This window comes from Candidatus Krumholzibacteriia bacterium, assembly GCA_030748535.1.
Lineage (GTDB): Bacteria > Krumholzibacteriota > Krumholzibacteriia > JACNKJ01 > JACNKJ01 > JASMLU01.
Map to the genome: position 1 here is coordinate 57672 of JASMLU010000001.1, position 114746 is coordinate 172417.

113 protein-coding genes, 7 tRNA genes and 1 other RNA gene (2 of these 121 cut by a window edge) are annotated in these 114746 nt (G+C 55.3%); 104 read left to right on the forward strand and 17 right to left on the reverse strand.

The annotated features are described in order from the left end of the window. The 6 genes from fabG to QGH30_00255 all read left to right on the forward strand — a co-directional run. On the forward strand, nucleotides 1-386 hold the 3' portion of the coding sequence (fabG, locus tag QGH30_00230; GenBank protein MDP7020772.1) for a 3-oxoacyl-[acyl-carrier-protein] reductase. Its footprint begins 364 nt before the window's first position; the window shows 386 of its 750 coding nt (coding positions 365-750); the start codon falls outside the window, past its left edge; the stop codon is at nucleotides 384-386. 86 nt (nucleotides 387-472) lie between these two features. Continuing rightward, complete coding sequence (gene acpP / locus QGH30_00235) at nucleotides 473-712, forward strand: acyl carrier protein (protein MDP7020773.1); 240 nt, start codon at nucleotides 473-475, stop codon at nucleotides 710-712. A 9-nt stretch (nucleotides 713-721) separates the two neighbouring features. Beyond that, on the forward strand, nucleotides 722-1969 hold the full coding sequence (gene fabF, locus QGH30_00240) for a beta-ketoacyl-ACP synthase II (protein ID MDP7020774.1): 1248 nt from the start codon (nucleotides 722-724) through the stop codon (nucleotides 1967-1969). A gap of 28 nt (nucleotides 1970-1997) precedes the next feature. Next, nucleotides 1998-2747 (forward strand): ribonuclease III, encoded by a 750-nt coding sequence (rnc, locus tag QGH30_00245; GenBank protein ID MDP7020775.1) that lies wholly within the window; start codon nucleotides 1998-2000, stop codon nucleotides 2745-2747. Between the two features lie 59 nt (nucleotides 2748-2806). After that, nucleotides 2807-3367 carry an HNH endonuclease gene (locus tag QGH30_00250; GenBank protein MDP7020776.1) on the forward strand — a complete coding sequence of 187 codons (561 nt, stop codon included), beginning with the start codon at nucleotides 2807-2809 and terminating at the stop codon, nucleotides 3365-3367. Next, nucleotides 3364-4062, forward strand: a complete 699-nt coding sequence (locus QGH30_00255) for an alpha/beta hydrolase (protein ID MDP7020777.1) — start codon at nucleotides 3364-3366, stop codon at nucleotides 4060-4062. The genes QGH30_00250 and QGH30_00255 overlap by 4 nt, the downstream gene beginning before the upstream one ends. On the opposite strand, the gene QGH30_00260 is transcribed toward QGH30_00255, so the two are convergent. Continuing rightward, nucleotides 4040-5326 carry a M28 family peptidase gene (locus QGH30_00260; protein ID MDP7020778.1) on the reverse strand — a complete coding sequence of 429 codons (1287 nt, stop codon included), beginning with the start codon at nucleotides 5324-5326 and terminating at the stop codon, nucleotides 4040-4042. The genes QGH30_00255 and QGH30_00260 overlap by 23 nt on opposite strands. A 152-nt stretch (nucleotides 5327-5478) precedes the next feature. On the opposite strand from QGH30_00260, the gene QGH30_00265 reads away from it, so the two are divergent. Beyond that, nucleotides 5479-6507, forward strand: a complete 1029-nt coding sequence (locus QGH30_00265; protein ID MDP7020779.1) for a hypothetical protein — start codon at nucleotides 5479-5481, stop codon at nucleotides 6505-6507. Here the strand turns inward: QGH30_00265 and QGH30_00270 are convergent. Further along, complete coding sequence (locus QGH30_00270) at nucleotides 6497-7120, reverse strand: YigZ family protein (protein ID MDP7020780.1); 624 nt, start codon at nucleotides 7118-7120, stop codon at nucleotides 6497-6499. The genes QGH30_00265 and QGH30_00270 overlap by 11 nt on opposite strands. Nucleotides 7121-7202: 82 nt before the next feature. Here QGH30_00270 and QGH30_00275 point away from each other — a divergent pair, with 82 nt between their 5' ends. Next, on the forward strand, nucleotides 7203-8324 hold the full coding sequence (locus tag QGH30_00275) for a DegT/DnrJ/EryC1/StrS family aminotransferase (protein MDP7020781.1): 1122 nt from the start codon (nucleotides 7203-7205) through the stop codon (nucleotides 8322-8324). On the opposite strand, the gene QGH30_00280 is transcribed toward QGH30_00275, so the two are convergent. Both QGH30_00280 and QGH30_00285 read right to left on the reverse strand, forming a co-directional pair. After that, nucleotides 8303-10096, reverse strand: coding sequence for an ABC transporter ATP-binding protein (locus QGH30_00280; protein ID MDP7020782.1), 1794 nt, complete (start codon nucleotides 10094-10096; stop codon nucleotides 8303-8305). The two genes, QGH30_00275 and QGH30_00280, sit on opposite strands and share 22 nt — an antisense overlap. Then, a complete protein-coding gene (locus tag QGH30_00285; protein MDP7020783.1) occupies nucleotides 10093-11847 on the reverse strand; it encodes an ABC transporter ATP-binding protein in 1755 nt (584 codons plus the stop codon). Before QGH30_00285 ends, QGH30_00280 begins: the two co-directional genes overlap by 4 nt. Before the next feature lie 114 nt (nucleotides 11848-11961). Here QGH30_00285 and QGH30_00290 point away from each other — a divergent pair, with 114 nt between their 5' ends. From QGH30_00290 to lpxA, 31 genes are all read left to right on the forward strand, one after another. Beyond that, complete coding sequence (locus QGH30_00290; protein ID MDP7020784.1) at nucleotides 11962-12153, forward strand: twin-arginine translocase TatA/TatE family subunit; 192 nt, start codon at nucleotides 11962-11964, stop codon at nucleotides 12151-12153. Next, on the forward strand, nucleotides 12134-12751 hold the full coding sequence (locus QGH30_00295) for a hypothetical protein (GenBank protein MDP7020785.1): 618 nt from the start codon (nucleotides 12134-12136) through the stop codon (nucleotides 12749-12751). The genes QGH30_00290 and QGH30_00295 overlap by 20 nt, the downstream gene beginning before the upstream one ends. A gap of 68 nt (nucleotides 12752-12819) precedes the next feature. Further along, nucleotides 12820-13476, forward strand: coding sequence for a sigma-70 family RNA polymerase sigma factor (locus tag QGH30_00300; GenBank protein ID MDP7020786.1), 657 nt, complete (start codon nucleotides 12820-12822; stop codon nucleotides 13474-13476). Between the two features lie 13 nt (nucleotides 13477-13489). Continuing rightward, nucleotides 13490-14053 carry a zf-HC2 domain-containing protein gene (locus QGH30_00305; protein MDP7020787.1) on the forward strand — a complete coding sequence of 188 codons (564 nt, stop codon included), beginning with the start codon at nucleotides 13490-13492 and terminating at the stop codon, nucleotides 14051-14053. Nucleotides 14054-14099: 46 nt separating this feature from the next. Further along, nucleotides 14100-15116 carry a DUF4837 family protein gene (locus QGH30_00310; protein ID MDP7020788.1) on the forward strand — a complete coding sequence of 339 codons (1017 nt, stop codon included), beginning with the start codon at nucleotides 14100-14102 and terminating at the stop codon, nucleotides 15114-15116. Nucleotide 15117: 1 nt separating this feature from the next. Further along, nucleotides 15118-16179 (forward strand): 3-dehydroquinate synthase, encoded by a 1062-nt coding sequence (aroB, locus tag QGH30_00315; GenBank protein MDP7020789.1) that lies wholly within the window; start codon nucleotides 15118-15120, stop codon nucleotides 16177-16179. 42 nt (nucleotides 16180-16221) lie between these two features. After that, nucleotides 16222-16794: a tetratricopeptide repeat protein gene (locus QGH30_00320; protein ID MDP7020790.1), complete on the forward strand. Its 573-nt coding sequence runs from the start codon at nucleotides 16222-16224 to the stop codon at nucleotides 16792-16794. Beyond that, the gene (gene aroQ, locus QGH30_00325) at nucleotides 16791-17216 is read left to right on the forward strand and encodes a type II 3-dehydroquinate dehydratase (GenBank protein ID MDP7020791.1); all 426 of its coding nucleotides are present in this window, start codon (nucleotides 16791-16793) and stop codon (nucleotides 17214-17216) included. Before QGH30_00320 ends, aroQ begins: the two co-directional genes overlap by 4 nt. 68 nt (nucleotides 17217-17284) lie before the next feature. Further along, complete coding sequence (gene accB / locus QGH30_00330) at nucleotides 17285-17722, forward strand: acetyl-CoA carboxylase biotin carboxyl carrier protein (protein MDP7020792.1); 438 nt, start codon at nucleotides 17285-17287, stop codon at nucleotides 17720-17722. Further along, nucleotides 17723-19078: an acetyl-CoA carboxylase biotin carboxylase subunit gene (gene accC / locus QGH30_00335; GenBank protein ID MDP7020793.1), complete on the forward strand. Its 1356-nt coding sequence runs from the start codon at nucleotides 17723-17725 to the stop codon at nucleotides 19076-19078. A 15-nt stretch (nucleotides 19079-19093) separates the two neighbouring features. Next, nucleotides 19094-21334: a DNA translocase FtsK 4TM domain-containing protein gene (locus tag QGH30_00340; GenBank protein ID MDP7020794.1), complete on the forward strand. Its 2241-nt coding sequence runs from the start codon at nucleotides 19094-19096 to the stop codon at nucleotides 21332-21334. Next, the gene (rimO, locus tag QGH30_00345) at nucleotides 21331-22734 is read left to right on the forward strand and encodes a 30S ribosomal protein S12 methylthiotransferase RimO (GenBank protein ID MDP7020795.1); all 1404 of its coding nucleotides are present in this window, start codon (nucleotides 21331-21333) and stop codon (nucleotides 22732-22734) included. The genes QGH30_00340 and rimO overlap by 4 nt, the downstream gene beginning before the upstream one ends. A 59-nt stretch (nucleotides 22735-22793) precedes the next feature. After that, nucleotides 22794-23462, forward strand: coding sequence for a hypothetical protein (locus QGH30_00350; protein ID MDP7020796.1), 669 nt, complete (start codon nucleotides 22794-22796; stop codon nucleotides 23460-23462). A gap of 12 nt (nucleotides 23463-23474) precedes the next feature. After that, the gene (locus QGH30_00355; protein MDP7020797.1) at nucleotides 23475-24395 is read left to right on the forward strand and encodes a tetratricopeptide repeat protein; all 921 of its coding nucleotides are present in this window, start codon (nucleotides 23475-23477) and stop codon (nucleotides 24393-24395) included. A 13-nt stretch (nucleotides 24396-24408) separates the two neighbouring features. Further along, on the forward strand, nucleotides 24409-25098 hold the full coding sequence (bamD, locus tag QGH30_00360) for an outer membrane protein assembly factor BamD (GenBank protein ID MDP7020798.1): 690 nt from the start codon (nucleotides 24409-24411) through the stop codon (nucleotides 25096-25098). After that, nucleotides 25098-25691 carry a nicotinate (nicotinamide) nucleotide adenylyltransferase gene (gene nadD, locus QGH30_00365; GenBank protein MDP7020799.1) on the forward strand — a complete coding sequence of 198 codons (594 nt, stop codon included), beginning with the start codon at nucleotides 25098-25100 and terminating at the stop codon, nucleotides 25689-25691. The genes bamD and nadD overlap by 1 nt, the downstream gene beginning before the upstream one ends. After that, entirely contained in the window at nucleotides 25688-28366 is a 2679-nt protein-coding gene (gene polA / locus QGH30_00370) for a DNA polymerase I (GenBank protein MDP7020800.1), read from the forward strand. The genes nadD and polA overlap by 4 nt, the downstream gene beginning before the upstream one ends. Continuing rightward, nucleotides 28366-28998 carry a dephospho-CoA kinase gene (gene coaE / locus QGH30_00375; GenBank protein ID MDP7020801.1) on the forward strand — a complete coding sequence of 211 codons (633 nt, stop codon included), beginning with the start codon at nucleotides 28366-28368 and terminating at the stop codon, nucleotides 28996-28998. The genes polA and coaE overlap by 1 nt, the downstream gene beginning before the upstream one ends. Next, entirely contained in the window at nucleotides 28992-30113 is a 1122-nt protein-coding gene (gene prfB / locus QGH30_00380) for a peptide chain release factor 2 (GenBank protein MDP7020802.1), read from the forward strand. The genes coaE and prfB overlap by 7 nt, the downstream gene beginning before the upstream one ends. Next, nucleotides 30106-30534, forward strand: coding sequence for a secondary thiamine-phosphate synthase enzyme YjbQ (locus tag QGH30_00385; GenBank protein ID MDP7020803.1), 429 nt, complete (start codon nucleotides 30106-30108; stop codon nucleotides 30532-30534). The genes prfB and QGH30_00385 overlap by 8 nt, the downstream gene beginning before the upstream one ends. A 2-nt stretch (nucleotides 30535-30536) precedes the next feature. Continuing rightward, complete coding sequence (lysS, locus tag QGH30_00390) at nucleotides 30537-32018, forward strand: lysine--tRNA ligase (protein MDP7020804.1); 1482 nt, start codon at nucleotides 30537-30539, stop codon at nucleotides 32016-32018. Between the two features lie 3 nt (nucleotides 32019-32021). Then, nucleotides 32022-33260, forward strand: a complete 1239-nt coding sequence (locus QGH30_00395) for an FtsX-like permease family protein (GenBank protein ID MDP7020805.1) — start codon at nucleotides 32022-32024, stop codon at nucleotides 33258-33260. Then, nucleotides 33253-33933 carry an ABC transporter ATP-binding protein gene (locus tag QGH30_00400; GenBank protein ID MDP7020806.1) on the forward strand — a complete coding sequence of 227 codons (681 nt, stop codon included), beginning with the start codon at nucleotides 33253-33255 and terminating at the stop codon, nucleotides 33931-33933. Before QGH30_00395 ends, QGH30_00400 begins: the two co-directional genes overlap by 8 nt. A gap of 50 nt (nucleotides 33934-33983) precedes the next feature. Then, nucleotides 33984-34505 carry a UvrB/UvrC motif-containing protein gene (locus QGH30_00405; protein ID MDP7020807.1) on the forward strand — a complete coding sequence of 174 codons (522 nt, stop codon included), beginning with the start codon at nucleotides 33984-33986 and terminating at the stop codon, nucleotides 34503-34505. Further along, the gene (locus QGH30_00410; GenBank protein ID MDP7020808.1) at nucleotides 34502-35557 is read left to right on the forward strand and encodes a hypothetical protein; all 1056 of its coding nucleotides are present in this window, start codon (nucleotides 34502-34504) and stop codon (nucleotides 35555-35557) included. The genes QGH30_00405 and QGH30_00410 overlap by 4 nt, the downstream gene beginning before the upstream one ends. Then, nucleotides 35554-38037 carry an ATP-dependent Clp protease ATP-binding subunit gene (locus QGH30_00415; GenBank protein MDP7020809.1) on the forward strand — a complete coding sequence of 828 codons (2484 nt, stop codon included), beginning with the start codon at nucleotides 35554-35556 and terminating at the stop codon, nucleotides 38035-38037. Before QGH30_00410 ends, QGH30_00415 begins: the two co-directional genes overlap by 4 nt. A gap of 96 nt (nucleotides 38038-38133) precedes the next feature. After that, on the forward strand, nucleotides 38134-40410 hold the full coding sequence (bamA, locus tag QGH30_00420; GenBank protein ID MDP7020810.1) for an outer membrane protein assembly factor BamA: 2277 nt from the start codon (nucleotides 38134-38136) through the stop codon (nucleotides 40408-40410). 7 nt (nucleotides 40411-40417) lie between these two features. Further along, entirely contained in the window at nucleotides 40418-40936 is a 519-nt protein-coding gene (locus tag QGH30_00425; protein MDP7020811.1) for an OmpH family outer membrane protein, read from the forward strand. A 17-nt stretch (nucleotides 40937-40953) separates the two neighbouring features. Beyond that, on the forward strand, nucleotides 40954-42015 hold the full coding sequence (lpxD, locus tag QGH30_00430; GenBank protein MDP7020812.1) for a UDP-3-O-(3-hydroxymyristoyl)glucosamine N-acyltransferase: 1062 nt from the start codon (nucleotides 40954-40956) through the stop codon (nucleotides 42013-42015). Then, nucleotides 42012-43325: a bifunctional UDP-3-O-[3-hydroxymyristoyl] N-acetylglucosamine deacetylase/3-hydroxyacyl-ACP dehydratase gene (locus tag QGH30_00435; protein MDP7020813.1), complete on the forward strand. Its 1314-nt coding sequence runs from the start codon at nucleotides 42012-42014 to the stop codon at nucleotides 43323-43325. Before lpxD ends, QGH30_00435 begins: the two co-directional genes overlap by 4 nt. After that, entirely contained in the window at nucleotides 43326-44117 is a 792-nt protein-coding gene (gene lpxA, locus QGH30_00440) for an acyl-ACP--UDP-N-acetylglucosamine O-acyltransferase (protein MDP7020814.1), read from the forward strand. Here the strand turns inward: lpxA and QGH30_00445 are convergent. Next, a complete protein-coding gene (locus tag QGH30_00445) occupies nucleotides 44114-44887 on the reverse strand; it encodes a phenylalanine--tRNA ligase beta subunit-related protein (GenBank protein MDP7020815.1) in 774 nt (257 codons plus the stop codon). The genes lpxA and QGH30_00445 overlap by 4 nt on opposite strands. Between QGH30_00445 and QGH30_00450 the strand changes: the two genes are divergently transcribed. From QGH30_00450 to QGH30_00550, 21 genes are read left to right on the forward strand one after another with little or no spacing between them, the layout of a single operon-like run. Next, nucleotides 44858-45835 carry a Gfo/Idh/MocA family oxidoreductase gene (locus QGH30_00450; GenBank protein ID MDP7020816.1) on the forward strand — a complete coding sequence of 326 codons (978 nt, stop codon included), beginning with the start codon at nucleotides 44858-44860 and terminating at the stop codon, nucleotides 45833-45835. The genes QGH30_00445 and QGH30_00450 overlap by 30 nt on opposite strands. Beyond that, nucleotides 45828-46955 (forward strand): lipid-A-disaccharide synthase, encoded by a 1128-nt coding sequence (lpxB, locus tag QGH30_00455; GenBank protein ID MDP7020817.1) that lies wholly within the window; start codon nucleotides 45828-45830, stop codon nucleotides 46953-46955. The genes QGH30_00450 and lpxB overlap by 8 nt, the downstream gene beginning before the upstream one ends. Beyond that, nucleotides 46952-47671 carry a lysophospholipid acyltransferase family protein gene (locus QGH30_00460; protein MDP7020818.1) on the forward strand — a complete coding sequence of 240 codons (720 nt, stop codon included), beginning with the start codon at nucleotides 46952-46954 and terminating at the stop codon, nucleotides 47669-47671. Before lpxB ends, QGH30_00460 begins: the two co-directional genes overlap by 4 nt. Next, nucleotides 47668-48711 carry a tetraacyldisaccharide 4'-kinase gene (gene lpxK / locus QGH30_00465; GenBank protein ID MDP7020819.1) on the forward strand — a complete coding sequence of 348 codons (1044 nt, stop codon included), beginning with the start codon at nucleotides 47668-47670 and terminating at the stop codon, nucleotides 48709-48711. The genes QGH30_00460 and lpxK overlap by 4 nt, the downstream gene beginning before the upstream one ends. A 21-nt stretch (nucleotides 48712-48732) precedes the next feature. Further along, nucleotides 48733-50322, forward strand: coding sequence for an L-aspartate oxidase (gene nadB, locus QGH30_00470; GenBank protein MDP7020820.1), 1590 nt, complete (start codon nucleotides 48733-48735; stop codon nucleotides 50320-50322). Continuing rightward, the gene (locus tag QGH30_00475; protein MDP7020821.1) at nucleotides 50315-51085 is read left to right on the forward strand and encodes a class I SAM-dependent methyltransferase; all 771 of its coding nucleotides are present in this window, start codon (nucleotides 50315-50317) and stop codon (nucleotides 51083-51085) included. Before nadB ends, QGH30_00475 begins: the two co-directional genes overlap by 8 nt. Beyond that, a complete protein-coding gene (gene bshC, locus QGH30_00480; GenBank protein ID MDP7020822.1) occupies nucleotides 51082-52206 on the forward strand; it encodes a bacillithiol biosynthesis BshC in 1125 nt (374 codons plus the stop codon). The genes QGH30_00475 and bshC overlap by 4 nt, the downstream gene beginning before the upstream one ends. Then, on the forward strand, nucleotides 52203-52913 hold the full coding sequence (gene bshB1, locus QGH30_00485; protein ID MDP7020823.1) for a bacillithiol biosynthesis deacetylase BshB1: 711 nt from the start codon (nucleotides 52203-52205) through the stop codon (nucleotides 52911-52913). The genes bshC and bshB1 overlap by 4 nt, the downstream gene beginning before the upstream one ends. Next, the gene (gene bshA, locus QGH30_00490) at nucleotides 52906-54063 is read left to right on the forward strand and encodes an N-acetyl-alpha-D-glucosaminyl L-malate synthase BshA (GenBank protein ID MDP7020824.1); all 1158 of its coding nucleotides are present in this window, start codon (nucleotides 52906-52908) and stop codon (nucleotides 54061-54063) included. Before bshB1 ends, bshA begins: the two co-directional genes overlap by 8 nt. Nucleotides 54064-54088: 25 nt before the next feature. Continuing rightward, nucleotides 54089-54451 (forward strand): hypothetical protein, encoded by a 363-nt coding sequence (locus tag QGH30_00495; GenBank protein ID MDP7020825.1) that lies wholly within the window; start codon nucleotides 54089-54091, stop codon nucleotides 54449-54451. Continuing rightward, nucleotides 54448-55512, forward strand: a complete 1065-nt coding sequence (gene add / locus QGH30_00500; GenBank protein MDP7020826.1) for an adenosine deaminase — start codon at nucleotides 54448-54450, stop codon at nucleotides 55510-55512. Before QGH30_00495 ends, add begins: the two co-directional genes overlap by 4 nt. A gap of 8 nt (nucleotides 55513-55520) precedes the next feature. Then, on the forward strand, nucleotides 55521-56279 hold the full coding sequence (locus QGH30_00505) for a cupin domain-containing protein (protein ID MDP7020827.1): 759 nt from the start codon (nucleotides 55521-55523) through the stop codon (nucleotides 56277-56279). A 7-nt stretch (nucleotides 56280-56286) separates the two neighbouring features. After that, entirely contained in the window at nucleotides 56287-57015 is a 729-nt protein-coding gene (locus tag QGH30_00510) for a sugar phosphate nucleotidyltransferase (GenBank protein MDP7020828.1), read from the forward strand. Further along, complete coding sequence (locus QGH30_00515; protein ID MDP7020829.1) at nucleotides 57008-57463, forward strand: dTDP-4-dehydrorhamnose 3,5-epimerase family protein; 456 nt, start codon at nucleotides 57008-57010, stop codon at nucleotides 57461-57463. The genes QGH30_00510 and QGH30_00515 overlap by 8 nt, the downstream gene beginning before the upstream one ends. Then, complete coding sequence (gene rfbB, locus QGH30_00520; protein MDP7020830.1) at nucleotides 57463-58491, forward strand: dTDP-glucose 4,6-dehydratase; 1029 nt, start codon at nucleotides 57463-57465, stop codon at nucleotides 58489-58491. Before QGH30_00515 ends, rfbB begins: the two co-directional genes overlap by 1 nt. Then, complete coding sequence (locus tag QGH30_00525; protein MDP7020831.1) at nucleotides 58488-59570, forward strand: glycosyltransferase family 9 protein; 1083 nt, start codon at nucleotides 58488-58490, stop codon at nucleotides 59568-59570. Before rfbB ends, QGH30_00525 begins: the two co-directional genes overlap by 4 nt. A gap of 1 nt (nucleotide 59571) precedes the next feature. Beyond that, entirely contained in the window at nucleotides 59572-60156 is a 585-nt protein-coding gene (locus QGH30_00530; GenBank protein MDP7020832.1) for an HAD family hydrolase, read from the forward strand. Then, the gene (locus QGH30_00535; protein MDP7020833.1) at nucleotides 60140-61171 is read left to right on the forward strand and encodes a glycosyltransferase family 9 protein; all 1032 of its coding nucleotides are present in this window, start codon (nucleotides 60140-60142) and stop codon (nucleotides 61169-61171) included. Before QGH30_00530 ends, QGH30_00535 begins: the two co-directional genes overlap by 17 nt. After that, nucleotides 61168-62175: a glycosyltransferase family 9 protein gene (locus QGH30_00540; protein MDP7020834.1), complete on the forward strand. Its 1008-nt coding sequence runs from the start codon at nucleotides 61168-61170 to the stop codon at nucleotides 62173-62175. The genes QGH30_00535 and QGH30_00540 overlap by 4 nt, the downstream gene beginning before the upstream one ends. Beyond that, nucleotides 62168-62938, forward strand: a complete 771-nt coding sequence (locus tag QGH30_00545) for a glycosyltransferase family 2 protein (protein ID MDP7020835.1) — start codon at nucleotides 62168-62170, stop codon at nucleotides 62936-62938. The genes QGH30_00540 and QGH30_00545 overlap by 8 nt, the downstream gene beginning before the upstream one ends. After that, nucleotides 62922-63656: a DUF3108 domain-containing protein gene (locus QGH30_00550; protein ID MDP7020836.1), complete on the forward strand. Its 735-nt coding sequence runs from the start codon at nucleotides 62922-62924 to the stop codon at nucleotides 63654-63656. The genes QGH30_00545 and QGH30_00550 overlap by 17 nt, the downstream gene beginning before the upstream one ends. Here QGH30_00550 and QGH30_00555 read toward each other — a convergent pair. Further along, a complete protein-coding gene (locus QGH30_00555) occupies nucleotides 63653-64093 on the reverse strand; it encodes a hypothetical protein (GenBank protein ID MDP7020837.1) in 441 nt (146 codons plus the stop codon). The two genes, QGH30_00550 and QGH30_00555, sit on opposite strands and share 4 nt — an antisense overlap. Further along, nucleotides 64090-65472, reverse strand: a complete 1383-nt coding sequence (locus QGH30_00560; GenBank protein MDP7020838.1) for an AAA family ATPase — start codon at nucleotides 65470-65472, stop codon at nucleotides 64090-64092. Before QGH30_00560 ends, QGH30_00555 begins: the two co-directional genes overlap by 4 nt. Before the next feature lie 276 nt (nucleotides 65473-65748). Here QGH30_00560 and QGH30_00565 point away from each other — a divergent pair, with 276 nt between their 5' ends. After that, on the forward strand, nucleotides 65749-66849 hold the full coding sequence (locus tag QGH30_00565) for a DegT/DnrJ/EryC1/StrS family aminotransferase (protein ID MDP7020839.1): 1101 nt from the start codon (nucleotides 65749-65751) through the stop codon (nucleotides 66847-66849). Nucleotides 66850-67051: 202 nt separating this feature from the next. Here the strand turns inward: QGH30_00565 and QGH30_00570 are convergent, their stop codons facing one another. Then, nucleotides 67052-67273, reverse strand: a complete 222-nt coding sequence (locus QGH30_00570) for a hypothetical protein (GenBank protein ID MDP7020840.1) — start codon at nucleotides 67271-67273, stop codon at nucleotides 67052-67054. On the opposite strand from QGH30_00570, the gene QGH30_00575 reads away from it, so the two are divergent. From QGH30_00575 to QGH30_00640, 14 genes are all read left to right on the forward strand, one after another. Further along, the gene (locus QGH30_00575; protein MDP7020841.1) at nucleotides 67187-67714 is read left to right on the forward strand and encodes a sugar transferase; all 528 of its coding nucleotides are present in this window, start codon (nucleotides 67187-67189) and stop codon (nucleotides 67712-67714) included. The two genes, QGH30_00570 and QGH30_00575, sit on opposite strands and share 87 nt — an antisense overlap. A 164-nt stretch (nucleotides 67715-67878) precedes the next feature. Further along, nucleotides 67879-68637, forward strand: coding sequence for a polysaccharide biosynthesis/export family protein (locus tag QGH30_00580; protein ID MDP7020842.1), 759 nt, complete (start codon nucleotides 67879-67881; stop codon nucleotides 68635-68637). Between the two features lie 17 nt (nucleotides 68638-68654). After that, on the forward strand, nucleotides 68655-70067 hold the full coding sequence (locus QGH30_00585) for a hypothetical protein (protein ID MDP7020843.1): 1413 nt from the start codon (nucleotides 68655-68657) through the stop codon (nucleotides 70065-70067). Between the two features lie 11 nt (nucleotides 70068-70078). Beyond that, nucleotides 70079-70753 carry a hypothetical protein gene (locus QGH30_00590; GenBank protein ID MDP7020844.1) on the forward strand — a complete coding sequence of 225 codons (675 nt, stop codon included), beginning with the start codon at nucleotides 70079-70081 and terminating at the stop codon, nucleotides 70751-70753. A 3-nt stretch (nucleotides 70754-70756) separates the two neighbouring features. Then, nucleotides 70757-72244: an O-antigen ligase family protein gene (locus tag QGH30_00595; GenBank protein MDP7020845.1), complete on the forward strand. Its 1488-nt coding sequence runs from the start codon at nucleotides 70757-70759 to the stop codon at nucleotides 72242-72244. Between the two features lie 231 nt (nucleotides 72245-72475). Beyond that, nucleotides 72476-73201 (forward strand): sugar transferase, encoded by a 726-nt coding sequence (locus QGH30_00600; GenBank protein MDP7020846.1) that lies wholly within the window; start codon nucleotides 72476-72478, stop codon nucleotides 73199-73201. A 66-nt stretch (nucleotides 73202-73267) separates the two neighbouring features. Continuing rightward, nucleotides 73268-74305 carry a Gfo/Idh/MocA family oxidoreductase gene (locus QGH30_00605; GenBank protein ID MDP7020847.1) on the forward strand — a complete coding sequence of 346 codons (1038 nt, stop codon included), beginning with the start codon at nucleotides 73268-73270 and terminating at the stop codon, nucleotides 74303-74305. Continuing rightward, a complete protein-coding gene (locus QGH30_00610; GenBank protein ID MDP7020848.1) occupies nucleotides 74298-74945 on the forward strand; it encodes a DapH/DapD/GlmU-related protein in 648 nt (215 codons plus the stop codon). Before QGH30_00605 ends, QGH30_00610 begins: the two co-directional genes overlap by 8 nt. A gap of 1 nt (nucleotide 74946) precedes the next feature. Next, nucleotides 74947-76038, forward strand: a complete 1092-nt coding sequence (locus QGH30_00615; protein MDP7020849.1) for a glycosyltransferase — start codon at nucleotides 74947-74949, stop codon at nucleotides 76036-76038. After that, nucleotides 76035-77279: a glycosyltransferase family 4 protein gene (locus QGH30_00620; protein MDP7020850.1), complete on the forward strand. Its 1245-nt coding sequence runs from the start codon at nucleotides 76035-76037 to the stop codon at nucleotides 77277-77279. Before QGH30_00615 ends, QGH30_00620 begins: the two co-directional genes overlap by 4 nt. A gap of 51 nt (nucleotides 77280-77330) precedes the next feature. Continuing rightward, nucleotides 77331-77891: an SPOR domain-containing protein gene (locus QGH30_00625; GenBank protein MDP7020851.1), complete on the forward strand. Its 561-nt coding sequence runs from the start codon at nucleotides 77331-77333 to the stop codon at nucleotides 77889-77891. Between the two features lie 49 nt (nucleotides 77892-77940). Continuing rightward, a tRNA-Gly gene (locus QGH30_00630) sits at nucleotides 77941-78012 on the forward strand. A 34-nt stretch (nucleotides 78013-78046) separates the two neighbouring features. Then, nucleotides 78047-78119, forward strand: a tRNA-Cys gene (locus QGH30_00635). 11 nt (nucleotides 78120-78130) lie between these two features. Further along, nucleotides 78131-78213, forward strand: a tRNA-Leu gene (locus tag QGH30_00640). 52 nt (nucleotides 78214-78265) lie between these two features. Here the strand turns inward: QGH30_00640 and QGH30_00645 are convergent. Further along, nucleotides 78266-79615, reverse strand: a complete 1350-nt coding sequence (locus QGH30_00645; GenBank protein MDP7020852.1) for a hypothetical protein — start codon at nucleotides 79613-79615, stop codon at nucleotides 78266-78268. Nucleotides 79616-79890: 275 nt separating this feature from the next. On the opposite strand from QGH30_00645, the gene dnaK reads away from it, so the two are divergent. From dnaK to QGH30_00785, 28 genes are all read left to right on the forward strand, one after another. Continuing rightward, a complete protein-coding gene (dnaK, locus tag QGH30_00650) occupies nucleotides 79891-81807 on the forward strand; it encodes a molecular chaperone DnaK (GenBank protein MDP7020853.1) in 1917 nt (638 codons plus the stop codon). 243 nt (nucleotides 81808-82050) lie between these two features. Beyond that, on the forward strand, nucleotides 82051-83133 hold the full coding sequence (locus QGH30_00655; GenBank protein ID MDP7020854.1) for an AAA family ATPase: 1083 nt from the start codon (nucleotides 82051-82053) through the stop codon (nucleotides 83131-83133). Nucleotides 83134-83180: 47 nt separating this feature from the next. Continuing rightward, nucleotides 83181-83254, forward strand: a tRNA-Val gene (locus tag QGH30_00660). 90 nt (nucleotides 83255-83344) lie between these two features. Continuing rightward, on the forward strand, nucleotides 83345-85270 hold the full coding sequence (thrS, locus tag QGH30_00665) for a threonine--tRNA ligase (GenBank protein MDP7020855.1): 1926 nt from the start codon (nucleotides 83345-83347) through the stop codon (nucleotides 85268-85270). A gap of 130 nt (nucleotides 85271-85400) precedes the next feature. Next, the gene (infC, locus tag QGH30_00670) at nucleotides 85401-86048 is read left to right on the forward strand and encodes a translation initiation factor IF-3 (GenBank protein MDP7020856.1); all 648 of its coding nucleotides are present in this window, start codon (nucleotides 85401-85403) and stop codon (nucleotides 86046-86048) included. 17 nt (nucleotides 86049-86065) lie between these two features. Further along, a complete protein-coding gene (rpmI, locus tag QGH30_00675; protein ID MDP7020857.1) occupies nucleotides 86066-86263 on the forward strand; it encodes a 50S ribosomal protein L35 in 198 nt (65 codons plus the stop codon). Nucleotides 86264-86288: 25 nt separating this feature from the next. After that, the gene (rplT, locus tag QGH30_00680) at nucleotides 86289-86654 is read left to right on the forward strand and encodes a 50S ribosomal protein L20 (protein MDP7020858.1); all 366 of its coding nucleotides are present in this window, start codon (nucleotides 86289-86291) and stop codon (nucleotides 86652-86654) included. An 8-nt stretch (nucleotides 86655-86662) separates the two neighbouring features. Beyond that, nucleotides 86663-87676 carry a phenylalanine--tRNA ligase subunit alpha gene (gene pheS, locus QGH30_00685; GenBank protein MDP7020859.1) on the forward strand — a complete coding sequence of 338 codons (1014 nt, stop codon included), beginning with the start codon at nucleotides 86663-86665 and terminating at the stop codon, nucleotides 87674-87676. A 7-nt stretch (nucleotides 87677-87683) separates the two neighbouring features. After that, a complete protein-coding gene (pheT, locus tag QGH30_00690; GenBank protein ID MDP7020860.1) occupies nucleotides 87684-90089 on the forward strand; it encodes a phenylalanine--tRNA ligase subunit beta in 2406 nt (801 codons plus the stop codon). Between the two features lie 18 nt (nucleotides 90090-90107). Next, nucleotides 90108-90362 (forward strand): cell division protein ZapB, encoded by a 255-nt coding sequence (locus QGH30_00695; GenBank protein MDP7020861.1) that lies wholly within the window; start codon nucleotides 90108-90110, stop codon nucleotides 90360-90362. A gap of 7 nt (nucleotides 90363-90369) precedes the next feature. Next, a complete protein-coding gene (locus QGH30_00700; protein MDP7020862.1) occupies nucleotides 90370-90666 on the forward strand; it encodes a cell division protein ZapA in 297 nt (98 codons plus the stop codon). 42 nt (nucleotides 90667-90708) lie between these two features. Beyond that, nucleotides 90709-90882: non-coding RNA, 6S RNA (ssrS, locus tag QGH30_00705), on the forward strand. A gap of 66 nt (nucleotides 90883-90948) precedes the next feature. Next, complete coding sequence (locus tag QGH30_00710) at nucleotides 90949-91731, forward strand: TIGR00282 family metallophosphoesterase (GenBank protein ID MDP7020863.1); 783 nt, start codon at nucleotides 90949-90951, stop codon at nucleotides 91729-91731. Further along, nucleotides 91728-92612, forward strand: a complete 885-nt coding sequence (folD, locus tag QGH30_00715) for a bifunctional methylenetetrahydrofolate dehydrogenase/methenyltetrahydrofolate cyclohydrolase FolD (protein MDP7020864.1) — start codon at nucleotides 91728-91730, stop codon at nucleotides 92610-92612. Before QGH30_00710 ends, folD begins: the two co-directional genes overlap by 4 nt. Next, complete coding sequence (locus tag QGH30_00720) at nucleotides 92605-93483, forward strand: polyprenyl synthetase family protein (protein ID MDP7020865.1); 879 nt, start codon at nucleotides 92605-92607, stop codon at nucleotides 93481-93483. The genes folD and QGH30_00720 overlap by 8 nt, the downstream gene beginning before the upstream one ends. After that, on the forward strand, nucleotides 93483-93911 hold the full coding sequence (locus QGH30_00725) for a divergent PAP2 family protein (protein ID MDP7020866.1): 429 nt from the start codon (nucleotides 93483-93485) through the stop codon (nucleotides 93909-93911). The genes QGH30_00720 and QGH30_00725 overlap by 1 nt, the downstream gene beginning before the upstream one ends. A gap of 22 nt (nucleotides 93912-93933) precedes the next feature. Further along, nucleotides 93934-95847, forward strand: a complete 1914-nt coding sequence (gene dxs, locus QGH30_00730; GenBank protein MDP7020867.1) for a 1-deoxy-D-xylulose-5-phosphate synthase — start codon at nucleotides 93934-93936, stop codon at nucleotides 95845-95847. Continuing rightward, entirely contained in the window at nucleotides 95844-96719 is an 876-nt protein-coding gene (locus tag QGH30_00735) for an NAD(+)/NADH kinase (protein MDP7020868.1), read from the forward strand. The genes dxs and QGH30_00735 overlap by 4 nt, the downstream gene beginning before the upstream one ends. 3 nt (nucleotides 96720-96722) lie before the next feature. Further along, nucleotides 96723-98411 carry an AAA family ATPase gene (locus QGH30_00740; GenBank protein MDP7020869.1) on the forward strand — a complete coding sequence of 563 codons (1689 nt, stop codon included), beginning with the start codon at nucleotides 96723-96725 and terminating at the stop codon, nucleotides 98409-98411. Nucleotides 98412-98458: 47 nt separating this feature from the next. Further along, nucleotides 98459-98532, forward strand: a tRNA-Arg gene (locus QGH30_00745). A gap of 6 nt (nucleotides 98533-98538) precedes the next feature. Next, entirely contained in the window at nucleotides 98539-98712 is a 174-nt protein-coding gene (locus QGH30_00750; GenBank protein ID MDP7020870.1) for a hypothetical protein, read from the forward strand. Next, nucleotides 98709-98993 carry a hypothetical protein gene (locus tag QGH30_00755; GenBank protein MDP7020871.1) on the forward strand — a complete coding sequence of 95 codons (285 nt, stop codon included), beginning with the start codon at nucleotides 98709-98711 and terminating at the stop codon, nucleotides 98991-98993. Before QGH30_00750 ends, QGH30_00755 begins: the two co-directional genes overlap by 4 nt. Before the next feature lie 17 nt (nucleotides 98994-99010). Next, nucleotides 99011-100315, forward strand: a complete 1305-nt coding sequence (locus QGH30_00760; protein ID MDP7020872.1) for a nucleotide sugar dehydrogenase — start codon at nucleotides 99011-99013, stop codon at nucleotides 100313-100315. 7 nt (nucleotides 100316-100322) lie between these two features. Beyond that, nucleotides 100323-101261, forward strand: a complete 939-nt coding sequence (locus tag QGH30_00765) for an SDR family oxidoreductase (protein ID MDP7020873.1) — start codon at nucleotides 100323-100325, stop codon at nucleotides 101259-101261. Nucleotides 101262-101273: 12 nt separating this feature from the next. Then, complete coding sequence (locus tag QGH30_00770) at nucleotides 101274-102689, forward strand: sigma-54 dependent transcriptional regulator (protein MDP7020874.1); 1416 nt, start codon at nucleotides 101274-101276, stop codon at nucleotides 102687-102689. After that, a complete protein-coding gene (lptE, locus tag QGH30_00775; protein ID MDP7020875.1) occupies nucleotides 102686-103189 on the forward strand; it encodes an LPS assembly lipoprotein LptE in 504 nt (167 codons plus the stop codon). Before QGH30_00770 ends, lptE begins: the two co-directional genes overlap by 4 nt. After that, nucleotides 103189-104226, forward strand: a complete 1038-nt coding sequence (holA, locus tag QGH30_00780) for a DNA polymerase III subunit delta (protein ID MDP7020876.1) — start codon at nucleotides 103189-103191, stop codon at nucleotides 104224-104226. The genes lptE and holA overlap by 1 nt, the downstream gene beginning before the upstream one ends. Nucleotides 104227-104278: 52 nt before the next feature. Further along, nucleotides 104279-104911, forward strand: coding sequence for a hypothetical protein (locus QGH30_00785; GenBank protein ID MDP7020877.1), 633 nt, complete (start codon nucleotides 104279-104281; stop codon nucleotides 104909-104911). 29 nt (nucleotides 104912-104940) lie between these two features. Here the strand turns inward: QGH30_00785 and QGH30_00790 are convergent, their stop codons facing one another. The 5 genes from QGH30_00790 to QGH30_00810 form a co-directional block, all read right to left on the reverse strand. Next, complete coding sequence (locus QGH30_00790) at nucleotides 104941-106455, reverse strand: hypothetical protein (GenBank protein ID MDP7020878.1); 1515 nt, start codon at nucleotides 106453-106455, stop codon at nucleotides 104941-104943. Nucleotides 106456-106463: 8 nt separating this feature from the next. Further along, nucleotides 106464-107711 (reverse strand): outer membrane protein transport protein, encoded by a 1248-nt coding sequence (locus QGH30_00795; protein MDP7020879.1) that lies wholly within the window; start codon nucleotides 107709-107711, stop codon nucleotides 106464-106466. 28 nt (nucleotides 107712-107739) lie between these two features. Further along, complete coding sequence (locus QGH30_00800; protein ID MDP7020880.1) at nucleotides 107740-109539, reverse strand: long-chain fatty acid--CoA ligase; 1800 nt, start codon at nucleotides 109537-109539, stop codon at nucleotides 107740-107742. A 67-nt stretch (nucleotides 109540-109606) separates the two neighbouring features. Beyond that, nucleotides 109607-110008, reverse strand: coding sequence for a hypothetical protein (locus QGH30_00805; GenBank protein MDP7020881.1), 402 nt, complete (start codon nucleotides 110006-110008; stop codon nucleotides 109607-109609). A gap of 113 nt (nucleotides 110009-110121) precedes the next feature. Then, the gene (locus QGH30_00810) at nucleotides 110122-110814 is read right to left on the reverse strand and encodes a hypothetical protein (GenBank protein ID MDP7020882.1); all 693 of its coding nucleotides are present in this window, start codon (nucleotides 110812-110814) and stop codon (nucleotides 110122-110124) included. Between the two features lie 117 nt (nucleotides 110815-110931). Here QGH30_00810 and QGH30_00815 point away from each other — a divergent pair, with 117 nt between their 5' ends. Beyond that, the gene (locus QGH30_00815; GenBank protein MDP7020883.1) at nucleotides 110932-113397 is read left to right on the forward strand and encodes a SpoIIE family protein phosphatase; all 2466 of its coding nucleotides are present in this window, start codon (nucleotides 110932-110934) and stop codon (nucleotides 113395-113397) included. 434 nt (nucleotides 113398-113831) lie between these two features. On the opposite strand, the gene QGH30_00820 is transcribed toward QGH30_00815, so the two are convergent. From QGH30_00820 to QGH30_00830, 3 genes are all read right to left on the reverse strand, one after another. Further along, a tRNA-Arg gene (locus QGH30_00820) sits at nucleotides 113832-113905 on the reverse strand. Between the two features lie 2 nt (nucleotides 113906-113907). Next, nucleotides 113908-114723 (reverse strand): RNA polymerase sigma factor RpoD/SigA, encoded by an 816-nt coding sequence (locus QGH30_00825; GenBank protein MDP7020884.1) that lies wholly within the window; start codon nucleotides 114721-114723, stop codon nucleotides 113908-113910. A gap of 19 nt (nucleotides 114724-114742) precedes the next feature. After that, a tRNA-Pro gene (locus tag QGH30_00830) sits at nucleotides 114743-114746 on the reverse strand (it continues 71 nt past the right edge of the window).

The window sequence follows — 114746 nt, forward strand, 5'->3', positions numbered from 1 at the left end:
GCCGATCGGTGGCCCGCGCCATGATGAAGCGTCGTGAGGGCCGCATTGTGAATATCAGCAGCGTGGTGGGGCAGACCGGAAATGCGGGTCAGGCGAATTACGCTGCGAGCAAGGCCGGTCAGTTGGGGCTGACCAAGAGCCTCGCTCGCGAGCTGGGACCCCGTGGAATCACCGTCAACGCCGTGACCCCTGGCTATATCGAGACCGACATGACCGAGGATCTTCCCGAAGCCGTTCGTGAGGAAATGGTCGCCGGCATTCCCCTGAAAAAGGCCGGAAGTCCCGAGGATGTCGCAGGAGCCGTCCTCTTCCTCCTTTCTCCCTCAGCGAGTTACATCAGCGGGCAGGTTTTGGGAGTCAATGGCGGCATGACCATGGTTGGCTAGACCGTTTAGCATTTGACAGCAAGCTCCCTTTGCCCTAAAGAGGGGGAGCAAATCGGGCAAGGGCCCAATATCCAGGAGGAAAGAGAATGGCAAGCATCGAAGAGAGAGTCATTGCGATTATCGAGAAGGAACTGGGCGTGAATCAGGAGCAGATCACTCCTGCGGCCTCCTTTATCGAAGACCTGGGCGCAGACTCCCTGGACACGACGGAACTGATCATGGCTTTTGAGGAAGAGTTTGACCTCGAGATTGCCGACGAAGCAGCGGAGAAGCTGACCACGGTTCAGGCGGTTCTGGAGTATCTTCAGTCTGCCGTCGAAGCTTAGGAAAGTTTCGTGGACCGTCGCGTAGTTGTTACCGGAATCGGGATGATCAGTCCCCTGGGCAAGACCCGCGAAGAGAGTTGGGATGCTCTCCTTGCAGGCAAGTCGGGGGCCGGGGAGATCACGGCCTTTGATACGGAAGCCTATACGGTGAAGATCGCCGCAGAGGTCAAGGATTTTGAGCCCACGTCTCTTCAGGATCCCAAGGAAGCAAAGACCACGGATCGCTTTGCCCAGTTTGCCATCTTCGCCTGCGAGGAAGCTCTTGGCGATGCCGGTTTACTCGAGGACAAGCCTGCCTCCAACCGGACCGGGGTCATCGTGGGTTCCGGAATCGGCGGGATGTTCACCTTTGAGAAGAACCATACGGCACTCATGGGCAGGGGGCCCCGCAGGGTCAGCCCCTTTTTCATTCCCATGATGATTGGCGACATCGCAGCAGGCATGATTGCCATGCGACATGGTTTCCGCGGTCCGAACTATGCAACGGTTTCTGCCTGTGCTACCGGGGCTCATGCCATCGCCGATGCGGCCATGCAGATTAAGGCCGGACGCGCCGATGTCATGATTAGCGGCGGAAGTGAAGCCACGATTACGCCGATGGCGATCGCCGGCTTCTCGAACATGAAAGCCCTGTCAACCCGCAATGAGGATCCGACAAAAGCCAGTCGTCCTTTTGACGCTGAGCGCGATGGATTCCTCATGGGTGAGGGTGCAGGCATTGTGATCCTGGAGGAATACGAGCGGGCTCTTGCCCGGGGAGCGCATGTCTATGCGGAGGTTCTCGGTGCAGGGCTCACGGCCGATGCCCACCACATCACGGCTCCCCATCCCGAGGGACTCGGTGCCCGTGAAGCGATGGAAATGGCTCTCGGAGAAGCGGGCATTGCAAGGGAGCAGATTGGCTATGTCAATGCCCATGGAACCAGCACTCCCTACAATGATCGCACCGAGACGGCGGCCCTTCGCACTTTTTTCGGGGATCATGCTGAAACGCTGAAAATCAGCAGTACAAAATCCATGACCGGCCATCTTCTCGGAGCGGCCGGAGGTCTGGAGTCAGCAATCACTTCCCTGGTCCTTGACCGGGGAAAGATTCCTCCGACCATCAATTACGAGAATCCTGATCCCGATTGCGACCTTGACTATGTGCCCAATGCCTCGATCGAGCACGAAGTGGAGGCCGCCATCAGCACTTCCCTGGGCTTCGGAGGGCACAATATCGTCCTTCTTCTGGCCCGGGATCCCGCTCGGCGATAGCCGCATTTCCCGGGGGTTCCCGCTGCCCTTGTTCTGGAAGAAGAAGCCCGGGAAATCCCCCTCCCTTCCCGGGGATCTGAAAGTCACTCCCTTTCAGAAGCGATTGCGCTACCAGTTCCTCAATCCTGATCTCCTGCTTTTGGCTCTCAGCCATCGCTCCTGGGTATTCCAGAAGGGGCAGGACCGGATTCACAGCAATGAACGCCTGGAGTTCCTCGGGGATTCTGTTCTGGGACTTCTGATCAATGAGGGGCTGTTCCTGTCCAATCCGGGTCTCCCCGAAGGAGACCTCACCAAGAGAAAAAGCCTCCTTGTCAGTGGCGATATCCTGATGGACATCGGAGCGAATCTGGGGATTGATGAAGTCATCCTGATCAGTTCGAATGAACGGGGAAACAGCCGGGAGATTCAGGGATCCATCATTGCCGATGCCGTGGAAGCCGTCATTGGGGCCGTCTATCTTGACGGAGGCCTGGAGGCGGCAAGACCCCTTGTCCAGCGGCTCATCCTCGACAAGCAGGAGCATTACCTCGAAAGCGACCAGCACCGGAACCACAAGTCGATCCTTCAGGAAATAGTGCAGTCGCGTTTCAACGCCCCGCCCCGTTATCGCATTGATTCGACCTCCGGCCCCGAGCATTCCAAGGTATTCCATGTGCAGGTGATTGTTGCTGGGGAGGTTCTTGCCAACGGAGAAGGCCGTTCCAAGAAGGACGCTGAAAAAGAAGCGGCCCGACTTGCCCTGGAATTGCTGGAGAAGCGCAAGTCGACAGAATAGCGTTTTCCCTCCGAACTCGCTCCCTTGACCCGCCTTCCTCCATCTTTTAGGATCTCTCCATGAAGATTGGATCTCTTTCTACTCCGGTGCTGGTGCTGGATGCCGGTTTCCAGCCGGTCAATGTGGTTTCCGTCCGCCGTGCCATGTCCCTTCTTTGCAATGGAAAGGCCGTGGCCGTCGAGGAGTCCAATGCGGTTCTGCGTTCTTCCAGGAGCACCTGGAAGATGCCACTGATCATTCGCCTCTTTATCTCCATCGCCCATCGTGTGTACCGGGTATCCCGGGTCAAACTGAGCCGTAAGAACATCTGGGGAAGGGACCGATACCAGTGCCAGTACTGCGGTTCCCGGGAGGGTCCTTTCACAGTGGATCACATCGTTCCACGAAGCCATGTGTCCCGGGAGTATCCCAAGGGGGGACCGACCACCTGGGAGAATTGCGTGACGGCCTGTGTCCCCTGCAACCGGAGCAAGGGCAATGAGATGCTCCCCCAGACTGACATGAAACTCCTGAGTCGGCCCCGGGAACCTCACTGGCTTCCACCGGTTCTTTTTCTTCGCTTTCTCAAGCCGGGTTTTCATCCCAGTTGGGATGCTTATCTCTACGGGGGCAGAGAATGATCGTTCGTTTCTTCTTCACGCTTCTCCTTTTCCTCTCCGTTTCCCTGAATGCGGTGGAGCCTCAGTGGCTACGCCTGGAATACACGATGAGTGATTCACTGAAGATGGCTGTCAGTTATTACCCACCCCGGGGAGAGCCTCGGGGGGCACTTCTGATCCTGCATGACCGGGGCGGGGAAGGTGTCTGGTATCGGGACTTTGCCGGGGAACTGCAGGCCAGAGGTCTTGCGGTGTTGCTTCCCGATCTGCGGGGTCATGGGAGCAGCAGAATAGAAGGAAGGAGGGCGCTTCCGGAATTCGAAGTGCCCAGAATCTGTGAAGACCTGCAATCTCCTCTCGACCTTCTCCGAAGTCAGGATGGATTACAGGATTCAAACTGGTCGATTCTCGCAGTGGGGGAGTCTGCAGCCACGGGACTTCGTCTTCTGGAAACAGAAGAGTCCCTCGACCGCCTGTTTCTTCTCTCCCCTCTGGGCTGTGATTCTCTGTCTCCTTCTCTTCCTGCATCCAGTCGGGTGATGATGATCAGTTGCGAGGAAGACGAGGAGGCTCTGCAGAGCCAGACGAAACTCTATCTGAGTCTTCCTCCCGATCAAAGGCGCATGGACTTTCTTCCCTGCAGAAGCCGCGGGCGCTCTCTCCTCTTGTCCCGGGACAGCCTGAGGGAGAGGATCAGGGACTGGTTCCTCGAATAAGTTCCGGATTCTCCTCCAGAGCATCGAGGGTGCTTTCCAGAATTTCCGCCAAAGTGACAATGCGCCAGGGCAGAACCTTTTCTGCGCTGTCTCCTGGCTTGTGATAATCCAGATGAAAGCCACCGAAGAGAAAGTGAGAAGGGATTCCCGCACTCGAAAAGGCATGATGGTCGCTCGCCATTTCGAAGACCGGGCCCTTTCCCTCCTGCACCTGCAGGCGCGAGGAGGACTCAAGGAGGAGATGAGAAAAGGGATCCTCCCGGTTCGACCAGACGATGAGAAGCGAGTCGCTGGCAGCTTTGGGATTCCTCAGCTTCCGATAGTGGTCCACGCCCCCGCGTCCTACGGTATCCAGATTGATGACCCGGTCAGGTCTCGCTTCCTGAAGCAGGCTGGCTCGTGAACCGAGAAGCCCGATTTCTTCGGCATCGCTGAAGAGAAAATGGAGTCGGTAGGGGAGTCTCCTTCCGCGGAGATTGCGGGCCAGTTCGAGAAGGGTACTCACTCCGCTCGCATTGTCATCCGCACCGGGGTGGTAGCCTTCGTCACTTGCTCCCAGATGATCATAGTGAGCCACAAGAAGCAGGAGTGGCCCCTCGATATTCCACGGAAGTCGAAAGAGAAGATTCCTGCCCTCAAAAGCCAGAGGATCTCGCTCGGGAAGGGAGAGCTTCCAGCCTTCGGGCAGATGATCACTGTCGAGAAGCTCCGCCAGTTCTTCGTTCCCATAGAAAAGGGGGAGAGTGGTCTCATCTCCCGGGAGTTGCCAGAGCCGGTTACTCCGCTTCATCGCACGGCTTCGAAATCTCATAAAGAAAGACTCACTTCCCTCTTGAGGAAGCAGGAGCAAGGCTTTCTCATTCTTCCATCTTCCCCGCAGGGCCTCGGGGCTTCTGTTTCCTTCCTCTCCAAAGGGAAGGACTCGAAGATCAGCAGCCCTGAGATCCGGGAGCATTCCCCGGGTGACCATCGGCAGGGGGAAGACCCGGTCCTCCGGACTTTCCAGTTCCGCAAACAGGGACTGCAGTTCCTCGCCTTTTACGGCAAAAGTGTGGGATCCCGGCAGAGGGAGCAGCCCCGCAGAACGAGCCTGACGCCGAATCCACTCGGCCGCCTTCCGATTGCCCTCTTCTCCGGCCATACGGCCTGAAAAACCAGGGGAAGAGAGGGTTTCAATGTCCCTCTTTACCGTTTCCTGCCCGGCGAGAACCGGGAGAGAGAGAAGGAGGGCGAAAAGGGGGGCTCTCAGAAAGATCGACAGCATAAGGGCTCCTTGTTTCCGGGAGGCTAGCAGAGTCTTTCTGCATTGCAAGCCATATGAAGAAAAGGGCTTGCCTCGTCTTCCCGCACTACTTACTATCCCTGTGAACCTGCCCGTATTCTTCTGCGGGTCTTTTCTTTCAGAGGTCTTTCAGGATGAAACTGTCTCGCTCCCTGCTTCGACTGGTCCTAGTTCTGGCTCTCCCCGTTCTGATCTTTGCCTGTTCAGAGGAGGAAGGTCCGACAGGGCCTATTCAGGAGGAAACGGTTACTCCCCTGACGCCGAACTACTGGCCTCTTTCCGAAGGCAACACCTGGCACTTCCTCCGAATGGTGGAGGACAGTGTCCCTCTCAGCTACGAGGGCTACAACTTCTGGGAATTCACCCAGAAGGCGGACTCCGTGATCATGGACTGCCTGGCCCCTGAAGAGGTCGACGGCGAGGAAATGCAGGTCCTCCGGGGAACTCGCTATGTGACAAGTGATGATCACTCTGAGCTCGACTACGGAGAAGTGGAAAAGCAGCTCGAGATCTACCTTGCTGCTGGCACTTCTTCCCTTAGCCTGGAAGGGCTTCGCGAAGGGGCTGTGGACAGTAGTTTTGTCATCTGGCCCTGGGATGAGATTCCTGGAGATCTGGTTCCCCTGGACCTGATTCGCTTCGGACAAATGGAGTGGGGTCAGGATCTCGTGGAGTTCAGTTCCGAGCCGGGAAGCATGTATCCCTGGAAGGATCTTGATTACGATTTTCTCACGGACTCAGTGATTTCCTATCGTCTGGTCACTTCCGTGGTCGCCAATGATGAGATTCACTATGCATCTGATCCCCAGTTCGGTAGTGGACTGGCCAATGAACTGTTCGGGGCGATGGCGGACACGGTTTATGCCAACTGCAAATGGGTTCGCCAGAGTCTGATGATTGAGCTTCACCTGACCAACCAGCGGGATCCCAACACTACGCCCGGACAGCCTTCTATCCCGGACCAGTTCCAGCCGGAACGTGTCCTGCAAGCCCCGGCAAGGATGGATCTTCGCTTCTATCTTCTGGCTCCTGATCTTGGTCCCATTCGAGTGGTCAGTGTTCAGGATCTCGACTTCACGCTGAGCCGCCAGTTGGATCCCTGGCAATTCCAATACGATTTCAAGGAAGTGGATTACCTGCGTGGATGGACCGTCAATCCCTAGTCCGGACTTGAAATGCTTCTTTCCCGCGACCAAGTTCCCGGCTCCTTTCGAGGAAGTCGGGAACCTTGCTTTTGGGCATTTCCAGATGCCAGGACAGGCCCTTTTCCCCGTATTCCGCAGACAGGATTCTTCCCTCCAGTTTATCCAGCAGCCTTCTCATGGCCGCCTCTTCAGCGAAATCAATGAGTCCCTGTAACTCCAGCATCTCGTAGCGGAGCCGAGGCTCTATCCGGGAGAGAACTTCTCTTGACGCGTCTGTGTAGGCGCGGATCAGCCCGCCAACGCCGAGCTTTTTTCCTCCAAACCAGCGGATCACCACAATCAGAAGGTCGCTGAGTCCGGAAGAAGCAATGGCCCGGGCAATCGGGGCGCCCGCAGATCCTGCCGGTTCTCCTTCGTCGGAAAATCGTCGTGTTTCCTTTCCGGGTTTTCCCAGTTGAAGAGCCCAGCAGTGATGCCTCGCGTCGGGATACTGTTGGAGGAGGACTTCCCGGCAGAGTCTGGCTTCTTCCTCATCCTTCACCGGGATCAGTTTTGCAAGGAAACGGGAGCCGAGAACCCGGCTTTCATATTCCTCTTTCCCGGCCGGAACCGGGTAGGCATCCGGATGCATATCGACCTTCCCGCTTGAGCTTCCTCTGACATTTTGCTATCTCATTCTAGATTGACTGAGCCCTCCCTTCAAGGAGACTTCCATGAGGATTCCCCAACTGGATCTGAAAGCACAGTACGACAGCGTCCGAGACGAAATCGGGGAAGCCCTTTCCCGGGTCTTTGAAAACCAGGCATTTATCCTCGGGGAGGAACTCCTTTCCTTTGAGGAAGAAGTCGCCTCCTTTCTGGGAGTGGAAGCATGCCTGGGAGTCTCCAGTGGCAGCGAAGCCTTGCGTATGGCACTGGCCATGCTTGACATCGGACCAGGGGATGAGGTCCTGCTCCCCTCCTTCACCTTTTTTGCTACCGCCGGATCTGTGGTGCAGGCCGGGGCGAGTCCGGTTTTCGTCGATGTGGGGGAGGACTTCCTCATGGACCCCGAAGATGCTGCCCGGAAGCTGACCGGGAATACACGAGCCATCCTGCCGGTGCATCTCTATGGACTTCAGGCAGACTTGTCCCCCTTCTTTCAGATGGCGGAGCAAGGCGGGCTTGCGATTCTGGAAGATGCGGCCCAGTCTCTGGGTGCCCGCCGGGAAGAAGGAGCCTGCGGATGTATGGGAGATGCAGGCTGCTACAGTTTTTTCCCCAGCAAGAATCTGGGAGCTGCCGGGGACGGTGGACTGCTCCGTTTCCGGGACCCGGAACTCACGGAGCGTGCTCGGCGATACCGGGTTCATGGGGAGGCAAAGCGTTACCATCATGATGAAGTAGGTATCAACGCAAGAATGGATGCACTTCAGGCGGCGGTTCTCCGGGTCAAATTGCCTCATCTGGAGAACTGGAACAAACAGAGGCGGAACAGAGCCCGAAGCTATGAAGAACGCTTTTCTGCCGGGCCCTTGCGCGACCTTGTTCTTCGCCCTGCTCTTCCGTCGGCGGAAGAACATGTCTTCCACCAGTACACGCTTCGTCTTCCTCAACGGGATGAACTGAAAGAGTTTCTTGCCGGGAAGGGAATCAGTTCCGCGATCTACTACCCGCTGCCCCTGCACCAGCAGCCATGCTTCTCTTCGCTGCCGGGAGCGGCTGTGTCTCTGCCAAAGACGGAAAAGATCGCGGGGGAAGTTCTCTCTCTGCCCATCTATCCGGAGTTGAGCGATTCCGCCGTGGATGAAGTGGTCTCGGCGACCGAGGAATTTTACTCGAGAAGCTCTTCCTGATCCTGGAATTGGAGACGATAGAGATCCCGATAGAGCCCCTGGTTCTTCAAGAGTGTTTCATGGCTACCGTCTTCCTGTAATCCTCCCTGGTGAAGAACCAGGATCCGGTCACTTCCGAGAATGGTGGACAGGCGGTGAGCCACCGTCAGACTGCTTCGATCCTTCATCAGGACTTCCAGCCCCCGCTGAATCCACTCTTCCGACTCACTGTCTACCGAACTGGTGGCCTCATCCAGAACAAGGAAGGCCGGATCCCTCGACAGGGCACGGGCAAAAGCGATCAACTGCTTTTGCCCGGTAGACAGTCCACCTCCTCTTTCACTGAGAAGCGTGTCGTAGGCATCAGGAAGTTCGAGAACAAAGCGATCTGCTCCGACAGAGTGCGCGGCCTCCAGCCCTCTCTCCCGGGAAATCGCAGGATCTCCCAGAAGGATGTTGTCCAGAACGGTCCCCGGGAAGAGGAACACCTCCTGCTGCACCAGCGCGAAGTGTCTCCGGAAGGAATGAGGGTCAAGATCCCGAAGATCCCTTCCGTCAAGGAGGACACGCCCCTCCACGGGATCATGAAACCGCAGGAGGAGATTGAGGATGGTGGTCTTGCCGCTTCCCGTCAGGCCCACCAGCGCTGTGCGCTGCCCTGCCTCCAGACGAAAGTTCAGGTTACTGAGAACCGGCTTGCCGGCCTCATAGTGGAAAGAGATGTTCTCAAAGTGCAATTCCCCGCTGCAAGTGCTGAGTTCCCGGGGCTGTGGGGGGATGAGAATCTCCGAGCGGCTGTCAAGAATGCCAAAGATCCGCTCTGCGGCAGCCATGGCGGCCTGCATGATGTTGAACTTTTCGCTGAGATCGCTGATCGGCTGAAAGAAGCGTCTTGCATATTGAATGAAGGCAGCCAGAGCCCCCAGACTCATGCTTGGATCCCCTTCTATGAAACGCGACCCCCCGTAGAAGAGAATCAGGGCCACGGAAAGAGAAGCTGAAAATTCCACTAGCGGCCAGAAGATCGCAAAATTGAAGACCGAGTCGAGATGGGCACGGGTGTGTTCACGGTTGAGGACTTCGTAGTCCCTGGCCGTTTTCTCTTCCTGCGTGAAAATCTGAATGACAGAAACGCCGCTGATCCGTTCCTGGAGGAAGGAGTTGATGGCGGCGATCTTTTCACGAACTTCGCGAAAGTTCTTCCGAAGTCTTGTTCGGAAATAGACAGTGAAGAGTGCAATGATTGGCAGAACGCTGATAGTCACCAGAGCCATTTTCACATTCAGTACAAAGAGAAAGATCGTGATTCCGGCCAGCATCAGGATGTCGCCGATCACTGCCACAAGCCCGCCGGTAAACATCTCGTTGATGCTTTCCACATCACCGGTCACCCGGGTAACGAGTCTTCCAACCGGGTTGCTCTCATAGAAGCGAAGGGAGAGTCGGCTCATGTGCCGGAAGAGGTCGCGCCGGATGTCGAGCATGAAGCGCTGTCCTATCACTGCAACCGTCAAGGACTGAAGGTAGGCTGCGGCGTAGTCCACAAGGAGAAACAGCACATAGAGGATCGAAACGAATCCCAGAACAGGGAGATTGCCCGCAAGAATGCCTTCATCGATTCCGACTTTTACCAGGTAGGGGCCCGCCAGCCCGAATGCGGAGGAGAGTGCGAGAAGGATAACTGCCAGAGACACTTTCCATCGGTAAGGGCGAAGGTATCGGAGCATCCTTCGCATGAGAACGGCATCATAGGCTTTGCCCTGCTTGCTCTCATTGACAGAGGGATCGCTCATTCACCCTCCCTTCTGCCTTCCAGCCTCTCCTGAAGATTCTGTCTTTCGTGGATATCGAAATAGAGTCCTCGTTTTTTCAGGAGTTCATCATGGCTTCCGACCTCAGCGATGCGTCCTTCCTCAAGAACACAGATTCGGTCGGCCAGACGAAGAGTCGAAGCCCGATGGCTGGAGAGGATCACCGTGTTCCCCGGGAAGTGCTTCTTGAGGCTGCCGAGGATCTCCTCCTCTGTTCGCGTGTCCACGCTGGAGAAAGGATCGTCCAGGAGGATGAGCGGAGCCTTCCGAAGGAGGGCGCGGGCAAGGCAGAGCCTCTGTCTCTGTCCGCCTGAAAGACGGGTTCCCCGCTCTCCGATCACCGTATCCCAGGCTCGGGGGAAGGCGTGAATCTCTTCCAGAATCTGGGAATCCGAGGCAGCAGCCTCGATTTCCTCCAGGGCGAGGTCAGAACCTGCGAACTCCAGATTGCTTCGAAGACTCTCGCTGAAGAGCAGGGGCTCCTGTCCTACCCAGGCCAGTTGCTTGCGCAGCTCTGACAAAGGAAAGTCGAGGATATCCTGGCCGCCCAGAAAGACGGTTTCCGGGGGAGGATCCAGAATGCGGGGCAGGAGACTCATCAGGACGCTTTTACCACTCCCGGTTCTCCCGGTGATGGCAAGAAACTCCCCGGCGGGGATTATCAGATTCAGGTCACGGAGAATCTGTGTTTCCCCGATACGAAGGCTCAGATCCCGAAACTCCAGATCAGCCTGATAGTCCCTGTCCGGGAGAATCCCACCGTCCAGGATATCGGGCCTTGCGTCCAGAATCTCAAGAAGTCGTTTCCAGGAGGCACTGCCCCTTTGGATGATGCTGGTCACCCATCCGAGAGCGGCAATCGGCCAACTGAGAAGAATGAGGTACTGCATGAACGCAATCAGGGTCCCGAGAGTGACCTCCTCATTCATGACAGCCTGTCCCCCGAAATAGAGGACAAGAATGACCGCAAGGCCGCTGAACATTCTCATGGAGGGGTGGAAGATGCTCATGAAACGGGCGACCCGAAGGTTCTCCCGGTAATAGGCCCTGCTCTCTCTTTCGAAGGACTCTGACTCATGATCTTCCCTCAGGAAGGTCTTGACGACGCGGATTCCGGAGAAGGTGGCCTGGGAACGGCTGCTCAAGAGGGCAAAACGCTTCTGGATTTTTTCGTAGCCCCGATGAAGAACCTGACTGCTTCGATAGACGATCAGACTCAGGAAAGGGAGTGGCAGAAGGCTAAGGAGGGACAGTTTCCAGTTCAGGCTGAGCATCAGACTGAGGGCAATGCTCAGGATGACCAGAATGTTCAGGGGATACATGAGGCCCGGCCCGAGCATCATCCTGACGGCATTCAGATCATTGCTGGATCGCGCCATGAGATCGCCGACGGGGTTCTTCTGGAACCAGGCCTGGTCAAGAGTCAGAAGGTGGCGGAAGAAGTCGTCGCGGATGTCATACTCGATACGGCGACTCGCCCCGATCATGAGCCAGCGCATGAAGAAACGACTGATCCCGGCGAGGAAGGTGAGAAGCAGGAGAATCCCGGCCTGCCTGAGAAGCCAATCCGAGTCCAGTGCCGCCTCTCCCCGGAGACCGTCCACAATCGAGCCGATCTGCCGGGGAATGGCAAGTGCAAAGGAGTTTGCACATACCAGCGCCAGGGCTCCGGGAAGGAGCAGGTGGCGATAGGGTTTCAGGTAGGGGATTAGCCGCTTCAGGGGATGGATCACAAACCTCCTCCACTGAGAGTATGCCCTGTGCGCTCCGGGAGCAAGTGACCTTTCTTTTCGCTTGGACTATTGGGACTCTCAAAGTATCGTCCTCCCATCGGAAAGGAGCGATGAATGTTCGCAATGATTGGACAATGGGAACTGATTCTCCTCGTTCTGGCTCTTCTTCTGCTTTTTGGAGGACGGAAGATCCCGGAACTGGCTCGAGGTCTCGGTTCGGGAGTTCGCGAGTTCCAGCAGGGATTGAAAAACAAGGGGAAGCTGGTCGATGATGTGGAAGTGGATGATGAAGAGAAGGACGACTAGCCTTCTTCTTCTCCTCTCCCTTCTTCTTCTTCCTCTGCTTTCCAGTGCGGAGGAAGAACTTCGGGGCCGGGAGCTCCGCGGTCGATGGACCTGGAAACAGGGTCCGGGGGGCCGTGGGGGAGAATTTACCCTCCGTGAGTACGAAGGGGACCTGACCTGGCTCTGCTGGACCTTGCCCGACCTTTCCCTTTTTCCAAAGAGCCAGGTTCTCCTTCTTGACGGGCAAAAGATTCTGGCCTGGGCCAGCCCGGAGGGCAGTGCCTTCGCCCTCAAGTCCACGGACATCCGCCTGCTTCCCCTGGCCATTGCAGGAGCATCTTTCCCGGCTGCATTTCTGGAGGGCAGGAATCTTCGGAGCTTACTTCGGCAGGGCAGGCTTCTCGGTTTCCCTGCTGAATTGCAGAGCCATGGCTCTCATGCGTCCCGACTCCAATGGTTCAGCCCTCTCGGTGAGATCAAGGCTTGCTGGGAGGATCGTCGTGGGGAGCGCAAAAAACGACTGATTCTCTATCCGCCCGGAAAGGGAAAAATCATCCTGGAATGGAGGGACTGCGGGCCCGCTCCCCGGGATCCCTCGACACTTTTTGGGCCAAAGTGAAAAAATGCGGGAACTTTCCCCTCTTTCGGGGGATTTACTCGAGTAACTGCGGCATTCTGGAGAGCTAAATGACGAATCATCAAAACATTGCGCTGTCACGAAAGCAGATGTCCTCGGATCTCAGCGATGAGGAACTCATCCTTCAGGTTCAGGAGGGCAACCGTAATGCCTTTGACGTACTCGTCCATCGCTTCAAGGACCGGATTTATCACTTCATCCTGAAAATGGTCAAGGATCCGGAATTGGCCGAGGAGATTGCCCAGGACGCATTTGTGCGCGCCTATATCAATGCCGACAAGTATCGGACGATTGCCAGGTTCTCCACCTGGCTCTATACCATCGCGCTCAATCTGGTTCGCAATCACATGAGGAAACAGAAGCGTTCCATTGTGAGCCGCATTCCTCTTCTCTATTCCAGGGACTCCGTTCCTGTGGAAAAGGAATACCAGGACAGCGCACCCCTTCCCGATCACCAGGTGCAAAACCGGGAACTCCGGGAGCGGGTGGGGGGAATCCTGGAGAGGATTTCTCCTCACTACCTCGAGCCTCTTCTCTTGCGGGAGTACGGAGACATGACCTATGAGGAAATCTCTGCCGCTACAGGGCTCAAGATTGGAACAGTTCGAAGCCGGATCAATCGTGCAAGGAACCAGTTTGCCACGATCTGGAAGAAGGAATACGGAAACAGTGACGAGTGCATCCTGAATGACATCAGGATTGACTAGGAGGCAGGATACGGTGAATTGCAAACGCTCAAGGGAACACATCTCTCTCTTTCTCGACGGCATGTTGCCGCCCAAAGCTCAAGCGAGCCTGAATCGGCACATGGAAGATTGCAGGGAGTGCTCGACTTATCTCGATGATATTCGGGAAGTCCTGGCACAACTACGGGAAGAAGCGCTGGAGCCCCCTTCCGACAATTTCGAGTGGAATCTCCGCAGAAAACTGAACCAGGCGATTGCCCATCGTGATTTCGGGGAAGAAAAACAGCCCTGGAACTGGAACCGTTTTTCCTGGGCTGCCGCCGCCTCCCTGATTCTTGTGGCCGGTCTCAGCTACTGGATGCAGCCGGGGGACTACGTTCCCGGGAAGGAATCTGGAAGCAGTCTTTCCGGCCGTCGAGTGAATGAGCCTGCCGGAGCCCGGGTGAACTGGGCGCGGGAGCGTCCTCGCGGTGCCTCCTCCCTGCGTCCGGTTGCCTCTGAGCGTCCGGGACGGAGTGCTGCCAAGAGCGAAATGGCCGGATCCATGGTGAATCCCCAGCTCGCTGACACTCTGAGCCAGGAGACGCCGGATCCCTGAAGATTCAGGGTTTGACCGTATTGGATCCCTCTTCTATTCTGCGGCCATGAAAAAGGTCGCAGTTTTTTTTGCCTTCGCCCTGCTATTGATCGCATCCTGTTCGGACAGGAAGATGGTGCCCGCCATCGGGCCTTACTCCGACCTCTTTGTTTTCACGGAAGACGGACGCTACTATCCGGGGCTTCGCCCTTTCATGGAGGCCCTGAGCCACCCAATCACCTATGTCTTTGAAGAGGAAAACGAATTCGACGTCTATCTCCTGGAGGAAGGAAGTTTGTCCGGCAATCTGGACCGGAAGAACCTGCTCTTTCTGGTGCGGATTGATCGCCACGGGGGGCTGCGCAGTCGCGCCCTGCAGATCGTGGGGAAGGAACATTTTCGCAAGGCCCGGGAGAAGGGCTATCTGGTTCTCCATCGGGAAGACCTCTATGCCAGGGGGCAGGATGTCTATCTTGTCCTGATGGATGGGCCACAAACGGAGGAGGAAGTTCTCTCGCAGGCCGGCCCCGTGCTTCGACGCAGATTTCGGGAAAGCAGTCGAAAACGCTATCGCGACTATCTTCTTTCCGGGCGTGAAAATCGTGGAGGAGGGAAGTACCTCTGGAAGCGGCACGGCTTCCTGCTTCGCTACCCCAAGGAATACCGTCTCCTGCAGGAGGAGCCGGCTCTCGGTGCGCTGGAACTTCACCGAAAGGACCCAAGCCGTGTGCTGGGAGTCTTCTGGCTGAACGGGGTCAGTGAAATGCCGGCCCTGAGGGATTCCACCTCCTTGCTTGCCTTCCGCGCCAGAATTGTGGAAAGACTCTACGGAGACAGCATCTTGGGGGGCGAGTACCTCTTCGAGCCTTCCGAACTTGGTCCCTATCCCGCTCTACGACTTTCCGGGGTCTGGCAGAATGAGGAAGACATGACCGGCGGACCCTTTGTGACCTACTTCCTTCAGGACGGCAAGAGGGAGCGTCTTCTTGCGGTAGACTTGGTGCTCTATGCTCCGGGTCTGAACAAGCATCCCTACATGAGAGAACTGGAGGCCCTGGCTTCCAGCTTCCGCTTTGAGGAGTAAGATGGAGACCCTGCAGCTTTCTCTGGGAGATCGTTCCTACCCGATTCACATTGGAAGGGAACTGGACAGCGAACTGCTGAACAGGCAAATCGCCGGGCGAAAGGCCGTGGCTCTCGTGGACGCAGGGCTTGCTTCCTGTCAGCAGGAGCGACTGGAGAGCTGGCTGGCTGATCTGCCTCGTCTGGAAGTTCCCCGGGGAGAGTCCAGTAAAAGCCTGTCCATGATGGAAAGCCTGGCAAGGCAAGTTCTGGACACGGGACTGGGCCGCGACGGTCTGATCCTGTCAGTCGGGGGCGGTGTCACCGGTGACCTCGCAGGCTTTCTTGCGGCCTCCTACCTGCGTGGCGTCCCCTACATTCATGTTCCCACAACCCTGCTTTCCCAGGTGGATTCCAGCGTGGGGGGAAAGGTGGCCGTCAATCTTCCCGGCGCGAAAAACGCAATCGGTGCCTTCCATCAGCCCGAAGCCGTCTTCACCGACCTTGCCTTTCTGGACACGCTCGACCGGAGGCAAAGGATGTCCGGTCTTGCCGAGATCCTGAAAATGGCAGCCATCAGTGATGCCGAACTGCTGGAAACTCTGGTTTCCCGGTCCCGGGTAATCTTCGATCAAAACGCGGAGGATCTTGCGGCTGCCATTCTTCGAACCTGTCTGCGAAAGGCAGAGGTCGTGTCAGCTGATGAGAAAGAGCAGGGGCAAAGAGCCATTCTGAATTTTGGCCACACACTGGGCCATGCTCTCGAGAGTCATCCGGAAACGGAGCTTCTTCATGGAGAGGCCGTCTCGATCGGGATGCTTTTTGCCCTGAAACTCTCCGGGAATAGGGGAATGAGTTCCCCTGCTCAGTACTCGCAGATGGAGAGTCTTCTGGAGACCTGGAATCTCCCGACACGCATCCCGGATTTCCTGCCCCCTTACTCCCTGGTTTCGGGAATGAAAGTGGACAAGAAACGGAAAGACGGGCGGCTGCAGTTCGTGCTAGTTTCCGGGTGGGGAGAGGCCACTTTTGGCCATGGTGTCGAGGAAGAAGAATTACTAGACCTGATTTCGTCGATGATGTAGCGTAACAATCAATATCACAGGACATTGCGGGAGTGCGTTCAAGTGAAAAATGAAAGAGGAACTGCCCTCCCTGCTCCTCTTCTTCGCAAGGCGGAGAATCTGAAGAGAGTGGGGCAGGGGGACGAGGCTCGCAAGATGCTCGAATCGGGGATTCGGGATAATCCCGCTTCCATTGCCCTGCGCGTATTGCTGGCCCGCCTTTTGACGCAGTCCGGAGATCTTGACAGGGCGCGGAATGAATACGAGGAGGTTCTCAAGCGGGACCCCTCCAATCTTTCAGCACTTCGGGTCCTGACTCCCCTTCGTCTGGAAGCGGGACGCAGGGAAGAGACCGGTCAGATGCTGGATCGTTGGGCCGCAGAAGATCCGGACGATCTGGAGAGAGAGGACTTGCAAGCACAGTGGGAGGATCTCTCCGGGAGCAGCCCGGAGGATAGCTCCTCCATCCTCTTGCCTCCGGATGAAGAACTGGAGGAAATCCTCACCCGCCCGGAGAGTTCTTCCGGGGGCGAAGATCCCGAGGATCTGGATTACCTGCCCGCTCCCTCGCTCCGGGATCCCGCAGACTGGGAACTGCCGGAGAAGAAAGGGGAGACGGGAGGGAATCAGGCATGAAGATCCTGATCTTGCAGGGCCCCAATCTGAACCTTCTCGGAAGCCGCGAGCCGGATATCTATGGCTCGGAGAGTCTGGAAAGTCTGGAAAGGAATCTTCGAGAGTGGGCGGCGGAGCAGTCCATTGAACTGGAGTTTTTCCAGAGCAACCGCGAGGCAGAGCTTCTTGAGTCTCTTCACTCGGCGAAGGATAACTTTGAGGGGATTGTTTTCAACCCCGGCGCCTTTACGCATAGCAGCATCGCTCTCCGGGATGCCATTGCAGCGATTTCGATTCCGGTCGTGGAAGTCCATTTGAGTGAGATCCAGGGGCGGGAGTCCTGGCGTCGAAGCTCCGTCACGGCACAGGCCTGTTCTGGAATGATCTCGGGCATGGGAGCCCGGGGATATCGCCTCGCTGTTCTTGCTCTGAAAGGGCCATGATTCCTCTTGCCAGAGGGCTCGGCTGAGCCTAGCCTCGTCTGATTGAATCGCATGAGAAAGGGAGTTCCATGAACGAGAAAGCGATCCAGCAATTGATCCGGATTCTGCGGGAGAACGAGGATGTGGGGGAGATCGAGGTTGCCGAGGGTCTGGGCCGGAAGATCCGGGTCAGTCGGAACTCGGGGATGATGACCGTGTCCGCTCCTCCTTCCCGTTCTACGGAATCGGCCGCTCCTGCTGCAGCACCCAGTCCCGGAGAATACGCCGGCGCAGTGCAGAAGGCTCCCATGGTCGGTACTTTCTATAGCTCACCCAGTCCCGGGGAGGATCCTTTCATTACGGAGGGTTCCCGTGTAAGTCCCGGAATGGTGATCTGCATTATCGAGGCCATGAAGCTCATGAATGAAATCGAGTGTGAAGTCAGTGGTACGGTTCAGGAGATCCTCGTTCAGAACGGGGATCCGGTGGAATTCGGGCAGGCACTTTTTGTGATTGAAGAGGACTAGATGTTCAAGAAACTCTTGGTGGCCAACCGGGGCGAAATTGCACTTCGCATCTTCCGTGCCTGCGAAGAACTCGGGATCGAGACGGTGGCCGTCCATTCCGAAGCCGATGTGGACAGCCTGCATGTCAAGTTCGCCCAGGAGTCGGTCTGCATCGGTCCCCCGGCCTCGGCGCGAAGTTATCTGAATATCGGCAATGTACTTTCTGCCGCAGAACTGACCGGCGCAGATGCGATCCATCCGGGTTATGGTTTTCTCGCCGAGAATGCCCACTTTGCCGAGGTCTGCGAGTCCCACGGATTTACCTTTGTCGGCCCCCATCCCGAGGCCATTCGGAGAATGGGGAATAAGGCACTGGCTCGTGAGACCATGGTTCGTGCGGGAGTTCCGGTTCTTCCCGGCAGCGAGGGAGCCGTGAATGATGAGGTGGAGGGATTACAGATTGCCCGGGAAATTGGTTTTCCGGTGATCGTCAAGGCCAGTGCTGGCGGGGGCGGCAAGGGAATGCGCGTGGTGAGCGTCGAAAAGGAGTTCCCCCGCAGCTTCAAGTTGGCTCAGGGCGAAGCCGTTTCTGCGTTTGGAAATGGCGATCTCTACATTGAGAAGTTCCTCGTGGGTCCGCGTCATGTGGAAGTCCAGATTCTTGCTGATCGCCACGGAAACGTCGTGCATCTCGGAGAACGGGATTGCTCGGTACAGAGGCGGCACCAGAAGCTCATTGAGGAGTCTCCCTCTCCCGCAGTAAATCCCGAACTGCGGGAAAGGCTGGGGGCGGCTGCAATTCTGGCCTGCCGCGCGGCGAACTACCATTCCGCTGGCACCGTGGAGTTTCTTCTGGTCGAGGACGCTTCCTTCTACTTCATGGAGATGAACACTCGCATCCAGGTCGAACACCCGGTAACGGAGATGGTCACCGGGCTGGATCTGGTGAAAGAGCAAATCCAGATTGCGGCCGGGGAGAAAATCAGCTTCCGTCAGGAGGATGTCAAAATGCAGGGGCATTCCATCGAATGCCGTCTGAATGCGGAAGACCCGGAGAAAGATTTTGCTCCGAGTCCCGGAAATGTTGAGTCCTTTCACGTTCCGGGAGGCCCGGGTGTGAGGGTGGACAGCCATGTATATGCGGGCTACTCCATTCCTCCTTATTACGACTCCATGATTGCAAAGCTCCTTTGCCACGGCAGGGACAGGGAAGAGGCTCTCGCCCGGATGCGTCGAGCGCTGGAGGAAACCGTCATTGAGGGGGTACCCAGCACGCTTGAGTTTCACCTTGCGATGATGAACCATCCCCGTTTCATCAGTGGTGACTTCAATACACGATTCCTGGAGGAGGAGGACTGGAAGGCCGCCAGGAAGTAGATGGGAAAGGCTGCAATGAAACGACATCTCTGGGTTCGGGGTTTGGTCTGGCTCCTTCTTGCTGTCATGGCATCGGGAAGTCTCTACAGCTATCACCCGAATGACTGGATTGGCTGGGGTCTTGATTCCGGACTCTGGACTGCCGAGAACAGCTTCGGATTTCTCGGGGCGGTGATCGCAAAACTGATGGCCGCACTTCTGGGGAGCCGTCTTGCTCTGCTGGTCTTTCCCTCTCTCTTTCTGGCTCTCGCCTTCCGGGAGTTTCTGTCTCTTCCCCTGAAGCGGGTTTTGATGCCCTGGGGAAGTCTCTCTTTGCTTTCCCTTCTCTGGCTTGCCTCCATGGCGGGGCAGGATCGTTTGGCGCTTTCTTCCCTTCACTGGGGAGGCTGGCTGGGAGGACTTCTTGCTGAGGGTCTCTTCTCGTTTCTCGGGAGTGTCGGTTCTCTGGTTCTTCCCCTTTTCCTGACATTCCTTGCGGCTCTTCTCCTCATCCCAAGCCCTTGGCTGACTTTTCTGGGGAAGGGAAAGACCCCGCTTCTGGCACTCCGCTCTTTCTTCAGCTCTCTCTTTTCGAAGCGTCCCTCGCTCGCTCACTTCCGCAGCATCTTCTCCTTCCTCTCATCCCGGGCTTCCGCATTCCGGGAATCCATCGATGAACGCTTCCTTGAGGAGGAAGAAGCGCCGCCGCCAAGGCAGAAAACCATGCCGGCTGCGGAGCAGGCAAGGGCTCCCCGACCGCGAAAGAAGAAGCCTCAGACAAAAAAGCCCGCAACTCCCAAACCAGCAGCCTCTCCTTCTCCCAGGCACCGGGACTCCTCTTTTGAGATGCCTGCCGTGGATCTTCTCAAACCGCCGGAAATTCGGGACAAGCAGGAGAACCGCAAGGAGATGGAAAGCCGCGCGAGAGTGCTGACAGAGAAACTCGCCACATTTCAGGTGGGAGGGAAAGTCAGCAGCATGAGCCGTGGTCCTGTGGTATCCACCTTTGAGTTTGAGCCAGAGGCTGGAGTCAAGGTGAACCAGATCGTCAGTCGGCGGGAAGATCTTGCACTCGCACTGCGAAGCAAGGAGCTGCGGCTGGTTGCACCGATTCCCGGCAAGGCGGCCGTGGGGATCGAGTTGCCCAATGATTCTCCCGGCATCATTCGCCTGCGCGAGGTTCTGGATGCCCGGGAATATGAAGGCGAGCGGGGGAATCTGGATCTTGCCCTTGGCGTGGATGTGGACGGAGTACCCTTCTGGGCGGATCTCTCCACAGCTCCTCATCTGCTGGTGGCAGGAGCCACGGGAACGGGCAAGAGTGTTTGCATCAACACGATTCTGGTCAGTCTTCTTCTGCAACACAGTCCGGAAACGCTGAGGCTCTTCCTTGTGGATCCGAAGATGTTGGAACTCAGTGTGTACAACGACATCCCGCACCTCCTGCATCCTGTGATTACCGACAACAAGATGGCTCTGCAGGCCCTGAACTGGCTGGTCGGGGAAATGGAGCGACGCTATCGCATGCTCAAGCCTGCCGGTGTTCGAAGCATCGTCGAGTATAATGAAAAAGTAACGGAGGGGCTGGTTCAGGACCGGGACGGCAACACGGTGGAAGACATCCTTCCCTTTGTGGTTTGCGTGGTGGAGGAGTTCGCAGACCTGATGATGACTCTCGGCAAGGATGTCCAGATGCCGATTGTCCGGCTGGCCCAGATGGCTCGTGCCGTCGGGATCCATATGATTCTTGCCACCCAACGCCCGAGCGTGGACATTATTGATGGCGTGATCAAGGCCAATTTCCCCAGCAGAATCGCCTTCAAGGTCTTCAGCCGCTTTGATTCCAAAACCATTCTCGACATGAACGGTGCCGAGGCCCTGATCGGGCGCGGGGATATGCTCTTCATGCACGGGAGGCTTCCCTATCCGCGAAGGCTGCATGGCGCCTTCATTGAAACCGATGAAGTGGAAGCCATTGTCGAACACTGGAGGCAGTATAAGCTGCCAGAACCGGAACTGGAATTGTCCCCGCAGGCGGGAAGCCTGGAGGATTTTACAGCCCAGGACGAGCTTTACGAAGATGCAAAGAAGATCGTGGTTCTTCAGGGCTTCGGTAGTACGACCATGTTGCAGCGGCGACTGCGAGTCGGATACACGAGAGCGAGTCGCCTGATGGACATGCTCGAGGATTCGGGAATTGTCGGTCCTCACACTGGAAGCAAGGCACGCGAGGTTCTTGTGGGACCGGAGTGCCTCGAGGAGGAAGTCGAGGCTTGAACGAGCGCCTTGTCTATCTGGAGTCTCTCGGCTGCAGCAAGAATCTGGTCGACAGTGAGGCAACTCTCGGCTTTCTGCTGAAGGCTGGCTACCGCCTGCAGGCCGATCCCGACGCTGCCGATCTCATTCTCCTGAACACCTGTGGTTTTGTGGAAGATGCCAAGCGCCAGTCCATTGAACGGATTCTGGAGCTTGCGGAGTTCCGGAAGTCTGGCACGAAACTGGTGGTCTTCGGCTGCCTTTCCCAGCGCTATGCGGAGAGTCTGAAGGAAGAAATGCCGGAGATTGACCTGCTGGCCGGAGTCGGTCAGCAGAAAGATTTGGCAGCTGCCATCGATCTTCTTTTCGAGAACGGGCATTCCCTGTCCATTTCTCCTGCGAAACCCCGGATCAGTTTTGAAGGGTTTCGGGATCGTCCTCTTCTTACCCCTTCCCACATGGCCTGGGTCAAGGTAGGGGAAGGATGCAGTCACGCGTGCAGCTTCTGTGCGATCCCTGCCATCCGGGGCAAGTTTGAGAGCCGCAAGCTTGAGGACATTGTTGAGGAGTCGGAGATTCTGGTCAGCCGGGGAGTGGGGGAAATCAACCTCATCAGCCAGGACACGGCCTATTTCGGGCGTGAAGCCGGCGCTCCCAATGCCCTGAGGGATCTACTGCAGAAGCTCTCCGCGATTTCTCATTTGCGTTGGATTCGTCTCTTCTACTTTCATCCTGCCCTGGTCACTGCGGAGGATCTCCTGCGCATTTTCGATATCCCCCGGGTGCTTCCCTATCTGGATCTTCCCATCCAGCACGCCTCCGACTCCATGCTCCAGATCATGCGCCGTGGACATGACCGATCCCGATTGTCATCCATGATCCGGAAGCTTCGCAGGGAACGACCGGATCTTACCCTGAGAACTTCGGTACTTCTCGGACATCCCGGAGAGACGGAGGAGGACTTCGGCGAACTTCTGGAGTTTCTCGAAGAGCATCCCTTTGACAAGTTGGGCATCTTTGAATTCAGTGCGGAGGAAGGTACTCATGCGACCGACCTTCCCGGGCGGGTGGAAGAGGCTCTGGCGGCAGAAAGAGCCGATCGCCTGCGGATGTTCCAGATGCCCATCAGCGAAGACTTGTCCCGAAAACAGATTGGCAAAACCATGACAGGAGTCGTGGAGGCGACGGCCTCGGCGGGTGAGGGCCTTCCCCCGGAGCGACGCCTTCATCTTCTGGAGAGTTCTCCCTTTCCGGCATCAAAGGCCGTGATTCGCACCGAGAGGGATGCCTATGAGGTTGATGCGGTACTCTTTTCCGACGAGGAACGGGAACTTGCCCTGGGTCAGTGGGTGAAAGTGGAGGTGGAGGATGCCGATGTCTATGATCTGAAGGGACGGGTCATCGGCCCTGCTTCTCCTTGACACCCGGTCTATGGCTTTCTATACCCACAGCAGGTTTTCCAACATCCTGGAGTGGTATAATGAAGAGTTTTCGACGATTCAACGGTTCCGTATCTGCGGGAGCCGCCGCCCTCTTTTTGATCAGCGTTCTGGCCCTTCCGCTTCTGGCGGAGGAGCATGTTCTTGTACTCAGTGAAACTCCCGGCAACCTGACTCTGGCACAGACGATGTGCGAGGAGGTGGCCAGAGATGCTCTTGCCCAGTTGCTTCCGGCAGTGGGGAAAGCCATGGTCCTTCTTCGACCTGGCAAGGAAAACCCCGGGAATTCGCTGGCAAGGCTGGCTCTGGAGGAGGCTCTTCTTGCAGAAGGGCTGAAGCAGACGGAGTGGCCGGAATCCGCTGGACAGATTCTGGAGTACCGGATTCTGGATCTGCAGATTGCCTATACGGGTTTCGAGCGCGAAGCCCTTGGTTTGAAGAAGTATGTAAAAAGAGCCGGCTCCCTTTCCCTGTCCCTGACCCTGCTTGACGCATCCAGTGGTGAGGTTCTGAGCCGTTCCCGCTCTGGGATCCTGCTTGAAGACCAGTTTCCTCGAAACCTCCTCGATGTGGTCGAAAGTGAGCAGTACCCCTTTACCAAGCCTCTCCTCGTGGAGAAGGAATGGTCCAAGCTTGTGGAACCCTGGGTTGTGGGGGGACTGGTGGCCAGCCTGGCCTGGCTCTTCTTTAGTAATCAAAGCAGTGAATAGGGGTGGAGTCGAATGAACGCAGGGCGGAGATCGTGGGTTCTGGCAGTCCTGCTGCTTCTTGCCTGCTCGGGGGAGGAACTGTCCGGCCATCTTGAAAAGGGTGATGCCTATTTCAAGGATGGACAGTGGGAGGAAGCCCGTCTTGAGGCGATCTATGTCCTTCAGCGTGCCCCGAAGAATCACCGGGCCCTCTGGCTTGTTTCCCGAAGCCTTCTGGCCCTGAACCGGGACGGAGAGGCGGAGAGCTACTTCCGGACTCTCTTTGAAGAGGATCCCAGTTATCGCCCCTCTGCTTCGGCCTCTCTCGACAGTCTGGCCCGCTTCGACTATCTTGAAGGGAGAAAGGGGCGTGCTGCCCGACGCTGGCTGACAGCGCTGGATTTTCAGCCGGGGCTGGATCCCGGGCCCTATGGCTTCTTTCTGGCGGAAAAGTATTTCAAGCGGGGAGATCATGCGCGAAGCGCGGGTCTTTACCGCCGGGCCTTTGAGGCCTACCCGGATTCTGCGGAAGTGCTGGACCAGTTGTATCCTTTTGCTCTCAGTCTGGAGAGACTGGAGAGGCTCGAGGAGGCCAGACCTGCCCTGGAACGCTTTCTCCAGAAAGTGCGGCGGCATCCGAGAAGACATGAGGCGATCTTTCTCTACCAGGATCTGATGATTCGCCTTGCTCGGCGGGACATGGACCTGATGGACTTTTCATCGGCAATTCGGAGTCTGGACCGTGTTCTCCGCTATTCTTCCAATCCCACAAAAAGGGAGGAAGCTCTTCTGGAGATGGGAATCTGCTACGAGAAGCTCGGAAAGTACGGCAAAGCGGTGAAGAAGTACCGGAGGATTGTTGAGGAGAACAACTCCGGGTCGGGGCGATTCTTTGAAGCCTCATTAGAGAGGCTGGAACGACTTGAAAAGGCGGATCTGATCGATGAGGATTGAAGAACAGACAAGGATGCGCAGCTTCCTGCTTCTGCTTGTCTCGCTATTGGCCCTTTCCTGCGCAGGGCAGGGCCCCCGCCTTGAAGGACTTGAGAAGGCAAACCGTTACTTTGAGAAGGGCGACTTTGCCCAGGCCATCGAGGAGTTCAAGGTCTACCTGGAATTGGAATCTGCGAGTACGGATGTCTCCCGAGCCCAGTTCATGCTGGCTCGATCCTTCTATGAGAATGGAGACTACCCGACAGCCGCAGTGGAGTTTGAGGTCTATCGGAGAAACTACCCGCGGGGAGACTCTCTGGAACTGGCCGCCTACTACGATGCTCTCTGTTGGGTGGAACAGTCGCCCCGTTTTGACCGGGATTCTGCGCCCACCTTTCGGGCGATCCGGAAGCTGGAAGATTTTCTTCGGGAGTTTCCGGCAGGTCGTCAGACTGGAACAGCTCGCGGGAAGATGGCAGAGATGCTGGACAAGCTTGCAAGGAAGAAGCTGTCCATTGCCCGCTTCTATGCTGACATGGGCCGGCTGGAAGCAGCAGATATCTACTATGAACTCCTTGCTCTGGAGTTTCCCGAATCCCCTCTTCTTTCCGTGGCTGTCGAGGAGTGGGTGGAGATCAAGAAAGCCCGTGGTCTTGAGGAGGAAGCCGAAGAGCTGCTTCGCCTGAAGGCCGAATGGGAAGGTCGCAAGGATCGCGCCCCCTGATGACAGAGGCCAAGTCGAAGAGGGTCGGACTTCTCGGAGGCAGCTTTGATCCTCCCCATGAGGGCCACCTCTGGATGGCAAAAAGGGCGGCCGATCAACTTGCCCTGGAAGAGGTCTGGCTTCTTCTCGCCTGCCAACCTCCTCACAAGTCCCCTGACAAGCTACATCCCTATGAGCATCGACTTGCCATGACTAGAATTCTTGCCCGGGAGGATGACAGGCTCCGGGTCTGTGAGATCGAAAAAGAGCTTCCGGCTCCGGCCTATACGGTGGATACCCTTACGGCTCTCCTTCGGGATCATCCCTGCCATCGCTTTGTATTTCTCATGGGGGAGGACTCCTCGCAGGCTCTTCGCACCTGGAAAGAACCGGAGAGGATCTTCCAGATGGTGGAGGTGGCGGTTCTGGCAAGGGAGGGTTTCGAGGCTGATCCTGCCTGGCCCTGCTGTGTGATTCGGGGAGAATCTCACCCGGCACAGAGTCGCCTGATTCGGCGCGATCTGTCCCGGGGACTCCTTCCGCAAGATCTGACGAACTCCTTGCTGGAGTATGTCCGGCAAGAGGGTCTCTATTCCGGAGGGGAAGAATCATGAAGCTGCTTTTGATCGACGGACATGGACTTGCCTTTCGCAGCTATTTCGCGATGATCAGGAATCCTCTTTTCAACAGCCGTGGCGAAAACACGAGCGCAGAGTTCGGTTTTCTTCGCACCCTTCTTCAACTGAAACGGGACGAAGAGCCGGAGGCAATCCTTGTTTGCTTCGACCCGAAGGGCAAGACCTTCCGCCATGAGATGGAGCCTGCCTACAAGGCGAATCGGCCGAAAATGCCGGATGACCTTCGCTCAAGCATCGAGCGCCTTCGCCGCTTCCTCAATATGGCGGGTTTCCCTCAGCTGAGCCGGGAAGGTTATGAGGCGGATGATCTGCTGGCCAGCGTGAGCCGAAAGGCAGAGCAAGAGGGCTGGGAGGTGCGCCTTTTCAGTGCGGACAAGGATCTTTGTCAGTTGGCCAGTGACTCCATCCGCATCCTCAAACCGGCGAGCGGCAAGAAGCCGGCGCGCTGTCTGGGTCCCGAGGAAGTGGAGGAGGATTTTGGTGTTCTCCCTGCGCTTCTTCTCGACTATCTCAGCTTGATCGGAGACAGCTCAGACAACATTGAGGGCGTGAAGGGACTCGGCCCCAAGGGCGCCCTGAAATTGCTGAAGGAGCATGGAGGTCTGGATGCGGTGCTTGATTCTGCCGAGCAGGCTTCCTCTCCCGCCCTCCGCACGAAGTTGCTGGAAGGTCGGGAAAATGCCCTGCACGCCCGCGAGCTAATCCGGCTTCGGGATGACCTTGAAGTGGACTCCCCGGGAGAGTGGATCCTGGAAGGGGGGAACCCGGAGGAGACCAGGGGCTGGCTTCAGGACCGGGACTTTCATTCCCTGGTTCCCGAGTTTCTGGGAGAGGAAGCTCCGACGAGCGGGGAAGTCGACTACTCGATCATCCAAAGCAGAGAGGCTCTCGCTGACCTTGTTCAGTCCTTGAGGGAGGTGGGCTGCTTTGCTCTCGATACCGAGACGACGGATCTTGACCCCATGAAGGCTCAACTCGTGGGGATCAGTTTTTCCTTCGAAGAGGGGAGAGCATTCTACCTTCCCCTGGACGGGGATGCGGGAAATGAGTGCCTTTCTCTGGATTCGGCTCGCGAGATTCTCTGCGAACTCCTGTCAGACGACAAGCTGGTCAAGATCGGGCAAAACATTAAGTATGACTCACAGGTGCTTGTCAACAATGGGATTCCGGTGAGTGGCCCTGTGGAAGATACCATGCTGATGAGCTACTGTCTGGACTCATCCCGCAGAAGCCATGGCCTGGATGCCCTGGCCCGGGATCACCTGTCGCATGAGATGATTCCCTGGTCTTCCCTCTTTGAGAAGGGGGATCGCGAGAAGGACATCAGGAAAGTCCCTCTGGGCCGTCTGGCCGAATATGCTGCCGAAGATGCGGACTTCACCTTCCGCCTCTGGCTCAATCTGGCTTCCAGCATGAAGGAAGACCCCGATGCGGAGAAGCTTTACCGGGAACTGGAACTTCCTCTTCTCCCCATTCTCTCGCAAATGGAGAGACAGGGTATTGCCCTGGATCTTCCTCACCTGCAGGCGCTGTCCGAGAGGATGGAAGAGGAGATCCAGGCTACCCAAACCAGAATCCATGAACAGGCCGGCCGGGAGTTCAGTATTGGCAGTCCCAAACAGCTTTCCTCGATTCTGTTCGAGGAGTTGAACCTGCCGACCGGGCGAAGAACCAAGACCGGCTTCAGTACCGATGAAGAGGTCCTTCGCAAACTCTCCGAAGAGCATGAAATTGCCACCGAAGTTCTTCGCTGGCGGGAACTCAGCAAGCTGAAGGGAACCTATGTTGACACGCTACCCCTTCAGGTGAACGAGCAGACATCCCGGGTTCACACGCGTTTCAATCAGGCCGTGGCCTCTACGGGGAGGCTGTCGAGCAGTGATCCAAATCTGCAGAACATTCCGATTCGAAGCGAGTTGGGAAAGGAAATCCGGCGAGCCTTTATTGCCGAAGAAGGGCTTCGCCTTCTCTCCATGGACTACAGTCAGGTGGAGTTGAGGATCCTTGCTCATCTCTGCGGGGATGAGGCCCTCATGAAGGCCTTCCGGGAAGACCGGGACATCCATCGCTGGACTTCTTCCCGAATTCTTGGAAAGGAGGAGTCGGAGGTTAGCCGCGAAGAGCGCGATCGCGCAAAGGTGGTAAACTACGGCGTTCTCTACGGGATGGGAGCCAGGGGCATGGCTCAGCGACTGGGCATCGGAGTGGAAGAGGCCCAGAGCTTCATTGATGAGTACTTCTCAGCCTTTCCCGCCATACTGTCCTGGAAGGAAGAGCTTCTTCAGCGAGCCCGCATCGAGAAGTCTGTCACGACACTGCTCGGAAGAAGGCGCCCGCTTCCGGAAATCCAGAGCTCCAATGGAAGGATCCGGAGCTTTGCCGAAAGGGCTGCGATCAATTCTCCGATTCAGGGAAGCGCCGCTGACATGATCAAGGTGGCCATGCTTCGGGTTCAGGAAGTACTGGCAAGTACGCCCTCGGATTGCCATCTCCTCTTGCAGGTTCACGATGAACTTCTCTTCGAGCTTCCTCCGGAGCAGATCCCGGAACTTTCTCCTCTTTTGAAGCAAGCCATGGAAGAGGTCTATCCTCTGGATCTTCCCCTCCTTGTTCAGTGCGGGGAAGGCCATAACTGGCTGGAGGCTCACTGATGGGAAAGGTCTGGGTGCTGGCCGGTGCCATGGGGAGCGGAAAAAGTACGGTGGCCCGCCTTTTCGAAGATGAAGGAGCCCGGATTCTGGATGCGGATGCTCTGGCTCATGATCTCCTGAGGGAGGAAACGTGGATCGCTCGCTCGCTGGCGGATGTTCTGGGCGAAGCCGTACTGGACGAAGAGGGGCAAGCTGACCGGAAGAAGATCGGCGAACTTGTCTTTTCTGACCCCGAGGCGCGGCGTAGACTGGAGTCCCTGCTTCATCCCCTTGTGCTGGAGAAACTCACCCGCATCAGCCGGGAGTTTCGCGAGAAGGAGGAGGGACTTCTTCTTTTGGAAGTTGTCCTCTGGCTGACTCTCGACCCTGCTCCCTTTCCCGTGGACGAGGTGCTGGTCACCGTGGCTCCCGAGGAGGAGATGATCAAAAGAGTGATGCAGAGGGATGGTCTCCGTGAAAGCGAAACAAGACTTCGATTGAAGGCTCAGGGCCACTGGTGGGATTGGGCGAAGAAGTCGGACAGGACACTGGATACAGATTGTGACAGGGAATCATTGCGTGATCAGGTTCGATTGATCTATCGTGGGATCTCTTCGAATCAGGGGAAAGGAATAGACGATGCTCAATCGTAATCAACTGCAACAGCTCTCCTCCCGGGTCACTCATCTCAAGGAGTGTCTTTGACTATCCCCGCCTGATCCTGGAACTTGGGGAAGTCGAAAAGCTCATGATGGCTCCGGATTTCTGGGACGACCCGTCCCGGGCGCAAAGCACTCTCCGCGAAAACAAGAGGCTGAAACGCTGGCTGGATCCTCTCGGGGATATGGAGAGCCGATGTGATGACCTTGCGACACTTTCAGAAATGCTCAGCGAGGAGAGCGATGAAGAAAGTGCCCGGGAGCTGGAAACAGAGGCCGCCTCCCTTGAGGAGAGTCTCGCAGCGTTTGAGTTTCTTCTCATGTTTCAGGGTGAGGACGATGAGAAGTCTGCCATCCTGACGATTCATCCGGGAGCCGGTGGGACAGAGAGTGCTGACTGGGCTGAGATACTTCTCCGTATGTACCAGCGCTATTTTGAGAGGCGGGGCTGGAAGTCGAAGGTTCTCGACTTCCAGAAGGCCGAGGAAGCAGGGATCAAGAGCGTCACCGTGGAAGTCGAAGGAGACTTCGCATACGGAAGGCTCCGGGCGGAAAGCGGAGTTCACCGCCTTGTCAGAATCAGTCCCTTTGACGCGCAGAAGAGGCGCCACACCTCCTTCGCTTCCGTTTATGTCTATCCTGAGGTCGAGGATGAAGGAGAGATGGAAATCCTGGATGCAGATCTCAAGACCGATACCTACCGGGCCAGTGGTGCCGGAGGTCAGCACGTTAACAAGACAGATTCAGCCGTAAGAATCACTCACATTCCCACCGGACTTGTCGCCCAGAGCCAGGACGAGAGAAGCCAGCACCGGAATCGTGAAAACGCATTGAAGATCCTGCTCGCGAAACTTCTCAAAAAGAAGCGTGAGGAGGAAGAGGAAGAAAGAAAGGCGCTGGAGGACAGCAAGATGGAAATCGGCTTCGGAAGTCAGATCCGAAGTTATGTTTTTCATCCCTATACCATGGTAAAGGATCACCGAACGGGGGAGGAAACAGGGAACATACAGGCCGTCATGGATGGCAGCCTTGACACCCTGATTGAAGCCTGGCTGAAACACCGATCGGGGATGGAAGTCGGAGGAGCCGGCAAGGAGAAACGTGATTAGCCTGGAAGTCAGAACGGGGGCCCGCGAGGAGATTCTGGATCTAAGTGCCGAGATCGCGCAGGCAGTTCGCAGGGAAGGTCTTCTTGAGGGTGTTTGTGTGGTCTTCGTTCCGCATACCACGGCAGGGGTCACGGTGAATGAAAACGCGGATCCTGATGTAAAGCGGGACATTCTTCTCGCGCTTGAGAGGATAGTACCGGAGGATCAGGACTTCCGCCATGCGGAGGGCAACAGCACGGCTCATGTTAAGAGTCTCCTCTGCGGCAGCAGTGTGTCGGTTCCGGTTTCCGGGGGCTCTCTTGTCCTGGGAAACTGGGGAGGAATCTATTTCTGTGAATTTGATGGCCCCCGGACTCGGAAACTTCATCTGAGTTTCCTTCCGGAGGATTCCAAGAGGTGTTCAGAAGGACGGACGGAGTGAATATGAGTGAGACCCGGGAACACAAGGACCGGATTCGCGTTGACAAGGAAAACAAGCTGCAGAGGCTGCGGGAGGGGGGCGTGGAACCTTATCCCTGGAAGTTCGAACGGAGCAATACGTCCGCAGAGTGTCTGGCCAGTCAGGATGAGTGGATAGAATCCGAGAAGGAGATCACTCTTTCCGGTCGCCTGATGAGCAAGAGGGTGATGGGGAAGACCTCTTTCGGCCATGTTCAGGATCAGAGCGGCCGGATTCAGTTCTTCTTCCGCAAGGATGCAATGGACGAAGAGCATTACCGGAGATTTGCAAAGCTGGTGGAAGCGGGAGATCATATTGGAGCCAGGGGAGTTCTTTTCCTCACCCGCAGTGGTGAGTTGAGCTTGAGGGTGCGGGAGTGGACACTTCTTTCGAAGTCCATGCTTCCGCTGCCGGAAAAGTTTCATGGACTGACGGACGAAGAAACGCGAAGTCGTCAAAGGTATCTGGATCTTGCCGTGAATCCGGAGGTCCGAAAACGCTTCGAAACCCGTTCCAGGATTCTTCATTACCTCCGGGACTTTTTCGTCCGCAAGAGTTTTCTGGAAGTGGAAACCCCCGTTCTTCAGGCTCTCTATGGGGGGGCAACGGCTCGTCCCTTTCGCACGCGCCATGAGGCTCTGGACATGGACTTCTTCCTCCGCATCGCCGGCGGCGAGCTTTTTCTGAAACGACTTCTTGTGGGGGGGATGGAGAGAGTATTTGAGATTGGAAAGGTCTTCCGCAATGAAGGCATGGACCGCTCTCATAATCCCGAGTTCACCATGCTGGAGGCCTATTCCGCCTACTGGGATTATCAGGACATGATGGGTCTGGTGGAGGAACTCTACTCGGGTCTGGCGATGGAGTTTCATGGAGACATGAAGATCCCCTTTGATGGGCAGGTGATTGACCTCAGCCCTCCCTGGCCCCGTATCAGCTATCACGAAGCCGTACGAAAGTACTCGGGGCGTGATCTGGAAACGGCAAGCCGTGAAGAGCTTTCCTCCGCAGCTGAGGACCTGGGAATTGAGGTAGAGGATTCCTGGGGAGCAGGGAAGATTCTCGATGCGATCTGCGCGGAGAAGGTTGAACCGCAGTTGATTCAGCCGACATTCCTGACGGATCATCCTCGGGAGATCAGTCCCCTTGCGAAACAACATCGGGACAATCCCGATCTGGTGGAACGCTTCGAACCTTTCATTGCCGGTTTTGAAGTGGGAAATGCCTTTAGTGAACTCAACGACCCTGCCGAGCAAAGGAAGCGTTTTGAAGACCAGATGGGTCTTCGTGCCAAGGGAGATGAGGAAGCTCAGATTCTAGACGATGATTACCTCCGCGCACTGGAGGTAGGAATGCCCCCGGCTGCGGGACTTGGAATTGGAGTGGATCGCCTGGTCATGCTGATGACGGATACCCGGCACATTCGGGACATCCTTCTGTTTCCCCACATGAGACCCGAGGCCTGATTCATGCGCTACCCCGGCTGGATCCTCTTGCGACATATCGGGAGCATCCGCAGGCGCAGTTTTCTGGGCAGGGTGAGCCTGCTTGCTATTCTCGGGGTTATGCTCGGGGTCGCTACTCTGGTGACCGTACTCTCCTTCATGCAGGGTTTTCAGTCGGAGCTTCGTCGCCTTCTTACCGAGATGAACCCCTCCATCTTTGTTTCTACCGGAACGGCAGGTGGTCTTGCAGAGCCGGAGATGCTGGCCGGCTCTCTTGCGGATGTCGAGGGATTGCTCGCATCTTCCCCCTACATTCAGCAACGCGGGGTTCTCAGCAAGCCCGCGTTGCATGGACTCAAACTTTCGGGAGTTATCTTACGAGGTCTGGAACCATCGTCGGAAGCTCTCGTGACCTCCACACTTTCTTCCTGTGATCCTCCTTTTGAGGAGTTCCTCCAGGCTGGGGGCAGCCCGGGGATTCTTCTCTCCAGTCGCCTTGCCCGGGAACTTGCTTCTCTCCCCGGCGAGAAAGTCACTTTCACAACGGTGATTGAGGGCCGGGAAGATCCCCTTCACCTCTCCTTCCTTGTGCAGGGGCTGGTCGAAACAGGACTCTATGAATTTGACCGCCGTTTTGCTTACGCCGATTTATCCATACTCAGGGAAGTGCTTCGCGAAGGCGAGGGTGTGGATGGCCTGGGAATTCGTGTCGCTGACCCTCTGCGAGCTCGCGAACAGAGCATAGTCATTCGCGAGCTCTTGCCCTTTGGGGAGTATCAGGTGGCCGACTGGATGGATCTCAACGGGGAGATTTTCCGCTGGATGAAGACCATGCGGAGCATCCTTCTCTTTTCTCTCGGGCTGATTATCCTGGTGGCAGGTTTCAATATTTCGGGGACCATGACGCTGGTGGTCAGCGAGAAGACGCGGGAGATCGGCATCCTCCGTTCTCTGGGCGCGAAACGAAGGGACATTCTTCAGATCTATATTCTGGAGGGCTGGATTCTGGGACTGCTCGGGGTGGGGGCGGGCCTGCTTCTCTCTCTGGTCTTGAGGGCTCTTTTTCGGGGACGCGCTCTTTCCATCCCCGGGGAGATTTACTTCATCGATAATATGCCGATGGAACTGGAGCCGAGAACCTTGCTCCTGATCTCTCTTGTCGCTATTCTGATTTCTCTTGCCTCGGCCCTTTTTCCGGGGCTTGAGGCTCTTCGACGCAGTCCCCTGGACGCTCTTCAGGGGGAAGGGAGGATCCGTGCCTGAGACCCTGCTCATTGCAGAGAAACTCTGCCGCGGTTTTGACACGGCAAGAGGGCGAATCCCTGTGCTGGAGGATTGCAGTCTGGAGATCCGGGAGGGGGAGTCCCTCTCGATTCTGGGAGAAAGTGGAAGCGGCAAAAGCACCTTACTGTATCTTCTCGGAACTCTGGACCGCCCGGATTCCGGCACCTTGTCTTTGGAGGGGCGGGACCTGCTTCGGGCCTCTTCTGCAGAACTCTCTCGCATTCGCAACCGGGAACTGGGTTTTGTGTTCCAGTTTCACCACCTTCTTCCCGAGTTCAGTGCTCTGGAGAATGTGGCCATGCCGGGCCTGATTTCCGGCCTTTCCCGGGATGAAAGTTTCAAGAGAGCGGCTCTTCTCTTGTCCAGAATGGAAATGGACGAAAGGATGGATCACCGTCCTGCGGAACTCTCTGGGGGAGAGCAACAGAGGGTAGCCGTTTCCCGTTCCCTGCTTCTGAAACCCCGACTCCTTTTCGCGGACGAGCCGACCGGCAATCTCGATGAAGCCGCAGCGGAATCGGTATCCCGCCTTCTCTTCCAGATGGTTCGTGAAGAGGGACTTTCTCTTGCCCTTGTAACCCATGACCGTGCTCTTGCTGCCCGGGCCGATCGCTCTCTTCGACTGCAGGACGGATCTTTGTCGCTCTCCTAGCCTTCTTTCGAAACCCGCCTTCCTTGCCTATATTGTGAGCAAGGAGAGGCATGGAGAAACGCTGCAGCATCTGTGGTCATGGAGAGATTCATGTCCAGCTAACCGAGTTCAGGGATGGTCGCCCTCAACGCAGGGATCTCTGTGCGGGCTGCGCGAAAAAACAGGGCATTCAATTCCCCGACATTCCGGAAGCCTCCGGGGGAGAATCCTGGCAGCACTTTCTTCATCAGGAATTGAAGGATCGTGCCGAGGCGAGTCCTCTGGAATGCCCGGAATGTTCCATGACCTTCCGCGACTTTGAGAGCAGCGGCCTTCTTGCCTGCCCTAGCTGTTATCAGACCTTCATGGGAGACCTGACCCGGCTTCTTTCTGCCTATCACGGAGACAGCCAGCACCGGGGTCGTTTTCCCCGTTTCCTGAAAAAGGAAATCCGGCATCGTCAGAGACTTCGCTCTGTAAGGGAGAGGCTTCAGGAGTCTATTGCTTCAGAGAACTACGAAGAAGCGGCTCGACTGCGGGATGAAGTGAAAGACATCGAGGATGAACTGCAGCGAATCCGGGAGGAAGGATGAGCGTTCTCGCTCCCTGGCTCGGGGACATTGAACACTGGATGAGGCGGGATGCCAGCTCTCAAGGCGTCCTCCGCTCCCGCCTTCGCCTGTATCGGAACCTGCCCCGGGTTTTTTCTTCGGCAGGTCTTCTCGATGAGATTCGGGAGACCGTTTCGGAGCATCCCTCAATGAAGGAAGCTCACTTTCTCTCTCTTGAAGAGATGAGTGCTGCGGATAGGCAGTACCTTCTTGAGCGCGGGCATCTGGAACCCCGGGAAGCTGAGGAGCCTCAGGGACTGGGAATCTTCCTCTTTCCTGAAGCGGATCGCTCCATAGTGATTGCATCGGAGGATCATCTTCGCCTGCAGTGTCTCTCTCCCGGACTTTCAATTTCCGCCGCCTATGCGCTTGTCGATAATCTTGAATCCTCGCTGGAGGATCGCATTGACTTTGCCTTCAGTGAGACCTTCGGCTATCTCAGCCCGAATCCCTCCCGTGCGGGAACCGGCATGAAAGCGACGGTTTCTCTCTTCCTTCCGGCACTTACTTCAGGTTCTGAACTTCCTGCGATTCTCCGGGGCCTACAGGCCATTCGCATGGATCTGAGCGGCTTTCAGGGGGAAGCAAGCGGTCTGCAAGGCTCCTTCTTCCAACTGGGGAATGCAAAGACTCTGGGAAGGAGCGAGGAGGAGGTTCTCGGACTTCTGGAGAGGACTGCGGGGAATCTGCTTAAGTTCGAAATGCAGGCCCGGGGCAAGTTGCAAAGGGAGGCATGGACTTTGCTCGAAGACCAAGTGGGCAAGGCAATTGGAAAGCTGGACACGGCTTCTTCACTGAACCTGTCAGATTCTCTTGCTGCCCTGGGGACTCTGATGTTGGGACGGGAGTCAGGACTTCCGGATCTGCCGGAGATGCAGAACCTGCGCAAGGCCTGGGTTCTCAGTCATCCGGGTCACCTGCAAATGATCGACGAAGAGGCGTCCAATCCCTTGGCCCGCAAAGAGATCAGGGCCAAGTGCATTCGCATGTGGATGCGGGAACAAGCGGAAGCGAAAGAAGGACCTCCAGTATGAATGATCGTTTCACGGAAAGAGTGAGAAAAGTTCTCTTTCTGGCTCGCGATGAGGCCAGCCGACTCCAGCACGAGTACATCGGAACCGAGCACCTCCTGCTCGGGATCGTGCGGGAGGGGGAAGGAATTGCCGGAAAAGTCCTTAAGAAAATGGGACTGGATTTCGAGCAGATTCGCCTTGCCGTGGAAAAACTGGTTTCCTCAACCGGTGGCACGGTCATGATCGGAGAGATCCCCTTCACCCCGAGAGCCAAGACAGTTCTGGAACTTGCCGTGGAGGAAGCCCGCCTTCTTGGACACAACTACGTGGGAACCGAACACCTGCTTCTCGGCCTGATCCGGGAAGGAGAGGGCGTTGCCGCCCGGGTTCTTCTGGACCTTGGCGCGGACCGCAAGAAGGTACGCGAGGAAATCCATCAGCTTCTCGGAAGCAGTGACAAGAAAGGCTCCGCTTCGGGGAAGATGAGACAGAGTGAGACCCCGGCCCTCGACCAGTTCGGACGGGATCTCACCGTGATGGCCTCTGAAGGCAAGATGGATCCGGTGATTGGTCGCGACTCGGAAATCGAGCGCATCATCCAGATTCTCTGTCGCAGGAAGAAGAACAACCCGGTCTTGATCGGGGAGCCGGGTGTCGGGAAGACCGCCATCGTGGAGGGGCTTGCCCAGAGGATCGTGGAAAACCGTGTCCCGAAGATTCTCAAGGACAGCAGGATCTGCACTCTCGACCTTGCAAGTGTCGTTGCTGGCACAAAATACAGGGGGCAGTTCGAGGAACGTCTGAAGGCTGTGATCAATGAAATCCAGGACACTCCTGATGTCATCATCTTCATCGACGAGTTGCATACCATTGTGGGAGCAGGAGGTGCAGAAGGCGCGATTGATGCCTCAAACATGCTCAAGCCCGCACTGGCTCGTGGCGAACTCCAGTGCATTGGCGCAACAACTCTCGATGAGTACCGCAAACATGTGGAGAAGGACGGGGCTCTGGAGCGTCGTTTCCAGATGGTCATGGTCAATCCTCCCAGTGAGGATGAGGCCATTGAAATCCTTATGGGTTTGAGGGAAAAGTACGAGAGCCATCACCGGGCCACGATCACGGACTCTGCCGTGGAAACGGCAGTGCGCCTGAGTCAACGATACATCAGTAACCGATTCCTGCCGGACAAGGCCTTCGATATTGTGGACGAAGCTGGTAGTCGTGCCCGACTCTCTCTCGGTGCCATCCCTCCGGAACTGCTGGAGATGGAAAAAGAGATCGCCCGCCTGGAGAAGGAGAAAGAGGGGGCGATTCAGGGACAGGACTTTGAAAAAGCCGCCAAGCTTCGGGACCAGGAGAAGGATGCCCGCATTCGTCTTGAGAGTTTCAAGGCAGAACTCGACGAAAGGGATACGGAAGAGAGAGCCGTAGTTGATGAGGCCGCGATCGCGGCTGTGATCAGTGAGATTACCGGCATCCCCGTGTCCAGTGTTGAAGAGCGGGAGGGCAAAAAGCTTCTGCGCATGGAAGAGCATCTGGCCAAGAGGGTCGTGGGGCAGGAAGAGGGCATTACCGCCATCTCCACTTCGATTCGACGCAACCGCGCAGGCCTTCGTGATCCGCGCCGCCCCATCGGTTCCTTCTTCTTACTCGGACCCACCGGTGTGGGAAAGACGGAACTTGCCCGAGCCCTGACCTCCTTCCTTTTCGATTCCGAGGATCGCCTGATTCGCATCGACATGAGCGAGTACATGGAGAAGTTTTCCGTGAGCCGTCTCGTGGGCGCACCTCCCGGATACGTGGGTTATGAAGAAGGGGGCTTCCTCACCGAGAAGGTGCGCCGACAGCCCTATTCGGTCCTCTTGCTTGACGAGGTGGAGAAAGCCCATCCGGACGTCTTCAACATTCTTCTTCAGATTCTTGAAGATGGGCAGCTCACGGACAGCTTTGGCAGAACCGTGGATTTCAAGAACACGGTAATCATCATGACGAGCAATATCGGCGTGAAAGTGGTCCGGGATCAGAAACCTCTTGGCTTTTCCCTGGTTCACGGGGATCGCTCGAATACAGTGCAGGATCACAAGGATTTGCAAAAGACTCTTCTGGATGAGCTGAAAAAGGCCATGAGCCCTGAGTTTCTCAACCGGATCGACGAAACGGTCGTCTTCCACAGCCTCGGGCGACCGGAGATGGACCAGATACTCGGGATCTTTGTGGGGCAACTTCAGGGACGACTGCAAGAGCAGGGCTTTGACTTCGATCTGGACCTTCAGGCCCAGGGCCTTCTGGTCGACCGTGGCTTTGATCCCAGTCTCGGTGCGCGCCCGCTTCGCAGGGCAATTCAGCGCTATCTGGAGAACCCTCTTTCCGAGAAGATCCTCGCTGGCAAGTTCAAGAAAAACAAGAAGATCTATGTTTCAGTCCGCAAGGGAGAGCTGCATTTCTCCCAGCGGGCGCCCAGAAAAAAGGATCTGGAACTCAGCCCGAAAGAAATGGGCTGAAGCCACTTTACTTTCTTCGATTCTTCCTCTAGTTTGATGAGAAACGGCTCCGTTGGGGCCGTTTTTCGTGGCATTTCTCTATCCAAACTGAGCGAAATGAAGATCCTTCGATTTCTTGTCTTCTTCTGCCTCCTGTCCCTGCCTTTTCAGGTGGAGGCTGTGGGGACTGCGACCATCGACTCTGTCCGCGTCGAGGGACTTCGTCATGTGGCCGCGGGTCGGGTTCTTCTGGAATTCGGAATCCAGAAGGGCGATCCTCTCGACTCAGAACGCATCGCAGAGGGAATTCGTCGCCTCTATCGCACTCACCGTTTTGAAAATGTAGAGACCCGGCTGGAATCCCTCCCCGGCGGCTCGCGGGCTCTTGTCCTCCTCCTTCGGGAGTTTCCAAGATTGTCAGACATCCGCTGGGAGGGACTCCGCAAGATGGACCAGAAGGATCTTGAGGAGAAGATCAGCCTGACAAAGGGCCGCTACCTTCGGCCCTTGCTCGTATCCCAGGCGAAGCGGGCCATTCTCGAACATTGCAGGGAAGAGGGCTATCATTCAGCCACCCTGGAAGTCGTGAGGAAGGAACAGGGAGAAGGAGAGGAACTCCTCATCTTCCGTCTGGACGAAGGCAAGAAGGCAAAGATCCAGCATCTTGTTTTTGAAGGCGTGAAAAGCCGGGATTCCAGCGAACTGAAAAAGGTTCTTCAGTGCCGTCCCCGATCCCTGAATCCCCTGACCTGGTTCAATTCCGATTCCTACCATCCGGACAGTCTTGAGTTGGACGAGCAGAGGCTCCTGACAGAATACCACGATTCCGGTTATCTGGACATGAAGGTGCTGGACCGGCAGGTAGCGTTTTCCGAGGATCAGGAGGAAGTCACCCTGACCTGGATCATTGAAGAAGGCTCTTCTTACGAATTCGGGGAGATCCACTGGTCCGGAAACACCATCTTTTCCGACTCGGTCATCGAGGCCTACTTTCCCTTTGAACCGGGGGAGGAGTTCCAGGGTGCTGACCTGCGCGGTTCCCTCTCCCGACTCGGGAGTGAATACTACGACCATGGCTATCTCTACAGTCAGGTGCAGACGGATCGTCGGAAACAGGGTAATCAGGTGGATCTCCACATTGACATCTTCGAAGGTCCTCTTGCGCGGATTCGGGAAGTGGTCGTTGCGGGAAATGAGAAGACCCTCGACAAGGTGATCCGACGGGAGATCCGGGTTTTTCCAGGGGAACTGTTCAGCCAGGAGAAGCTGATCCGAAGCCAGCGGGACATTTTCATGCTTCGCTACTTTGACGATGTCCAACTGGAACCGAAAACCGACCCTGCCTCCGGGGACGTCGATCTGGTATTCCATGTCAAGGAACGGGAGGCCGGGCAGTTCGGGACCGGGATCTCTTACAGCGAACTTTCCAGTATTGCAGGATTTATCCAACTGGGAACTCCGAACCTCTTCGGCCGGGGACGAAACCTGGATTTCAATTGGGAGTTCGGTAAACGGGTCAATTACTTCAAGGTCAATTACTCGGATTCCTGGTTCAGGGATCGCCCGGTACACCTCACCGTCTCTCTCTACAGAAATGAAAACAATTACTACCGGGAGTATTACCGCGACCGGAAGGCGGGCATTTCCTTCGGTCTTGGCCGCCCCCTTCCCTGGCTGGATCATACGAGAGTGTCCCTGTCCTATCGGCTTGAGAATCTGGAGCTGTATGACTTCAGCGAACTCTATGTGGAGATGGGGGGAACCCTTCTCGAGCGGGATTGGCCGCAAATCGAGAGCAGTCTTTCCATGAACTTTTGGCGAAACTCCACGGATAATCCCTTTCTTCCAAGCCGGGGAAGCCGCTTCCGCTTGATTTCACAGTTTTCTGGAGGGCCCCTGGGGGGGAAACTTCATTTTCAGAAATACGATCTGAGTTACACTTGGTATCAGAAGGTGGCCGGCCCCCTCGTGCTTCGCTTTCATCAGTCCATGGGCCTGGTGGACGGTCTGAACCGCCCTTCCCAGGTTCCGGATCATGAGCGTTTCCGGATGGGGGGAAACCGGATCTTCCCGCTGCGTGGCTATGAGGATTTTTCCATTGTCCCGGAGGGGAACAGCCCCTTCCTGGGTGGACGAGCCATGAGCAGTGGCTCTCTGGAACTGGTTCTGGGAATCAACAACAGTGTTCAGTTGATTGTTCCCTTCTTTGATTTTGGCGACACCTGGAATTCGCTTGCCCAGGCCGATCTGACCACTCTCAAGCGCTCGGTGGGAGTGGGGGCCCGGATTGAGGTTCCGATGATGGGTGTCGTTGGTTTTGACTGGGCTTACCCCCTCGATGGCGAAGAGGGGGAACCCGCCAGGTTCCATTTCAAGATGGGTGGAGACTTCTAGGGGGTCTATGAATATCGGGATGAGAATCGCACTGATGAGTCTGCTTCTGCTGCCACTGTTGCTTGCAGCAGAGGAGATGAAGCTCGGGGTTCTGGATTTTCAGAAAGTATTTCAGTCCTATGAGGGATTCTCCGAGGCTCAGCGGATCTTTGACAAGGACGTGGAGGTCTGGAACAATATCAAGCAACAGATGATCGAGGAGGTTCTAGCCGCTCGGGAAGACTTTACCCGACAGCGCCCTCTCCTGTCTCCGGAAGCTCTTCGCGAAAAGGAATCGGAGATTACCCGAATGGAGGCAGAGCTTTACCAGTTCGAGCAGGAGAAGTTCGGGCCGGAGGGGGAGGCCGTTCGCCGGGACATGGAACTGAGTGAACCGATCTATGAGAAGATCCGCTCGATCCTCAAGGAAGTGGCCGAAGAAGACGAGTACGACCTGATCTTCGATGTAAGCGGGGCGGTTCTGTATGTGAAGCCCTCCCTGAACATGGATGAGAGGGTGCAGGAAGCCCTGAAGGCTCAGGGCTGATGGAGGCGCGAAGAGAAATGGAAGGTCTGAGCTTCACTCTGGAAGAACTGGCAGGAAAGCTGGGGGTCCGTTTTGAGGGCGATCCCTCGCTCAGGATTTCCGGGGTAGCCGGGATCCGGGAGGCGAAGGAAGGAGATCTTTCCTTTGTCTCAAACAGTCGCTATCTCCGTTTCATCAATTCGACGCTGGCCTCTGCTCTGGTTCTTTCAGACGAAGCCGATGCCCATGGGCGGCCCGCCCTGCGATCGGACAAGCCCTATCTGATCTGGCTTCTCGCTCTGAAGATCTTTGCGCCCTGTCTTCTGGAGCAGTTTCCTCCGGGACTGGACGAGGCTGCTTCCGTCCATCCTTCTGCAAAGCTGGGGACGGATGTTCATGTCTCGCCAGGAGTTTCCCTGGGGCCGGACTGTCGCATCGGGAACCGCGTGGTTCTGATGCCGGGAGTTCGTGTCTTGCACTCGGTCGAAATCGGTGACGACTGCGTTCTTTTCCCCAATGTGGTTCTTCGGGAAGAAGTAAAGATCGGAGAACGGGTGAGCATCCATTCCGGTACGGTCATCGGTTCTGATGGCTTCGGATACGCATGGGACGGGCAAGCCCATCGGAAAATCCCGCAGATCGGAATTGTGGAAGTGGGCAACGATGTTGAGATTGGGGCGAATGTGACCATCGACCGGGCAACGACCGGAGCAACCCGGATCGGGGAGTTTAGCCGGATCGACAACCTTGTCCAGATTGCCCACAACGTTCAAATCGGAGCTCACAGTGTCATTGTCGCTCAGGCGGGCATCTCCGGCAGTGCGGAAGTCGGAAGCCATGTGACGGTGGCGGGGCAGGCGGGTCTGGTGGGCCATATTCAGATTGGCGACAGGGCAACCATCGCAGCCCAGGCCGGAGTCACGAAGTCTGTTCCGGAGGGAGAGTGTGTCTCCGGCTACCCCGCAAGAAACCATGAAGAAGCACTTCGCCAGCAGGCAGCGCTTGCCCGTTTGCCGGGCCTCCTCAAGAGAATCCGTTCACTGGAGCGTTCTCTCGAAGCGATGAAGAAGAAAGAGTCGGAAGGGGAAGGATCCCTGTGATACGCCAACAGAGAACCCTGTCAAGAGAAGTCCCCTTCGAGGGGATCGGGCTGCATACCGGCAACACGGTTCGCATGATATTCAGGCCCGCAGAAGTGAATACGGGAATCCGTTTCCTTCGAAGCGATCTCGACCAGCCTCACGAGATTGAAGCCAGCTACGAGAATGCTCTGGAATTGACCGATGACATGCGGAACACGACTCTCAAGGACGGTGAGGAGAGGATTCATACCGTGGAGCATGTTCTTGCCAGCCTTGTCGGGCTTGGGGTGGACAATTGCCTGATCGAGATTGACTCCAATGAACCTGCGGAACCTGTGACAGGAGGTTGCAAGGAGTATCTGAAGGCACTTCAGGAGGCGGGGATTGTCGGTCAGGGAGTTCCGGCGAGAACCTATGAGGTGAAACAGCCGATCAGCCTTGTCGAGGACGATGTGGAACTTCTGGCCCTTCCCTACGAGGGCTTCCGCGTCAGCTTCACGATCAAGTACCCCCATCCGAATCTCGGAACCCAGTACGCTTCTTTTGATATCAATCCAGAGACCTTTGAACATGAATTGTCCTCTGCCCGTACCTTTGCTCTCATGGAGGATGTCGAGCTTCTCCGGGAAAAAGGCTTGATCAAGGGCGGCACTCTCGAGAATTCCATTGTGGTCGGCGAGGACGGAATCCTGAATGAGGAGCCCCTGCGCTGGCCCAATGAATTCGTTCGTCACAAGATTCTGGATCTGATCGGAGATCTCGCCCTTCTCGGACGCCCGATTCGAGGGCACATCATCAGCCACTGTAGTGGGCATTCATCCAATGTGAAGTTTGTCGGCATGCTTTCGGAGGCCATGAAGAGACAGGAAAACGCCATTCCCGGCAAGAGCCCGACTGAGTGGAATATCCACGACATCATGAAGATCATGCCGCATCGCTATCCCTTCCTTCTTGTGGACCGACTTCTGGAAATGGAGGACGGTAAGAGAGCCGTGGGGATCAAGAATGTTACCATCAACGAGCCCTACTTTGCAGGTCACTTTCCGGAGCATCCGATTTTCCCCGCGGTTTTGATTCTGGAAGCCATGGCTCAAACTGGCGGGATGCTTCTGCTTTCCACGGTGGATAACCATCAGGGGAAACTGGTTTATTTCATGGGCATTGACAAGGCACGCTTTCGTCGTCCTGTGCTTCCCGGGGACCAGATCCGTTTCGAAATGGAAATGCTGCGACTGAGCAAGATGGGTTGCAAGATGCGCGGCGAAGCTTTTGTTGACGGAGAACTGGTCGCCGAAGCGGAACTAATGGCCCGCGTGGTGGAGAGATAGATGTCAGTGATGAATAGGGAACCCGGAATTCACCCCACAGCCTTGGTCCACAAGGATGCAAGCCTGGGGGAGGGTGTCCGTGTTGGTCCCTACTCCATCATTGAGGCGAATGCCGAGATTGGAGCTGGCTCCATGATTGGAAGCCATGTTCGCATTGAGTCCTGCGTCCGCATGGGCTCAGCGAACAGGGTGTTTCAGGGAGCAGTTCTTGGCAGCCCTCCCCAGGATCTCAAATTTCGGGGTGAAGAGTCTTTTCTCACGATTGGCTCGGGCAATACGATTCGTGAATATGTCACCATGAATCCCGGAACGGGGGAAGGGGAAGAGACCCGGATCGGGGATGAAAACATGTTCATGGCCTACGTACACGTCGCACACAATTGCCGAATTGCCGATCAGGTGATCATTGCCAATGCGGTTCAATTGGCCGGGCATGTGGAAGTGGAGGAGTTTGCCATTCTTGGGGGGATGACTCCGGTGCACCAGTTCGTCAAGATCGGGGCTCACGCCTTTGTTGGCGGGGGAAGCCGGGTTGCCCAGGACGTCCCTCCCTATCTTCGGGTCGCCGGGAGCCCTCCTCGTGTGGCCGGACTGAACCTTGTGGGTCTTCAGCGAAGGAATTTCCCTATGGACAGCCTGGAGGAACTGAAGAAAGTCTACCGAGTTGTCTATCGGCAGGATCTGAATCTCTCACAGGCGATGGACAAACTGGATTCCGAAGAGATCAAGGATACTCATGCTCTTCGTTTTCTGGACTTCATCCTCAAGAGTGAGCGGGGCATTACCCGCTAGTCCACGGCAAATTGGCGACACTCTTCTGCCGCGCACCAGTGCTGGAATTCCGAACAGAGAATCGCTGCTTTTTCCTCCAGCATTTCCCGTGTCCAGGATCTCGGAGCATAGAGAATTACGAGAATGTCCCGGGAATCCTCGCGGATGCGGGTTCTCCAGGAGTCGGAACTGGGAGACCCGAAGGGGCCGACTTCATCAACCAGACAGATCTTGCCTTGAACGTGGATCTCCGATTTCCGGATCCCCGGGAAGAATTCACCCTTCTCTCCCATTCTCAGGGCGATGGTTCCTTCAAGAAAACGGGAATCATATAATCCGATGGAGATGGAATGCTCGAGAGAGAAGAGGTTCCCCGTGTCCACCAGAGGGCTGAGGCGGTAAAGCTCTTTGCCCTGAAGAACTCTCCTCAGCAAGGCCTCGCTGGAAGGGCGGTAGCGGGTTGGATCCACCCCGGCAGCCCGGTACATCTCCCGGGCAGGGGCGAGGCAGGGGATTTCTGAGGGCGGTTTTCCTTCGTAGCGACTGCGCATGCTGCGGCAGACCTGATTCAGGTGCTCGTGAAAGAGCGGGTCTTCCCGATGCCTCGGAACTTGAAAGACAACAGCATGGATTCGAAGGGCCAGCGGAGCCAGGTTATTGATCTGGATCATGATGGCGAGTGTAGAGGAATTGAGCCAGATTGGAAAGGGCGTTGACAGGGGCGTTCCCCGCGTTACCCTGCTCACAAGAAGGAGGCCGCCATGAAAGTGGGAGTTGTCGGTACCGGTCATCTTGGCAAAATACACGCAAGGATCTACTCCGAGATTCCGGGAGTCGATCTTGTGGGGGTACAGGACAGCGACCCTCTTGTCGCTTCGGCGGTAGCCGAGGAAAGAGGCTGCCTTGCCTTTGAAAGCCTGGGGGAGCTTGCAAGGAACTGTGATGCCCTGAGCCTCTGTGTACCGACCTTTGCCCATCATGAGCTTGCCCTTGAGGCACTTGAATCCTCCTGTCACATTCTCGTGGAGAAACCGATGGCACGTTCTGTCGCTGAGGCGGAGGATATGGTTCGCGCCGCCTCCGAGTCGGGCCGGCAGCTTATGGTTGGCCATGTGGAGAGATTCAATCCGGTGATGATCGAGGCAATGAAATACATCTCCCAGCCCGGCTTTGTGGAGAGCCATCGGCTTTCCACTTTTGTGAACCGCGGCATCGATGTGCCCGTGGTCCTTGACCTGATGATCCACGACATCGACCTTCTCTGTATGATTCTGGATGAGGAACCCGAGAGCATCGATGCGAGCGGTGTCTCCGTATTGACCGGTGACATAGACATCGCAAATGTCCGACTTCGTTTCCGTGGCGGCTGTGTGGCAAATCTGACAGCCAGCCGGATCAGCAGGAAGCGGGAGAGGAAGCTGCGCTTCTTTCAGGCGGACTCCTACCTGTCTCTCGACCTGATGGAAGGAAGGATGGAAAGAGTGGCCAAAGTTGAGGGATTTCATGAGAAAGTTGCGGCAGCTCTTCTTGCCCCCGACCTGATGGCGAACCTCAATCCGGAAGAACTTGTTCATGCGGAGACCCTCGTGCCAACGCCGGCGGAGCCTCTTCGCCTTGAGTTGGAAGCCTTTCTTGAATCCATCCGCAACGGAGGTCCCTGTCCGGTAGATGCAAAGGCAGGACTCCGGGCCCTGCGTGTGGCGGAAAGGATTCTCCAAGAGGTGAGAGCAGGTGCCTGAGGAAAGGAGAATTCTCTTGCTTGCGGGAGAGGCCAGTGGAGATCAGGCCACGGCTCCCCTCATTCGGGAAATCCTCCGTCAGCACCCCCGCTGGAAACTCGACGCCATTGGTGGCCCTGCAATGAAAGAGGCGGGCGCGCAGATTCTCTATTCATCGGAAGAGCTTGCCGTCATGGGATTCCAGGAAGTCCTTCTGAGGGCCCCGAGGCTTCTTTCTCTTCGGAGGAAGATGGCAGAGAGGATCCGCTCGGGCACTTATGATCTTTTCCTCCCCGTGGATGCCCCCGCCTTCAATCTGCCACTTTGCCGCATCGCAAGGCAGTCGGGAGTTCCTGCCCTGTATTTCATTGCGCCCCAGGTATGGGCCTGGAAGGAAAACCGTCTGAAGTCCATGAAACGCGATCTCTCCGCTCTTGCCGTGATCCTCCCTTTCGAGGAAGACTGGTTTCGGGAAAGAGGGATGGAAGCACGCTTTGTGGGACATCCTTTGGCCAGCCACTGGAATCCCGGGCCTCGAGATCGAGAGCCGGTGGGGCAGGCACTTCGCATCGCTCTGCTTCCGGGAAGCAGGAAGCAGGAGATCCGCAGGCACCTTCCTCTCTTTCTGAAGGCTGCGGAGAACCTGTCCCAGAGGCGAGAGGATTGCTCTTTTCATCTTCTGGAGGCCTCCAGCCTTTCTCCCTTGCTCTACGAGACTGCCCTGAAATCTTCCACGCTCACAGTGCATCGTCACAGAACTGGTTCTCGTGAGTTTCTTCAGGACATGGATGCTGCCTGGGTCAGTAGCGGAACAGCTACTCTGGAAACCGCATTGGCGGGGCTGCCCATGGTGGTCGTGTATCGGACGGGTGCGCTAAGCTACTTTCTGGCAAGTCGCCTGGTAAAACTAGACTCGATTTCTCTGGTGAATTTGCTTGCGGAGGAGAAACTGGTTCCGGAGCGGGTGCAGGGGGATGCCAGTCCGGAGAATCTGCTTGCAGACATGGAATCGCTCCTTGATCTGCCAGACGCCGCTTCCCGTCAAAGAGAGGGGTTTCGGCTCATCGCGGAGGGTCTCGGTGGCCGGGATCCGGCGCAGGAAGTCGCTTCCATGGTTCTGCGCCTGCTGGAGGAATCATGAGCCATTGGAAAAGAGATTCCCGTGGCCTTGGCGAGAAACAGCTTCAGGGCATAGACCGGAATGCGGGTATTCTTGCCGCCTTTCTTCGTGCCTACGGGAAGAGTTGGCGTGTCATGGAAGAACTTCCGGAGGAACTGGAAGAGATTCGAAAACAGAGCCCCTCCAAGTCCCTGATCTTTGCATTCTGGCACAACCGCATGTTGCTCCTTGCCTATACACACCGGGATCGTGCGATTCAGGTTCTCTCGAGCAGTAGTCGGGATGGGCGCTTGATGAGTTCCATCCTTGGGAAGATGGGGATGCAGAAAGTCCTCGGCTCCAGTAGTCAGGGAGGCGCAGCCGGCCTGCGTCAGATGGCCCGTCAGTGCCGAAGAGGAAACGATGCCGCCCTCAGTGTCGATGGGCCGCGAGGCCCTCGCGGGAGATTGAAGGGAGGAGTGATCTCACTTGCCGCCCTTAGTGGCTCCCCGATTCTTCCGCTCGCTGCTTCCGCTTCCCGAGTTCACACACTGTCCACCTGGGACCGCACCCTGCTTCCTCTGCCATTCGCCAAGGTGCGGCTTGCCTATGGGAACCCTGTCTGGGTTCCCCGCAACTCTGATGACCTGGCTCGAGAGGAAATCCGAAGAAAGCTGGAAGAGGAAGTTCAACTTCTCACCGACCGACTGGATCTCAGCTTTGGGCATGAGACGATTCCACCGGAGGAATCGGAATGACATGGGAAGTGCACGATCTTCGAGGTTACCGCAGATCCGCAAACCGGAAAATGCTTGTGCCCCTGACTCTTCCCTATGCGCTGATTGCGGAGTTCCATTGTAGAGTTCAGTTGGCGGGGATTCGACGGGATCCTCTCCTTCCCCTGATTTCACTGGGTAATCTGGAAGCCGGGGGTACGGGAAAGACTCCGGCGGTTCTCGCTCTTGCCAAATTGTTACAGGAATCAGGGATTCGTCCCGCCGTCTTGACCGGTTTGCCCGGGAGACGGGGGAAGGCAGTCTTTCACTCTCGCGAGCCCGGTTTCAGAAACCAGGCCGCGGATGAGGCTCTTCTCCTCTCCCGTTCCCTTCCCGAGTGCCCGCTTGTTGCGGCAAGGCCCAAGTGGAAGGGAGTTGAACTGCTGGACAAGCCGGAAGAATCAGATCTGATCCTGCTTGATGACGGTTTCCAGCACCGGAGACTCGCGCGGGATCTCAACCTGCTTCTCCTCTCTGGAAGAACACCTCTGTCCTTCTCTCAGGTTCTCCCTGCGGGAGATCTGAGGGAAGCCCCGGGTTTTGCTCTTCGCAGGGCTGATGCCTTCGTAGTTCCGGAAGATGTGCCTCTGCCAGAGAATCTCCCTGAACGCCCGGTATTTCGAACAGGAGTTCTTTCGGCAGGGCTCCTTGCTTTGGACGGCTCTTCCCGAAAGCCATCAGACTCCGGTTTGATTGCCTTGTCAGGCATCGCTCGCCCGGAGTCTTTTGAAGAGAATCTTGCCGGTCTCGGGACTCTGAAGGCCTCTCTTCGCTTCCCTGATCACGCGCCGATGACTCCGCGCTTCCGGGAGCAGTGCCTGAATCTGCTGTCGCGTTTTTCTGGCTCCCAGCTTGTCATTACCGCGAAAGATGCCTGTCGTTGGACCGACGATCCACTCTTTGATGTTCAGGAACCCTGGATTCTGGACCATCAGATCGAATGGCGGGAACCCGGAGTTTTCCTTTCCTGGATTCGAGATGCCCTTGGTTTCCCCGTTGAAAGCGGAGGGAAGCTTGATTAGACTTTCCCTATGAGTTACTCCATGAAAATAGACTTCCTTGTGATTGGGAGCGGCGTTGCCGGGCTTTCCTTTGCACTGAAAGCCAGCAGGATGGGCAAGGTCCTTCTGGTGACGAAATCAGAGGCTCCGGAGAGCAACACCCGCAGAGCCCAGGGCGGCATCGCTGCCGTGACCTCCCGAGACGACAGTCCTGAATCCCATGAGGAAGACACACTCCGGGCGGGTGCAGGTCTTTGTGACCGGTCTCGGGTTCGTCACATGGTAGAAAGCGGCCCGGAGAGAATCCGGGAACTTCTCGACTGGGGAGTGCCCTTCAGCAAGGAAGGCGAGGAACTGGCACTTGGGCAGGAGGGGGGGCATTCCTTCCGCAGGGTCCTTCATGTCGCAGACTTCACCGGTCGCGAACTGGAAAGGGTGCTTTTGGAGAGGGTCGCTGCCGAGCCTTCGATCCAGCTTCTGGAAGACCACATGGCAGTCAATCTTGCCACTCATCGTCATCTGAAAAAGGGAGGCGAGGAAGGCAGGGTTTACGGTGCCTATCTGATGGATCGAAAGAAGAGGAGCATCCTGAGCGTGGCCGCGCGATGGACCATTCTTGCTACCGGAGGCGCAGGCAAGGTCTATGCATATACGAGCAACCCGGATGTGGCGACGGGCGACGGTGTGGCCATGGCTTATCGAGCCGGCGCACGGATTGCAAACATGGAATTCGTTCAGTTTCATCCCACCTGTCTCTATCACAGGAAGGTGAGAACGCAACTCATCAGCGAGGCCGTTCGAGGAGAGGGTGCCATCCTTCGAAACCTCGACGGAGAGGCCTTCATGGAGCGATACACCATGCAACGGGAACTGGCTCCCCGTGACATCGTGGCTCGGGCAATTGATCAGGAAATGAAACGCCGCGGCGACAAGTTTGCTCTCCTGGACTTTTCACCGATCGGCAAGGAGAGAATCCCTGAGCGCTTCCCTTCCATCTATGCGGCTTTGCAGAGACTGGGGATGGATCCCCGGGAGCGGTCGATTCCCGTGGTTCCCGCGGCGCACTACTTTTGCGGAGGGGTGGAGGTGGACGGCCAGGGGCAAAGCAGCCTGCCTCGACTTCTCGCCATCGGGGAAGTCAGTTGTACGGGGGTCCATGGTGCCAATCGACTGGCCAGCAACTCCCTTCTGGAGGCGCTGGTCTTTGCGCATGAGGCAAGTGAAGCCCTCAGTGCGAACTTTGATCCCTCCGGGGAAATCCCGGAAGTGGAGCCCTGGAGCTCCGCAAATACCCGCGACTACCGGGAGGCAGTGGTTCTCGACCATGACTGGGATCTGGTTCGGCGCATGATGATGGACTATGTCGGGATCGTGCGAAGCGACGAGAGGCTGCTTCTGGCCCGCGACCGGCTTCGCCATGTGCGGGAAACTGTGGAGAAGTTCTACTGGCGTTACTCCATTTGCAGCGAGATTATCGAACTCCGCAACATCGCACTTCTAGCGGAACTGATCATCCGTTCGGCACTCCTGAGAAAGGAGAGCCGGGGACTGCACTTCAATCTGGATCATCCGGAGACCCGCAGTGATCTGGCCAGCCCCACCTGTCTGGAACAGGAAATCCTTCATGCCTGAGGACTCCGGGGCGAATCGTTCAGTAAAGAAGCCCTGGTATATTGACGGTTTCGGCGCTCACTATCTGGAACTCTATGCCCATCGAAATGAGAGAGAGGCCGAGCAGGCCCTCAAACTCCTGACTCTTGCTGGCCTGCCACTGAAGGGACTCCGAGTTCTGGACCTGGCCTGTGGTGGGGGGCGGCACTTGCGGCAGCTTCGTCGGCGGGGGGCAAAGCCACTTGGCTTGGATCTCTCCCGGCCGCTTCTTGAAGAAGCGCAGAAGAATCTACCCCGGGACCTGTCTCTCCTCCGTGCCGACATGCGCAAGCTTCCTCTGCAGGATGAGACCTTTTCTCTTGTGCTCTGCATGTTCACGAGTTTCGCATACTTTCAGAGCGACCGGGAAAACTGGAGCGTACTTCATGAGGTCGCCCGGGTTCTGGAGGATGGGGGACACTATCTGCTGGATTTTCTCAATCGAGGAAGTCTGCAAATCCAGGCAGAGAGTGAGAGGGAGGGAGAACACTTCCGTGCCCTGGAATCCCGTAGAATCGAAAAGGGGCGGGTTCACAAGAAGGTGAGGATTCTGGATCGGGTAACTTTGGAGGAAAAACTGGAATATGAGGAGAGCGTGCGCTTGTATTCCCGCTCAGAAATACGGGATGCTGCCGAGGAGTCGGGTTTGACTCTCGTGCAAGAGTGGGGAACTTATCTTGGCGATCCCTGGGAAGAAGGGAAAAGTCCTCGACTGATTTTACTCTTTCAAAGAGTTCCTCGATGAACCGGCATGTATCCGAGTTGCCGATGCCGAAGGCGCTGGAGGCCGGAGCCTCGCCTTTTCGCATCTTTGCTCCTTCGGCGGGTCTTCTACAGGCAATGGAGAAGTATGTAAGCGGCCCTAGAGCAAGCGAGAATCTGAAGCTTCTTGCCGAAGGGAAGGCCTCCCTTGTGGTCACCGGGCAACAACCCTCCTTCCCCATGCCACTGGGCCTGACATTGGCCAAGGCGGCCACAACGGTTGCCATTGCGGAAAGGCATTGCGGAAAGGGGCGACTAGTTCCCCTCTTCTGGAACGGAAGCGACGATAGCGACTTCGAGGAAGCGTCCTCGCAGAACTATTTGCGCGCTTCTCGCCCTCCTCTTCGTTTCTCACTGCCAGTCTCCTTGCATCGAAAGAACCAACAGGTGGGAAGACTAGCAGTCGAGGGCTGCCTGCAGGAGATTCTGGCGTATCTTCCCCCTGAATACCATGACCTTGCCTCCAGCGAGCTCGGAGATCTTCACGCCCGAACCCTCGCACGCTTCTATGCAGAGGACGGCTTACTGGTTCTCGATGCCCGGAGCCCGGCATTGGCAGAGGCCGGGAAGCAGCTCTATGAGAACTATCTCGAAAGCAGGGAGCGGTTTGCCGGACAAGTGGACCGGGACGGAGACTCCCTTGAGAAGGAGTCCGGAAGTCGCCCTCTTCGACGGGGAGTGGGGGAAAGGGCTCTCTACCTGCTCTCTCGAGACCGTCGATCTCTTCCGGAACCGGCAGATTACGAGAATGTCCTCCGGGAACGTCTCCGGGAGAAAACTCCTCGCCTTTCGCCGAACGTATCGCTTAGACCCCTGCTGCAGGATTTCGTTCTTCCCGTCCGGGAGGTAGTACTCGGACCCTCGGAGTGGGAGTATCACCGCCAACTGCGGGATTCATTTTCCCTTCTGGGCTGCCATTTTCCACAACCCTGGCCGCGGCTTCAGTGGAATCTCCGATCAGGTGAGCCTCGCGACAGCAGTCCTCTCTTCGATCCTCATGCAAGGCCTGATCAAGTTCGCAGGGACTTGCTTGAGCAGGCTTCCCTGCACCTGGAAGATCTCAGGGAGAACCGCTATCTTCTAAGAAGCAAGGAGGAGTCATGAGAATTCTGGCCTGCGCCGCTCATCCCGATGATGTTGAACTGTCCTGTGGGGGAACCCTCGCAGGAGCCTTTGCCGCAGGTCATGAGACATATATCCTGGATTTGACCCGGGGAGAAAGAGCGAGCAACGGGGATCCGGAGAGTCGGGCAAAGGAAGCTGCCGAGGCTGCAGAAACCCTGGGCGCTCATCGTTTTCAAGCCGGTCTTCCCGACGGGGGACTCGATTCACGAGACTCCACTCAACGGGCCACTGTGGTGGAGATCATGCGCGAGATTCGTCCGGATCTCTTGATCATCCCCTGCCGGGAAAATCGACATCCAGATCATCGCGAAGCCCATGAGCTCTTGCATCGTGTTTCCTTTGATGCTGGCCTTCCCCGATTTCCTGCGCCCGGAGAGGCGCATCGGCCTGTGACGATTCTGGAAGCCATGGAGCGGATTCCATTTGCGCCGCACATCCTCGTGCCCATCGATGAGTGGTTTGAGAAGAAGCAAGGTGCAATCCTGGCCTACAAGAGTCAGTTCAGTCAGGGTCCGGAATCCGGGAAGACCCTGATCAATGAGGAGCAGTTCCTTGTCTGGCTGACTGCAAGGGATCAGTATTATGGCGGGCTTGCCCACTGCAAGGTGGCAGAGCCCTTTCGACTTGCCTCTCCCCTTCGCATTGATCAGTTACACGCTCTTGTGCCGGAGGCTGTAAATGACTGAGGACAAGAAATTAAAGATCGGGGTTACCTGCTACCACAAGGCGGGGGGAAGCGGCATTGTGGCCACGGAACTCGGAATGGCTCTGGCTGCACGCGGCCATGAGATTCACTTCATCAGTTCCTCCACTCCCTTCCGCCTGACCGAAAGTGACAACATCCTGCTTCACCGTGTTGAAACTGCCGACTACCCGCTCTTTGACTACCCGCCCTACACTCTCGCCCTGGCCGTGAAGATGCATCAGGTAGTCAGCTTCCACGATCTGGATCTTCTTCATGTCCATTACGCAATTCCCCATGCTGCAAGTGCAATCCTGGCACGGGACATGGGGAGTTGGCCGGTTCCGGTAGTGACAACTCTGCATGGTACGGACATAACCCTCGTTGGAAGCCATCCCAGCTATCATCGCATTACGCGTCACTGTATTGAGCAAAGTGATGCGGTCACCTCCGTGAGCGAATATCTCAGCAAGGAAACGGATCGGATATTTGAGGCGAAGAAAGAGGTAAAGGTAATTCCGAATTTCGTGGATTCAGATCGATTCTCTCCCCGAGAGAATCAGGATCTTCGCAGCAAATATGCCAGAGCGGAGGAGAAGATCATTCTTCATGCTTCGAATTTCCGCCCTGTCAAACGGGTTCCCTTTGTGTTGGAGATTTTTGACAAACTTGCAATGAGGGATCAGTCGATTTTGCTTTTGGCAGGGGACGGTCCGGACTTGAGTACTGTCCGCAGGATGGCCAGGGAAAGGAATCTTGAAGACCGTGTGCATTTCCTGGGAGCCTGTGAGGACATGGAGACGATTTTCCCGCTTGCCGATCTCTTTCTCCAGCCCAGTGAGTATGAGTCTTTTGGTCTTGCCGCTCTGGAAGCCATGAGTTGCGGAGTTCCCTGTCTCCTGACAAATCAGGGGGGGACGGCTGAGTTTCTCCATCATGGGGATAATGGCTGTCTTCTGGATCCGGAGGACCTGGATCTTTGGGTCAAAACGGCAGGCCGGCTTCTGTCTTCGCCGCTGGAGTCCCGGGAGATGGGCGCTCGCGCCCGGGATCACGCAAAGCGAAATTTCTCTCTGGAGAGAGTCGTCAAGCAATATGAAGATCTCTTCCTTTCCCTTGTTCCTGGCTTTGACAATCCTCGCAACTTCGCCTAGTCTCCTCCCTTAGGGAGGAAACTGGATGCACTCGACCACTGGACATCCCCCGGGAGCTTACCGCTTTCTTCTGGATGCCCTTGAGAATACAAGAAAACACCTGTCCACAGATGGCCATGTCTCCGGGCAGGAACTCCTTCTCGGGATCCGACTACGGGCACGGGAGCTCTTTGGCCCCCTTGCTTTCATGGTCTTTGACGAGTGGAACATCCACGAGGGGAACGATTTCGGGGAGATGGTGTTTGAGCTGGTGGATCAGGGCATTCTCAGCAAAATGAGCGAAGATAAACTGGAAGATTTCGCCACGCCACAGCATTATCAGCGCTATTATGAGGAAGAGTATTTCTCCCACAATCGCGAAGAGATTTACCTGAAGGAGAAGGAATGAACCGTGACCGGGATTGGCTGCACAGCCTTCCAAAGACAGATCTGCATGTTCACCTGGATGGTTCCCTGAGACCTGCCACACTTCTGGAACTTTCCGATAAACTGGGAAGCGACCTGCCCGCGTCCACGGAAGAGGAGGTTCTGGACCTGATTCGCATGGGAAAGGGCGAAAAAAGTCTGGTTCGCTATCTTCAGGCTTTCGACTATACCCTACCGGTTCTTCAGGATGCCGATTCCCTGGAGCGCTGTTCCTATGAATTGGCCATGGATGCAGCGGAAGAAAATGTCCGTCTGATTGAAGTCCGCTACAGCCCGCTGCTTCATCGGAAAAAGGGACTTTCCTTTGAAGGTATCATTGATGCCGTCGCCCAGGGGCTGCAGCGTGCCACGGAAGAGACCGGGATCATCGCAGGTCAGATTCTCTGCGGCATTCGAAACATGCCTCCGGAGGGTTCTCTTGAATTGGCAAGAGCGACTCTTCGATACCGGGATCGCGGAATTGTGGCTTTTGATCTCGCAGGAGCAGAGAAGGACTATCCCGCCAAGAAGCATCTGGACGCTTTCTACTTTGTTCTGAATCACAATCTCAATTCAACACTTCATGCGGGAGAGGCCTTCGGGCCGGAGAGCATTGCACAGGCTCTGCATTACTGCGGCACCCATCGGATCGGGCACGGGGTCAGGCTCTGGGAAGACGAGAGCCTGATGAACTATGTCAATGACCACAGGATTGCCCTGGAGATGTGTTTGAGCAGCAACCTGCACACGGGTGCGGTGTCAGACATTCAGGATCATCCCTTCCGGAAATATCTTGACCTTGACTTGAGGGTCACCTTGAATACGGACAATCGCCTGATTTCCGGGACTTCGGTGACGGGCGAGTTTGCACTCGCTGCAGAGACTTTTTCTCTCAGCGTGGAGCAAATCAATACGATCATTCTCAATGGATTCAAGAGTTCCTTCCTCCCGCACTCCCGGAAAGCCGAATTGGTGCGAGAGGTCGTCCGGGAATTGGATGAGAAGGGTGCGCCTCCGGCACATTCTTACTCGGATTTGCTCTAGGAGGGATAGTGAAGTACCGGGTCCTTCTTCTCTGTTTCATTCTGGTCGGGGCTGTTTCCGGCTCTGCGCAGATCGCCCAGGAAGCGGACTCACTGGAAGCCAGGTTTCTGACGCAGGATGAAATGGATCTCTTCAGCCTCGAGGAGGTTCCCTCCGGGAATACAGAGGAAAGGCCGGGAGATCCCCTGACCGGCTTTCCTACTCTCAGTTGGGTCGATTCCCTTCTCTTGGGAGACCCGACATCAGGACAGGACGGATCCCCGGAAGACCACATGGTCGATTCTCTGGTTTCAGGAGAATCCTGGCCTCTCTTTCCTCCCCGAATTCTGGACTTTCAGTCGCTTCAGCTTCAGGATATTCTTCGTTCCACCATGCTGGAAGAGGATGAAACGGAATCGTGGACTTCCCTCTTTTCTGTGGACTCCACCCTTTCTCTTTCTCTTTTGCAGGTGAAGGAAGAGGCTTGGGAGTACTTCTGTCCCTATAGTGATCTCTGGTATTACATCTGGAGAGGCTGGGGCACCCTGCTATTGGAAGGTCAGGAACAGAACTACTCCCCGGGGATGATGTTCCAGGTACCGGCCTCATCGATTCACGCATTACGAAATGTCAGTGGTGCTCCCACTGTTGCTCTGGTCTGGCAAAGTCCTGCATTATCCGACTCCCTGCGGGTCAGTATCATCCCCGAGGAGATCCTGGTGGAAATGGAAGCGGACTCCTTGCGAATTCTGGAACTGGAAGAGAAGATCCTCTACCGCAAACGATAGGTGTCTCATGAAGGGAATCATCCTGGCAGGAGGAACCGGCAGCAGGCTATTCCCCCTGACAAAGGTCACGAACAAACATCTGCTTCCTGTGGGGACTATTCCGATGATCCTCCATCCCCTGCGAAAGATGGTGGAGGCAGGGATTGAAGAGATCCTGATTGTCACGGGAACCGAACATATGGGCGATGTCGTTGCGCTCCTTGGCAGCGGAACTGCCGAGTCCTGTCAATTGACCTACCGCGTGCAGGATGAAGCGGGAGGGATAGCCCAGGCGCTTTCGCTGGCCGAGAATTTCTGCCATGGAGAGTCGATGTGTGTGATTCTTGGCGACAACATATTCGAAGACTCACTTCAGCCCTCTGTGAACGCATTTCATGGCCAGTCTTCGGGTGCGAGGATTCTCCTGAAGGAAGTTCCGGATCCCTGCCGTTTCGGCGTAGCAGAACTGGAGGGTGACCGGGTCGTGGGTATTGAGGAAAAGCCTTCAGAGCCCAAGAGTTCCTTTGCGGTCTGCGGGATCTATTTTTTCGATGCGCGGGTCTTTGAAATTATCCGCACGCTGCGACCTTCATCCCGGGGGGAATTGGAAGTATCTGATGTGAATAACGCCTACATCCAGTCCGGGGAATTGAGTTACGGCTATTTTAAGGGCTGGTGGACCGATGCGGGAACCTTCGAGTCTTATCGGCAGGCTCAGGAACTGCTCTTTTCAGAAAGAGGGGAAGAGAATGATTGACGGTGTCATAATCAAGGACTTGAAGCGTATTGCCGACGAGCGTGGTTACCTGATGGAGATCTTGCGAGATGATGACGAGTTTTTCGACCGCTTCGGCCAAACTTATGTCTCGGCCGTTGAGCCCGGGGTGGTGAAGGCTTGGCACTATCATCGCGAGCAAACGGATCATGCGGTTTGTGTCTCCGGGATGATCAAGCTTGTCATGCATGACGACCGGGAGGGCAGCCCCACAAAGGGGAAAACGCAGGTGCTTTTTATTGGAGACCGCAACCCCCAGCTCGTACGGATTCCCAAGGGAGTCTATCACGGCTGGAAGGGCATCAGTACTTTTCCAAGCCTGGTGATCAATGTTCCTGATCGACACTACGACTATGAGAACCCGGATGAGTACCGGGAAGATCCCCACGGAGATAAAATCCCCTATGACTGGTCAAGAGAGGACGGCTGATGAGCCACCTTCTGGTTACCGGTGGATGTGGATTCATCGGGAGCAATTTCATCCTTCAGATGAGGAAGGAATGCCCTGACCGGGAGATCCTGAATCTGGATCTTCTGACCTATGCCGGCAATCTGGAAAACCTGGCAACTCTGAAGGATGACCCCGCTTATCATTTTCAGAGAGGCGATGTGGCCGACCGGGAACTGCTCCGGGGTTTATTTCTGGAATATGAAGTGGACGAGGTGGTCCATTTTGCTGCGGAATCACATGTGGACCGCAGCATTCTGGGCCCGGAGGTTTTTGTCCAGAGCAACATTCTGGGAACCATGTGCCTTTTGGAAGCGGCCAGGGACTTCTGGAAATCCGGTCATGGCCGATTCCTCATGGTATCCACCGACGAAGTCTACGGCTCCCTCGGAGAGGAGGGGAGCTTTCGGGAAGAAACGCCTCTTGATCCTTCCAGTCCCTATTCCGCAAGCAAGGCTTCGGCGGATCTTCTCTGTCTTGCCTACTATCGTACCTTTGACTTCCCGGTGATGGTCACTCGATGCAGCAATAATTACGGACCCTACCAGTTCCCCGAGAAATTGATTCCACTGATGATCCAGCGCGCGAGTCAGGGAGACAAGCTGCCCGTCTACGGCGACGGGAAGAATGTGAGGGACTGGATCCATGTGGACGATCACAATCGTGCCGTGAGAACGGTTCTTGAAAAGGGAGAACCCGGCCAAGTTTATAACATTGGTGCCAATGAGGAGTACGAGAACATCGAGATCGTTCAGAGGATTCTTTCGCACCTGGGAAAGAGCGACGATCTCATTGAGTTTGTGAAGGACCGCCCCGGCCATGACCGGCGCTACGCCATGGACTCAAGCAAGATACGCAGAGAATTGTCCTGGGAGCCGAAGGTCTCTTTTCAGGAAGGCATTTCCGACACGATCGACTGGTACTTGAACCACCGCTCCTGGTGGGAGAAGATTCTCAGCGGGGAGTACCGCAATTTCTTTGAGGAACAGTACGGGAGAGTGGGTGAATGAGCCCTTCTCCCATTGACAACCCTGCGTTCCGCGTTCTGATGAAAGTTTTGGGTCTCTCTCCCAGGGATCACGAATTCCGCCTGGAAGGGAGTCTGGAATCTGTTCAGCGCATTCTCTTCGTGGATTCGGGGCAGTTTGCTGACCTCCTCTTCTTTCTGCCGGTGATTCAGGAGATCCGGGAGCGATGGCCTTCGGTGGCTGTGCAGGTAATGGTCGAAGAACGGTGGGGGGACTTCCTCAAAAGGGAACCGGGAATTGAGGGAATCATTCTCTACGACCCCGAGTCCTTGCGTTTTCGCTCCTCGGCCTATCGCAAGCTGCTTCGGGAGGTCAAGAAGCGTTCTTTCGATGCGGTAGTTCTGATGGGGACGGAAGATGATTCCCACCGGGATCTTGTCGCTTTTGCTTCTGGAGTAGCGCTACGCGCGGGAGCCTACTCTGAGGGAAGGGAGCGAATCCTCAATTGCATGGTTCGCTGGACGGGAAAGGATCGCTACCGTTCCTGTTTTGCTCAGGAATTGTCGCGACTTCTTGGACTCCGTTACGAGGCATTGGACTGGAGGTATCACTTTCGTCCCGATGAAGTCCGGGCCGCGGATCAACTCATTCACTTCAGGAAGCCTTCCCGAGATGTTCTCCTGATCGGTGTAGATCCCGGAGCGGGGCTTGCGGAACACCAGGTCGTGGAGAGTCATCTCGCCTTTCTTTTGAATCACCTTACGGAGACCCTGAAAGCTCGCCCCCTGATTTTCCAGATCCATGGTGAGAAGACCGGATTCCGCGACAAACTGAGAGGAGACGCTCTGGAGATGCCTCCTCTGGGTTTACGGGAACGCCTCGCACTCCTTTCTCGCTGCGACCTTTTTGTTGCGGGCAACACCGAACTATTCCACGCGGCCACTGCCTTCGGTGTTCCCGCTCTCGGGCTATTCACGGACTCGGACCGCCCTCAGTGGGAGCCACGGAACCGACCTGAGATTTCGGTACTAAGAGGCCGGCCCGGAGAAAAGATCTCCCTGAAGGAGATGGACGAGAGGGTGCAAGTAATCCTCAGGGCAGGCCGGGGAGTTGAGGGCTGATTTGGCAAAGGCGGTATTTCTCGACCGCGACGGAACCCTGATTCAGGAGAGGAACTACCTCTCATCCCCTGAGCAGGTCAGTCTGCTTCCTTATTGTAGTCAGGCTCTTCGAATATTGGCCGATGCCGGTTATCATCTGATACTGATCACGAACCAGTCTGGAATTGCCCGTGGCTACTTCACGATGGATGATTTCCTGAGAGTTCAGGAGCGTTTCCAGTCCCTTTTGGCGAAGGACGGAATCCAGCTTGACGCATCCTTTGTCTGTCCGCATCATCCGGAGGCTCCAATCCTCGAGTATCGGCTTTCTTGTGACTGCAGAAAGCCTCGCCCCGGGCTTCTTGATCGAGCGGCAAAAGAGCTGAGTCTGGATTTGAAGCAATCCTGGATCATCGGTGACAAGGCGGACGATATCCGGCTCTCTGTGTCTCGGCCACTGAAGCCCCTGTTGGTGAGAAGCGGACACGGCTCGGAGCAAGAGGAGGAACTGCTTCGTGAGTTCCCATCTCTCGCCGTGGCCGACGACATCATGGAAGCGGCCCGAATCATTGTGGCGAGGGAGACTCAGGATGAAGCGAGTCCTTAGATCCGAACCAAAACGCATCCTCGTCTCGCGCTTGAGATTCACCGGGGATGTGATTTTGAGTACGCCCCTGATCGAAGCACTTGCACTTCGCTTTCCAGGCGCGGAGATCGACTACCTCTGCGAATCCCCCCATGATCAGGCTCTCCTGGAGAATCCGCACCTGAATCGTATCATGACCCTGCCCGGCCAGGAAATCCGCGGATTGTCCCGATGGGGGGCCTACTTCTCCCTCATGAAGCAACTGTCCGGGTCATATGATCTCTCATTGGATCTCTTTGCCAATCCAAGAAGCTCCTTGCTGACTTTCTTCACCCGGGCAGGACTGAGGGTGGGTGGGGGCCGCTTTCCACGCTCTCTTGCCTACCATCGCAGGCTTGTGCAGGGAGAGAAGGAAGCGACAGATCGCTACTTTCTGCGCCATCTGGAATGTATTGAGGGGGAATCCCATTTCAGTCACCCGCGGGTTTATCTTTCGGATCTGGAGATAGAGGAAGGAAGAAGGCTTCTGGAGGACCGGGGAATCGGTTCCCGCAGTATCGCAATCCTGAGTGGAGCCAGCCAGTCCAGCAAGGAATGGCCCGTGTCACATTACGCAAGACTTGCTGCGATCCTGCTGATGGGGGAGCGCTACCAGCCCTTCTTCCTCGGGCAACCGGGGAAACGGGACCGACTTGAGTCCATTCGGGATCTCAGTCATTCACAGGTCGTCATTCTCCCGGAACTTCCTTTCCGAAAGCTGGCGGCTGTCTTGTCCAATGTTCGCGCCCTGGTTAGCCCGGATGGAGCAGTCTGCCATCTTGGGCTTGCTCTTGGAGTTCCCACTCTCGGGCTCTTCGGCCCCACAGATCCGGATGTCTGGTTTCCCTATGGAGATCTCGAGCACGCAGAGCTATCAATTCGGGATGCTGACTGTCGTCCCTGCCACCTGCATGAGTGCGACAGGCCCTTTTGTATGGAGGATCAGAGTCCGGAACAGGTGGCTGATTCCCTTTCCCGCTTGCTGGAGCGAACATGATGCGTATCCTGGTGATGCGTTTCCGGGAGATGGGGGATGTCATCCTGTCCCTTCCTCTGCTCGATCGCCTTCGAGAAGCCTATCCCGAAGCAGAAATCGACTTTCTTGTGCAGGATTCTCTGGTTCCCTTGATTGAGGGCTATCCGGCTCTTGATCGAATCCTGGCCTGGCCCCGGTCTCCCCGTTACCGATTTCTGAGTGATTTGCGTTGGGCCCTGAAAATCCGGTCTCGGCACTATGATCTTCTGCTGGATCTCCACGGGAATCTCAGTTCCGTGGCCTTTACGGCACTCTCCGGGGCAAGGCTCCGTATTGGCTATCACTTTCGCCACCGTCACTACTTCTACACCCACAAGTTTGATCGTGTCTGGCCCGGGGAAAGGCCTCATCCCTACATTCCCTTTCATCACTTGAGACTGCTCGAGCCTTTGGGTCTCCAGCCCGGGGAAGCTCACTCCCATCTCCCGAAGAAACCGGGCCTCTGGGAGAGGAAGAACTTTGGTGTGTGGGATGCCCCGGTCGTTCTTCTTGCGCCGGGGGCCACCTGGTCTTCCAAGCAATGGCCGGCTTCCTACTATGCGGAGCTGTCAAGACATCTTGCCGGGGATGGATTCGAGGTCTTCCTGATGGGAAGTGCTTTGGAGCAGCCTCTTCTCGCCACGATCTCCCAGGCATCGAGTGCAAGAGTTCTGCCGCTGGTGGATCTGCCGACCATGGTCGAAATCGTCAGAAGTGCGGACTCTCTGATCGCCACCGATTCCGGTGCGCGTCATGTTGCTTATGTTACGGACACGCCCTCGCTTGGAATCTATGGCCCCGGAGACAGTGAGCTCTTTTCCCCGGACGACCCGCTCTACCCAGTCATGAAACTGAATCTTGACTGCGTTCCCTGTACACTGACTCAATGCCCCCTTCAGGGGCATCCCTGCATGAAAGACCTGAAGCCTGAGATGGTGTTTGACAAGTTCCTCCGCTGGAAGAAAGAGGTCGAAGAGCATGCCTGAACTGAAGGCCTTGATCACAACATGGAATGAGGAAGACAATCTCGCTGATTGTCTCGATTCCCTCGACTTTGCAGATGAGATCTGGGTGGTGGATTCCTTTTCCTCCGATCATACGGAGGAAGTGGCACGCTCACGATCTGTGAACTTCATCCAAAGAGAGTACAAATCGCCTTCTGACCAGAAGAACTGGGCCCTTGACCAGATGGGCGACGCCTGGATCCTGATTCTGGATGCGGATGAGCGAGTCAGTCCGGAACTTCGGGAGGAGATCCAGAGTATCCTTGAGGCTCCAAGCCACGAGGCCTATTGGATCCCGAGGGAGAACTGGTTCTTCGACCGGCCACTTTCTTATGCAGGCCTTGGGACCGATGGAGTCATCCGCCTGATCCGGGGAAAGGCAGGCCGCTATGGTTCAGCGCGGGTTCATGAAAAGATGGTCTGCAAGGAAAAACCGGGGCGAATCAGTGCACCACTTCTTCACTTCAGTTACCGGGACCTCCCCGACTTCATGGAGAGAATGACACGCTATGCCTTGAGTGGGGGGCGGCAACGATTTGAGGAGAAGAAGCGATCATCCTTTCTCACGGTTCTGTTCAGACCGCTGGCTCGTTTTCTAAAGATGTACATTCTGCAGAGGGGTTTTCTGGGGGGGCGCTACGGCTTTCTGTTTTCATTCCTTTCCGCCTGCTATGTGGCAAACAAGCACGCGATTCACTGGGCTTACGAGCGAAACATCGGGAGGATCCGTGCTGAAGATTCCTAGCCCTCTGTTATTGCTGTTCTTTCTCTTTCTTCCCCTTTCCGCTCTTCCTGCGGGAGGATCGCCGTGGGAGGTCGGGGAAAGGCTGGAGTATGAGCTCCGCTACAAGATGTTTCGTATTGGTCGTTCGACTCTTGAGGTCAGGAGCCGGAGGACTTACCGGGGGCAGGAGGTGCTGGAACTGGTCAACGAGGTAAGGAGCGCGTCCTGGGTGGACCGGATCTTCCCGATCAGGGATACGGTTCGTTCCTATATGGATCCTGAGCATGGTTGGAGTCTTCACTACGAGAAACACATCCGGGAGGGTCGCTACCGCAGAGACATCGAGGCGGATCTCTATCACGATCGATCAATTGCCGAGTACTCGAAGGGTGACGTGGAACTGGTTCCCGGGTCCCACGATATCCTGACGGCGATCTTCGCTGCACGAAGAGGCGACTTGGAGCCGGGAGACAGTTTTTCTATCCCTGTTCATGATGACAAGAAGAACTATCCGCTCACCGTGAAGGTGATCCGGAGGGACACAATGAATACCGTTCTTGGAGAACGGGAGTGCCTTCTCCTGGAGCCGCATCTGGAATCAGGGGGGCTTTTCAACAAGTCCGGTCGGCTTCTGGTTTGGGTGAGCGCAGACTCTCTTGCCATCCCCGTCAAGATGCAAAGCCAGGTTCCGATTGGTTCCTTTGTTTCAGAACTGAAAAGCTACCGCAAGGGGCGCTAGACCAGAGCATCCAGATCAAGGGGAAGCCGGTGTTCCTCTGCGAATTCGTACGCCTGCTTGCTGTTCCCCCAGAACCAGACCCATGTCTTCTTTCCTTCACGGACGCAATGAAGAAGGGCATAGCGCTCCAGAAGAAGCCGGGCCCGTTCCGGGTTTTGAGCTCCGGAGACACGACCTCCTGTGGAGATCTTCAAAGGTTCAGGATCCCCCAGTTCACAGAGAATCCCCTGCAAGAGGGATTGGAGGGTCAAATCCCTCGGAAGCCTTCCCAGTTTTGAAGCAGGCGCCTTCTTAGCAGGAGAAGCTGCCTTGCGACTGATCTTCTTTCTTGCAGTGCCAGTTGCAGAGGCCGTGACGGATTTTGGCTTCCGGCTACTACGTTTCTTCTGAGCTCTTTCCTCCGACGCACGCTTGAGAGCTTCATAGGTCTTGCTCACGGGGTAACCTCCATGAGTGGGATGTTGATGCTCCAACCCGGGCGAAGGAGGTTGAAATCCTCGATGTGCGGGTTCAGAGCCTTCAGGAGTGCCTGATAGCGGGGATCTTTCAAGGTATAGGTGGTCTCAACGATCTTGCCGAAATTGTCTCCCTCTTGAATCTGATAGGGAACCGTGATGACAGTGGAAGCGACTTCATCAAGGGGCATCTGATCCAGCATCTCCCGGAACCACTGCCGGCGCTCGACTCGATGGGGAAGGGAAAAACTTCCCGGGAGATTCTGCCGGGGGGCTACCGGAAGATCGCCAGGACTCAGTGTCGTTTCTGCCGGGAGAGTTTCCTCTTCCGGGGGAAGAGTAAGAGAGGGAGCTTCAGAGGCGCGGGAATCCAGTTGCTCGATTTCGGGAGTGGCCACGGCAGAGGAGGGAAGAGTGTCCGAACCTTCCCGTGCATTTTTGGCAGCTGAGAATATCAATACGATAAAGGCAATTACCACAATCATCAGGGGCAGAGAGGAGGAAGTGTAGGACTTTGATGCCCATACCTTGGGAACTCTCCAATTTCTGCGATCCCTGACCCTGGAATCCTGAATAGCTTCTTTCAGGTGTCCTGCCTGAATCTTCCTGTTTCCCTCCGCATAGGCTATGAGAAGCGCATTGTCGCAGAGCATGTTGATGCGTCTGGGAATCCCTCCGGAACAATCCCGGAGGATATCGAGTGCTTCCCGACTGAAGATTTCCTCTTCCCCAGCTCCAGCCAGAGCCATCCGATGCAGGATGTAGGATTCGACATCATCAGGCTGCAGAGAATGAATCCGGGCGCTCACCGCAACTCTGTGGGTCAACTGGCGAAGTTCTGGCAAGGACAACTTGTCGTCCAGTTCCGGTTGCCCGACCAGAACAATCTGCAGCAGTTTCTCCCGGGTGGTTTCGAGATTGGACAGTTGCCTCAGGTTCTCAAGAAACTCCGGAGACAGGTTCTGGGCTTCATCCAGAATCAGCACCACGTTCCGGTCTTTCTTCAGTTGGGCGATCAAGTAAGTATTGAGGCTCCGCAGAAGGGCGCGACGGCTGTGATCCTTGGGCAAGCGGATGGAGAGTTCCTCATGAATGAGGATCAACAGTTCGTCAAAGCTGAGGCCGCTATGGAACACATAGACGGCTTCCACTTTCCGATCCAGATTGGCGAGAAGATTCTGAAGGAGAGTGGTCTTCCCTGTTCCCACTTCTCCCGTCAGAACAATGAAGCCCTTCCTTTCCTCAATCCCATAGAGGAGGTTTGCGAAGGCCTCCTGATGGGCGGAAGACATGTAAAGGAAATGTGGGTCCGGGGTTACATTGAAGGGCTTATCCCTCAAACCGAAGAAATCAAGATACATCGGCACTCCTTCTCTCACCTGTACAATCCCTGCTTGAATCCGAACATGATGTGATCCATGTTATGCTAGAAACGCAGGGTAGCGAAAAACTATCACTGCTCAGAAAATGCGTCAATAAAGCACTTTGGCACTTTGAATGCTTGCGGTGTGGTCGGAAAACCACTTTGAATCAAGTGCTGGGATTTCTCCAGTGCTGGTGGGGAATAGTGCTCCCTCTACAGTTCAGTAACTGAAGAGTGTGCCGAAATCCGACGATGGATGGGAAGGAATGACCGGATGAGTGTTCCATTTCTGGACCTAAGGATACAGTACAAGGCCCTGCGGGAAGAGTTGCTTCCCGGAATCGAAACGATCATGGCTAACGCGGCTTTCGTTGGAGGGCCGGCTCTGCGTGAATTCGAGGAGAGTTTCGCAAACTACTGTGATGCTTCACATGTTGTGGGTGTAGGTAACGGCACCGATGCCCTTCATCTCGCCATTCGGGCCGCAGGAATTGGCCCGGGAGATGAGGTCATTACCGCGGCGAACACCTTTGTCGCAACAGTGGAGGCGATCGTCCTTGCGGGTGCAACTCCGGTTCTCGTGGACATGGAACGTGAGACTTATCATCTCGACCTGCAACAGGTCGAAGACAGGATCGGCCCTTCAACCCGGGCGATCATCCCCGTACATCTTTACGGGGATCCAGTAGACATGGATCCCGTGATCGAACTCTGTGGCAGGCACAATCTGATTCTGATTGAGGACGCGGCACAGGCACATGGTGCTCGCTATAAAGGCCGCCCCTGCGGCTCGATGGGGGATCTCGCCGGTTTCAGCTTCTATCCGGGCAAGAACCTCGGCGCGTACGGAGACGGGGGAGCCGTGGCGACCTCTTCAGAGGAGATGGCCGCCAGGGTCCGTGCGATCGGTGATCACGGCAGTGCGAAGAAATACTCTCATGAGATGCTTGGGACAAACAGTCGATTGGATGCCATTCAGGCTCACATTCTCACAGTCAAGCTGAGACATCTGGATGACTGGAACCGGAGCCGTCGCGCCCATGCTGCTTCCTACCGGGAAGGACTGGCGGGGCTAGACTGGCTCACTCTTCCATTAATCAGGGAAGGACATGAACCTGTCTTTCATCTCTACATTGTCCGGACAGAGAGAAGAGAGAAACTTGAGAGAGTGCTGAAGAGTGCGGAAATTGCCTACGGTTTCCATTATCCGGTTCCCGTTCATCTTCAGCCCGCTTTTCTGGAACTGGGGAAGGGTAAGGGGAGTTTTCCTGAGGCAGAATCTGCCGCCTCGGAAATTCTGAGCCTGCCGATGTTCCCGGAACTGAAGGAAGATCAGATTGAACAGGTCTGTGAGGCGCTTCGATCGGTCGACTAAGAGATCCTTGAGATCCTCCCGGGAATCTGATAGACTTTAGCCAGCTTATCGGGAGGTATCAATAGGTACATTGCTATAGATCCGGGCATCGATGACCCGGGATTGAAAAAACGCCGCTTACGGCCGCAACAGCGTGGACCTGATGACACCGAATCCGTCCCCCAAGGAACCGATTCAGGGAGAGACTTCCTTTCCTCTGGATTCACTTTCCGATAGCACTTCCTCTCTGGAGGATCTGGTATCCTATCCTGTCCGCGATTCCTTTCTTTATCTCGTTTGTAAGCGCTTGTTTGATATTGCCGGCAGTCTTGCTGGCATCCTTCTCTTTCTTCCTCTCATGATCCCTCTTGCCCTCATGATCCGTCTCGAGAGCAAAGGGCCAATCTTTTTCCGACAAATCAGGGTGGGGAAGAACCGGAAACACTTTGCTTGCTTCAAGTTCCGCTCAATGGTGGACAATGCGGAGGATATGAAGGATGGTCTGGAAGCCTTGAATGAGGCCAAGGGTCCCATGTTCAAGATCCAGGATGATCCCAGGATCACGGATCTGGGAAGTTTCCTCCGAAGAAGCAGTCTGGACGAACTCCCCCAGCTCTTCAATGTCCTTAAAGGGGACATGAGTATTGTGGGGCCTCGACCACAAATCCCTTCAGAAGTGGCTGACTACGAGCCCTGGCACTACCGGAGGCTTGAGGTGCAACCGGGAATTACCTGCCTTTGGCAGATATCTGGCCGCAGTTCGATCGGCTTCAACGAGTGGATGCGACTGGATTCCGAGTATGTGAGAAACCGCAACTTCCTGCTTGACCTGAAGATTCTTCTCTTCACCCTGCCTGCGATCATTGCAAGGCGCGGCGCCTATTGAACTTACAAGGCTAGCCTTCAGTACACATATTTTCTGCCCTTCTGGGGAGAGGTGGCTTCTTCAAGGGAGTGATGTGGCATTGAAGTTGCTTATTGTCCGTCCGGATGGAACCCGAGTCCCGCTAATTGCAGGAGAAGGCAAGGATGCGAATGATTTTTAGTAGAATGAGAGCGGTATTTGGAGCGGCGCTATTGCTGTTCTTTGCCCTGCTTGCGGTTTCTTGCTCTCACAGGGCTGATGCTCCCGTGATGAGTTTTCCCATGCAGAGTCAGGCCAGTGGCCTGCATTCTTTTCCTGCCACCGAGCAGGATTTCCTGCTGGGACCCAAAGACGCTCTTGTGATCCAGTTTTACGGCGACCCCACGATGAATACGGAAATCATGGTGCGCCCAGATGGGATGATCTCGATCCCTCTCTTCCAGGAATCGGTCTTCGTTACTGGAATGACGATGGACGAACTGGAAAATCTGGTGGAAGTGGAATTGAGCCGCTATCTGGTCAATCCCGATGTGTTCATCTCCCTTCAGGCAGTGGGGAGCCATCAAGTCTTTGTGCTGGGCGAAGTGAGGAACCCGCAAGTGGTGAGTGATTCTCCAATGATGCTCTCCAGTGTCATTGCACGCTGTGGGGGATTCAGTCCCGATGCAGTCACGAGTCAGGTTCTGGTGCTTCGCAGAAGCCCCGGAAAGGAATCGCAGGTTGTTGAGGTTGACTTTGACGCTCTGCTCTCCGGTGATTCTGCCCTGCCCGACCTTCCTCTCCAGAGGTACGACCTGGTGATCGTACCCAGGAGCAAAATTGCGGATCTTCGGAATTTCGTGAACAACATCTTCGAGCCAATGATCTCTGTGCCGAGGTTCGGTCTCGATATGTACCTCTTCTATGAGGCGCTTCATGACAACTACATGGGCTATGGAAGATAAAGCGCGGGGAGTGCAACTTGGAACGCGGTAGTTACGAGAATATCAACAGGGATGGATTTCAGGATGGCGGAGACGAGGCTGCAATTCGCAGCATGAGTCCCCGTGACATCGTGACCATTGCCTTTGTCCATAAATGGCTCATTCTCATCTCCTTCCTGATCCTCCTTGCAGGGATCTTCTGGGGGCTTTCCCTGAGGAAACCTGCTTTCATCTCCTCTGTGAAATACTATGTGGATCGCAGATTTCACGAGGAATTGGGAATGACCTATATGAGAGGCCTCGACTGGGAAGAGGAAATCAACTCTGTCGCTGAACTGGCCCGAAGCCAGGGCGTCATGATGAAGGCCGGCCAGAACTACCTCGAACTCCGGGGCTGGGAAGAGCCTCCTATTGAGAATGTACGTCTCGCAGCGGGCGCCTTTGCGGAAATCGTGGAAGTCAGTCCGGTTCCGGAAACGGACATCATCAATATCCAGGTTCACGAGGCCGATGCAGATACCGCTATGATCATTGCAGAGATCTACGGGCAGAGTTTTGCGGCTGAATATACCCGGATTCGTCGCAAGGATTACAGCCTGGAGTTTATACAGAGCAATATTGCGCGGCTCGAGAACAGGATTGAGGGAATCAATCAGCAGAAGTCTGCTCTTCAAAGTCAGTCCGGTGTCTATGATGCCAGAGTGGTGCAGAGTCGTCTCATGGAATCCATGGCCTTTTTCGAGAGGGATCTGACAGAAGTTGAACACGAGATTGTTGTGCTGGGCATGCAACTCGAAAGAGACAGGGAACTGGAAAAAGACAGAGATGGAGACTTTGTCGCTTCCCAGGATCTTCGAAACGATTCCCTGATTCGAAAGTTTGAGAGCCGGGTCTCTGATCTCAAGATGAAACTGGCCGATGAGCGAAGCAAGTATACGGATGATCATCCCGTGGTAAGGGCTTCACTTGCTGAATTGGCAGAGTACCGGAGCCGCCTGGCCGAAGTGATTCATTTGAACATCCAGACCCGTGAAAACCACTATTCGGATCTACAGGAGAATGCGCGAGTCCTGAGAGAGTCGATCATGGAAATCCAGACCCGATTGGACGGCACCCCAGGCGCAGCCGTTCAGGTTAACTATTACGATGATTTTCTGGACATGCAATGGGGACTCTACTCCAAGTTGATTACCAAGTTCAACGATCGTCTCATGGACGAGGAGTTCAAACTTCAGGAGAACCAGCTGATTAAACTGGGAGAACCGAGCATCTCTGGAATGATCGGGGTGACGCCTCCGGCTGTCTACATGCTGGTGGCCCCGATTTTCGCCCTCATTTTGGCCCTTTCGACGGCCTTCATGGTGGAGGCGGCCAGCCAGGTGTTTCAGAAGCCGGAAGACCTGGAACGTTACACCCGTCTTCCTGTCTTCACATCGTTCCGCAAGATTTAAGGAGTCGTGTCTTGAAGGACTTTTTGATTGTACCGAAGAATGGCGAGTCCGCCAGTCCTGAGCATTTCGCAAGCGGGATACTCCCGGATCTGGAGTCTCTTTATGCGTCGATTCGCCCTTTCCTTCAGGACAAGAGGCCCTTTCTCTATCTTTGCTCCACGGAGAAAGGGGAGGGCAGCAGCACCATCGCTCGCGCACTGGCCTACTTCATCGCAATGAGAGAGGGGGAGGACTGTCTCTATGTAGACGGGAACTCTTCTCATCCTTCGATCACCATCAGTCCCGACATGCCTCAACTGGGTCTAGTGGAATATCTGCGGGGAGAGGACGATTTTCGCCTCTTTCCTTTTTCGACGGAATTCCCCGGACTCTCTGCGGTTCATTGTGGAGAGGCTCACCGGCATTTCGTCTCACTGAATGCGGACCGCGCACGAGCTTTCCGCGATGCTGCCACTCGCGATTACCGCGCCGTTATCTTCGACTCCAAGCCAGGCTATGACCGATACAGCGAGATGTGGGCAGGCCTTGCAGACAGTGTCATGATCGTCGCAAGTTATCGCTCGACCAAGAGTGCGATTCTTAACCGGATGACGGACGGTTTCCGTACTGCGGGCATCCCCATGACCGGGCTCATTTTCAACAAGAGACAATATCCGATCCCTGAGTTTATCTACCGACGGGTATAGAAAATGCCCAGTATCCTGAGCAGCGAGGCGACCTTCAGGGATCAGGTGGATCGCCTCCCTTTCATGCATCCTGTAATATTTCTCTCCCTCTTCCTCGGGATTCTTCTTGTCTTTGCCTTTCAGTATGGCAATCCAATCCCGATCCTGGTGATCGGGGCGCTTCCCTTTCTCTTCTATGCGGTTGTGAAGAACAGCATGCTGGTTTTCCTGATCTGGATTGGCTCTTCTCCGATTCTCTCGAATTTCGTCAGCATCAATCTGGGAGCTGGAATCCCGGACCTTACGATCAACCGGATTGCTGCGAGTATTCTCTTTCTGGTTCTCGTTGTGCAAATGGCCTTGGGGCAAAGACGCCTGCAGAAGCTGGATGCAGCAGAGTGGACCATGATGGTGGTCGTTCTTCTGATGCTTCCCGGGATTTCCGCCAGCTTCTTTCCGATTCATTCTGCGCAGCAGATCTTTGACTCGATATTCACCCCCTTTATCGCTTACGGGCTTGCGAAGAATCTCATTACTTCCAGTCGGGAGATTCGTCCCATGATATGGACGCTGGGCATTGTGACTCTCTATTCAGCGACATTCGGATTCTATGAGCATTTCACGGAACACAGCCTCTTTACCAAGAGTGGTGTCCTCTACTGGGCTGAGGAGGGGATTGCGGACCGAATCCAGGGTCCATTCCCGAGCCCCTCGGCCCTGGGCACCGTAATGGTGGGGGGAGTTGTCTTTTTCTTTTACCACTTTCTCAACAGTCGAAGCCTGTGGTTCCGGCTGTTTTCACTCAGTGTTCTGGTGATCCATACCTTTACGATCTTCTGGAGTTATCGTCGCAGTGTCTGGATGGGCTTTGTGGCAACGCTAATCACTCTTGCGGTGGTGGAAAAGCGCGTGAGGAAGATCATGTTCTGGGCCATCCTCCTGCTCCTGCTATTCTTCACCATGAATTGGGAGAACATCGTTGGTAGCGAGGTCTTTACCAAGCGCTTTGCGAATGTCCGAACGGTCAATGATCGCTGGAATATCTGGCTGACCACTTTTGAAATCGCCAAGGCCTTCCCGCTCTTCGGCTGTGGCTATGGGAATTTCGGTCACTACTACGACAAGTACTTCACATTTATGGGTGATACAGTTACCACGAAATTCGCTCACGGAATCAAATCTACCCACAACTCCTACCTGAGATTCTTGTCGGAGGGTGGACCTTTGGTCACCATTGCCTATCTGTCGCTTCTGGTGATCATCACTCGACGGATCTGGCGACTCTTGACCGGGAGAGCCAGGCACAAGTTTGCGAGTCGGGTAGAGATCATGGTATTTGTGGGGGTATTCGTGACCCAATATACGCAGGCACTTACGACTGACATGGTCTTCTTCACCAAATATCCGGCCATCTTGGTCTTCATGCTGGCAGGCGTTCTCTCACATATGGAACCCGGAGATCGCGGGGCCGGGCGAGTCCGGAACCTCTTGGTTCGCATGAAGATTCGCTAGGCGAGTAGATTGATACTCTCCTTACCGTGGATGAAAGGTATATATCCCCGAGTGTTGGATATTAGCATAAATTCGGCTTTCGCATGGCATTTTCCAGATGCTTCTGCTATACTCAGGGCCCTTGAAATCTTTCAAGGGGTACCAGGGGGAAGCGATCGAGACCTTTTGCTAGTTGGTTTGAAAGACAAGCTCAGGCTGTGACAACCAAGCCCTGCTTCAAGGAGTTCGAGCTTGAAAAAGCAATCGATCGCTCTCAATGTTACGGCGGATGCCGTGATGGGGGGAAGCCCCAATCTAACTCTGGTCACTCGATCCCCGGGTTTTTCAAGGTATGAAAAGGGACGCGCTCTAAAGCGTTTCTTTGACTTTTCCTTTGCCTTCCTTTCGGTCGTAATTCTGTCGCCCCTTTTCCTTCTCATCTCCGCGTTGGTCGTTATTAGTTCCCGCGGCCCTGCGATCTACATTCAAAGGCGGGTGGGGCTAGACGGTCGCGTCTTCAATTTCTACAAGTTCCGGTCCATGGCTCTGGATAACGACGACAGCATCCACCGTGATTACTGTCAAAAACTGGTGCGGGGAGCCTGGAGTCAGGACTCTGGCTCTTCCTTCAAGATCAAGGAAGATCCCAGGGTGACTGCCCTTGGAAAGTTCCTCAGAAAAACCAGTCTTGATGAGCTTCCCCAACTCTTCAACGTCCTCAAGGGCGAGATGAGTATGGTAGGGCCCCGGCCTCCCATCGACTATGAAGTGGATCACTACCAACTCTGGCATAAGCAGCGAATGCATGCAATGCCCGGAATTACGGGCCTCTGGCAGGTGAGTGGGCGAAGCTCTGTGCCCTTTGACGAGATGGTGCTTCTGGATATCCACTACATGGAACACTGGTCCCTGCTGCTTGATCTGAAGATCATTTTCAGAACCATTCCTGTTGTGCTCTTCGGAATCGGCGCTTATTGAGCAATTCCCTTGACGAATCGTCAGATCCCGTTCTAAATCGCCACCGACCAACGGATGGAGGATGATATGCTGCGTATTGGTGTCATCGGTTGCGGTTACTGGGGACCCAACCTCGTTCGCAACTTTGTAAACCAGGATCGTTCCGAGGTGAAGTGGGTCGCTGATCTCTCACGGGAGAGGTTGGAGCATATGGAGGGTCTTTACCCTTCGATTCAGACTACAGAGAATTATCAGGATCTTCTGAAGGATCCCGAAGTGGATGCGATCGTGGTCGCCACTCCGGTTTCAACGCACTTTACCTTTGCCATGGAGGCTCTGGACGCGGGGAAGCATGTCTTCGTCGAGAAGCCTCTGGCCTCCAGCGCCGTGGAGAGCGCAGCGATGGAGAGGAAGGCCACGGAGAAGGGTCTTGTTGGAATGGTGGGCCACACCTTTCTCTATTCTCCTGCCGTAATTCAGCTCAAGGAGCTGATTGACGAAGGCGAAATCGGGGACATCTTCTATCTGCGTTCCAGCCGTCTGAATCTGGGACTCTTTCAGGAAGACATCAATGTCGCCTGGGATCTCGCACCTCACGACCTGTCGATCTTCAACTACCTGATGGAATCGGAACCCTCAAAGGTGACTGCCGTGGGCAGCAGCTTCATTCGGCCGGGAATTGAGGATGTTGCCTTTATGACTCTTCAGTACCCGAACGACAGGATCGCCCACATTCAGGTCAGTTGGCTGGACCCGAACAAGGTTCGCTCCCTGACCGTGGTTGGTTCCAAGAAGATGATGGTCTATGATGACACAAACCCTCTCGAAAAGATCCGTATCTATGACAAGGGTGTCGATGTCCATCCTCATTACGACACCTTCGGTGAATTCCAGCTTGCCTACCGCTTCGGCGACATCAGTGTCCCGAAGCTGGCCGGGGGAGAACCCCTGAAGGCGGAAACCGGGCACTTCCTGGATTGTATCCTGGATGGGACCTCCTGCATCTCCGGTTTTTCCCAGGGTCACCGGGTCGTGGCAATCCTGGAAACGGCCTGCCGTTCCATGAAGGAAAACGGCAAGGAAATGAACATTGAATACGAGGCTGTGGAGGGTAGTGGTGTCTAGCATTACGCCGGAAATCCCGGATCATGTTTCTCTTGGTGAGAACTGTGAACTGGATTCCACGGTTCTCCTCGGTTACCGCACCGGGCGCAAGAACGTAGTTCTGGAATCCTCGATCGGTGACGAGTCCTGCATCCGTTCCGGCTCTGTTCTGTATCAGGGGATCACGGTGGGAAGGGGCCTGCAAACCGGGCACAATGTCGTGATTCGTGAGGAGAACCAGATCGGGGATCACTTTCAGATCTGGAATAACACGGTCATCGATTACGGGTGCAAGATCGGATCCGGTGTGAAGATCCACGCGAACTGTTATGTGGCTCAGTTTACGGAGATTGGGAATGGGGTCTTCATGGCTCCCGGAGTAACGATTGCCAATGATCCTCATCCGGGTTGCCCCCAGTCCGCAGAGTGCATGAAGGGTCCGGTCATTGAGGACTCCGTCCAGATTGGAGTCAATGTGACGATCCTGCCCATGGTCAAGATCGGGGCACGTTCCTTGGTCGGCAGTGGCGCGGTGGTGACCCGGGATGTTCCTCCCGACAGCGTGGTCTTCGGCAATCCGGCACGAGTTCGCGGCTCAGTCTATGATCTTGACTGTCCGGTAAACCTGCGGGACCGCCCCTACGACCCTCCTGAGGAATAGAGTGCTTCAGTCCAGGGACCTGCTGTTTCTTGCCTCGACTCTCGAGGTGGGGGGCGGGGAAAAGGTCCTTGCCCAACTCCTTCGCGGGCTTCGCTCTCGTGGACTATCTCCCAAGATCCTGACCCTGAAAGAGCCCGGACCCATCGGGGAAGTTCTGCGGGGGGAAGGAACGGATCTGGTTTCCTGGGGCCTCCGGGACACGCGAAACCCGCTCATTCTGTTTCGCCTGCTTGCCCTGATCCGAAGGCTCTCTCCCCGCCTGATCTACATCCAGGATCACGATGACTGTATCTTCTGGGGGAGCCTTGCCGTTGCAATCAGCGGTTTTCGCCCCATTCTGATCCCGGTTCACAGTCCCAGTGAGGCGGGATACACCTCTTTCCGTCGCATGAGCCGCCCTCTTCTTGGTCTGGGCCAGTCAAAGGTACTCCTCGGCCCCTGGCATCAAATGACGCTCCGCTACGGAGACGGGATTCCTGAGTCCCGTGACTTCCTGATCGCCAACCCCTTGACGGATCCGGGGAAGGGAAAGAGAGAGATTCGAGGAGATCGGGACGAGTTGATTCTGGGCACTCTCTGCGCTTTTCGCGAGCAGAAGCGCCTGGATCGGATGCTGGAGCTCTTTCGCGAGTTTCGGCACTTGCAGAACTCCCGGCTCTCTCTCTACGGGGAGGGCCCTGAACTGGAAAGGACCCGGCACTACGCGCTTGAGTTGGGAATCAGCGAATGGGTAGATTTCAGAGGATCCACTAGGCAGGTGCGTAAAGCGATGGCCGGTCTAGACGTATTTCTGATGACCAGTGAAGCAGAAGCACAACCTCTGAGTCTGGTGGAAGCACTTGCAGAAGGAACACGCGTGGCAGCGGTGCCGAAGGGAGAAGTTCCCTCCATTTTGGATGGGGGACGCCGGGGACTGCTATTTACGGGGGACGATCCTGCTGATTGGGCCCGACAGCTTCATCATTGGCTCTCGGAGGATTGGACAGCAGAACATCGACAGCGGTGTTCTGAGGAGATCCTCCGCGAATTCTCGCCGGAACGTTTTCTGGATGAATACCATCAGTGCCTTCTCGGCCTGGGAGACAGTGGATGAGGATCCTGCAGGCAAACAAGTTTCTCTATCCCAAGGGTGGCGCAGAGGTGGTGTGCCTTGGCCTGAAAGACCTACTGGAAGAAGCAGGCCATGAGGTCGGCCTTTTCGGAATGCAGGATGAGCGGAACCTCTGTGATGAGCAGTCGAACTTTCCGTCGAAAGTGGATTACCATGAAGATCGCTCAACTCTTCAAATGGCTCGAGAAGCCCTGAGAACCATCTACGGCCTGGAGGCTCGCCGGGGACTGGAGCTCACGCTGGATCACTATCGCCCGCAGATTGCTCATCTCCACAACATCTACCATCAACTATCACCCTCGATCCTTCGCCCTCTGAAAGACCGTTCGATTCCGGTGATCCTCACTCTTCATGATTTCAAACTGCTTTGTCCGACTTATTCTTTTCTTCGTCAGGGGAAGATCTGTGAAGAGTGCCCGGGAAAAGCCAACCTTCCTCTTCTGGCTCATCGCTGCTGGGGAGAGAGTCTTCCGGCCAGTCTGGTTCTCTGGTTGGAGGATCGCCTGCATCGCTTCTTGCGCAGTTATGAAGAGGGAGTCAGTGTCTTTACTGCTCCCAGCCGATTCTACCGGGATCGAATGAAGGAGGGAAGGCTCAAGGGGCTGGATGTCCGCTACCTTCCCAATTTCCTCCCTTTTGGCGATCACATTCTCGACAGTCCATTTGTGGAACCTCCGAGGAAGGAGCTTCCCGAGCTCTTGTGGGTGGGGCGGATGAGTGAGGAGAAAGGGCTTCACACTCTTCTTCAGGCTCTGGCAAGAGAGCAACTTCCTCTTCGTTTGAGTTTGGCAGGAGATGGGCCCGCTGAGCCATCACTGAGGGAACTGTCCGCAGAACTGGGCTTGGGAGACCGGGTTCGCTTTCTTGGCAGAATTGGCAGGGAAGAGGTTCCCCAGAGGATTCTGGAGTCTGATGGAACCATCCTTCCCAGTGAGTGGTACGAAAATGCTCCGATCTCAGTGCTGGAATCCATGGCTCTGGGCCGTCCGGTTCTCGCAAGCAGGATTGGGGGTGTGCCGGAGATGGTGGTGGAGGGCAAGAGCGGTTGGCTCTTTGAGGCCGGGAATAAGGACTCTTTGCTGGAAACCCTTGGCCGCTGGTCAGCCGATCGGGAGGCCTCCATCGCAGTGGGGCGTTCGGCCTATGACATGGCACGAGAGAAGTATCACCCTCGGGTGGTCCTGAAAATGGTTCTGGAACTCTATCGCGAATTGGGATCATAATTCTTGCCCGGATCCGTTTCCCTGATTACCCTCAAGAAAAGGGAGAGTGAAATGAGAATTCTAACAGTTCTTGTGATCTTGCTGCTGGCCTTCTTGTCAGCCTGTACGCCAAAGGAAGTGGTGAACACTTCGGAAGAAGCCCCCGTTGTCGAAGAGATTAGCGCAGCTCCGGATACCCTGTCCTACGACTTTCTGAGTGAAGGGGATCGCTATGCAGGGGAAACTTCTGCCGAGGCTCAAGCAGATCTCCCGCCTCTGGCTCCGGTCTTTGAGCCAGTAGTGGAAGAACCCGAGCTTCCCGAGGAGACCGAGGAAACGGTGTCTATTGCCGATCCTCCCATGGAAATACAGGAAGAGATTAGCCCGGTAGCTGTGGAGGAAAAGACTGAGGAGCTCTTCTGGGTTCAACTCTTTGCCAGCAGTTCGAAAGAGAAGGCCCTTGCGATGGCTCGTTCTGCGGAATCAAAGCTGCAGGGACCTGTCCGGGTCTTTTTTCTGGATCCTCACTACAAGGTACTGACCGGTGGCTTTGCAGAAAAGGAAGAGGCGCTGAAGTTGAGAGCGGAGTTGGTGACCCGGGGATACCCCGATGCGTGGATCTTTCACCCCTGATCCGGTTCTCTTGACAGGCAGGGGCTTTTGTACTTAATCTATAGCATTAGCGGGAATAGCTCAGCGGTAGAGCTCTACCTTGCCAAGGTAGTTGTCGCGAGTTCAAATCTCGTTTCCCGCTCCTGGCCTCCTTCGGAGGTGGCGAATGGATTCGAGGCGGCATAGCCAAGGGGCTTAAGGCGACGGTCTGCAAAATCGTTATCCCCGGTTCGAATCCGGGTGCCGCCTCCCTATTTTCTGCCGGAGTGGCGGAACTGGTAGACGCAGGGGACTTAAAATCCCCTGGCCTTTGGCCGTGTCAGTTCAAGTCTGACCTCCGGCACTTATACTAGAATCCTGAATGAAGTGCCTGCGGAAGCGGGCATTTCCTTTTGCTAGTCATCAAGATGAGAGAGTACCATTCGGTACTTGCCTGCGCTGCTTCTCTTGATTTCCTCGACCCTCTCAATTTCAATTCGGATGCTGGAATCCAGACTATTCTGAATGGATTCGATCAGTTGGGCTTCCTCCATACCACTGGGTTTTCTGGAGGTCACGAGTCGCAGTGTCAGTCGCTCTCGCTCTTTCTGAACAACCTGATAGATCTCAATCCAGTCAATGGGCAGAAGAAGTTGATTGAAGAGGGTGCCGTGAAGGTAAGCTCCTTCGGGTGTCTGGATAAAATCCCTCATTCTCCCTTCTACGGAAGCCACACGGTCCAGTCCGCGCCCGCAAGCGCAGGGACTTTGATTCAAACTTGCCCGGTCGCCGAGTTCATAGCGGATGAAGGGCATGGCAAAGTTCAGCAGGTTGGTCGACACTACCTTGCCTGTCTCTCCCTCAGGCGAGGCCTGCTCATCAGAATCGAGAACCTCCAGAAGGTTCCCTTCCATGTTCAGGTGGTGACCCTGTTTCTCTTCACATTCAAAGGCAATCAGGCCGCCATCATTGCTTCCGTAGGTGTCAAAGACGGGGACTCCGCTTCCCTCCTCTATCTCTTTCCTCCACTGAGGAAGAAGGAGCTCACTGGTCGTAATGCAGGCCTTCAGGGGAAGCTTGTGCCCCCTCTCCTGTAGCCAGCGGGCGAAGAGTCGAAGATTGCTGGGGTACGCGTAAAGAAGAGAGAGGGGATTATTCTGCAGGATCGAGTGAAAGCGGGAAAACTCAAGATCGTTCAGGCGATAGGAGGGAAGTTGAATGGCGCCGTTAAGCCAAGTATAGCCTCTCTGACGGAAGTTTGAACGGCCGGGAACCAGGGCTCCACCGGATAGCATGGCCCAGCGATCACCCGGGCGAAACCCGGCAAGTGACCAGGCCCGCCAGATGGAGGCCCATTGGTGCCCGTGGCTGAGTCGATCCAGAAAAAAATGAAGGGAGACTCCCGTGGAGCCACTGGTGGCTTTGGGCCGTGCCTGCCAGTCAGGGAAGTTCTCCGCAAGCATGCCCTTGCCTTCCTCTCGAATGATCTCCTTGGTGAGGATGGGTAGGCGGTGAAGGTCTTCTGGCGACTGGAAATCCCGCAGATGGAGTCCTCTCTCCCGAAAGATCCGTCTGTAGTAGGGGACTTGGGCGGTGGCATGGGAGAGCAATTTCAGAAACGCTGACCATTGGTCCTGTCGCAGCTCTGCGGGGCTCTTCCATTGACTCTCCATCAACTCCGGCCAGAGCTCCAGAGAGTCGGTTTTTCTGAAATGATCCACCCAGCGGACTCCCAAGAGTCCGGGGGTCCAGTAGGGGAATCTCAAGGCCCACCTCCTCTCGCAATGTAGCCGCGCCCGGGAAGGCTGGCAACGGCTTTCCACGGAGGCTTGCCTCTTCATGACAGCTTCCGCCAAGCTCGCAGCTTACTTTGGCAGTATCATGACACATTGGCAGTGCTCTAGGGAGCCTCCTCTGGGGCTGCGCAGGGCTGGCTCTGTAACTGACGATAAACCAGTGCCTTAGAAGCCCTCGCTATTTCCGGAAGTCTGGCATGAATCTTCTAATGGAACGAAGGAACTGAATCCAAGGAGAAAATCAGATGGCTAAGATCATTGGAATTGACTTGGGAACCACCAACTCCTGCGTCTCGGTGATTGAGGGTGGAGAGCCCAAGATCATCCCGAACAGTGAGGGGAATCGTACTACGCCAAGTGTTGTCGCCATGAGTGCTGAGGGAGATCGCCTTGTGGGACAGTTGGCAAAGCGTCAGGCTGTCACGAACCCCACGAATACCGTCTACTCGGTGAAGCGCTTTATGGGCCGGAAGTACAGCGAAGTTGCCCAGGAAATCAAGGAAGTTCCCTATGAGGTCCTCAAGGGCACAAACGGGGACGTCCAGATCAAGCTGGAAGGCGAAGAGACCAGTCCTCCGGAAATCAGTGCCCAGATTTTACGCCGCCTGAAAGAAACCGCGGAAGAGTACTTGGGAGAAACGGTGACGGAAGCGGTGATCACGGTCCCTGCCTACTTCAATGACCGACAGCGTCAGGCGACCAAGGATGCGGGCAAGATCGCAGGACTCGATGTAAAGCGAATCATCAACGAGCCTACCGCAGCGAGCCTCGCCTACGGTCTTGAAAAAGTGGGAGATCGTACAATTGCGGTCTTCGACCTTGGAGGGGGAACCTTTGACATCTCAATTCTGGAACTCGGAGATGGCGTCTTTGAAGTCAAGTCCACGAATGGCGATACCCACCTCGGCGGCGATGACTTTGATCAGGTTCTGATTGAATGGCTGAATGAGGAGTTCCGCAAGCAGGAGGGCATTGATCTTTCCGCTGACCCCATGGCACTTCAGCGACTGAAGGAGGCCGCTGAGCAGGCAAAGAGGGAACTCTCCACCCGAACCCAGACAGACATCAATCTCCCCTTTGTCACGGCGGATGCCACAGGACCCAAGCACCTGAATGTGAGTTTGAGTCGCGCGCAGTTTGAGAGCCTGGTTTCTGACCTTGTCCTTCGCACCCAGAATCCCTGCAAGCAGGCTATCAAGGATGCCGGCGTCAGCCCCTCCGATATCGATGAGGTTGTTCTGGTGGGAGGATCTACCCGAATCCCTGCGATTCAGAACAAGGTCAAGGAAATCTTCGGCAAGGAACCCAGTCGCAATGTAAATCCGGATGAGGTGGTCTCTCTGGGTGCCGCAATCCAGGGAGGAATTCTGGCGGGAGACGTGAAGGATGTCATCCTGCTCGATGTTACTCCTCTCAGTCTCGGGATCGAAACGCTCGGCAGCGTGATGACCCGCCTGATTGACCGGAATACGACGATTCCCGGACGCAAGAGCCAGATCTTCTCCACGGCCGCGGACAACCAGGACACGGTGGACATCCATGTCCTTCAGGGTGAGCGGGAGATGGCCTCGGACAACAAGTCGATTGGCCGCTTTCAGTTGGCCGGGATTCCTGCGGCTCCTCGCGGCATTCCCCAGATTGAGGTGACCTTTGACATTGATGCAAATGGCATCCTCTCCGTCAGTGCCAAGGACAAGGCGACCGGCAAGGAGCAGAGCATCAAGATTCAGGCTTCCAGCGGGATTGATGATTCTGAAATCGATCGCATGGTTCAGGATGCGGAAAGCCATGCCGATGAAGATCGGGCCAAGAGGGAACTCATCGATGCGAAAAACAACGCGGAAGCCCTTGCCTATCAGACAGAGAAGCAGCTGGAGGAGAACAAGGACAAGGTGGATGAGTCCATGAAGGCAACGATGGAAGGCCTGGTCTCCGACTTGAAATCAGCAGCAGCGGGAGAGGATAAGGAGGCAATTGATCAGGCAAGCGAAGCCTTGAACAAGGAACTCCATGCCTTCTCCCAAAAACTCTATGAGGAAGCCAGTAAGGAAGCCTCGACGGAGGAAGAGTCTGCGGAGGCTCCTCCTTCTTCCAGGGAGGAGGCAAGCACTGGCGAGGGAGAGGCCGTGGACGCCGACTTCGAGGTAGTGGACGAGAAATAGCGAGGATTCCCTCCCTGGCAGGAGGAATATCTTTCTCACATTGGCTGGATTCTCAACAATGCCATAGGTTTAGCGCCCGGAGCCTGGCTCCGGGCATTTCTTTGTGTCCGTTCTGTAGGTCTTGCATTATCAAGGCAATACGCACGTATCATGAAGTGGTTTCGTGGAGCGTGGCAGCCCTCTCTGCCCTTTGGCAATATCCTTGCAAACCCTGAGGCAGGATGCGTTGCAAGGAGGAACCGGATGGCCCGCGCCCAGAAAAAGTCTCTTGACCCCGGGAAGAAGTCTCTGGCAGCGGAGCGCTTTGAGCGCAAGCTCAAGGAGAGAATCGTAGGGCAGGATCGGGCGATCTCGAGAATTGCCAGACTGTATCAGGTCTACCTTGCAGGGCTCTATCCCCCGGACAGGCCCATTGGCAACTTTCTCTTTCTGGGTCCTACCGGTAGTGGAAAGACACGAATCATTGAAGCGGCCAGTGAGATCCTGTTCGGCACTTCCAATGCTGTTCTGAAGATTGACTGTGCGGAGTATGCCCACAGTCATGAGATCAGCCGCCTGATTGGCTCCCCTCCCGGATATCTTGGTCATCGGGAAACCACTCCCTATTTTTCTCAAGGCAACCTGGAGCGTTACCGCACTCCGGAGCTCGACCTCACCTTTCTGCTCTTTGATGAAATTGAAAAGGCTTCTGACACACTTTGGAGTCTTTTGTTGGGAATCCTCGACAAGGGAAGACTGACGCTCGGTGATAATACGGAAGTGGACATGACGCGCACGGTGATCTTCATGACCGGGAACATTGGCGCCGGGAATATCGAGAAGATGATTGAAGGGGGGATCGGTTTCACCGAGACCTATCGTGGCGGCTCACCGGAACAGTTGGACCAGCGTGTCTACACAACGGTGATGGAAGCAGCTCGCAGGAAGTTCAGCCCTGAGTTTCTCAACCGGATTGACAATACGGTAGTGTTCAGGAATCTGACGGAAGACCATGTCCGCAGAATCCTGGACATCGAACTTGATTCACTGCGGAGACGGATCATGCAAGCGGCTGGTGATGTCAAGTTCTCCTTTGACGTCAGTGCACGGGTCAAGGATCTCCTCATTGAAGAGGGCTACGACCAACGCTATGGAGCCCGCCATCTGAAGAGGGCCATTGAGCGCTTTCTCGTCTATCCCATGGCGAATCTGGTTTCCACTGGACAGGTTCGCTACGGCGACCACCTCCTTCTGAACATTCGCAAGAAGGATGGAATGGTGGAGTTCCACAAGGAAAGCTCTCCCGAACTTCGGGTTGTGGGGGAGTCCGTGCAGGCTCCTTCCTGATCCCGTCTTGACAAGCGCCCTTCTCTTGTCTATATCCATTCACATCAGGGCGATTAGCTCAGTTGGCTAGAGCGCTTGCTCGACACGCAAGAGGTCACTGGTTCAAGTCCAGTATCGCCCACCCGGCCGGGAATCCCGGCCTTTTTTTATGGTGCATTCTTTCCCGAAATGGGTAGATTCATCGCATCCCTGTGAAGAAGAGGAATTCGTGATGCAGATTGAACTCCGGCTTCCCGATGGAAGCGTTCTTGAGAAGGAAGCTCCTCTCCCTGTTGATGAGGCGATTGCATCGATCAGTGAGGGTCTCTTGAGGCAGGCCGTCGCCATCAGTCTGGATGGCAGGATTCTGGATCGCCATTCCATGATCAGGGAAGGGGGTGAGTTCCGGGTTCTTACGAACAGGAACGAAGAGAGCCTCGCCGTATTACGCCACAGTGCCGCCCACCTCATGGCCTGTGCGATTCAGGAACTCTATCCCGGCGTTCAATTCGCTTTCGGGCCCGATGTAGAAAACGGCTTCTACTACGACATCCTTCTTGATCGCACCCTGGTGCCGGATGACCTCGGCGAAATTGAAAAACGGATGAAGGCCCTTGCGAAACAGAAGATTCCCTTCGTCAAGTCACTTCGTTCTCGAGAGGAAGCCCGTGAGTTCTTTCAGGGCGACAATCAGCCATTCAAGGTCGAACACGTTTCGGATCTTCCCGAAGACGCGGAGATCTCCTTCTATGAGATCGGTTCCTTCACCGACCTCTGTGAAGGTCCGCACATTCCCGACACTTCTTTACTGAAGGCCTTCCGTTTGCAGAGTATTGCAGGCGCCTACTGGAAGGGGGACGAGTCAAGGGAACAGCTTCAGAGGATCTACGGCACCTGTTGGTTTAAGGCCAGTGACCTCGAGGAACACTTGAAGCGACTGGAAGAAGCAGAGCGGAGAGACCACCGCCGCCTTGGTCCTCAACTGGGGCTTTACGGCATCGTGGAAGAAGCGGGAGGTGGACTTCCCTTCTGGTTCCCCAAGGGAACCGTTCTTCGGGAGCAAATCGAGAACTTCTGGAAAGAGGAACACCGCTCCCGAGGCTACCAGATGGTCATGACCCCGCACATTTTTAAGGGAGACCTCTGGCGAACCAGTGGTCACCTCGATTTCTATGCCGAGAACATGTACACCTTTGAGCAGGATGAACAGACCTACGTTCTCAAACCGATGAATTGCCCGGGCCACATTCTGGTTTTCCAGAATGACCTGAAGAGCTACCGCGATCTTCCGCTTCGTCTTGCCGAGTTGGGCACCGTATATCGCTATGAGAGAAGTGGAACCTTGCACGGACTGATGCGAGTGCGCGGTTTCACTCAGGATGATGCCCACATTTTCTGCCGCCCGGAAGATCTGCTGAGTGAAGTAAGCGAATTGATCAGATTTTCCCGAGACCTTCAGAGAGCTTTTGGCTTCGAGGAGTTTCGCGCAGAACTGAGTGTGCGAGATTCCGGGAACAAGGAAAAGTACATCGGCACGGACGAGGAATGGGAAGCTGCGGAAGCATCACTCCTTCAGGCCACTGAGGAAGTTGGTCTTGAGGTGACCCGCATGGAAGGGGAGGCTGTCTTCTACGGTCCGAAGATCGACATGAAGTTGCGCGATGCTCTCGGCCGCTCCTGGCAGACTACCACCATCCAGTTCGACTTCAATCTGCCCCGCAGATTCAATGTCCAGTATGTGGGAGAGGACGGCCAGCACCACTCTCCCTACATCATCCATCGTGCCCTGCTCGGATCGCTTGAACGCTTTATTGCGATATTGACGGAACACTACGGCGGAGAGTTCCCGCTATGGATGGCTCCCGTTCAGGCCAAGATCCTCCCTCTTAGTGAGCATTTCCTGGATTACGGTAAACAGGTGACCGACGCTCTTCTGGCTGCGGGAATCCGGGCGGAACTGGACACCCGTGATGAGAAGCTCGGCTACAAGATTCGAATGGCGGAACTTCAGAAGATTCCCTACATGCTCATCCTGGGTTCCCGGGAAATGGAAGAAGGCAATCTCACGGTTCGAAGTAAGAAGGAGGGAGATCTGGGCAGCTTCAGCCTTCAGGACTTCACGGCAAGAGCCCTTGACGAGATCCGCGAGAAAGCCTAGATTGAATCACAATTGAATTAGGGAAAGCAGAGGACCCCTCTCACCTGGAAGCCGTTTCACGAGCTCCCCAGTGTCAGAATTACCCGAGAGGGGGAGTTTGTCTTTACTCCCCTTTTTTTCATGCCAGGAGGTGGCTCACATCAGACCCGGAAAGAAGGACAATCAGGAACTGAGGGTGAATACCAGAATACGAATCTCGGAGGTTCGTCTTGTGGATGAAGAGGGAAACCAGCTTGGGGTGATTGCAACCTCAGTGGCCCTCGACATGGCCCGAAGCCGTGGATTGGATCTTGTGGAGGTCTCACCGAATGCTCGTCCTCCCGTCTGCAGAATCATGGAGTACGGGAAGTACAAGTACGAACAGAGCAAGAAAGCCAAGCTGGCCCGTCAGAAGCAAAAGCTTCATCAGGCAGCTTTGAAGGAAGTTCAGTTTCGCCCGAAGACCGATGAGCACGATTATCGTTTCAAGGTTCGGAATATTCTGCGTTTTCTGGGCCATCGTGACAAGGTGAAGGTCGTTCTTCGTTTCAGGGGGAGAGAACTCTCTCATATGGAATTCGGAATGAAGACGATGGAGAGGATCCTTGATGACCTCAAGGACCTTGCAATTGTAGAACACCCGCCCAAGCAGGAAGGTCGGAACGTGGTGATGATCCTCGGACCGATCCCGGAAGCCGAGGGTGGGCGGAAAGCGACCAAGGATGATTCTGGTGAACTCGTGAAGGCGAAGTCCCCGGAAGTCGGGGAACAGAGTCCCGAATCCAGCGATCAGGAATAGCACAGGAGGAAGACAGAATGCCCAAGATGAAAAGTCGTCGTGGCGCGATGAAGCGTTTCAGAACGACCGGGAGTGGGAAAGTCCGCCGTCATAAGGCCTTCGGATCCCACATCCTTACCAAGAAATCGACGAAGCGGAAGCGCGGATTGCGTGAAGCCACTCTGGCTTCTTCCGGTGATGCCGACCGTATTCGGAAGATGATTCTCGAAGCTTAAGCTTTTAGCAGGAACGAGGTATTTCATGTCCCGCTCGATTAACAACGTTGCCTCGCGAGCTCGCAGGAAGAGGATTCTCTCCCGGGCAAAGGGCTACTACGGAAAGAGAAAAAGCAGTGTTCGCCTTGGCACCGAAGCCGTCAATCGCGCCGGAGCCTACGCATACCGTGATCGCAGAGCCCGTAAGCGCGAGTTCCGTCGTCTCTGGATTGTTCGCATCAATGCGGCCGCGAATCTGAATGGAATCAGTTACAGTCGTTTCATCGATGGCCTGAAGAAACTCAACATCGAAATCGACCGGAAGCAGTTGGCGGAAATGGCGGTCAACGACGCTCCCGCCTTTGCGAAACTCACAGAGAAGATCCAGACGGAGTTGTCCAAAGCAAGCTAGGAGACCTCGTGGAACAGGATATTCTCCGCCTGAAGGAACACCTTCCAGAAGATCTGGAGACCATCAGGGACGAAGAGTCTCTGGAGGAATTCCGAATCTCCTACCTCGGGAAAAAGGGGCTCTTGCAGGGCCTCTTTTCCCGTCTGGGATCCCTGCCTTCCGAAGAACGCCCTGCCGCCGGCAAGGCGATTAACGATTTTCGTTCTCAGGTTGAATCCGCTCTGAAGCAGCGGAAGGGCGAGATTCACCGCGCCGCAGAAGAAGAAGTCCCCCCTGGATTCGATCCAAGTATGCCTGCCCGCGAGCCCTGGATTGGTAGGCGCCATGTTCTTTCCTCCACGATGGAGGAGATCATTGACATCTTCCGCGGAATGGGCTTCTCGGTGGCTGAGGGGCCGGAAGTGGAACTGGACTACTACAATTTCCAGGCCCTCAATTTCCCGGATGACCATCCTGCACGAGACCTTCAGGACACCTTTTTCGTGGATGACGAAGTTCTTCTCCGGACTCATACAAGCCCGGTGCAGGTAAGAACCATGGAGGAGCAGGATCCGCCTGTGAGGATCGTGATCCCCGGACGCGTATTTCGCAATGAAGCTATCGATGCCACCCATGCAGCGGAGTTTCACCAGTTGGAGGGACTCTATGTGGATGAAGGCGTTTCGATGGGGGATTTAATTACCTCTCTTACCCGTTTTGCCCGGGAGTTTTTTGGACCGGATACAGAGATGAGGTTCCGCCCTCACTTCTTCCCCTTCACGGAGCCCAGTGCAGAGGCGGACATGACCTGTTTCGCGTGCCACGGTTCCGGATGCCGCGTCTGTGGTGATTCCGGCTGGATTGAAATCATGGGAGCCGGAATGGTTCACCCGAATGTCCTGACTGCTTCCGGCTACGACCCTGAACGTTACACTGGTTTTGCCTTCGGCATGGGAATAGAGCGATTGGCCATGTTGCGTCATGGAATCCGTGACATTCGCCTCTTCCTGGAGAACGACATCCGCTTTCTTTCCCAGTTTTAGGAGACGCATGCTTATCAGTATGAACTGGCTGCGCGACTACGTGGACATCCCCGAATCTCCCGAGAAACTCGCCGAAGATCTCACCATGCTGGGCCTTAATGTGGAATCCCTTACTCATCGGGGTAATCCTCTCTCGGAATTATGTGTCGGAAAGGTTCTCTCCTGCGACCGCCACCCGGATGCGGACAAGCTGACTGTTTGCTCTGTCGACGTGGGGGAGGAGGAAAGCAAACAGATTGTCTGCGGCGCACCGAATGTCCGGGAGGGTCTGACCGTTTCCGTGATCCTGCCTGGGCGTCATCTTCCGGACGGAAGTCGCATCAAGAAGACAAAGTTGCGGGGAGTGAAGTCGGAGGGAATGATCTGTTCGAGCCAGGAAATGGCGCTAGGTCTGGAACATGAAGGGATTCTGGAAATGGAGGCCGGTCCTGCGGCAGGCACCCCTCTGTCGGATATCTTCGGGTGCGAGGACTGGATTCTGGACATCGATGTAACACCGAACCGGCCCGACCAGCTTGGCCATCTTGGCGTGGCACGCGAAGTCGCAGCTCTCTATGAAAGAGAGCTGCGTATTCCTGAGAGAGAGATCCCCGAGGATTTGCTGGAAGACAGTACTCCCTTCCCCGTAGAGATCGCAGCTGCTCAGGCTTGTCCCCGCTACATTGCCAGAACGATCTCGGGAGTCACCATCGCAGAAAGCCCGGAATGGATGCGGGAACGCCTGCAGGCTATCGGCCTTCGCCCCATCAACAATGTGGTGGATATCACGAACTATGTCCTTCATGAGACGGGTCACCCTCTACATGCTTTTGACAGGAAGAATCTGGAGGGAGACTGCATTAAGGTGCGTTTCGCGAAGAAGGGGGAAAAGGCCGTCACGCTGGAGGAGGAGAACATTCAACTCCGCCCTGAAGATCTTCTGATTACAGACGGAACTTCTGCCGTAGCCCTCGCAGGGGTGATGGGTTGCCTGAACTCCGGAGTATCTGAGTCGAGTGAGGACCTGGTTCTTGAGAGCGCTTGCTTCAATGCGTCCCGTATTCGTGCTACCCGCAAGCATCATGACATGAGCACGGATTCCTCCTATCGTTTCGAGCGGCAGGCTGACTTCGAGATGACAGACTTTGCCAGTTCCCGCGCCAGTCGCCTGATTCTGGACATCGCAGGGGGGCGTCTGTCGAGAGCGGTTACGGATCTCAAACCAGAGAAACCGGAAGAGAAGGTCATCCTCCTTCGTCGATCCCGGGTGAAGACTCTTCTGGGCCTGGATCTGGATTGCGGGAAACTTGCCAACCTTCTTCTGCGTTTTCAGATTCCTTCAGAAGTGGAGGGAGACGATTTGAGAGTAAAGGTTCCTTCTTTCAGGAGAGACCTTTTGGAGGAAATCGACCTGATTGAAGAAGTTGCCCGGCTATACGGATACGGATCTCTTCCTGAGGAAAATCTGCAAAGCAACCAGATGCATTCCTCGAAGAGCAAGAGAGAGAAGCTTCGGGACAGGATCCACAGAGCCATGACCGGGCTCTCTTTCACGGAATTGATGACCAGCAGTTTCATGGATGAGCGAAGCCTGGACCAGATGAAACTTCCCGCAGAGGATCCTCGACGCTCTTTGGTCACTCTCCGAAATCCTCTGGTCAGTTTCAATGAGAAGATGCGCAGCAGTCTTCTTCCCGGAATGCTCGATGTTCTGAAACTCAATGTTCATCGGGATGAAGACCAGTTACGACTCTATCAACTGTCTCGAGTCTATCTCGCCGGGGAAGAGAAGTTGCCGGAGGAGCCGGAACACCTTTCCCTTCTTGCCACGGGACTTCGCGCTCCCGAACACTGGAGCGAAAAGAGTAAGGCCTTTGACTCCAGCGATCTGCTCGGGATCACCCTCTCTCTCTTCCGTTCCCTGGGAGTTCCTGTCAGTGTGGAATACGAGAGCGGGGAGAGCTTCTTTGCGCCCGGGCAGGGTTTCCGGATTATCGGTTCAGAAGGTGCCAGGCTTGGAGAGGGGGGACTGCTTCGGGCTTCCCTTCTCTCGGATCTCAAGCAGAAATTGACGATCTACTGGATGGACCTCTCTCTGGAGAAGATTCTGGAGGAGGAACATTCACATCCTGCTCATCAGGAGATTCCCTCGTATCCGCCACTTCGCAGGGATCTGGCACTGATTCTCCCGGAGTCTCTACGCTGGGAAGCCGTCGAGAAGGTGATTAAGGAAAAAGGGGGAAAAAGCTTGGAAAACCTCTACCTCTTTGACGTATACTCTGGCCGTGGCATCCCTGAAGGTACAAGAAGTTGCGCCGTTCGTTTGAGGTTCCGCTCGAAGGATGGAACGCTTCAGGATGAGAAAGTGGATCGCCAGATCCGGAAGATTCTGAAGACGCTGAAAGACACACTGGGTGTAGACCTGAGATCCTGATTGCTCAAGAGGTGAATCGTGGCAGAGACGACGAGTTTCCAATTGCTCGAAGACAAGATCACCCGTGCCATCGACAAGATCGCTGACCTGAAATCGGAAAACAGCGAACTTCAGAAACGCATGAAGGTTCTGGAGAAGGAAAAGGCCGCCCTGACGAAGACCGTGGCCCGGATGGGGAAGCAACCTGTCAGTAAGGGTTCTGATCTCGATGTGAATAAGCTCAGGAACAAGGTAGATTCCCTTCTGGGGAAACTGGACGAATTGAACCTCTAGGAGAGCGATGAGCCAGGAAGATACCGCGCGCGCTGTCAAGGTCACGATCTATGGAAACCAGTATCGGGTGCGAGGCGATGCGGATGAAAAATACATCCAGGGGATTGCCGATTACGTGGATCAGACGATGCGTTCCATTGCAAAAGGCGGGCATCATATTTCCCCGACTCGGATCGCGATTCTTGCGGCCTTCAACATCGCTGACGAGATGTTTCGCAGTAGCGGAGTCGAGGAAGACGGGGTCGTGGCAAACCCGGAAGACACCGGCAGACTCCTCAAACTCTTTGAAGGCCTGGAAGAGTGACATTCACTTGCTCCCTGATAAGGAAGCTGGTATACTTGGTTTAATTCCCTACCTGGTTCGTGTGGGAAGTAAGTATTTGAGCCAACACATCGGCCTTGGAAGATCAAATACCGGAAAGGAAAGGGAGCTCTCGAGATTCCCGAGCTTTGCGTGAGATCATCCACTTTGTTAGAAGGCCCAAGTCTATTCTCTCACACGGCCAAGAGTGGGGAATTTTTCTGTCCAGGAACTCTCCACGACCCTTCGTCGCTTTTCTGCCCGAAGCAAAGGTGCAGGTGAAGAATGAGAGTCCTCTTCCTTGCGGATATCATGGGGTCTCCGGGCCGTAAGGTATTGCGCCATTTCCTTCCCCTTCTCATTGATCAGCGGAAGCCGGATCTCGTGATTGCCAATGCCGAGAATGCTGCTGGTGGTGGTGGACTCACGCGGTCCGTCGCCAGAGAGATCTTTGATGCCGGGGCTCAAGTCCTGACGGGTGGAAACCACAGTTGGGATCAGAAAGAAGGGGTGGCCCTTCTGGACGAGGATGATCGGGTCCTTCGCCCTCATAACTACCCGGAGGATAATCCTGGTAGCGGCCTCCATTCCCTGCCACTAGCTGACGGCCAGTTCTTTCACATTCTGAATCTTCAGGGTCGGGTATTTATGCAAGCACTTTCTTGCCCCTTTCGGCTTGCTGACAAGGTTCTCGCCAAGCTGGAAGGCCCCGTCTTTGTCGATATTCACGCAGAGGCCAGTAGTGAAAAGGTCGCCTTGGCCCGCTATCTTGATGGTCGTGTGAGTGCTGTCATCGGCACTCATACCCATGTTCAAACCTCCGATGCCCGTATCCTTCAGCGAGGGACCGCTTTTCTCTGTGATGCCGGGATGACCGGGCCTCATGACAGTGTGATCGGAATGAAGGAAGAAAGCGTTCTTCCACGCTTCCTTCTTCAAACCCCTCACCGATTTGAGGTGGCCAAGGGCGGTCTTCGCCTTCAGGGCGTCCTCCTGGACATCGATCTCTCCAGCGCGAAAGCCCTTTCCATTGAAACCGTGGATCTCCCCCTGGAGGACTCGCCATGATACTCCTGGATGGCAAGGCACTTCGAGACAGAATTCTTGCAGACATAGCCTCCGCACTGGAGAACGAAGAAGAGAAGCCCGGCCTGGCGGTGGTGCAGGTGGGAGAAGATCCGGCCAGTTCGGTTTACATTCGAAACAAGATTGCTGCCTGTTCGAAAACGGGGATTCGGTCAAGACATCTTCACCTCCCTGATGACTGCTCTCAAGGTGAACTGAATCGAAATCTCAGAGAGCTTAGCCAGGATTCTCTGGTTCATGGCATCCTTCTGCAACTGCCATTGCCTACTGGCCTCAGTGATTCAGAAGCGATGAGCGCTCTGGATCCCGAGAAGGATGTTGATGGTTTCCATCCTCATAATCTTGGTCGCCTCCTGAGTTCTGAAGAAGCTCCCCGCCCCTGTACCCCTGCGGGAATCGTGGAGCTTCTCAGGAGCGAGGGAATTGAAACCCGAGGCAAGGAAGTTGTCATTCTTGGGCGGAGCCTTATTGTCGGAAAACCTGCGGCTCTTCTGTTTCTTGAAAAGCACAGCTTTGGCGATGCAACCGTTACGATTTGTCACAGTCGAAGTAAGAATCTTGCAGAGATTACTCGCAGGGCGGATATCCTTGTGGCGGCCATCGGCAAGGCTCATTTTCTTGACAAGGAGATGGTCAAAAAGGGTGCTGTGATTCTGGATGTGGGAATTAACCGGATGGAAGATCCTCGCAAGAAGAGCGGCTACCGGCTGGTCGGTGATTGCAACCCAGAGGGAATGGACGGCCATGTTTCGGCAATGACCCCGGTTCCCGGGGGCGTCGGCCCCATGACCATTGCCCAGCTGATGAGGAACACCTATGAGGCCTGGCTCAGGCAGACAGGCAGGAGCCGGCCTCATGAGTGAGCACACCGCATTTCTTGCAGACTTTGAAAACTACCTTTCCGGACTTCTTGGACCCGTCTCCATGTCTCACCCGACCCTTCACGCAGCGATGACCTATTCGCTCCTTTCTCCCGGTAAAAGACTTCGCCCCCGACTGGTTCAGGCCGTTTCCCTTCTCGGGGAGGATCCCGGTGAATCGCTGTTGCCGGCAGCAGCAGCCGTGGAATGCCTCCACAGTTATTCGCTCATCCATGATGATTTGCCGGCGATTGATAACGACGATTATCGAAGGGGGCAGGCAAGTTGTCATCGGCAGTTCGGAGAGGCCATGGCGATTCTTGCTGGCGACGCATTGCAGGCACTCGCTTTTGAGTCTCTCACGAGAGCTCTTTCTCATGCCAGTCTGGACAAGACTTCGTCCCTGGAGATCATCAATCGCTTTTCCCGTATGGCCGGAATGACAGAACTGGTGGGAGGGCAGGCTGCAGACATGGAGCCGATTCCTTCGTTTCCCGAAGAGGAACTTCTTCCCTGGATCCATGGGCGGAAGACTGCGGCGATGATCCGTTTTTGCTTCTCTCTGGGGGCTTCCCTTGCAGGAGTCAAGGCAGATCTCCTGCATCAGTTGGAGAGTGCTGGAGAGGCATTGGGTCTGGCATTTCAGGCCGTGGACGATTGCCTGGACAAGAGTGCTGATGCCGGAATCCTGGGGAAGACTCCGGGCAAAGATGCAGAACAGGGGAAGCTGACTTATGTCAAGGTTCTGGGTCTCGACCGTGCCCGGGAGGCCGCACAGGGTTTTCACCAGAAGGGTCTGGACATGATCCCTGACTCAATAGAGGCAGCGCCCCTTCGGGAATTGGCTCGTCTTATGGTGGACCGGGATTTCTGATGTTAATCTTTCCTGTCATTGCAACGGGCCTTCTTGCTCAAACCATGAAGGGCTTTTCACGGCTTTCTGGACAGGGTCGCTTCAGGCTGGGTCGTCTGGGGGACTTTGAGAGTTTTCCGAATTTCCATGCCCTGCTCTCCGGTGCCCTCTGTGGACAGCTTGCCCAGGATCCCGGACTTGGAACTCCGGCTTTCACACTTGCCGCAATCATCACGGTCATTATCCTGTATGACAACTCCGGTGTGAAACGGGCTGCAGGGAAACAGGCAGAAACCCTTAACCGGATTCTCACTCTCTCGAAGGGGGAGTGGCGTAGGCTGATCGTCCTCGGGCAAAGTCCGCTCAGGAGCTGGCTGGCAGCCATTCTGGGGGCAGGAATCTCACTGGCTCTGGAAGAATGCTGCCTTGCTCTGGGTCTGGGCACTTGATAAGCTAAGTAAGAGGAATGGAATGATTCTGGAAACCATACAATCACCTCATGATGTCGCTGCGCTGAGTCTTGAGCAGTTGGAATTGCTTGCTGGTGAAATCCGTCAGGAGATCATTCGAGTTTGCGCCCATAATGGAGGGCATCTGGCTGCGAGCCTTGGCGCAGTGGATATCGCTGTGGCCGCTCATTATGTGTTTCCCAGTGAAAGCACTCGTATGGTTTGGGACACAGGCCATCAGGCCTACGCCCACAAGCTCATGACGGGCAGGCGAGAGTCCTTTTCGACAATTCGGACAAGGGACGGTCTTAGTGGTTTTCTGAAGCGCTCGGAAAGCCCCTATGACCATTTTGGAGCAGGCCACGCCTGCACAGCCCTGAGTGCCGCTCTTGGCTTTTCAGCTTCCGCAAGACTTCAGGGCAGGGATCGAATGAACATTGCGCTTCTCGGAGACGGAGCCGCGACGGGAGGTCTTGTGTATGAGGCGATCAACAACACTCAGGCACATGGAAGCAAGCTCCTCGTAATTCTCAATGACAATGAGATGTCCATCTCCCCAAATGTCGGAGCCATAACTCGGGTACTCACTCGCCTTACTTCCACCCGCAGCTTTCTGAATCTTGAGGGCGGCACCTGGAGAGCTCTCGGGCGCATTCCGAAGATCGGAAGACTGCTGAGAACGCTGGCCAGTCGTGCGAAGCAAGGGCTGAAGCACCTGATCTTCCCGGGGAATTTCTTTGAGGATTTCGGTTTTAAATACTACGGACCTCTCGATGGCCATGATCTTTCCCTCCTGGTGCGAACCATGCGACAGTTGCGGGAAATCCAGCATCCGGTGATTCTCCATGTCCTGACGAACAAGGGCAAGGGCTACGATCTTGCCGAAGAGAACCCCGCCAAGTATCACGGCTTTGCGCCCTTTGACCCGGAAACCGGAAGCAGTCTGGGAGCTTCCCCTTCTGCTCCCAGTTATACGGAAGTGTTTGGCGAAGCCCTTCTTCAAATGGGACACGAGGATTCTACGGTCACCTGCATCAGTGCCGCCATGCCTGCGGGAACGGGAACGGACCGTTTTGCCGAAGCCTTCCCGGAGCGGTTTTTTGATGTGGGAATCGCAGAGCCGCATGCGGTGACTTTTGCGGCAGGCCTTGCTGCCGACGGCTTGCGCCCGGTGGTAGCCATCTATTCAACTTTCCTGCAGCGGGCTTTTGACATGATCTATCACGATGTCGCCCTGCAGGGTCTTCCGGTCATATTCGCCCTCGACCGAGCGGGCATTGTGGGGGAGGATGGTCCTACTCATCACGGGGTTCTGGACCTCAGTTATCTGAGGATGATTCCCGGTATGGTCATCATGGCTCCTTCTGATGAACTGGAACTTCATCGTATGATGAAGACTGCACAGCATTACAGGAAGTCACCCCTGGCAATTCGATACCCCCGAGATCGCGGTCTTGGAATCGACATTCCGGAACAGCTCTCTCCTTTGGAAATCGGGAAATCCCGGACTCTCCGGGAGGGCAGTAAAATCCATCTCTGGGCTATTGGTTCGATGGTGAGGCCGGCTTTGGAGGCTGCCTCCTGTCTGGAATCCCGGGGATTTGACCCACTCGTTGTGGACGCACGATTTGCGGAACCTCTGGATCGTACTCGACTCCTTGAGGAGGCTTCGAAAGCGGATCTGTTGGTTACTGTGGAGGAAAACAGTTCGCGCGGAGGCTTTGGTGAAGGGGTTCTTGCCTGTTTCCGGGAAGCCGACATGGATGCGCCATCTCACCTTCTTCTCTCCCTCCCTCACGGCTTCAGCCCCCAGGGAACGAGAAAAGAGATTCTGGCAGAAGCCGGCCTTGACGCTTCAGGAATTGCTTCCAGCATTGAGAAAGCTCTCGAAAAGAATCCGCGTTTTATGGAAACCGGTGTCGGGGGGAAGTCATGAATGAGATAAGTAAGCTGGGGATTTTCGCCAGTACAGGAATCCCCGGAGTAAAGATGGCGGTGGTGCGCGCACTGGACCTCCTGCGCGAGAGGGATTGTGAGATCTATCTGGAGAGTCAGGTCTCAAGCTTGCTGGGAGAGGGCACTGGCGCTTGGGACAGCGGCCAGGTTCCCGAGGACTGCCAGTTGATCCTGGTCTTCGGGGGAGACGGCACCTTTCTGAGAGCTTCCCGTGCCATCAATGGAAAACGGATTCCCCTCTTGGGCATCAATCTGGGCGGACTTGGCTTCCTGACCGTTCTGAAATTGTCGGAAATGGAAACAGCTCTTTCGGGGATTCTTGATGGGAACTACGAGACAGAATCCCGAATGCTACTGAGTGCATCTCTGGAAAGAGGCGACCAGGCCATCGCTTCAGAAATGGCTCTGAATGATGCCGTCATTCATATGACTCCCGGCGATCGCCTCGTGGAGTTCATCATCTCTGCGGGAACACAGTTCTTGGGGCGATACCGGGCAGATGGCCTCATTGTCTCCACGCCTACTGGTTCCACCGCTTATTCCATGTCAGCTGGTGGGCCCATTCTTGATCCCTCCATGGATGCTTTGATTGCGACTCCCATTTGTCCCCACGCCCTGTCGCTTCGTCCTGTGGTGTTGCCAGGCAATCTGGAACTCACTGTGGAACTGGGCGAAAGAAGCGGCAAGGCCATGCTTGCGATTGACGGGCAGGAGAGTTTTGCCCTGGAAACGGGAGACCGCATCAGAATCGCCAAGAGCAGTGACTTCCTTCCCATTCTTCTTCCCAGTGGTTATCGGTTCTACACGCTTCTCCGTGAGAAACTTGCCTGGGGAAGAACCGGGGAGGCCTGAGTCTTGATCTCTCATTTGAGGATCCAGAATCTCCTTCTTGTGGAGGACACGGAGTTGGCGCTCTCTCCGGGTCTCAATGTCCTGAGTGGTAGCACAGGATCTGGCAAGAGTGTGCTTCTGGCTTCTCTTGCTATTCTGGGTGGTGAGAAAGCCCGTAAGGACTGGATCGGTCCCTTTGACAAGCCATGCAAGGTCTCAGCCCTTTTCCAGCTATCGCCGGAAGCCTCGAGTACTTTTCATGAATTGGGTGTCATTGAGGAAGGCGAAGAGGAGATCAGCCTTTCCCGCGAAATCCTGCCCACTTCCCGGGGCCGCGCCTTTGTCAATGCGAGACCGGTTAGCGTGGCTACCTTGCGAGCTCTCAGGCCTCACCTTTTCCAGATACAGGACCAGCATGCACAGTTGAAACTCTGTGATGCCCGAGAGCAAAAGAGACTTCTCGATGAGTGGGCTGGAAATCACGAGCTTCTTGCATCTTATCGGAACTCCCTTGAAACGCTGGACTCTCTTGTGGAGGAACAGAAAGTTCTTCAAACAGAAATTGCAACGCTTCGGAAGGAGGAAGAGTACCTGCGGTTTCAGTTGGATGAGATTCAGGCGGCTCAAGCTCTTCCTGACGAAATTGAAGATCTCGAACAGAAGGAGAAGACTCTTCGCAATGCCGGAAAAGTCCAGGAACTTCTCCTTTCCTCCCTGAATAATCTGGAAGGGGAAGAGGGGCTGCGCAGAAAACTGCTGGCTCTGGACCGCTCACTTGGCAAGCTTTCTGATTTGGGTACCCTGAAGGAGATCCCGCATTTCCAATCCTTGTTTGAGCAGATCGACGAACTCTCTTTGTCCCTCAACCAGCAGTCGGACACTCTGAAGTCCGAGGCCCTGGACAGTAGAAGGATTCAGGAGCGGCTGGGAATACTGCATTCTCTGGAAAGAAAACACGGGAAATCTCTGGAGGATCTCATTGCCTGGACATCGGAACAGGAGAACAGGCTCGAGAATCTTCCTCTCCAGCAGGCAACTCTCAGGGATCTGGACTCCTCGATCCGCGAGGCCTCCCTCGCCTTGAGCGAATCGGCCTTTCTCCTCTCGGATTCGCGCAGGGAGGCATCCCTTTCTCTTTCGGAGAACTGGCAGGCCGCGATGAGGGAACTGGGAATGGAAAGTGCTTCTCTTCGTATTCAGGTGGACCAACAGGAGTGCGTCCAGAGCCCTATCTCCAGAAATAACAGGCACTATCAGTATTCTTCTGATGGGATGGATGAGGTTCAGGTAATGGTTCAGCCGAATCCGGAACTGCCGGAAGGCAGGCTTCGGGACGTCCCGAGTGGGGGAGAGTTGTCTCGCATGGCACTTGCCTGGAGGCTCTTGCCATCAACGAGTTCCGATTCCGCTTCCCTTCTTCTGGATGAAGTGGATGCTGGCCTTGGGGCCGACCTTGCTCCCGCCCTTGCCCGCCAATTGAAGTCGGCGGCAAGGAGTCATCAGATCCTCCTCGTTACGCATCAGGCTGCTCTTGCGGTGATTGCGGATCAGCAGTTCCAGGTTCGCAAGGAGAGAGGGAGTTCCGGAGCCAGAGTGGAGGTCTTGCCCCTGGAGGAAGACTCCCGATTGGCTGAAATCGAGAGGATGCTCGGAGGGCAGGGAGAGAGAGAAATCCGGGATCATGCCCGGAGCCTCCTGGAGAGTCATTCCTAGTTATTTCTCTGGAAAATCCCCCCTTCTTGACCTAAGTTCCTTCCGTTGCGCCCATAGCTCAGCTGGATAGAGCGCATGCCTCCGGAGCATGAGGTCGCAGGTTCGAATCCTGCTGGGCGTACCTCTTATGAAAATTCTACTCACATTGCTGCTCGCTTTGGTGGCCTGGAAATGGCTGCTCTCGCCGCTTCTATTCTTGAGGCCTTCCCGGCAGAAGAAAGCGGAACCACCTTCGGCCTCTTTTGAGGGGGAGAAGGTCAAGGATGCGGACTTTGAGGATCTCTCCGGAGGGGACGAGTGAGCGGTTCCCGTTTTCGCCCCGGTTTTCGTTTCCGAAGTTCCGAAGGCAATCAGGAAGAGAAATGGGGCTACTGGATTCAGTGGATTCTCCTTGCCGTTCTGGTTCTTGCTCTTTTTGCCCTTTTCCTCTCCTCAATACACTTGCTTCGAGCACATTTGCTGGAGAAATATGGCTTCCGGGCCTGGATCTTACCCGTTATCATCTTCCTGATTGATCTCCTGATGCTCTTTCGTCTCTTTCGCCTTTCCAGGACAAAAGAGGAGGCACAGGATGGGAAGTAGTTTCAAGAGAGGTTTGAATGTCGGCGTTTGATGCCCTGAGTGAGAAGATTCGCAAACGAGAGGCTCGCTGTGCCGTCATTGGGCTTGGCTACGTGGGGCTTCCTTTGGCAACGGAGCTTCTGGAGGCTGGCTTCCATGTGATCGGAATCGACCTTTCCGTGGAGAAGATCGCAAGCCTCAAGGAAGGGAAGAGCTACGTTCGTGACGTCTCCTCGGAGAGAGTCGCTCCCTTTGTTGAATCCGGCGCCTTCGAAGTTAGTAGTGATTTCACTCTCCTGGCCAGTGCCGACACAATCAACATCGCTGTTCCCACACCTCTCGGGAAAACCAGGGACCCGGATATTTCCTACATCGTTTCGGCGACAGAGGAAATCGCGGCAAACATGCAGCCGGGGGCCCTCGTAATTCTGGAGAGCACAACCTATCCGGGAACTACTGACGAGGTCATTCTTCCTCTTCTGGAAGCCGGGAATCGGAGTGTGGGGGAGGATTTCTTTCTGGCCTTCAGTCCGGAAAGGGTGGATCCCGGAAATGCCACCTTTACAACCCGGAACATTCCAAAGGTTGTGGGAGGCATCAGTCCCGCCTGCACGGAACTTGCCACGCTTCTTTACGGAGAGTCTCTGGAAACGGTCGTGCCGGTTTCTTCCAGCAGGGTTGCTGAATCCGTCAAACTTCTGGAGAACACTTTCCGCGCGGTGAATATCGGGCTGGTCAATGAAATCGCCCTGATTTGCAGCAGAATGAATATCGATGTCTGGGAAGTTATCGATGCCGCGGCCACAAAGCCGTTTGGTTTCATGCCATTCTATCCCGGCCCGGGTCTCGGAGGACACTGTATCCCGATTGACCCCTTCTATCTTTCCTGGAAGGCACGTCTTCACGGCTTCGAGGCCCGCTTTATCGAGTTGGCCGGGGAGGTCAACGGACACATGCCCGACCATGTGGTTTCCCGTTGCGGCGAGGCCCTGAACTCGGTCCAGCGTTCCATCAGCGGATCCCGGATTCTGGTTCTCGGCATTGCCTACAAACCGGACATTGATGACTACCGTGAAAGCCCGGCTCTTGAAATCATCAAGCTCCTTCAAGCGAAGGGAGCGGAAGTCAGTTTCACGGATCCCTGGATCAAGGGGCAGGTTCCTGAAATTCTCGATGTTCCGCGACGAAGCCTGGAGGATTCTCTCGAAGATGTGGATCTCGCCCTTGTGGTCACTCACCACTCGGGAGTGGATTACGAACAGCTTCTGAAGAGAGTTCCTCTTTGCGTGGACACGAGAAACGTGTTCAAGGGAGTGGCGTCCCCCAAACTGTTCAAGCTCTAGGAGTCGCATGGCAAAGGTACTCATCACCGGGGGCGCGGGATTCATTGGAAGCCATCTTGCCGAAGCTCTCCTTGAGGACGGCAATTCCGTAGAGATCTTCGACAATCTTTCCACCGGCCATCTCTCCAATCTGGAGGCCTTTCGAGACCGGATTACTTTTACGGAAGCTGATCTGAGAGATGCCTCTGCGGTTTCTGCCTCCGTCGCCGGCAAGGACTATGTCTTTCATGAAGCTGCGCTAGCTTCGGTTCCCCGCTCTGTGAAAGACCCTCTTGCCAGTAATGACGTCAATGTCAATGGAACCCTGAATCTCCTGATTGCAGCAAGGGATGCCGGCGTTCGGCGTGTGATTTATGCGGCCAGCAGTTCCGCTTACGGAAACACAGAAGTCAGTCCAAAGCATGAAGCCCTGCCCTCAAATCCGCTCTCTCCCTATGCGGTGACCAAACTGGTTGGTGAGCAGTACTGTCGCGCTTTCTATGAAGTCTATGGGCTGGAGACCCTGAGCATCCGCTACTTCAATGTCTTCGGACCTCGCCAGGATCCGGACTCTCCCTATTCTGCGGTCATCCCTATTTTCGCCAGCCATGTTCTTGATGGGAAGTCTCCTACGATTCATGGAGATGGAGAGCAGACAAGAGACTTTACCTATGTTAAGAATGTGGTTGCGGGAAATATGAGAGCCATGGCTGCAGAGAATGTCCGGGGTGAAACTGTGAATGTGGCTTGCGGCGGCTCCTACTCGGTGAACTATCTCTTTCGGAGTATTTGCGACTACTATGGTTCTTCCATGAAGGCGAAGTACTCGGATTCCCGTCCCGGAGATGTTCGGGACTCATGTGCGGATATCAGCAAGGCACGAGAGCTTTTGTCATACGAGCCCGTGGCAAGCTTTGAAGAGGGTCTGAAGGCCACACTGGACTGGTATCGCTCCTTGGGCAGCTAGGAGGGAGGAAGAATGTCACCGTCTCCCATTCTGATTCTCGACAATCAGGAACCGGTGCGCCTGCTTCTGACAAAGAGCCTTGAAGGCGCAGGACATTCTGTCACGGCCCTTCCCTTTCCTGAAGATCTTGGGAACTTGCTTCAGGAACACAGCCCTTCTCTCCTTGTCCTGGAAGATACGGAACTGAAAAGGCCTCTGTCCGACCTGAATGACTTCCTGAGACTGAATCACGAGAGACTTCCCTACATCCTGATAAGCTCTGCTCCGGAGATTTCCCGAGCCATTGAGGCAATTCGGGGAGGAGCCTGCGACTACCTCCCGAAGCCTATTGACATGCCCCAGCTCCTGAAGAAAGTAAGCTCGGCGCTGGAGTCCCGGAAAAAGGAATCGGCTCTTCTGGATAGGCGCAGGCAATTCAAAACCGGAAAAGGTCTGACTTTCTATAAGCTGAAAAGCCCGGCAATGGAGCGGGTCTACGATCAGGCCTCACAGGTGGCGATGAGCCCCGATACAACAGTTTTGATTTCAGGAGAGAGTGGAACGGGGAAGGAAATCATCGCCCGGCTGATTCATGACCTCAGTCCTCGCCATGAGCGAGAATTTATGGAACTGAATTGTGCTTCGATCCCTTCAGAACTTCTTGAGAGCGAACTTTTTGGTCATGAGGCGGGTGCTTTCACCGATGCCAGGGAGAGTAAGAAGGGACTTTTCGAGATTGCCAACGGGGGGAGCATCTTCCTGGATGAAATTGGTGAGATGAGTCTGAACCTCCAGGTTAAACTTCTTCGGTTCCTGGAGCTTCGTTCCTTTCGCCGGGTGGGAGGGACGAAGGACATTGAGGTTAATGTCCGGATAATTTCTGCGACCAATCAGGACCTCAAGGAAAGGGTGGAGGAAAAACGCTTCCGCTCTGACCTTTATTACCGACTCAATGTTATCCCGATTAGTCTCCTTCCCCTTCGGGAAAGAAAAGAGGACATTCTTCCCCTCTTCCGTTTCTTCCTCATGGACTTTATGAAGAGATACAATCGGGACCCCCGGGACCTCGATGAGGTGTCTTCCCGCATCCTCCTGGAGTACGCTTGGCCGGGAAATGTGCGGGAACTTCGAAACGTTGTCGAGCGCCTTATTCTGATGGAAGGGGACCAGGCTCTGGACGCAGAGACCTTGCGATCCAGCTTGGGGCAGGATCTTGCCAGGGGAGATGAGTCGATGGACCAACGCTGGGCCAGGATTCTCGGTAATCCCCTGCCAGAGGACGGAGTTCCCCTGGAGGATCTTCTCCTGCAGTTGGAGACCGTCATGATTCTGAAGGCTCTCGATGAGACGAATGGGAACCAGTCCCGGGCCGCCCGTCTTCTAAAATTGGATCGCGACAAACTGCGCTACCGGATGAAGACCCAGAACATCCAGAAGGTAAAATCTTGAAAAATGGGATCCTGATATTGACGCTCTTTCTTCTGGCCTGTGCGAATTACAGCAGCACTACGCGGGGACGGGGAGTCCGGGGAGATCTGGACCTTCCTCTCTTTGTCAATGAGACGGATCAGGCGGGCCTTGGCATCGAACTCACAGAGCTGTTGCTGGAGGAAATTGAAAGGGACGGACTTCTTCATAAGGTCCCCGAAGAGGGAGACCCTCTCTTCCGGCTTGATGTCATCCTTGAATCCTATGAAGAGAAGGCGGCCTTTACCGGAGAGATGGGGGCCGCCGAGGAATACACTTTGGAGATTCAACTCAAGCTTACGCTCAGCACCCTTCGAGATCCTCACGAGGAAGAGGAAGGTCGGGAGGATTTCAGTAAGTCGATCAGGGCAAGGGAAACATTCTACCTGGAAGGCGAAGGCTTCAGTCGTGATGATGCTCTCGAAAACGCAAAGGAGCAACTGGTCGACGACATCCTGCTTGCGATCTTCGGAGACTGGTAATGGCCAGGTCCCGACCTTCTAGCCCCCTGGAGACTCTTCGAGCTGACCTGAAAGCTACCCTCCGTCCCGTCTACCTCTTTCATGGACCGGAGCAGTTTCTCATTCAGGAAGCAGTGTCTCTTCTCCGGGAGACCCTTGCTGCCGGAGACATGGCCTGTGAGTTCAAGAGTGACACTCTTGGCGCCAAGAGCCGCTGGTCAGACATTGAACCCCTGCTGATCAATTTCTCCATGTTCAATGAGAGAGAGATCCTGCATCTGGACATTCCGGGAAAGTTGTCAAAGGACTTTCGGGACTCTCTGAGCGGCTATCTGGAATCTGATCCCGGGAGCAAGGTGATCTGCCTGACAGCTCCCAGCCTTGATCAGTTAAGAGCGGTGAAAAACCGGGTGGAAAAGCTGAAGGGGATGACTCTTTCCTTTCAGGAACTGAAAGGGGAGGCGCTCCTTGCCTGGATCCGTTCATCACTTGCCGTGAAAAACGTCTCCTGCGCACGGGATGTTCCCGCAACCCTGCTTGCACTCCTTCCTCATGGTCTGTCTGCTCTGTCGGGAGAGATAGAAAAGCTCGCCCTGATTGCCAGGGAGGGCGAAGCGCTGGACAGAGACACGGTGGAGAGGATCGTGGGAGGGAAAGCGGACCTGAATGTCTTTCGACTTGTGGACGCTCTTCGTCCTGGGAACGATGCGGAATTCCTCCGCATTCTGGGGGAGTTCCTCGATTCAGGGGCACACAAACCCGTCTCCCTTCTGCCTCTGCTGGGGACAACCGTTCGTAATCTCCTCAAGGCCCGGATTCTTCTGGATTCAAATTCCAACTCTCCGGCAAGCGTGGAAAAACAGATGGGTTTGCATCCTTACCTTGCGAAGAAGACAGTGGCAAGGGCCCAGAGGGGGAGTCGGTCTCTCTTCTTGTCCTGGCTCCTGAACCTGCAGAAACTGGATGTCCGTCTGAAAAGAAGTCCCGAAGATCGTTCCCGAATCCTCATGGAGACCTACCTTCTGGAGTCTCTCTCCGGCAGATTCCTTTCCTCCTGAGCTTGCACGCCGACTCAAGCCCTGAGTATATTCCCCCTCATTGGAGGACAACATGCGACGTCTCTGTTTACTGTTTGCGATTGCTCTGCTCCCTGCCTTCTCCCTGCTTGCCGCAGAGACGGAGGGAGAGGAGAAGGATCCACGTTGGCTGGCCGGACATGAATACCGTCAATGGGTTTATGACCAGAACTTTATCGGCGACCAGAATTCCAATCTGGACCCGGGGATTGATTTCATTGAGGAAGGTAAGATTCGCATCCACTCCGGCCGAGTCTACTTCTATGACAATCTGGATCTGGCGATGCAATTGGGCCGCGAAACGGGATTCCCGATTGCCTTCTATATCTTTGACCACCAGTGCCAGACCTGCCTCTACCGTCTCGGGGAACTGTATTTCGATCCCACGATTGTTGCCAAGAGTCGTAAGTTCATCAATGTCTATGTCGAAGTGCCCAAGATGCGGCCACGCCTGAGTAAACTCGGAATCTCAAACTCGAATCTGACCGTGCAGTTCTTCCTTCCGGGAATGCGTCGGCTGCGGGTCCTCGATGATGCCGAGAAAGAGAACCTCAGTCATACATACGATCTGATCTTTGAGAAATATCACTCTCTGAGTCCTGAGGAGAGGATGAAGCCCCCTCGTCCCCCCAAGCAGTTTCGAATGAGCCCCAATCAGTATCGATAAGAAAACCCCGGCAAGCGCCGGGGTTTCTTTTAAAACTGAAGTCTGCTGGCAAGGTCAGGTGGTAGCCGAAGGGGAGAGTAGCGGGATGCTTGCAAGGGAACCTCGGGCAGGGAAGGGTGCTGCAAGTTGGAGCCGTAGGTTTCATTGATCTTGTCAATGAAGTACCCGGCAATCACGGCCTGTCCGATATTGGAAGGATGAACTCCATCCAAACTAAAGAGGCCTCCTGTTACAAAGTCAGTCGTATAGTGCTTTCCATTGTAGTCCAGCCCATCGACAGACACTTCCGAGAACAGGGCGTTCATATCCACAAGGGGAATGCCGAAAGCTCCCGCCAGGGAGGCAATGACGGCATTATATGCGTCCGTTGCCGCAAGAATCGCAACCTTCTCTGACTCCACCAGCGTCAGGTTTCCCGGGAGGAGTTGCCCATGAAGGGGGAAGGGGCTGTTCTCGGGATCGTTGAGTACTGCAGTCGCAGTGGCCTCATCCATTCCCATGCTCTCCATCAGAAGGGCAATCAGAATCGCATCGGGGATTCCCATTCCCTCGGAAATGTAGGAACTGGCAGACAGGCAAACCAGGTCGCTGGGCACAAGCTGGTAGGCAGTGTCGGCGGCATCCTCGGCGAGAAGGCCAATGGGAAATCCCGTGTCCGGGTCATAGACCGGATTCATATCCGGGTCAACGATCAGCCAGGGGATGGCGGTGAAGAAGGGGATGGAAGTGACATAGGGCAGATTCGCCACAATCATGTCCAGATCCGGCAAGGCGGTCTTCAGATCATTCAGGATACTCCAGTAAATGGCCTCCATGCTGAGGCCGTCTCCCGTTGCCGGATAGAAGGCATCCCCTGAGCCGTTTGTCGCCGGCATCAGGAGTTCATTGTTCCCGATCCAGAGGCTCAAAAAGGTGGGGGAGGCGAGAATGGTCTGCTCCACAACCGAGAGGTAGTCCTCGTCCTGCCCAAGAGCCGTCCAGAGTCCAGTCCCGTTGCGAAGCACCGAGTCAAAATAGGAATTGGGTTCGCCCAGAAATGACCCGGTAAAACAGTCCGTGGAAATCGTGGCAAAGTAGAGGTCATAGGCCGTGGACCCGGGAATCCCGAGGTTGTGGTAGGGGGCCAGAAGACCCGCGTTGAGAAGGAACTGGGCGGGGTCGGATACTCCCTCCGGCCAGGGCGTGGGAGCAATAGAAGCATTGCCTTCCTCATCAAAGACCAGTTGCAGATGGCCGACTCCGGGCAGCCCTTCCACTTCCGTTGAATAGATACCCGGATCCATCATCCAGGGCATCTCAAAGGAAGTAACTCCCATGCTTTGGGAAAGAAGCCGGGCATAGCCATACTGCTGCGTGCTTTCATACAGGGCACCGCTCTGGTATCCGGCCGTCAGGCTATTTCCAAGAGTGACATAGACGGAAAAGTCTGCCGTTCCTGAATCCACTTCCTCCGGCAGGATCTCCTCTTCCACTGGTGCAAAGACGGAGCAACCGAGAGAGAGGAGAAAGAGGGCCGCAGTAAAGAGAGCAAGAATCCGTTTCATTTCGCCTCCTAGAAGTGGTAGCTAAGGCCGATGCCCAGCAGGTTTGAGAACGTGCGATAATTGCCGTTGAAGCCATCATGGTTGTCGCGAACTTCCCTCTCGTCCGCAAAGACCATGAGATTATAGAAGTCGAGGTCGAGGTTCTTGCCGAAATGGTAGCCATATCCAAGAGACCAGACCGTGCGATCCGAGTCCGGTAGAACCGGTCCGCAACTTGCCGAAGGCTGGGGACTGAAGTCCCTGGCAAAACCCGCCCTTAGCTCAAGGCAGCGATTGTACTGGTAAGCAAGACCAAAGCGGTACTGGCTGGAGTCTTCGTAATCCTCCGGAAGGAGCTTGTTGTTTTCAGGGCTGTCGGGGAAAACAAGATTCAGGCTCTCAAAAGCAGACCAGAAAACCCGGTTGTAGTTGAACTCAAAGCGAAGATCCGGCCGAAGCTGGCTTGAAATGCCCAAGGAATAGAGAGCGGGTAAAGGAATGGCTGTCTCCGCGCCTCCGTCCACGGGAAGAACCCCTTCGAAACCGGGATAGGCAGTAAAGTCCGCTTCGCCCGTGAAGTCGAGTTGGATTTCACTCTTGTAATTGAAGCCCAGCTGAATGTTCTCACAGTAGTCGTAGAGCAAACCGAAATTGAAACCGTAGCTCAGGTCACTGCTTCCCGTAATGGTGGCCGTTCCGACATCCGTTGCATTGGGGATGTTCTCTACAAGGCCCTGTTCCAGGTGCACGCTTCCCTTTACCAGATTCACGCCCGCTCCAAGAGAGAGAGCATCCGTGAGCTTCCAGGCCAGCGTGGGGCTGAAGAAGTAGGTCTTCAGGTCCGTGAAAGTCGAGATGGAGCGCCCCGAGAAGCTCTCGGGATTCTCCCATTCGACTGCAAGACCATAGGGGGTGTAAAATCCCAGCCCGAAGGCGAGATCCTTCCCCAGAGAGCGGGAATAATAGGCCTGTGGCAGAAGGAAGAAATGATCGGCGAGCCTTTCCGTAACCCCGAAGCCGGGATTGGGAGCCACTCCGCTGAACTCTGTTTTCGGGCTGATTCCGGTCAGGTCCAAGCTGAAATTACTTCCCTCAAGGCCTGCAAGGCCCGCGGGATTGAAGAAGATCGCCGTAGGGTCGTCCGCGCTGGCCGTCATGGTTCCCCCAAGAGCGGAACTCTTCGTTCCCATCTCCCAGACAGCAAAACCTGCCGCCCAGGCACTGAGAGGGAGGGCCAGAAGCGCAAGGATGGTGAAAGTTCTGAGTGTTGATTTCATGACACCTCTTTCTTGCCGATTCGATGCTTTATGAACGGGACTCTTCGTAGAGAGAGTCGATAATTTCCTGATACGATGCTTCCACCCGGTTTCTCTTGACCTTGAGAGTGGGGGTCAGTTCCCCGCCTTCCAGACTCAACTCATGGTCCAGGATGGCGAACTTCTTGATCTGTTCAAAGGAGGAGAGTCTCTCATTGAATTCGTCTACCCGGTCCTGATACATCTGCCGGATCAGCGGCTCAGCCACCAGACCCGCCTGAGAAGTGAAGAGAATCTCATTTTCCCTGGCATACTTGAGCAGGTTTTCGTAGTTCGGAACCAGGAGAGCGGTGACGTAACTCCGGCGATCACCAATGAGGACACACTCAGAAATGAACTTGTCCGTTTTGAACTTGTTTTCAATCGGCTGGGGGGCAATGTTCTTGCCGCCGGCCGTAACGATCAGGTCCTTCTTGCGATCCGTAATCTTCAGGAAACCGTCTTTATCAAACTCGCCAATGTCTCCCGTGGCAAACCATCCATCCGGGCTGATAGACTCTCTCGTTGCCTCTTCATTCCGGTAATAGCCCTTCATGACATTGGGACCACGCGTGAGGATTTCCCCGTCATCGGCGATCTTCACCTCAATTCCCGGGAGCGTCTTGCCGACAGTCCCCAGCCTCATATCATGAAGGAAGTTCGCGGAAATGACCGGGCTGGTTTCCGTAAGACCGTAGCCTTCCAGAATGGGGAGCCCGGCAGCATAGAAAAACTTGGCGATGTCAGCGTTCAAGGGCGCGCCTCCGGACACAAAGAAACGCAGACTGCCGCCTGTCTTGGTCTGGAGCTTCGAGAAGACCAGCTTCGCAGCGATCTTGTAGAAGAACCGCAGGCCTCCGGAGACCGCCTTCTTTTCGATATCCAACTCCGCCCAGCGTTCGCCGGTGCGCTTCGCCCAGAAAAAGAGGTTCTTCTTGATCGAGCTGCCCGAGAGAGCGGTGTCGAGAATCCTTGCGTACATCTTCTCATAGAGGCGGGGTACGGAAATCATGATGGTGGGATGAACTTCCAGCAGATTCTGCGGAACGGTCTCAATGGACTCCGCATAGGCAATCGAAGCTCCCGCATCCAGCATGAAGTAATAGCCGGCCATCCGCTCAAAGATATGACTGAGAGGCAGGAAAGAAAGCGAGACATCCGATGAATCGCATTCAATCAGACTCTTGGAGGCGTTGATATTGCTCACGATGTTTCCGTGAGTCAGCATGACACCCTTGGGATCACCGGTGGTTCCCGAGGTGTAGATGAAACTGCAAACCTGATCAGCTTCCACAGAGAGAGCCAGTTCCTCGAAAGCGTCTTTCTGGTCCTCATACTGAGCTTCTCCCAGGCTCAAGAGATCCTGAAAACTCATCACACCCGGCTCAGTTGACTCGCCGTCCATCAGGACGATTTCCTTCAGATCCTCCAGGTTGTGTCGAATTTGGAGGATTTTCTCGACTTGCTCCTGGGTGGAACAAAGGACGAACTTGGCTCCCGAGTTCTGAAGAATGTAGAGGATTTGCTCGGGCAAAAGAGTCGGGTAAATCGGAACATTGACTGCTGCAGAAAGCAGGATTCCAAAGTCGCTGACAGCCCATTCCAAACGATTTTCAGCGAGCAGAGCGGCGCGATCTCCGGGGCGGAGTCCCAACTTCTGCAGGGCAAGAGCCGCATAAGAGGCCATCGTCCCGAATTCGACAGAGGAAACGGCTTGGTACTTCCCGGCGACTTTTCTCTGAAAAGCACGAGGATTCTGAATCTCCCGAACGTTTTTGAAGAAGATATCATTGAGAGTACGAATCTCCACGCGGGGCCTCCTTAGTACGGGTGCTGCGCCTTCGAAGCGCATTGGTTAACATAATATACATTATGCGTCATTCCGGGCTTCCCCCCTTGAAGGTGGGTGGCTCCGGGATTCTCTCCGCATAATTGCCGATCCAGGGAAGCGGCGTGAGTTCTCCTGTCAAAGCCTTGGCAACTCCCAGCACTGCCAGAGCCAGAACAGGAAGCCAGAGGACCAGTCTCAGAAGAATCAGAAGCAGTAGGCCCAGAAACGGGATCTTCCCGATGCTGGCATCGAGAACAGCGATCAGAATCCAGGCCAGGATTTCCAGCAGAAAGAGGAAGAGTCCCTGCTGTGCATGGAAGCGAACATGCTTGCTCTCCCCCGCCCGGAAATAGGGCAAGAGACAGAGAAATGGCAGATAGGAAAGAGCAGAGTACCAGTAGGTATTGGAGTCTGCTCGATCTGGCCCGGAAGATGTGGGCGTGTTCACGGGATCCCCTTCTGATGGCTGAAAGGTTAGTAGAGCAAGTCGTCCGGGGAAAGTCAACGCAAAGAAAAGCCCCCGAAATCCCTGCCGGACTCGGGGGGTAAATGCAGGGATTCTCAGGGGTTCAGGACGGCAAGAGCCTCCAGATCCCTTTGTACATCAAGAAGGAGCTTTCCCTTTGCCTTCTCCTTCAGGGAGGACAGGATGTCACCGGCAAGATCAAAGTAGCGGGAATCAAGATAGATCTTACTGGCCTTGTAAGCTGTCAGAAGGGACAGCTCTTCCCAGGCTCGCGGATGCTCAGAAATCTCAAGGTAGAGGTCCGCAGCTTTCTTGGGATTTCTCAGGCTATGCTCACAGGAGGCAATTCCCTGAAGGGCTGCCAGTTCGAATTCTCCCTCGGGCTCAGCACTCAGATAGGCTGAATAGTCGCCCCGGGCCTCTTCAAACTGCTGGAGGCGTTCCTTGCAAAAGCCCGAGTAATAGAGAGTCCAGGCCCCTACCGTCCTTTTCGGGTATTCAGCTCCTACTGCCTCAAAACCGGCCAAGGCCTGTTGAAAGGCCTCCTCTGTATTGCTATCCAGAGCCAATTCAAGATTACCGAGAGCTGAAGCGAAGGACTGCCGGGATTCCAGTTCCGATTCCTTCGCAAAACGGAAAGACAGACTGACGGCAGCAATCACGATGAGAATCATCGTAAGAGAGGCAATCACGCTCTTCTTGTGCGCCATAAACAGCGCTGCATAGTGCCCGGCCCGATCGACGAAGGCATCTTCCCTCACATGGCGGCCGCTCTTCTGAGATACCAAGGCAATCCTCCCGGAAAGTGAAATTGTGAGAAAGAACTTAACATTTGCCTCCCTGACCGGCAAGTCCCTCAAGCTTCAGATTGACAGGAAGGAAAAAGGAAAGGAAAGTCAGGTATCATGATTGGAACCCGCCATTTGCTTCGGAAGGCGAAGAAGTCCTTCCCCTACTTCCTGCTCCTGATGGCTCTCCTCTTGAGTCTCGCCGGATTGTATGACCGTTGGGAGACCCCCTATCCCACTTTCAGAATTCATAATCTCAGGATCTACACCTCTCAGCCTATCCCAGGAGGTCTAAGAGGCAAGGATCTACTGCTGGCCGTGAATGGCGAGATTGTTCACCGGGATCAGCAGGCCATGAGTCTTGTCTCGAAACTCAAGGGCGAGGAAGGTGTCCTGAAGGTTCTCCGTGAGGGGCAGGAAGTTCTGGTCCCCTACTCCGCCCCTTTTCCCGGACTTGGAATCCGCTCTGCTTCCAGCCTGAGGGTTCTCGCGTCTCTCTTCATTCTGCTTGCGGCCGCCTTTGTCTACAAGAAACGGCAAGACCCGCTGGCCCTGCTGTTCTTGCTTCTCTGTTTTCTTCTTGCATCACTCCTTTCTCCCCATCCGCGATTTGAGGCGTCCTTCCCCGGCTTGCTTCTGGAATTGGGCAACGATCTTCTTTCCCTTTTCTTTGCTCCCCTGTTTCTGCATTTCCTGATTCTCTTTCCGGAGAGCAGGCCACGCTCCCTGGGGATCCGACTGCTGATCTATCTCCCTTCTTTCCTTTTTGCCGTGATGGACGCGGCGATTCTTTTCGCCTTCATGCCCTGGTCGGGGCTAATGGAATATCTCGAAATTCTGGCCAGCCTTCATTCGGTTCTTCTCCTGCTTCTTGCCCTGCTTGTTCTTCTGATAAAAGTCTTCCGCAGAAGCCGCAGGAGGGAGAGGTACCGTCTGCGCCTTGTCCTCTCGGGGGCGGCTCTGGGGCTTTTCCCTCTGCTGATTTTCCAGATCCTGCAGATGGTGATCCCCCAGGAGATCCTCGCAGCTTCGCGCTGGGCTCCTGTCTTTCTTGTCTTCCTCCCTCTCAGCTTCGCCTATGGAATGTTGGGAAAGGATTTACTGTCACTTAGACAGTCTGCTCTCACCTTGAGCAGGAGTATCCTCCGTAGCCTGTTCTTCATTGGACTCTTTCTACTTCTTCATGGCCTATTTCTCTCCTTGTCAGAGGGAGATTTCGGAGGACTTGGCTCTTTCCTCGGCTCCGGCCTGGTGCTGGCTCTTTCTCTCGTTCTCTGGGCACCCGTTCAGGGTGTCTTTCCGGGGAAGGGTAAGAAGAGACCGGAAGACGAGCTTCTCCAGTCCTACCCGATCCTGTCCGGAAGGATCCTCAGCTCCAGCCTTTCCGAACTTCAGGAGGCTCTCTCCGCTGCCTTGATGGAGGATCTGGGTGCTTCCTGGGTAGATTGGTATTCTCTGGAAGAGGGAAAGTGGAATCCGGATTTCACTCTCCTGCATGTGGAGGTGGAGTCTGAGGAAGCGAAGCCTCAGGTGCTTCCCGATCAGTTGGCCCAGACTCTGGCATCCGGCCAGTGTTTGCTTGCTGCCGACCTCTGGGACCCCTACTGGGCCTCCGCACATCTGGGAAAGGAAGGGCTGGAGTTTTGCAGGAAACACGATTGGTCCATCCTGCTCTCCTTCCCCCAAAAGGACTCCGTTTCCCGTCTGATTGTCCTTGGGCCGCAACTCCGGCACTCCCTCCACTCCCCCGAGTTGCTAAGCAGATTTCAGAGCCTTATGCCTTCCCTGTCTCTTCAACTGGGAAACCTCTCCCTTCTTGATCGTCTGGCGAAAGAGAAACAGATTGAGCATGAGCTGAGACTGGCGCGGCAGATCCAACAGAGTCTGATTCCCTCCACTCCTCCCGAGAGGAAAGGCCTTGAACTACTGGGCAAGATGATTCCCAGTGGTGAGGTGGGCGGAGACTATTTCGATTTTCTGGAAACTGCCGATGGCCACCTGGGCCTTGCTCTTGGCGACGCTACAGGGAAGGGAATCCCGGCGGCTCTGCTCATGGCAGGAGTTGCCCAGACCTTTCACAGCCAGGCCTTTGCCATGCGTTCACCCGCGGCGGTTCTTTCCGGAATGAACCAGTCCCTGATTGATGCCCGCTCCGACCCGGTATTCGAGGGCTTTTTCGTTGCCTTCTTCTTCGCTCTCTTCAATCAGGAGAAATCCGTACTCCGCTTTTGCAATGCGGGCATGCCCACTCCCTGGATTTTCCGCAAGAACGGGGAGATTGAGAGACTTCACCGGGGCGGTCCTTTTCTCGGGATTAGCAGCGACGGGAGCTTTCAGGAAGGACTTCTGCGTCTGGAAGCAGGAGATCTCCTCTTTCTGCGCTCCGACGGCTTCGAAGAACAGGAAAACGAGGCGGGAGAACGCTTTGGCGAGGATCGCCTGCTGGAATGGGTAAAAAACCATCAGTCACTCCCCCTTTCTGACCTTTTTACGGAATTAATTGCCACGATTGAAGACCATGCAGCTTCTGCTATCCGCGATGATATCTCCTTGATCCTCATGCGATTACGGGATTCCTGCTGAAATCCACCATCTCCGGCACATGAAATGCTCCAGAAGGAAGGAATCCATCGGATTCCAAGCAGAAAGGAGTCTCCATGTTTCCGTGGTACGTTATCTTTCTGATCGACATCTTCTGGTGGCTGAAAGGCTAAATCAAGAGGACTGATATGATTAGCGATCTGTAGGGCGTCTCCCAGCAAGGAGACGCCCTTTTTCATGTATCGCTTGAGAATAACTTCCCATGTTGCTGAAAACAGGCGACTTCAGAGGGTGCTCTTCGGAGAGAAAATGAGGGAAGGCGTTGACAGGCAGGGATTCGCTTGCTAAAGTTTATGGGCAGTCTATTCTGCGGGTATGTCGTCCTTGTACCTCAAGCATCTTAGCGAAGCGCTTGCCGCACGAGCCTCTGAAGGGTTGGGACAAAACGTATCAGCGGTTTAGGCTGCATTTTCAGGTACCCCCGACAGGATTCGAACCTGTGGCACCCGGTTTAGGAAACCGGTGCTCTATCCACCTGAGCTACGGGGGCAATCATGGATCCACATCCTCTGAGGTAATCAGGAGCCTCAATTTCCTCAAGGCTCCCTTTTCAATCTGCCGGGCTCTTTCCCGGGTGATCCCAAAGGCCTGGCCCGTTATCTCCAGAGTCTGAAAATCTCCGCCACTTTCAAATCCATAACGAATCCGCAGAATCGCTCTTTCCCGCTCCGACAGTTTTTCGAGCAGGCGATGAAGCTGCTCATGCTCCAACTGGAGGCTCACCAGTTCTTCCGGACTCTGGCTCGTCTGGTTCTTGCCCTCGGAGTAGAGTTCCCGAAACGCGCCCTGGCTCATCATGAGATCGAGAGACAGAATTCCGTGAACCAGATTCCTGACAAGATGCGCTTTGCGTTTCGAGCAATGGAGGCGCTTCGACAGAGCCTCGTCGTCTAGGCGAGTGTCCCCCTCCTCCTCAGCGCCCAGGCGCAGGAAGCGATTGACCAGTTGGAAGACATGGAATGGGATTCGAATCGTTCGCCCCTGATTGGATACGCAGCGTGCCATTGCCTGCTTCACCCAGTAGGAAGCATAGGTGGAGAAACGAAAGCCCCGTTCCGGGTCGAACTTTTCCACTGCCCGAATCAGTCCGAGATTCCCCTCTTCCACAATGTCCAGAAAAGGAACGCCCCGTCCTCGATAGGACCGGGCGATACTCACCACCAGTTTGAGATTTGCGAGGATCAGCTTTCGCTTGGCCTCAGCATCTCCACTCTGGACCCCCCTGCCGAGATCCCTCTCCTCCTCTGCGGACAAGAGAGGAAGGCCCGCAATTTCACGAATGTATCTGGACTCGTAATCCGTAGACATCGACCTCCAGAATCAAAGGTCGG

Bases quoted from the DNA above. Each gene is read 5' to 3' on its own strand.
- acpP (MDP7020773.1), top strand. From the start codon at position 473: ATGGCAAGCATCGAAGAGAGAGTCATTGCGATTATCGAGAAGGAACTG.
- QGH30_00250 (MDP7020776.1), top strand. From the start codon at position 2,807: ATGAAGATTGGATCTCTTTCTACTCCGGTGCTGGTGCTGGATGCCGGT.
- QGH30_00255 (MDP7020777.1), top strand. From the start codon at position 3,364: ATGATCGTTCGTTTCTTCTTCACGCTTCTCCTTTTCCTCTCCGTTTCC.
- QGH30_00260 (MDP7020778.1), bottom strand. From the start codon at position 5,326: ATGCTGTCGATCTTTCTGAGAGCCCCCCTTTTCGCCCTCCTTCTCTCT.
- QGH30_00265 (MDP7020779.1), top strand. From the start codon at position 5,479: ATGAAACTGTCTCGCTCCCTGCTTCGACTGGTCCTAGTTCTGGCTCTC.
- QGH30_00270 (MDP7020780.1), bottom strand. From the start codon at position 7,120: ATGCATCCGGATGCCTACCCGGTTCCGGCCGGGAAAGAGGAATATGAA.
- QGH30_00275 (MDP7020781.1), top strand. From the start codon at position 7,203: ATGAGGATTCCCCAACTGGATCTGAAAGCACAGTACGACAGCGTCCGA.
- QGH30_00280 (MDP7020782.1), bottom strand. From the start codon at position 10,096: ATGAGCGATCCCTCTGTCAATGAGAGCAAGCAGGGCAAAGCCTATGAT.
- QGH30_00290 (MDP7020784.1), top strand. From the start codon at position 11,962: ATGTTCGCAATGATTGGACAATGGGAACTGATTCTCCTCGTTCTGGCT.
- QGH30_00295 (MDP7020785.1), top strand. From the start codon at position 12,134: ATGAAGAGAAGGACGACTAGCCTTCTTCTTCTCCTCTCCCTTCTTCTT.
- QGH30_00300 (MDP7020786.1), top strand. From the start codon at position 12,820: ATGACGAATCATCAAAACATTGCGCTGTCACGAAAGCAGATGTCCTCG.
- QGH30_00310 (MDP7020788.1), top strand. From the start codon at position 14,100: ATGAAAAAGGTCGCAGTTTTTTTTGCCTTCGCCCTGCTATTGATCGCA.
- aroB (MDP7020789.1), top strand. From the start codon at position 15,118: ATGGAGACCCTGCAGCTTTCTCTGGGAGATCGTTCCTACCCGATTCAC.
- aroQ (MDP7020791.1), top strand. From the start codon at position 16,791: ATGAAGATCCTGATCTTGCAGGGCCCCAATCTGAACCTTCTCGGAAGC.
- accB (MDP7020792.1), top strand. From the start codon at position 17,285: ATGAACGAGAAAGCGATCCAGCAATTGATCCGGATTCTGCGGGAGAAC.
- accC (MDP7020793.1), top strand. From the start codon at position 17,723: ATGTTCAAGAAACTCTTGGTGGCCAACCGGGGCGAAATTGCACTTCGC.
- QGH30_00340 (MDP7020794.1), top strand. From the start codon at position 19,094: ATGAAACGACATCTCTGGGTTCGGGGTTTGGTCTGGCTCCTTCTTGCT.
- QGH30_00350 (MDP7020796.1), top strand. From the start codon at position 22,794: ATGAAGAGTTTTCGACGATTCAACGGTTCCGTATCTGCGGGAGCCGCC.
- QGH30_00355 (MDP7020797.1), top strand. From the start codon at position 23,475: ATGAACGCAGGGCGGAGATCGTGGGTTCTGGCAGTCCTGCTGCTTCTT.
- bamD (MDP7020798.1), top strand. From the start codon at position 24,409: ATGCGCAGCTTCCTGCTTCTGCTTGTCTCGCTATTGGCCCTTTCCTGC.
- nadD (MDP7020799.1), top strand. From the start codon at position 25,098: ATGACAGAGGCCAAGTCGAAGAGGGTCGGACTTCTCGGAGGCAGCTTT.
- polA (MDP7020800.1), top strand. From the start codon at position 25,688: ATGAAGCTGCTTTTGATCGACGGACATGGACTTGCCTTTCGCAGCTAT.
- coaE (MDP7020801.1), top strand. From the start codon at position 28,366: ATGGGAAAGGTCTGGGTGCTGGCCGGTGCCATGGGGAGCGGAAAAAGT.
- lysS (MDP7020804.1), top strand. From the start codon at position 30,537: ATGAGTGAGACCCGGGAACACAAGGACCGGATTCGCGTTGACAAGGAA.
- QGH30_00395 (MDP7020805.1), top strand. From the start codon at position 32,022: ATGCGCTACCCCGGCTGGATCCTCTTGCGACATATCGGGAGCATCCGC.
- QGH30_00405 (MDP7020807.1), top strand. From the start codon at position 33,984: ATGGAGAAACGCTGCAGCATCTGTGGTCATGGAGAGATTCATGTCCAG.
- QGH30_00410 (MDP7020808.1), top strand. From the start codon at position 34,502: ATGAGCGTTCTCGCTCCCTGGCTCGGGGACATTGAACACTGGATGAGG.
- QGH30_00415 (MDP7020809.1), top strand. From the start codon at position 35,554: ATGAATGATCGTTTCACGGAAAGAGTGAGAAAAGTTCTCTTTCTGGCT.
- bamA (MDP7020810.1), top strand. From the start codon at position 38,134: ATGAAGATCCTTCGATTTCTTGTCTTCTTCTGCCTCCTGTCCCTGCCT.
- QGH30_00425 (MDP7020811.1), top strand. From the start codon at position 40,418: ATGAATATCGGGATGAGAATCGCACTGATGAGTCTGCTTCTGCTGCCA.
- lpxD (MDP7020812.1), top strand. From the start codon at position 40,954: ATGGAAGGTCTGAGCTTCACTCTGGAAGAACTGGCAGGAAAGCTGGGG.
- lpxA (MDP7020814.1), top strand. From the start codon at position 43,326: ATGTCAGTGATGAATAGGGAACCCGGAATTCACCCCACAGCCTTGGTC.
- QGH30_00450 (MDP7020816.1), top strand. From the start codon at position 44,858: ATGAAAGTGGGAGTTGTCGGTACCGGTCATCTTGGCAAAATACACGCA.
- QGH30_00445 (MDP7020815.1), bottom strand. From the start codon at position 44,887: ATGACCGGTACCGACAACTCCCACTTTCATGGCGGCCTCCTTCTTGTG.
- QGH30_00460 (MDP7020818.1), top strand. From the start codon at position 46,952: ATGAGCCATTGGAAAAGAGATTCCCGTGGCCTTGGCGAGAAACAGCTT.
- lpxK (MDP7020819.1), top strand. From the start codon at position 47,668: ATGACATGGGAAGTGCACGATCTTCGAGGTTACCGCAGATCCGCAAAC.
- nadB (MDP7020820.1), top strand. From the start codon at position 48,733: ATGAAAATAGACTTCCTTGTGATTGGGAGCGGCGTTGCCGGGCTTTCC.
- QGH30_00475 (MDP7020821.1), top strand. From the start codon at position 50,315: ATGCCTGAGGACTCCGGGGCGAATCGTTCAGTAAAGAAGCCCTGGTAT.
- bshC (MDP7020822.1), top strand. From the start codon at position 51,082: ATGAACCGGCATGTATCCGAGTTGCCGATGCCGAAGGCGCTGGAGGCC.
- bshB1 (MDP7020823.1), top strand. From the start codon at position 52,203: ATGAGAATTCTGGCCTGCGCCGCTCATCCCGATGATGTTGAACTGTCC.
- bshA (MDP7020824.1), top strand. From the start codon at position 52,906: ATGACTGAGGACAAGAAATTAAAGATCGGGGTTACCTGCTACCACAAG.
- QGH30_00495 (MDP7020825.1), top strand. From the start codon at position 54,089: ATGCACTCGACCACTGGACATCCCCCGGGAGCTTACCGCTTTCTTCTG.
- add (MDP7020826.1), top strand. From the start codon at position 54,448: ATGAACCGTGACCGGGATTGGCTGCACAGCCTTCCAAAGACAGATCTG.
- QGH30_00510 (MDP7020828.1), top strand. From the start codon at position 56,287: ATGAAGGGAATCATCCTGGCAGGAGGAACCGGCAGCAGGCTATTCCCC.
- QGH30_00515 (MDP7020829.1), top strand. From the start codon at position 57,008: ATGATTGACGGTGTCATAATCAAGGACTTGAAGCGTATTGCCGACGAG.
- rfbB (MDP7020830.1), top strand. From the start codon at position 57,463: ATGAGCCACCTTCTGGTTACCGGTGGATGTGGATTCATCGGGAGCAAT.
- QGH30_00525 (MDP7020831.1), top strand. From the start codon at position 58,488: ATGAGCCCTTCTCCCATTGACAACCCTGCGTTCCGCGTTCTGATGAAA.
- QGH30_00535 (MDP7020833.1), top strand. From the start codon at position 60,140: ATGAAGCGAGTCCTTAGATCCGAACCAAAACGCATCCTCGTCTCGCGC.
- QGH30_00540 (MDP7020834.1), top strand. From the start codon at position 61,168: ATGATGCGTATCCTGGTGATGCGTTTCCGGGAGATGGGGGATGTCATC.
- QGH30_00545 (MDP7020835.1), top strand. From the start codon at position 62,168: ATGCCTGAACTGAAGGCCTTGATCACAACATGGAATGAGGAAGACAAT.
- QGH30_00560 (MDP7020838.1), bottom strand. From the start codon at position 65,472: ATGTATCTTGATTTCTTCGGTTTGAGGGATAAGCCCTTCAATGTAACC.
- QGH30_00565 (MDP7020839.1), top strand. From the start codon at position 65,749: ATGAGTGTTCCATTTCTGGACCTAAGGATACAGTACAAGGCCCTGCGG.
- QGH30_00575 (MDP7020841.1), top strand. From the start codon at position 67,187: ATGATCCCTCTTGCCCTCATGATCCGTCTCGAGAGCAAAGGGCCAATC.
- QGH30_00580 (MDP7020842.1), top strand. From the start codon at position 67,879: ATGAGAGCGGTATTTGGAGCGGCGCTATTGCTGTTCTTTGCCCTGCTT.
- QGH30_00595 (MDP7020845.1), top strand. From the start codon at position 70,757: ATGCCCAGTATCCTGAGCAGCGAGGCGACCTTCAGGGATCAGGTGGAT.
- QGH30_00605 (MDP7020847.1), top strand. From the start codon at position 73,268: ATGCTGCGTATTGGTGTCATCGGTTGCGGTTACTGGGGACCCAACCTC.
- QGH30_00620 (MDP7020850.1), top strand. From the start codon at position 76,035: ATGAGGATCCTGCAGGCAAACAAGTTTCTCTATCCCAAGGGTGGCGCA.
- QGH30_00625 (MDP7020851.1), top strand. From the start codon at position 77,331: ATGAGAATTCTAACAGTTCTTGTGATCTTGCTGCTGGCCTTCTTGTCA.
- dnaK (MDP7020853.1), top strand. From the start codon at position 79,891: ATGGCTAAGATCATTGGAATTGACTTGGGAACCACCAACTCCTGCGTC.
- QGH30_00655 (MDP7020854.1), top strand. From the start codon at position 82,051: ATGGCCCGCGCCCAGAAAAAGTCTCTTGACCCCGGGAAGAAGTCTCTG.
- thrS (MDP7020855.1), top strand. From the start codon at position 83,345: ATGCAGATTGAACTCCGGCTTCCCGATGGAAGCGTTCTTGAGAAGGAA.
- rpmI (MDP7020857.1), top strand. From the start codon at position 86,066: ATGCCCAAGATGAAAAGTCGTCGTGGCGCGATGAAGCGTTTCAGAACG.
- rplT (MDP7020858.1), top strand. From the start codon at position 86,289: ATGTCCCGCTCGATTAACAACGTTGCCTCGCGAGCTCGCAGGAAGAGG.
- pheT (MDP7020860.1), top strand. From the start codon at position 87,684: ATGCTTATCAGTATGAACTGGCTGCGCGACTACGTGGACATCCCCGAA.
- QGH30_00700 (MDP7020862.1), top strand. From the start codon at position 90,370: ATGAGCCAGGAAGATACCGCGCGCGCTGTCAAGGTCACGATCTATGGA.
- QGH30_00710 (MDP7020863.1), top strand. From the start codon at position 90,949: ATGAGAGTCCTCTTCCTTGCGGATATCATGGGGTCTCCGGGCCGTAAG.
- folD (MDP7020864.1), top strand. From the start codon at position 91,728: ATGATACTCCTGGATGGCAAGGCACTTCGAGACAGAATTCTTGCAGAC.
- QGH30_00720 (MDP7020865.1), top strand. From the start codon at position 92,605: ATGAGTGAGCACACCGCATTTCTTGCAGACTTTGAAAACTACCTTTCC.
- QGH30_00725 (MDP7020866.1), top strand. From the start codon at position 93,483: ATGTTAATCTTTCCTGTCATTGCAACGGGCCTTCTTGCTCAAACCATG.
- dxs (MDP7020867.1), top strand. From the start codon at position 93,934: ATGATTCTGGAAACCATACAATCACCTCATGATGTCGCTGCGCTGAGT.
- QGH30_00735 (MDP7020868.1), top strand. From the start codon at position 95,844: ATGAATGAGATAAGTAAGCTGGGGATTTTCGCCAGTACAGGAATCCCC.
- QGH30_00750 (MDP7020870.1), top strand. From the start codon at position 98,539: ATGAAAATTCTACTCACATTGCTGCTCGCTTTGGTGGCCTGGAAATGG.
- QGH30_00760 (MDP7020872.1), top strand. From the start codon at position 99,011: ATGTCGGCGTTTGATGCCCTGAGTGAGAAGATTCGCAAACGAGAGGCT.
- QGH30_00765 (MDP7020873.1), top strand. From the start codon at position 100,323: ATGGCAAAGGTACTCATCACCGGGGGCGCGGGATTCATTGGAAGCCAT.
- QGH30_00770 (MDP7020874.1), top strand. From the start codon at position 101,274: ATGTCACCGTCTCCCATTCTGATTCTCGACAATCAGGAACCGGTGCGC.
- holA (MDP7020876.1), top strand. From the start codon at position 103,189: ATGGCCAGGTCCCGACCTTCTAGCCCCCTGGAGACTCTTCGAGCTGAC.
- QGH30_00785 (MDP7020877.1), top strand. From the start codon at position 104,279: ATGCGACGTCTCTGTTTACTGTTTGCGATTGCTCTGCTCCCTGCCTTC.
- QGH30_00790 (MDP7020878.1), bottom strand. From the start codon at position 106,455: ATGAAACGGATTCTTGCTCTCTTTACTGCGGCCCTCTTTCTCCTCTCT.
- QGH30_00795 (MDP7020879.1), bottom strand. From the start codon at position 107,711: ATGAAATCAACACTCAGAACTTTCACCATCCTTGCGCTTCTGGCCCTC.
- QGH30_00815 (MDP7020883.1), top strand. From the start codon at position 110,932: ATGATTGGAACCCGCCATTTGCTTCGGAAGGCGAAGAAGTCCTTCCCC.
- QGH30_00825 (MDP7020884.1), bottom strand. From the start codon at position 114,723: ATGTCTACGGATTACGAGTCCAGATACATTCGTGAAATTGCGGGCCTT.